The organism is Cohnella boryungensis, assembly GCF_042651945.1.
GTDB classification, from domain to species: Bacteria; Bacillota; Bacilli; order Paenibacillales; family Paenibacillaceae; genus Cohnella; species Cohnella boryungensis.
Genome location: NZ_JBHSED010000032.1, coordinates 1 through 87,840 on the forward strand (window position 1 = coordinate 1; position 87,840 = coordinate 87,840).

The window sequence follows — 87,840 nt, forward strand, 5'->3', positions numbered from 1 at the left end:
AGGAGGAATCACAGAATAACCTCGCTTCCCTAATTATCTATTTCATCATACAACAAATAAATGTATTTGAAAATTAATGCATTTAGGGGCTTTCAGATAATGTTATTGAATTCACGACGCCCAACTCCCTTAAACCCGAAGAGTAGGCGCGGAGCGATTAGGGAGTTGGATATGTCTGGCTGATTCTTCTTCCTGAAACTGCCTATTGCAACGTCGAATCCTCTTCTAAGTTCTGCCGGAAGAGCGCCGAGTGCCCCGAAGCGTGTATTAGGTTATGCGAAGACATTTGCTCTTCGAGTTTACTTCCAGAAATGATGTTACTTCTTTTTAAATAAGGTATTATCTAATACATGGTCTCTATATTGTTGCCATTCATGTAATCCTCTTTCTGGTTCATTGTCAAAATCTATTATGCCAGTCCCTCCATCCAATGCTTTCCATCCAGTTTCCTTATATATAAGTCTAAGTGCTTCAATGGCATCATCATTGCCTCTTATATGTAGCAAAATACAATTAATATCTTTTAATGATATATTAAATTCGATAGAATAGTCACTTCTCTCTAATGTCCCCCAGGAAGGATCACTGAAATCTGCGTCTGGAAACAATCCTTGAAGGATACTAACAACCTCATCGTTGCTTCCTAAAGATCCCATATTATCTTCAGTAATATCCTTTATCTCATTTATTTCTGTTGGTATATTCATAAGAACTACATCCCAACTCATGTATATTCCTCATTTCTCATTAATTTCATGTGTTTCAAGTGCTTTCCCATAACGTTTTGTATTCGCGATGTCGATCTTTCTTAGATAGCTCCTACCTTAGGAAGATTGACGTGTCCGGCTGATCTCGCTTTCCTGTATACAGAGATGCCTCATCGACTTACATCAAATTCCTGCCGGACCGAGGGGCATAGTCCCAATACGTGAATATATTGTTATAAGAAGTCAGGGGCGCCTTGAAGTGCTCACCTATGCGATTTGTTCTCTATTCAAATCATTTCATCAATATTTATTATTCTGGCACTTCAATATATTCTGATACTCTTGATTTCAATATTTCTATTAATTCTTCATCCATAAATCTATAATCATCAGGAATATCAAGGCATATTAATTTCTTACTCTCTAATGTATTTGAAAACTTATCTTTAAGTCTTCTTACATGTTTCTTCTCCATTACAAATATCATGTCTGACCAACCTATATGTCCTTCAGTAACCTTTATTCTTGCGCCTTCCTCTGTTCCGGCAGATCTTACTTCATAACCATTAAATCTATCAAAAATTTTCTCTGCCGTTAGACTACGCCATTTATTACGACTACATACAAAGAGTAATTTAATATTGTGTCACCTATTTCATATAATTAAATGGATTGATTTTTGCAACTGAACATTAGCCTTTCCCATACAGTCGAATACTCCCTCTAACTACTAAACCCGCCTCGCCTATTTCCCATTAAATCTAACATATCAAATTCATACAATGCTTGACTGTCAGCCCATTCTTCGTAATAAGTAGACTCATAATCTTCAAATGTAAAATCAAATCTTAAAGAAGTGAACCGCTTCTTAATACCCCCAAATTTCTCATCAAAGAATCTAATAGTATAGTCGTAGCAACTCTTTAATTTGTGAATTAATTTCCTTACCTCTTCTTCTTCAATTGAAATTTCATAATGCATAATCTTATTTCGATAGTTATTTAAATCCTTTAATAACTTTTTGAATGCAATGGGTATTTCCTCACCGCAAATATATTCCAATCTATCAATTGCTTCATGGAATGATATCGTTTCAAGCTTTACTTTCGTGTCCATAATATGCGCAATATGATTTTCCTTCATCTGTTTTCTTGCGTTAATGTAGTTTGTTATATCTTTATAGATCAAATGCTCTTGTTTCGTTTTTAGAAAGTATTTAAATAAAATCTCGTTTGCATGATTAATTGTAAGAATGGCATCTTTGATATGATGATACCCAGCCAGAGTAGGGTCGTATTGTATTTCAATATTTTGTATGGACAGGTAAGTAGCCTTTAATGAATCTACTCCATTATCTAACATTGAATATTTCATATCTCCACCCATTCTTTAGTCATATTTCGCCTAACGTTTTTTATTCACAATGTCCAACTCCCTTAAGCCCAAAGGGCGGCCGCGTTACGTTTAGGGAGTTGGATATGTCCTACTGAATATAATCCCCTGTATCTGAGATTGCTCCAGTCGAACCTCCGGTCCGGACCGAGGAACGAATGCCCCGGTGCATGAATATGGTTTTAACTGAAGTTGAAATCTCCATTGATGATCTTACAAATTATTAATTCATTATCTATGACTTCAATAAACTCATTTGTTGTATTATGGTAAGTCAATGGTTTAAATGTATTGTCCTCAAAAAGCACATTTCCATTTATGAGATCATAGATTTGAAACCCTTTATCTTGAGATGAACAAAATAAAAATGTATCAAAGAATAATTTCCCATAGCTAATTTCAAATTCTTTAATGATACTTCCATCAGTAATATCAAATAGTCTAAAGACTGATCCCTTAGTTGGGTCTGTGATATCATCCTCGCCAAGAAAACTAATATCGATTCTTCCAGTAACTCCAACTAGGGTGTCGCTGATCCAACAGATTGGATCATTCCAGTCCTCCTTTCCCCACCATAATTCTTTCTTGCTTTCCCCATCTTCGGATTCCCATTTATTGTTAATCCATTGATTTATGTTCCAAGTAGTAACCGAGCCAGTCGGATGCCATTCCCATCCATTATCCACGACCCATTCCTTGTCAGGTGATAATAAAAGTTGTCCATGAAAATAATTCAAATAATGGGGATCGGTTGTTTTCGGGTCTGCTCTTGATGTTAACAACTCTTCAGTCATTAGATTTGTTATATCCAGTCTATTCCACTGAGTTCCGTGTATGGCGAGTATTTGATTTTTGTAATTGGCAAATGAGAATGGAAAAATAGTCTGCTCATGATGGTAATCGTCTCTACTGAATTTCATTATGATTTTATTCTTTTGTATATCAATTACCTCTCCATTACGACCATATGTATTAAACACTGCGACAATGTTTCGATCTGATGAAATTAGAATAGAAACACTCAAATTAAAATCTATTTCTCCATTGTCGAACAAAAATACAGTGTTAAAAGATTCTTCCTCAGTATTGATTTCTACTATTTTCCCGTTTCTCGTAATTGCATAATATAAATTATCTTCATAAATTATTGGCTGGATGTCCAAAATCACTTCATTATCTAGTAATTTTAATCTTCTAAAATTGAGCTTTAGACTCTCCATACTTATCCCCCACTAACGATATGCAATTGCAGCTAACGTTCTTGTATTCACGACGTCCCACCGACTTTAGGACCCGCAAGGGTCCGACCGCGGATGTGTCCGGCTGCTTCTACTTCTCCAAGTACTGAAATACCTCCCCGAAATACCTCTGTCTCCGGTCGGACCGAGGGGCGAATGCCCTGATGCATGAATATGGTTATAACGGATTATTCCGACTTCCTTGAATTACTCGCAAGTATGCTCTAATGGCTCTTTATGCTGAACTTTCCCTTGAGCCTTCTCTGTTGCATTTTATCCTTTATTTTCTTCATGTAACACTTTGTTGTTTAATATAATCTCCTTTGAGACTTTCTACTTATAATTCCCCGAGTCACATAAAATGAAATTCCTACAGATATCAAGAGAGTACTAAGGCTCCTTAAAAAGACATCAGAAATTACTGAAGTGATTATTGCACTAACAATTACTTGAATGATGATTAATAGGACTATAAAAACTGCCAAAGCATAAAGAATTCGCTTGATATTTGGCACTTAACTGTCCTCCAAATACTTAATTTTGTAATTAGTTTATACTTACCAGTGCAGGGTTGTCTGCCTGACACTACTTCCCTAAATTGCATCGGGTAGACCAAGCGTCTTCAGACCCGCAGCGTGAATAAGTTGTTTTGCGAAGACACTTTCTTCTTCGAGTTTACTTCCAGAAATGATACTACTTCTTTTTAAATAAGGTATTATCTACTACATGGTCTCTATATTGTTGCCATTCATGCAATCCTCTTTCTGGTTCATTGTCAAAATCTATTATGCCAGTCCCTCCGTCCAGTGCTTTCCATCCTGTTTCCTTATATATAAGTCTAAATGCTTCAATGGCCTCATCCTTGCCTCTTATATGTAGCAAAATACAATCAATATCTTTTAATGATATATTAAATTCAATAGAATAATCACTTCTCTCTAATGTCCCCCAGGAAGGATTACTGAAATCTGCGTCTGGAAACAATCCTTGAAGAATACTAACAACCTCATTGTTGCTCCCTAAAGATCCCATATTATCTTCAGTTATATCCTCAATCTTATTTATTTCTGTTGGTAATTTCATAAGAACTACATCCCAACTCATGTATATTCCTCATCTCTCATTAATTTCATGTGTTTCAGATAGCTCCTACCTTAGGAAGATTGATGTGTCCGGCTGCAGCAACCTCCTCTCCCCCCTGCCGGACAGAGCGCCGAATGCCCAGAAGCGTGAATTGGTGTTATACGCTGCTCTGGCTACATGAAGGAGCTTAATCGATCCATCATTTCTTCACTAGCTCTTCAGGCATTATCCAATACTGTTTTGTCTCAATATTAAATTTCAGATGGATTATTCTTTGTTCGCCCTTCTTGGGCCGTTTATAACTTGTCCCCATACCATAAATGCTTCTTCCAGGAACGAATAGTGTGCTTAGCACTTTTCGATTTTTATATACAACAAAGTATTCGTTCACTTCAATTTCTCTTCCCTCAGCAAGGTTGTTTGAGGTATTATTCCATCTAAGGGCCTTGATCTTCACATTTGTTGAAACTGTATTGCCAGTAATGTTTTGTTTACCCGTTCCTTCTACTAGTACTTCTACATCTGCTGAAGTTAAACCATAATCATATTCCCCTAATGTCTGGCTCGTTCTATCTAGAACTATTAATTGGTTCAAGATTAAATATGTACCGATTATTACGAATGATAGTAACAGTATTGTACTTAAAACCTTTCTCCTCAGCGACATTGGAGCACCTCCAAACAAACGGTCATTTTGGGTTCCGAGGTTGCGTATAACGGTCTTGTATTCACGACGCCCGAGATTCCTCCGCAATCTGCGTTTGCCCCATTCAAATCCTCTTCAACTTCGGCCGGACCGAGGGGCAACTCCCAATACGTGAATATGGTGTTGGTGATGGACTCGACATCCTGATTTGCTTTCAATTAAACATTTTCGAACTTCATATGAGTCAGATTATTTAACAAATATCTGATGTTGCATATAATAATTGCAATTACAGTAATTGTGCCGATGACTCTTACTGAATTTAAAATATAATTAGTCAAACTTAATATCAAGATATATGCAGATAATCCACCCGCTACTATATAGTATATATTTGAGAATATGTACTTTAAATAATTTGCTTTCCTTATATATCTTATCAAAATATCATGTACAGCCCCAATAAACAGTCCTGTAATAAATATTGGAATTCCAATAATCATCAAAATAAAAAATGTGCCTCCAATTTCAAAAGAATAAACCCAAAAAAAGATCCCTAGCAATAAAATGAACAATGATATTGAGACAATATTATTTTGCATATTTTCTCCTTTGCAATTCGAGTCTTTCACTTAACATTTTTATTCACGAAGTCAATCTCCCAGAGATAGCTCCTATCTTAGGGAGATGAATGTGCCCGGCTGCACCCCTTCCCTGAAACTGATATACCTCATCGATACCGTTTCTAGCTCCTGCCGGTCCGAGGGGCAACGCCCCGATACGTGAATATGGTGTTAAGCAAAGTTCCCCCCTTCATCGAATATCCCACATCAATGCTCTTCATATTCAATTAGCCAACAGTCTCTATATTGTCCTTCATGAAATTCGTGCTTCTCCAAATACTTCTTCTTAGTAAACCCACACTTCTCATATACCTTAAGAGCTCTTGTATTCCATGCCTGCGGATCCATTACAATCTTTTTCGCTTCTTTCTTATCGATCAAATATCTAACTGTTTCATTAATTAATTGAGTTACGATTCCCTGGTTCCAAAATGATGACTCCCCGATAAATTGATCCATTCCAAAGATCTTTCCGTAGAAACCGACGTAACCATACTTCTCAATCTCTTCTTCATCTATCAAATAAAACTGTAAATAACCAATATCATGCGATTGATATCGGATAATGCATTGTGTAATTTCATCCCTATTCTCGTAAAAGTGCTTTTGAACTAATTTTTTGTCATGCGCTCGATCCCGTCCTTCATAATACTGTAGGACTATGGGATCTAAGAGCCACTTAACAAGTAAATCAGCATCTTGTTCTTCAAGACTTCTTAGACAAATTTCATTGTTCTGAAAAATGATCATTGTTGTTCTCCTGTTCTTATGAACTTGCGTTGCGGGAATTTCGCTTAACACTCTTGTATTCACGATGTCCAACTCCCTTAAGGCCCGAAGGACCAGCCGCGATTCGGTTAGGGTGTTGGATGTGTCATTTTTCACCCTTTTGGCCGACTTTAATTCCGATAGGCTATTTAACAATCAGATTTCCGTAATGTTTACTATTTTCCTGAACTACAATTTCGCTTCTGCCCCCAAAGGCAGACTGATCGTAAAAATCGAACCTTTATTAAGCTCACTTTCCACCTCAATCGATCCTTCGCACAATTCGACGATGCGCTTTACCAACGTTAATCCGAGTCCGTTCCCCACCATTGTACGAGAAGCATCGCCTTGATAAAATTTGTCAAACATCCGCCGCATCGTCTCTTGGCTCATCCCGCATCCTTGATCCTCAAGCCGAAATATCACCGCCTCACCGCGTTGCCATAAGCCAATCTTTAGCGCCCCGCCACCGCTCGAATGCTTGATCGCATTATCCAACACATTGATCCACACCTGCTGAATCAAATGTTTATTGCCACATATCTCGATCTCGTCGTCCAAGGCAAGCTCCAACTGGAGGTTGCGGGCACTCCACTTCGGCTCCAGCATCAGGATCGCCAGCCTGACTTGCTCGTCCAGGCGATAGACGGACTTTTCGCTCACGATCTCAATATTCTCGACCTTCGACAGGTTGAGAATACTGGTCGATAAACCGACCAATCGTTCGGATTCCTGGATAATGCTGTCCAGATATTCCTGTTTGTCTTCCTCGCTGAGGCCACCCTTCTTCAGCAATTTGGCGAAGCCGCTGATCGAGGCGATCGGGGTCTTGAATTCATGGGAGAAATTCCGCACGAAATCACTGCGTAACGTCTCAATCCCCTTCAACTCCTGCACCATCTTGTTAAAGCTCGCCGCCAGTGCATCCAGCTCAAAAACAATGCTTCCCTTCGCCGTCACCTCAGCGGAAAAATCCCCCTTCGCCACCTTACTCGTGGCTTCCATCATATCCCGGATCGGCCTCACCGAGCGCCGGCTCAACAGCGCGGCGATCACCACCCCCAGGAACAAGCTGATATATAACAACACATACACCCCGCGCATCGGCGCCGGCTGATTCATGTCGAGCAGACCTGCCCGATAAAGCAAAAAAGCAAGCAAGCCTGCGGAACCAATCGATAGCACCATGACCACAAATACCAACGCTACCAAGGAAAACGCCAGACTGATTTTATGTGGAACAATTCTATGCCTGCTTGGCATCCTTCTCATCCCTTTCACACGCGCTTCGCGATCTTGTATCCCAACCCGCGCACCGTCACGATCTCAAAATCCGGATTGCCCCTGAATTTGTCGCGCAATCGATTGATATGGACATTCAAGGTATGGCTATCTATCTCGGTATCCAGCCCCCAAATCACTTCCATTAAATTCAATCTAGTAAATATTTTGTCAGGATAGCTCATCAGCTTGAACAGCAAGTAAAACTCCTTTTGGGGCAAAAAGGTTTGCTCCGCTCCTCTCGTAACCGTTAGCGCGTTGTAATCCATTGTGGTCTCTCCCAACACGAGCATGTGCTCGCTGGCAGCCTGCGCTCTGCGCAGCAGTGCCTTGATACGAAACAGCAGCTCCTGCTCGTCGAACGGCTTCGTCAGGTAATCGTCCGTCCCCGCAAGGAAGCCTTGGTGCTTATCCGTGATGTCATGCATAGCCGTCACCATCAGGATCGGGATATGGTCCCCAACGCTGCGCAATTCCCTACATAATTGATAACCATCCATCTCCGGCATCATCAGGTCCAACACAATCAAGTCAAAGCGCTGCTCCTCCATCCTGCTCAGCGCCTCGAGCCCATTCTTAACCGGATAGGCATTAAACCCCCCATGCTTGAGCACAGCGCAGAGCAGCTTTTGCGTATTGGCATCATCTTCGACCACAAGTATATTAAACACGGTGCCCCCCTCCCTCCCCATAGCCTTATTATACTGTCTCAAAGTAAACCGAACATCAACCCCGATTCGCGGCCTCACTTGAGGTTCAGTTGATATAGAGCGACTAAAGTACTGGTTATCCCACATAGAGAGAGGTTATAGAATGAGAACAATCAGAAGAGACACCATGGGCAATACCAACGTCATCCAGCTTGAGAATGTCAGCAAGAGCTTTGGCGATTACCAAGCCGTGCACAATCTTTCATTGGAGGTGAATCGCGGGGAGGTAATCGGCTTCCTTGGGTTGAACGGAGCCGGCAAGACCACGACCATCAAAATGCTGCTTTCGTTACTGAGGCCATCATCCGGCAGCATCTACATGCTTGGGAGCAAGGTAGACGCCGGCAATTACAAGCTATGGGAGAAGGTTGGCTATTTGGAGGAAGCCATCTTTTATCCAGAACTTACGGTTACGGAAAATCTGGACATTGCCCGCAGGATGCACCTGATCTCCGACCGCAATTCCATTGCTCGCGTCATCGAGCAGCTTGATCTGGGAGCTCATCAGGACAAGAAAGCCAGAACGCTTTCCCTCGGTAACAAACAACGGTTAGGATTGGCAAAGGCTATGCTCCACAACCCGGAGGTATTGATACTGGACGAGCCGATCAACGGACTTGACCCTGCCAGTGTTGTCGAAATCCGGGAGCTGCTGCTCGACTTGTCGCGCAATCGAGGCGTCACCATCCTCATCTCCAGCCACCTGTTAGAGGAATTATCCAAGCTGGTGGACCGTATAAGCATCATGCACAAAGGGCAGCTCATCCAGGATATGAAGGTAAGCCAAATGGAGCAAGCCCTGCAAAAAAGCGTCATCCTGGACGGACGCAATCGCGTTGCCCTGATGCGTATTCTTAAAGAGCATGGGTACAGCTATGAAGAAGCCGCGGATGGGCGCTTGGCCTTGGCAGAAGGCCGAGCGATCTCTCAGCCGGAGAAAATCGCAGAAATTTTAGTGCGAATGGGTCAGCCTCCGACTCATCTGAGCGTCGTGACGGAAGATCTGGAAGGTTATTTCTTGCGCATGATCCGTACAGAGGGGAGGAAGCAGGCATGAAGCTCCTTTCTCTCCTTCACAACGAAGCTCGTAAAATAGGGCGTTCTATCGTCTTTTGGGTTATGCTCGGGGCCTTTACGGCATTACCCCTGATGATTGCTATGTTCAACAGTTCCACAGCGCACTGGGACGCCTACTTCGCAGAGCTGCTCGGCTCCATAGGTGCCTTGCTCGTCGTAGGATTTTCATTCACCTCCGCCTGGGTTTTTGGAGTGGAGTACACTAACAATACCATCAAGGACATCCTTGTGAAGCCGGTCCCCAAGACCTATACGGTATTGGCGAAATTTATCGCCATCGCGGTCTGGAATACAGGAATGGCTATTTTCACCTTTGCGGTCATCGCGGGCGCGGGTTCCCTGATTGGCGTCGGCGGAGGATCCATATCCGCAGTCTTGCATGTTTTCTGGCCATTCATGTCCGCCAGCCTCCTGATCATGCTCGTCAGCACGACGAGCGCTTTCATCGCCAATCTCACCCGAGGTTACCTCGCACCGATTGGAGTCACCTTTGTCATTGTCATCGTCTCCAACGTAGTCGTGCAGTTGGGCTTCGGACCTTATTTCCCATGGACGATTCCAGTCCTGCTGCTAACCGGAGCCGAGCTCCACTGGAGCAGCATGGCGATACTTGCTTCCATAGGACTAGCAGGATTTGCCGGAACGGTGGCTTGGTGGCGATTTGCCGAGCATAAATAACAGCCCTGCTTTGGAACAGTGTAGCCTTTCGGTATTCGCCGAGACAGGGGGTTTTGTCAACATCGGTCGAAATTTCCCCCAAAGTATCGGTTCAAAATTCCCCAGTTTCATCGGTCGGCTCCAGCGTCCTCTGCAGGTTCAGGGCGGAAGAAGCCGGCCCTTTTCTTCTCCTTGATGCGCTAGCTTTCGCCTTTGATATTAACCGTGCTGGAATGATGGAGAAGGCGGTCTAGAATGGCTGTCGCCAGCACGGTGTCGCCAAAAATATCGCCCCAGGCGCCAAACGTCTTATTCGATGTCAGCAGGATCAAGCCGCGCTCATAGTGCTCGGAAACGATCTGAAAGAAGAAGTGGGCAGCCGTCTCGTCCATCTTCCGGTACCCGATCTCATCGATGATGAGCAGGTCGGGCTTGATGAACATTTTGATCTTCTGTTTGATTGTGTTGGTCAGGTGAGCGGACTGTAAGGTCTGCACCAGGTCATGCGCCGTGATGAAATAGACGGTATGACGCCGCTTGATCGCCTCGAGCCCCAGGGCTACGGCGAGGTGCGTCTTGCCCACAACGGGCGGACCGAGGAAGATGAGATTCTCCTGATGCTCCACAAAGCGAAGCGTGGAGAGATCGCGGATTCGGCGCTCGTCGACCGACGGCTGGAAGGCGAAATCGAACTGATCCAGCGTCTTGCGGGACGGCAGATGCGCAAGGCGTGTCCGTGTCTGGATGAACCGGTCGTGCTTGGCGAGCAGCTCTTCCGCCAACAGCTTGTCCAAAAACTCCAAATACGATATATTCGCTTTAGACGCTTCTTCGGCGTGCTGATGGATGATTTCCGGTATGCGGACCCACCCAAAGTGGCGAATCGCCGTCTCCAATCTCTCTTGCAGAATCATTGGAACACCGCCTCTTCCATAAGCGAGTCGTAAACCGATAGCGAGCGTTCCGACACTTCTGGTGCGATTTGTGATACATAACGAGGCGTGGGCTCTCCAACCGGACGACTCGATGTACTGCGAATACCCTCGAAGTGTTTTTTATTGCTCACGATCTGGTGCTTTCCCATGGACTTGGGATGCTCGGCGATGAGCTGACCGCCGCAGTAGAAGCGCAGCGAGCCGTTCTTCTCGTCCTGGATCTCCACGAGGGATCCCACGTAGGCAAATGGGACGGTATACCGATTCGCCTCGTACGAGACGTAGCAGTCGCTCGTGACCTTCCGTTGATGCCGCTCGGCGTAAGCGAAGGAGACGTCGTTCACTGGGGTAAGACGTTCCTCTTTCCACAGCTCCAGCGGCACTCGAAATGTCGTGCCGTGCAAACGTTTATTCGCGACCGTGTCGAGCCAGTGCCTGGCCTGTTCATTAAGATCCTGCAGACTCGTAAACGTGCGTACACGCGGCCAAAAGTTCTTTCGGACATAGCCGACGCCATTTTCTACCTTGCCTTTCGTCCTCGGCCGATACGGCTTGCAGCGACGAAGCGTGAAGCTGTAGTACTTGGCAAACCGCGCAAACTGCTCGTTCCAAATCGTCTCGCCGTCATCGTCCTGCCCGATGACGACGGTTTTCATATTGTCGTAGAGGCAGTTCTGCGTGATGCCGCCGAAGTACGTGAAGGCTCTCGTATGACAGCCCATGAGCGTATCCAGCCGCTCGTCCTCTGTGAATTCCAGATACATCGCTCGCGAGTAGCCAAGCACCATGACAAACGCATAGAGGCGTTTCATCCGACCGTCGTGATCCACCCTGAAGTGCCCCCAGTCCACCTGCGCTTGCTCGCCGGGCGGCGTCTCAAACCGCTCTGTCGCCTTGTTGCATAAAGACGCGCAAAATGGTGCTGCCACCGGTATAGCCTTTTTCTCGAATCTCGTCCAGAATGACACTCGCATTCAGGCAGCCTTCTGCCATTCGATGTCGAATGTAATTTTTGTAGGCGTCAAGCTTCCCTGCCGCCGGCTTGCGTCTTACGTAGCCGACCGGCTCGTCTGCCTGCAACCACTTCCTGACCGTCTTGCGGTCACGCCCCAGTTTGCCTGCGATCTGGGTGATGCTCATCCCTTTTTCCGCATGTCTTTCATCCTGAAATACTCCCCGTTCTTAACCAATCTCGACTCTCTCCCTCCGGAGAGTATGTCGGCAGTAGATGGGGGATTTTCAACCGATGATAATGGGGATTTTACTACTGATTTTCACACGGGCGACCAACTCTGCCTTGGTCAAACTACCCGGCTCGACCATGCTGAGACCGCAGTAGCCCGCCTTACATGGCCTTCCCAAAAAGAACGTCCCTTCTGCCAACCGGCAACAAGGGACGTTCTTCGTCTCATTACACAAGTATGGAATTAATGCCCCATCATGGCAGTATCATTTAACCGTCCATTTTGTAGAGCTTAGCGAGCCCGCCTTCTGCCGTTTCACGGTAACGGCTATTCATATCCTGGCCTGTCTCATACATGGTCTGCACAACCAGATCAAAAGATATTTTACGGGTACCAGACAAGAATTTAGCTAGGCTCAGCGCATTGAGCGCCCGCATCGCACCGACAGCATTCCGCTCAATGCAAGGAATCTGAACCAGTCCGTTAATTGGATCACAGGTTAACCCCAAGTGGTGCTCCATCGCAACCTCCGCCGCATACTCTATCTGGTCGATCTCCATACCGGACAATTCAGCCAGTGCAGCCGCTGCCATAGAGCAAGCCGTGCCCACCTCCGCCTGGCAGCCGCACTGAGCGCCGCTGATCGAGGCGTTCTGCTTGACCAGATTACCAATGAGCCCGCCAACCGCCAGAGCCCGGAGGATCTGTGCGTCCGGGACCTGCATCTTCTCGTGCATATAACGGAGTGAGGCAGGCACAACACCGCTGGCTCCACAGGTCGGGGCCGTTACGACTGTGCCGGCGGCGGCATTCTGTTCGTTGACGGCGAAAGCGTACGCGCTGACGATCCGGTTCTCACGTGTCTCCGGGCTCTCATCCACATGCCCCTGATGATAGAGATATTTCGCCTTGCGTTCGACATGAAGACCGCCTTCCAGAATACCTGTGACGGATAGCCCCTCGTCGATTGAACGCTTCATCGCTTCCCAGATGCCTTGGAGGAAATCCCAGATTTGTTTGCCTTCACGCTGTTCGACGTAATCGCTTAGACGGATATGATTCGCTTTACAAAAGGCACTGATCTCTGCAAAGGTATTCTCCGGGTAAACATCAGGCCCATGCGCCTCCTCCCGCCCCTCAATTACGATATCTCCTCCGCCGATACTGACAGCACGCATGAATGCGGTTTGCCGCCCATCTTGGTAAGCAAACAAGTCCATGGTATTGGGATGAGGCAGAACAAAGTCAGGCTGCGGAACAAATTGGACCTCCGCTGGAGCGGGCGACAGTGCTCTAATAATAGCTTTGTCCGTCATATGGCCTTTGCCTGTTTTGGCAAGGGAACCATAGATCAACGCCTTGAACTGGTCTGCATCTTCATTTTCTGATTTGAAGATTCTGGCCGCTTTCTCCGGCCCCATGGTATGGGAGCTGGACGGTCCGCTGCCAATCTTAAATAGCTCAGTCAACGATCTCATAGCACCCATACATCCTTTCCGGCTATCGCCCATTCCTCTGAAAACGTTCCTTGAGCTTCATCAGCCGCTCATGAATTCCCTCTTCATCAATGGCCATGTCATACAATTGGTGAGTAAGCTGGAGACCCTGATCCTCTGCAAGAGCTTGTTTCCACGGGTGCGACACAATCGAATGAGTGAGATGTCTTACCGAGCGAGGGGCCTGAATAATGCTTTCTGCCAGCTCCCATGCCCGTGGAAGAAGCTGTTCACGAGGCAGCACCTCACTGACCAGACCGTGGTCTAATGCCTCTTGGGCAGTAATGTTCATCCCCGTGTATGCGTAGTATGCTGCTTTCTTACTTCCCAGTATCTTTTGAAGTGCCAGAACGATTCCATCTCCAGGCGGAACACCACCCAGATAATGGGCATCGAAGAACGCTGTGTCTTCCGCGCAAACGGTAATATCACAAAGCGTCCCCAACTGCCAATGTGAGCCCGTGCCATTGATCGCCCCAATTGTGGGGATGTCAAGGCAATGAATCATATTTTCAATCATTCTGAGCGATTCATGATACATTTCCAGCTTCCGGCGATTCGGCCAATCCATGAATTTGGCGGTCCAGACTTCAGGATTGCCTATTTGCCACAGCTCTCCTGTCCCTGTAAGGATCATGACCTCATTCTCAGGATCACGGCCAATATCTGACCATACATGACCATATGCTGCTTGGACCGGCCAGTCGAATTGTAAAGGTCCCTCGTTAGTGTGCATACGCACTTCGAGTATACCGCCGCGGCGAGTCATGAGGAATAAGTCCTTGTACTTCTCCGAGTACTCTTCGAACCGTGTAGGTCCCGTCGTCTTTCTATTGAACATCTTTGCCCATCAGGCGTCCCTGCATTTTCTTCAGCCGCTCCAGTGCTCCTTCTTCATCAATCGCCATGTCGTACATCTGGTGGGCAAGCTGGAACCCTTGATCACTGACCAGAGCCTGCTTCCATGGACGGGAGATAATGGAGTGAGACAGATGTCTCGTTGAACGCGGTGCCTGCATGATCATCTCCGCGAGCTCCCAAGCGCGGGGAAGAAGCTGCTCACGGGGCAGGACTTCACTAACGATACCCAAGTCCAAGGCGGTTTGACCATTGATTTTCTTGCCGGTGTATGCGTAGTAGGCTGCTTTTTTGAAACCGATCATGCTCTGCAGTGTGAGCAGCATTCCATCTCCCGGAGGCGTGCCTCCCAGATAATGCGGATCAAAAAAGTCTGCGTCTTCTGTACAAATGGTAATATCACAGAGCGTTGCGAGTTCACAGTGCGTTCCCGGACCGTTGACAGCCCCGATGGTCGGAATGTCGATGCAGAAGATCAGATTTTCAAGCAGTCTCAGTGATTCATGATACTGTTCGAGCTTCTTTTGCTTCGGCCAATCCATAAATTTCGTATTCCAGACCTCCGGGTCCCCGATTACCCATTTATCCCCTGTTCCAGAAATAATCATGACTTCGTTCTCTGGGTCACGGCCAATATCTGACCAGGCATGGGACCATGCCGTATGGGCTTCCCAGTTATGCTTGTACGGTCCTCCGTCCGTGTGAAGCCGCACTTCAATGATTCCGTCACGGCGGGTCATTAACAGGAATTCCTTGTATTTCTCCGAGTACTCTTCAAATTTGGTGGGTCCAATCATACGTCTCTCTGTCATTTTAATTCCTCCTAAGTTTGGTTTAGAAATTATCTATTACTTTCAAGCCAATCTCTGGCGAAAGCAGCGTAAGCCGCAGCCCCTCTATGAAGCACTTCATCCGAGAACATCGTCTTTGGATGGTGTACAGGGTAACTATAGCCTTCCTCGATATTGCCTGCGTTAAGGAACACTGTGGTACTTGGCACCGCCTGTGAGACAAATGCGAAGTCTTCTGATCCCATCAATTTACCACCGGGTACCAGTTGGGTTATACCGATGAAGGAACTCGCGCCAAAAGTGTTTGCAATCGTCGTTCTCATTTGCCGGTTCAGCCCGCTGTCTGTTTTCACCTCAGGACATCCCCTGGTATAGATCACCTCCACCTTTGCCTGAAAAGTTTCTCCAATGCCTGCAGAAATGTCGTGGATGCGGGTTTCCATTTTATCCCTCAATGCGGCGTTAAATGTGCGTACACTGCCTTTCATTCTGGCCGTATCGGGAATCACATTGTTTGTACTTCCGCCCTCCATCACTCCAATAGTAAGAACTGCATTATCAATTGGCGAAATTTCACGGCTAAGGATACCCTGCAGTGCCAAATGAAGATGAGCAGCCACATTTAAGGGGTCCACTGCGGAATCAGGCATCGCTCCATGTGAGCCCCTTCCGCGGATGATGATTTCGAACCAATCCGAAGAAGCTGAAATCGCTCCTCTGGCCTCAGGCACTACAAATTGCCCAGTAGGAATTGGCATTCCGGTCAACACGTGGAGCATCATGGCTGAATCCACCTTAGGATTGTCAAGAATCCCATTCTCAAGCATCATCTTTGCCCCGTTCAAAGTCTCTTCACCCGGCTGAAACACAAGCTTAACCATCCCACGAAGCTGCCCTTCGCTGGCTTTCAGGATCTCCGCAGCTCCGAGCAGCATGGAAGTATGCAAGTCATGACCGCATGCATGCATGTTTCCATTCAACGAGGCAAAAGAAAGCTCCGTTTCTTCTTGAATGGGTAGCCCATCCATATCCGCACGGATCAGAATCACCTTCCCGGCATGTTGTCCGCCGATCGTAACCGTTAGCCCTGATTCTCCTACGAGAGTGGGCTTAAGCCCCATCGACTCTAACGCCTCTTTTACGTATGCAGTTGTCCTGGGTAAACTTAAATCAAGTTCCGGAACCGCATGAAGATGATGCCTGTACATAGCCAATTTGTCCTGCAGCTGATGGGCCATGCTCAAAAAGTCTCCAGCTTCTTTAATCACAATGAACATCTCCCAAAGCACAAATTGAATGAACGTAAGAACAGGGTAAACATTCCCCCTTCATATTTTAAGACATTTTAAGAACAACTCGATCGTACTTTCAAATCCATTCGTTGTCAAGATGAATTAAGACATTTTAAGAACATTATTTCAGAGACTGCCGAAACATTGTAATATCACATTTATTGTGATATAACTCTTTTGATTGAACTGTTAATGAAAGGAATCTATCATGAAAATCAAGCTGGGTATTATCACGCCTGAGACTCATATGGACTATTTCCGCGCCATTGAAGAAGAAATGCGGCCACTATGTCAGTTCCGGTTTCTTACAATCAGCAATTTCCGGGAAACAACAGACATCTATCTCAAAAACCTGGATTCGGTGGATGGATTTGTGATTAGCGGCAGGATGCTTTACGAGTCCATCGATAAGGAAAGCCTGGATGACAAGGTGCCTGTTCACATTTTGCAGGATGATGAGAACCTGCTGTACAGGGAGCTTTTCCGGCTGCTGGTTACAGAACCTGGGCTGGATATTTCTCGGATCTATGTGGATTATGCGTATATCATCGAGTCTTTCAGCGAATTCCAGCAATACCTGACTCATGAGGGCAAGCCCATTGACAGTGGAAATCTGCTCGAACGGGTGGAGACAATGCTGGAGAACCATATCACTCTGTGGGAAGACGAGAAAATAGACCTGTCCATCACTGCGTTCGGCCATTTTGTCCCGGAACTGCAAAAGCACGGAGTCAGATATATCTTAATCCGCCCCACCTTGGAGAACGTCAAAGAGACCATAAGCGAGATCATCAACGAAATTACCATCCTCAAGCTTAAGAACCAGAGGGCAGTTGTTGCATGCTTATCGGCCATAACAGAGCAGCCACCCTCTGAAGAGCAGCTTCATGAGCTAAAAGTCCTTGTCGGCAGGTTTCTGCACAGCATGAATCTGGCAGACACGGCCCAAATTTCAGAAGGCTTTGTCAGACTGTACACTACCTACGGAAATTTCATGAGGATCACCTCTAACGCGCATAACTGCACCCTGCTGGAATATCTGGAAGAGCGCATAAGCGACAATGTGAAAATTGGGTGGGGCTCGGGGCATGAATATTTTCAAGCGAACGTCAACGCTACCAAAGCTCACAGACAGGCGGAGGCCTTTACGGGCAGTTGCAGCTTTTTTATAGACGAGAATCAGAAGGTTGTCGGCCCCATGCGGAGCATGAATGTCATCCAGTTCTCCGAACAGGGGGACCCAGAAATCATTGCGTTAGCCAAAAGGATCGGAATCAACAACATCAATTTGCAAAAAATTATGTCCTATGCAGAAATCATGAGAACCAATAAATTATCCTCTGAGGATGTTGCCGAGTGCCTGTCCATGACCGTCAGAGGTGCAAACCGTATCCTTAACAAAATTGAAGAAAGTAAGTACGTGCAAACGGTATTTGAAAAACGGGACAACAGTAAAGGGCGACCCCAAAAATACTACGAACTGTTGTTTCTCGACAAAGAAGGGCGGAAATTAAGTAGATGACACGCATTGTTTCGTTTACCGTCCGTTTTGACTTTAAATTAATAGAAAAAACTTTTTGCGCTTGATTTACCAACTGTACTTGCTCAAAAACAGTTCCATAACTCCCACTTTATTTCACCAAACCCGTGCTTCATCACATTCAGCACTTCGTAGATGGCATGCTTTCTCTTGGATTTTCGGGTACCTTAACCGATATCCATCGGGAAAGCTTGAAGGATCGAAATCGCAGAACCTTGAGTCATTTCTTAGCTCACGGAAGCTGGGATGAACAGGTCCTTCAACGCATTGTTCAACAAGTAGCCTTTCAGCAAATCAAGGCGGCTGCTCTGCGAGAACTTGACCCGATGTTTGTGATTCTGGACGATACCGTGTGCTAAAAAAACCAAGCCTTCGTCACAGGCATCGCACACGATTCAAGGAGCTTCCTTTCAGCATTCCCATCTCAAGGGCCAGAACGTGTATGGGCATGCCATTTTTCAAACGCTGCTCCATTCAGGTGATCAGGTGTATCCATTTGGTACGGAACGTTACGATCCAGAAGGAAAGAGCAAGATTACCTTAGCTTGCGAAATGTTTCAAGCCGTCCCTGAGTCTACTTGCCCCACTTATGTGTTGATGGATTCGTGGTATCCTTCGTCTTCGGTGCTTCAAACGAGTGCAAAACGAGGCTTTCATGTCATTAGCAGGTTGAAAACAAACCGTATTTTCTACCCAAAAAGCTTTCGGCAATCACTAAAAGGCTTTGCTTCCTACGTTTCGAAACGGGATACCGATTTGGTGACCATCGGCTCCTCCGCTTACCGCGTGTATCGCTATGAAGGAAGCTTAATCTCTTGTAGAATTCCGTTGTTCTGCTGTGCTGGGAAGAAGGTTGTGGCTTTGATCCGAAACACATGAAAGCTTTTCTAAGCACCGATGTTTCCCTAACCAGCGAAGAAATAAAGCACGCCTATGGGAGAGTATCTGCAATATCTCTTCGAGCAGTTGCCCCAGCTTGCCGATCCCAAAGATCCGGATCTGCTGGACAAACTGCTTCCGTGGTCGGCGTCATTGCCGCTGTTTAAAAACTAAGCTACGAGAACCAGCCCTCATCTTGTACATAAGATGGGGGCTGGTTGACGCTTCCCCTTGTTTCTGTATGGCCCCAATGGGATGCATCGCATTTTCTTAGCGGGAAATGGCAGCATTGTACATCATCATGTGATAAATCTTCGTCGAGGCATCTCGGGGAGAATCTCGATTCTCTTGCTTGCACATATGCCACAGCTCCAGAATATCCGATTCTAACTGATTGGTCTCACGAACAGAATATCTCCCCGGCTCATGTTACATACGGAGTTCCCTCTAAACGAAAAACGCCGGAACCGGCAAAGTAGATCATGCATTGCATGGTTGGATAACATGGACCAAACAATCGTGTGTTGAGAATGCGAACCGCAGATGTACAAGGATAACGACAAATGAACTTCCCCTTTATTATTGAAAAATCAGGATAGCAGTATAGAGTGGACAAAAGCCAAGGCAGACTGGTATGACCTAACGATCGCCCGGGAAGACGAATTCTTCGGGAAAGGTGGTCACCGAATGAACTCTGACCAATATAAGCTTGAGCGTAAATGGTGGTGACGAACGGGAAAAGCAAGCGGACCTTCGTGTTTTTCAGGCTCGCTTGCTTTTCCGAAGGTAAGGTACAATTTCACCTCCCTGTGCAACAACCCCCTTTTCAATCCAATAATTTCCCCTTATACAATCGCCTCACGGGCGACGACTTCGCATGCTTGGACCGCATCTCAGGCCGCCAAAGATTAACATATTTCTTGACCATGTCCTGCGAGGTATGGCCTAAAATATCCTGCAGGCTGTAGGGATCGCCTTCATTCATAATATACAACTTGGCAAAGGTATGCCGGAGTGTATGTGGGCTGGAGCGTACGTCCTTAATCCCCGCGGCTTCTCCATACTTGCGAATAGCGGCTTGAACAGATCGTATCCCGAGCGAATGTCCATCCAAAGTGATGAAAAGGTGCAGTGATGGCACATCTCCCCTTGCTTTGATATACCGAATTATCAACTTACGGACATCGTCACAAAATGGAATATCCCGCGGCTTCCGGCTCTTCCCGATGACCCCAAGCAATTGACTCTCCTTCACATCTACCTGGTTTATTTTAAGCTTGGTCAGTTCTCCCACCCGCAGTCCACAATCTAAGATCAGGGACAGCATGACGAAATCACGGAAGCCGGTGAAGGTCTGCTGATCAGGTTGTTGCAGCAGTCCAATAACCTGCTCCTCTGAAAATGAAGCGATTGTTGGCCGATGTCCTTTTCGCAACTTCAGATGCTCAGCCGGATTATACGCGATCCAACCTTCATCCGATAAGAACTGAAAAAATCGTTTAATGGCTTTGATTCGGTTATTGATCGTATTGAGCTTGTATCCCTTTTTTTCGACCATCACCATAATAAATTGATTTCGCAAGAAATCTGTTGAAACCTCATATACCTCGGCTTCTATCTCCTGCTCTTGCAAAATGCGTCGGTAACAAGTCAAGCTGCTCCGTTCAAATTTCACCGTGTGCTCGCTTGAAGTTTCCGCGCGGCGGGCTTGCAGAAAAAGATTCACCGCCTCTTCCCATGTTAGACGGTATCCGGAATGCGAAAAGGATACTCCATCATATAGTTCATTGCTTCTCCGTTTAAACGTATTGGGGAATCGCAGTTGATCAAAATGGGGAATTTGTCGTGATTAAATACACCCCCACTAACGATATGCAATTGCAGCCAACGTTCTTGTATACAACGTCCAACTCCCTAACCCCCCACGGGGCGGCCTCGACTAGGGAGTTGGATGTGTCTGGTTGATTCCGCTTCCCTGCATTGAGTTAACTTCAGTCGAATCTTCTTCAACTTCTGCCGGAGCGAGGGGCAACGCCCCGATGCGTGAATATGGTGCTTATGTGCTGTTGCCACTACCCTGAATCAGCATTAACTTTTAACCTGCTGTGTATTCCCTAATATTCTCTTACCTACATGTTCATTAATAATACTTTGCCCTTCAACTGAATTGAGAAACTCTCTTACTTCATTATTAATTGTCCTTGCTTTATTATATGAAGATGACTGCGCTCTTTCGGTTTTAAAACCGATTAGAGTTATCGCAATGCCTAAACTAATTAATGTGAATGCATCGCTCAATGCATTGACTTCTTTGACAGAAATATTGATCTTTAGATTAGGTAATACAATTATTGCCATCACCCCACATCCAAGAAATATAGAACGTAAGTATATTAAAACTTTATTTAACTTTATCCCCTTCTTTACTGCTATGCCTTCGATAATAAATTCTAATAAGTCATACAGTATAAGAAAGAATGCTGCAATTGAAACATAAAACAACCACTTTCCAGTAGCATTAATAAATGGTGTTAGTCTTAGAACTGATAAAACAATAAAACCAACCCCAACTGCTTTTGTGAACATTGTAGTCAAGATTTGTTCCCCTATTTCTAAGATCTTTGTCAATGCACATAACTTTTATCTACGCACATCGTCTGACGACAATACATTTGGCAGCTTCCGCTCCATTTTTGATCGTACAACGTTAACGCCTCATCCTCTGCACAAACTCATCATCAATACGCTCCATTTTCACCATTAACGAGATCCCATCCCTTTTACCTACAAAAACATGAATATTCTCCCATCGCCTCTCAGTATACCAAAATTATCAATAGCTAACATAGAAAAAGAGACCCTACGTATGCCTACAAACAAACGTAAGATCTCCGCCCGCGCCTCGAACTGCTCCACTGCTAGCTGTCCCATCATCCTTCTGTCACCCAATTAACAATGGACATGACTTCTATATATAACGACTTCGTGAACATTATAGGAAATGCTTGCACAGAGGTTGGCTTTATTTTACAATCAAACTGTAAACGCGCGTTCACAAAACTGAAGGAGGCATTATGCGTAGCGAAGATATTGCAAAGCTGGCAGGCGTTTCGCGCAGCACGGTCTCCCGGGTGATCAACAATTACCCCAACGTGCCGCCTACAACGCGGGACAAAGTGCTCAAGGTCATTGAGCAGCACCAGTACCAGCCTAATTCCTATGCGAGAGCTTTAGCCGGCAAAGGAACAAACACCATCGGTTTGTTCGTGGTCAGCACAGCGGAGAAAACAGCCGGTAATCGCATCTACCAGAACAATTATTTTGCGCCTTTTGTGGAATCCGTGGTGGATACCGCCAACTCGCTTGGCTATTATGTGCTGATTCACACGCTGTACGCCCTGGAGGATTACCAGAAGGTCAAGCAGGCTTGCCTGCAAAAAAGGATCGACGGGGCAATCATGGTAGGCACCCGCAAGCAAGTCGAAGTCATCCGGGAACTGGTCAGCCTGGAAGCCCCGATCGTCCTGATCGACTACGACATCGGCGAGATTATCGGTAATCGTTTGGATCGGAGCAACGTATCCGTCATTAATTCCAAAGATTACGACGGGGCGGTCGAAGCGGTCGAGCATCTGATTACGTTAGGTCACCGAAAAATCGGCATGATCAACGGCTCGGTGAATACGTTTTCCGGCTCCGAGCGTTATAAAGCCTATGAATCTGTCCTGCAGAGCCACGGCCTTCCCATTGAGCCTCATTACATTTTGAACGGGGAATTCCTCAAGCAAAACGCGTATCATGAGGTCAAGGGCCTATTGGCGTCGGGACAGGAGCTGCCCACCGCTTTTTTCACGGCGAACGACGACATGGCAGCCGCGGCCTACGAGGCGTTCAAAGAATTCGGCTTCTCGATTCCCAATGATATTTCCATCGTCGGATTCGACGACGGCCCCATCGCCACGCAGCTTGCTCCCAAGCTCACCACTGTCCAGGTGCCGATTTACGACATGTCCAAGGAAGCGGTACATAAGGTGGTCGCCCTGTGCGAACAAACCGTCACCGCCTTCAGCACGGTCAGCTTTCCCGCCCCGCTTATCGTGCGGGATTCCTGTAGACAGCTGTAACCGGCTAATTCGAGCCTTCATCTCCGTCCGGACCAGCGGACTTCACGATGAAGAGCTTCCTTCACGCTTTTGTGAACGCGCGTTTATAAATCATGTTAAAGGAGAAGTATACTTATGAAATTTGGTCACTTTGATGATGCTCGCAAGGAATACGTCATTAATACGCCTAAAACGCCTTACCCCTGGATTAACTACCTCGGCTCGGAGCAGTTTTTCGGCCTGGTGTCGAACACCGGCGGCGGCTATTGCTTCTATCGGGACGCGAGGCTGAGACGCTTAACCCGTTACCGCTACAACAATATCCCCCTCGACAACGGCGGACGCTATTATTATATTCATGATCAAGGCGATTACTGGACGCCGGGCTGGATGCCCGTCAAGCGCGATCTAGATTTCTACGAATGCCGGCATGGACTGGGTTACACATCGATTACGGGTGAGCGTAACGGTCTTCGCGTCAAGCAGCTTCAATTCGTCCCTCTCGGCTTTACCGGCGAGGTTCATCAACTGACCGTTTCCAACGTATCGAACGCTCCGAAAGAAGCGAAGCTTTTCTCCTTTATCGAGTTCTGCCTGTGGAACGCCAACGACGACATGACCAACTTCCAGCGCAACCTGAGCACGGGCGAGGTAGAGGTCAAAGGCTCCGTCATTTATCATAAAACCGAATATCGCGAGCGTCGCGACCACTATGCGTTTTTCTCCGTCAATACGGACATCGACGGCTTCGACACCGACCGCGACAGCTTCCTGGGCGCCTATAACGGCCTGGATACGCCTGCGGTCGTAGCGGAAGGCAACTCCGGGAATTCGGTAGCCAGCGGCTGGTCGCCGATCGCCTCCCACGGCATCAACATTTCCCTCCAGCCGGGAGAGGAAAAAACGTTTGTCTTCGTGCTGGGCTACGTGGAAAACCCGGAGGAAGAAAAGTGGGAATCGCCTGGTATCATCAACAAAACGAGAGCGCAAGCGATGATCGACCAATTCACTACCGACGAAGGCGTGAACCAAGCAATGGCGGAGCTCGCCTCCTATTGGGACGGCTTGCTGTCCAAATACACGCTGAAGGGGCCGGACGACAAGTTGAATCGGATGGTCAACATCTGGAATCCGTATCAATGCATGGTTACGTTCAACATGTCCCGTTCCGCCTCCTACTTCGAATCCGGCATTGGGCGCGGCATGGGCTTCCGCGACTCCAACCAGGATCTGCTGGGCTTTGTCCACCAAATCCCGGAGAGAGCGCGCGAGCGCATCATCGACATCGCCTCTACCCAATTCGAGGATGGAAGCGCCTATCACCAATACCAGCCACTGACCAAAAAAGGCAACAACGAGGTCGGCAGCGGCTTTAACGACGATCCGCTCTGGCTGATTCTCGGCACAGCCGCCTATATTAAAGAAAGCGGAGACTACAGCATTCTGGACGAACAAGTGCCGTTCGACAGCAACCCGGACAACACGGCTACGCTGTTTGAGCATTTGAAGCGTTCCTTCTTCCACGTCATCCACAATCTGGGGCCGCATGGTCTTCCGTTGATCGGACGCGCCGACTGGAACGACTGCCTCAACCTGAACTGCTTCTCCAAGGAGCCGGGCGAAAGCTTCCAGACGACTGCGAATATCGAAGGACGCGTAGCGGAATCCGTCTTCATCGCCGGACTGTTCGTGTTCGTAGGTCCGGATTACGTGGAGCTGTGCAAGCGCCGCGGGCTTCACCAGGAGGCCGAGGAAGCACAGGCGCACATCGAAACGATGAGAAAAACGACGCTGGAGCACGGCTTCGACGGCGACTGGTTCCTGCGCGCTTACGACCACTACGGCAACAAAATCGGAAGCAAGGAAAACGAGGAAGGCAAAATCTTCATCGAGCCGCAAGGCTTCTGCGTCATGGCCGGCATCGGCGTCGAGGAAGGTCTTGCTGCCAAAGCGCTGAAATCGGTCGAGGAGCATCTGGAGACGGATTACGGCATTATTTTGCAGACGCCTCCGTATTCCAAATATTATCTCAACCTGGGCGAAATTTCGTCCTACCCGCCGGGCTACAAGGAAAACGCGGGCATTTTCTGCCACAACAATCCGTGGGTTATGATCGCGGAAACCGTGCTGGGCAACGGGGATCGCGCGTTCGAGCTGTATCGCAAGATCGCTCCGGCTTACCTGGAGGAAATCAGCGAAATCCACCGCATGGAGCCGTACGTCTATGCCCAAATGATTGCCGGACGGGACGCGGTGCACCATGGCGAGGCCAAAAACTCCTGGCTGACGGGAACGGCGGCTTGGAACTACATCGCTATCACGCAGTCCATTCTCGGCATTCAGGCGGACTTCGACGGCTTGCGGATCGATCCGTGCATACCGAAGGATTGGAACGGCTTCTCCATTGTCCGCGAATTCCGCGGCAATACGTTCAGCATCACGATTTCCAACCCGAACGGCGTGTCCAAAGGCGTAGCTTCTCTCACAGTAGACGGAAAAGCTCTGGAAGGCCATACGATTCCGGTATCCGGCAGCGGCGGCAGCTATCAGGTCGAGGTCGTATTGGGTTAAAGCACTTTTAAGCACAGAAAGGCATTATCAGCGGGTTATACTCTTTTGCGGTATATCCCCTGGTAATGCCTTTTTTCTATAAATGGCTTGCTGATAAAAAACAGCACGACTCCCCTGACTACTGCGCCATGCCCTTTTCGAGAAAGCAGAAAGGGTATGGCAATGTCAGAAGAGTCGTGCCTTTATTTATGCCTTGCCTCTAATTAAGCTTTAGGCGCCAGCGTATGAATCGGGTGGCCCATCGCCAGCTCTGCCGTATCCATCGTGATCTCGCCCAAAGTCGGGTGAGCGTGGATCGTCAGCGCGATATCCTCGATCGTCGCGCCCATCTCGATAGCCAGACCGAGCTCGGCGATCATGTTGGACGCTTCAACGCCCGCGATTTGCGCGCCGAGTACGAGACCCGTATCCGCGTCATGGATAAGCTTCATGAAGCCGTCGGCTCCGTTCAGGGTAACGGCACGGCCATTGCCGCCGAACGGGAACTTGCTGGACTTCGCGTTGTGCCCCTTCTCCTTCGCTTCCTTCTCCGTGTAGCCGACGCTTGCGCATTCGGGATCGGAGAACGCCACGGCGGGAATGCACTTGTAATCGACTTTGGACGGCAGTCCCGCAATCGCTTCAGCCGCAACCTTCGCTTCATAGGAAGCCTTGTGAGCCAGCGCCGCTCCGGGAACGATGTCGCCGATCGCGAAGATATGTTTGATGTTCGTACGGCATTGCTCGTCAACCTCGATCAGACCGCGCTCGCCTACGTTCACGCCGATCAGATCCAGTCCGAGCTCGCCGTCCGTGTTCGGACGACGTCCAACCGTTACCAGCAAGTAATCGGCCGTAACCGACTTCTGCTCGCCGCCGACCTCATACGTCACCGTAACTTCTTTATCCGATTGCTCTGCGCCCTTGGCGAGAGCGCCGTTGACGATCTCGACGCCGGATTTCTTCAATTTCTTCACGACGAGCTGGCTCATATCCTTGTCGAAGCCGGGGAGAATCGTATCCGCGCCTTCCAACACCGTAACCTTCGTGCCGAACTTCGCGTACATTTGGCCCAGCTCGATTCCGATATAGCCGCCGCCGATAACGACCAAGCTCTTCGGCAGCTCAGGCAAGGACAGCGCTTCTGTCGAAGACAGAATGCGTCCGCCGAACGGGAAGGGCTTCAGCTCGATCGGGCGGGAGCCGGTGGCGATGATACAATTCTTGAAGCGGTAGCGCGGAGCTTCCTGATCGTTGAACAAGCGAGCCTCGTTCTCGTTAATGAACATGACTTCGCCGTTGAACATCTGCACCTTGTTCGCCTTCAGAAGCATCTCTACGCCGCCGGTCATTTTGTTAACGACGGAAGATTTATACTCCTGCACCTTGCCGAAGTCCACGCCGATGTTCTCGGCAGACAAGCCGAAGTCTGCGGCATGCTGCATCGACTCGTAGTGGTGCGCCGCGTTGATCAACGCCTTCGAAGGGATACAGCCGACGTTTAAGCAGACGCCGCCGAATTTTCCCTTGTCGGCAATAATAACCTTCTGGCCCAGCTGAGCGGCGCGAATAGCCGCTACGTAACCGCCAGGACCTGCACCGATAATGAGCAGATCGATATCTAAAGAAGCATCTCCTACGACCATGATTATACCTCCATGACAAGCAGTTCTGGATCGTTAAGCAGCTGCTTGATGTAGTTTAGGAAATTTTGCGCCGTAGCGCCGTCGACAATGCGATGATCGAAGCTCAGAGACAAGGCCATAACCGGAGCGGCGACGATTTCGCCGTTCTTGACGACCGCTTTTTCCGAGATGCGGCCTGTGCCCAGGATCGCAACTTCCGGGAAATTGATGACCGGCGTGAAGAACATGCCGCCGGCGGAGCCGATATTCGTGATCGAAATCGTGCTGCCTTTCAGCTCGTTCGCGCCCAGCTTGCCGTCGCGTCCGCGCGTGGCAAGATCGCGAATTTCGCCTGCGATGCTCCAGATGTTCTTGCGATCCGCATCGAAGACAACCGGAACGATCAGGCCGTTGTCCGTATCTGTCGCGATACCGATGTTGTAGTACTTCTTGTACACGATTTCGTTAGCCGCTTCGTCGATCGTGGCGTTCATGACCGGGAATTCGCGGCAAGCAGCGACGAGAGCCTTGACGATAAACGGAAGATACGTCAGCTTGACGCCTTTCTTCTCCGCTACCGGCTTCGCTTTCGAGCGGAGTGCGACGAGCCCGGATACGTCCACTTCGTCCATCAGCGTGACGTGCGGAGCCGTATAAACGGACTTCACCATCGCATTCGCAATCGCCTTGCGGATACCCTTGAACGGAACGCGCTCCTCGACGCCAGGGCCGCTTACGGAAGCTGCCGCTTTCGGTGCGGAAGCCGCAGGAGCGGCTGCAGGAGCGGACTCGGAAACCTCCGCCTTCGGAGCAGCGCCGCCCGAAGCGTGCGCCAGCACGTCATCGCGAGTGACCTTGCCGTTCTTGCCGCTGCCGGATACTTCGCCAATCGCAATGCCCTTCTCGCGGGCAAGCTTGCGAACGCTAGGCGTAGCCAGCACGGTAGCGTTGGAAGCCGGCTGGGCTGCTGCCGCCGTTGCTCCGGCAGCTTGCTCTGTCGCAGGCGCCTGAGCGGGCTCGCCCTTCGTATCGGCTCCGCCCGTTGCGCTGTTGTCGCCCGAGGCATGGCCTTCTGCCGCCGGACCTTGATCCGGCACGTCTCCCTCGGCTTCGATAATCGCCACGATTTCGCCGACGTGCATGACTTGTCCATCCTTGGCGCGCACTTCTACCACTTTGCCGTTTACCGGGCAAGGCACTTCTACGATCGCTTTGTCATTCTGAACTTCCATAATAATGTCATCGTCCGTTACCGTCTGTCCCGGCGCGATGAGCACTTTAACGATTTCGCCTTCATGCATCCCTTCGCCGAGCTCAGGGAACCGATATTCGAATCTCGTCATCTGGAACCCTCCCCAATTAAAACTCTAGCACTTGATTGGCGGTTTTAACGATGCGCGCCGCCGACGGCAGCCAAGCGTCCTCGATCTGCGCGAACGGATAGACCGTATCCGGACCTGCGCAGCGAAGCACGGGCGCTTCCAAGTGCAGAATTGCTTTTTCGTTGATTTGTGCAATGATTTCTGCGGCTGCGCCGGAAGTTTTCTGCGCTTCCTGAACGACAATCGCACGGTTCGTCTTCTGGATGGAGGCGACGATCGTATCGATATCCAGCGGCAGCAGCGTGCGAAGATCGATAACTTCGGCAGAGACGCCGTTCTTCTCCAGCTCTTCCGCGGCTTTAACCGCCGTATGCACCATCAGGCCATAAGCGATAATGGTAATGTCCTTGCCTTCGCGAACGATGTTCGCCTTGCCGATCGGCACGGTATAGTCGCCTTCCGGCACTTCCGCGCGGAACGCGCGATACAGGTTAAGATGCTCCATGAAGAACACCGGATCGTTGTCGCGGATCGCCGAGATCAGCAGACCTTTCGCATCGTAAGGATTAGAAGGTACGATAACCTTGATCCCCGGCGTTTGAATGGCCAGTCCTTCGAGCGAATCCGTATGCAGCTCCGCCGCTTTAACGCCGCCGCCGAACGGCGTGCGGAATACGATTGGAGAATGATAACGGCCGCCGGAACGGTAACGCATGCGGGCGGCTTGTACGAACATTTGGTCAAGCGCCTCATAGATAAAGCCTACGAATTGAATTTCCGCGATCGGCCGGAAACCCTGGGTTCCGAGCCCTACCGCAAGTCCGCCGATTGCCGATTCGGCCAGCGGAGTATCGAATACCCGCTGCTCGCCGAATTCGCCCTGAAGACCTTCCGTCGCGCGAAATACGCCGCCTACCTTACCGACGTCTTCCCCGAAAACAAGCACGTTCGGATCGCGCGCGAGCTCTACGCGCATCGCATCCCGGATCGCGTCGATCATTGTCATTTGCGCCATGCTGTTTACTCCCCCGTCCTTATGATTACAACCGTTAACGTATTATTGGAACTCCGACTTCTGCTCTTCCAGATGCGGCGGAGTTTGCTCGAACATCGAATCGATCAAGCCGGCAACCGTCATTTTTTCCGTTTGCTCCGCTTTCTTGATGTGCTCGTTAACCGCGGCTTTCGCTTCTTCCTTCACGCGCGCCGTGTCCTCTTCCGTCCACAGGCCCTTCTTCGCAAGGAACTTGCCGAAGCGAACGATCGGATCCTTCTCGCTCCACAGCTGCTCTTCGTCTTTGGTCCGATATTTGGTTGCGTCATCGGCCATCGAGTGAGGACGGAAGCGGTACGTTAGTCCCTCGATGAGCGTTGCGCCGCCGCCGTTGCGTCCAATCTCGGCGGCTTCCTGTACGGCGGAGATGACGGCCAATACGTCCATGCCGTCGACTTGAACGCCGCGAATCCCCGCTGCCAGAGCCTTGTGCGAGATCGACTGGGCAGCCGTTTGCTTGGCATAAGGCGTCGTAATCGCATAGCCGTTGTTTTGCACGAAATAAATGACCGGCAACTGGAAAGCGCCCGCGAAGTTCAAGCCCTCGTAGAAATCGCCCTCGGAAGAGCCGCCGTCGCCCGTATAAGTAATCGCAACCCGCTTCTCGCCCTTCAGCTTGAAGCCCATCGCGATGCCGGTAGCATGCAGGATTTGCGCGCCGATAATGATTTGCGGCATCAATACGTTAACGCCTTCCGGAATCTGGCCGCCGTGCTGATGGCCGCGAGAGTACAGAAACGCCTGATACAGCGGCAGTCCGTGCCATACCAATTGCGGCATGTCGCGGTAGCCCGGGCAGACGAAATCTTCCTTGATCAGAGCGTACTCGCTTCCGACCATCGTCGCCTCTTGACCCGATACGGGAGCGTAGAAGCCGAGGCGTCCTTGACGTCCAAGGTTCACCGCGCGATCATCCCAAGTGCGCGTGAACACCATGCGGTACATAATTTCTTTTAACTGATCGTCCGACAATTTTGGCATATGCTCCGGATTGATAACTTCGCCTTCCAGAGACAATACTTGCAACGGAGTCACATCTTCTGAATGGACTACGTGGGGCTGAGCGCCGGATTTAACCTCCGGAGCTTCCGTGGATACTTTACTCATTAGGTTCACCTCATCTTTGATTGTGGAAGAGGGCTTTCTGTTATAGAATTATTATATCCCTGTTTAAGTGATTTGGTCAAAGAAAAAGTCGCAAAATCCTTAATATATATGGCTTTTCTGAAAAACACACGTATATAACAGGATGATGATTTTTATGTAACAGTGTAATACAAGATGCGCCGGAGGCCTTCATTTGGTTTGCCCATGGCCGTCATTTCCCATACCTGTCAAGGAGGTTTGTCCCCATGAGCGACAATCCGCTGTTCAAGAGAACGATCCATAAGCATGAAGTTCCGAGTCGATATTTGCCGGAAGAGAACCGCTCCATCCGCATTTATTTGCCACCGGGCTACCAGCCGTGGATGAGCTATCCCGTCGTGTATTGTCAGGATGGAGAAGAATTTTTCAATTTCGGAAGAATTGCCACCCATGCCCAGAGGCTCATTCTCGAAGAAGACTGGGAGCCCTTCATTATTGTCGGCGTAGATGTCAATATCAAGCTCCGCAGTGCCGAGTACACGCCGGACGGCTCGCGCTATTCGGTGTATACCCGCTTTTTCGCGGAGGAACTCATCCCGTGGGTCGAGTCCCAATATTCCGTGCGCGACATGCCTGAGCACCGCTTGCTGGCGGGCGATTCGCTCGGCGGCGCCGTATCCGTCTCTCTGGCGCTTACCTACCCTCATCTGTTCAATCGAATCGTCTCTCTCTCGGGCGCGTTCTACGATGTCTACATCGAGCAAATCCAGCAGGCCTCTTCTCTTGAGCGCTTAAGCCTATGGATGATCGTGGGACTTCAGGAAGCGGAATACGCCACGGATCGGGGAACTTTCGATTTCGTAGCCTTGAATCGCGAGGCGGCGAAACGGCTTGAGGACAAAGGGGCAAAGGTTCGCTATCAGGAACGCGACGGGGAGCACAAATGGGGATTCTGGCAACAGGTGCTGCCGGAAGCGCTGGGGGCGTTCCTGGGACCGGCCCCGCTTAAGCTCGATTAATCCGAGCCTTCAGGGCCTTCTCCGTCCAGATGGCGGTCAATCCTATCAAGCAGGCGCCTTACGTTCTCCGCGTCGAGGGCGCCGCGCTTGCGGAACGCGAGCAGCTGGCTGCGAATGAACGCTTCCGTCTCCCTGCTGCGCTCCTCTTCCGTGGTTCCGCTCGGGTCATACCATACGAATCCGCCGCTTGGACCGTTTCTCAAGTACGTCCGCTTCCAGTCGCTCGGATATTCGTAGAGCGAAGCGCCCAGCGCCAGCGCGATTACATCGTCATGCTCCAGCGGCAGCAGATGATGGTACTCCTCCTCCGCTCCCCCTCCCGCGACATTCAGGTGATACACGGCAAAATGCAAGAAGTGGTCTCCCGTATCCCGATCCTTGACGATCCGGTACATTTCCTGATCCGATTGGCTTAAGACCTTAACGGCTTCAATTCGCCGCGTGAGCTCCTCCTGCGTCGCAAAACCCATGTGCCGGAAGGAGAGCGGCAAGGACGCGGAAGGAGAGCTATCTCGTCCTTCCGGGGGCTCGTTCATTCGCCCAGCCTCCCTTTGATTCGCGCCAGCAGCTTCTCGCATCCGGCCTGGACGAGCTCGTATACCTCGTCGAAATTTCCGGAGTAGTAAGGATCCGGCACATCCTCGATGCCCCTCTCGGGCAGCAGCGTCAGAAACCGGATGATCTCGGCCCGCTGCGGCGAACCCAGCTTTTCGCGAATGTCCCGTTCATTCTTCGTATCCATGGCGACGATCAGATCGAAGCCGGAGCCGTCCTGATTGGACAGCTGTCTTGCCTTCATTCCGCTATAGGAGATCCCGTATCGGTCGAGCAGCTCGCGAGTTCCCTCGTGAGGAGGGCGGCCGATGTGCCAGTCGCCCGTACCCGCCGAATCCACCGTGATCGCGTCCTCCAAACCTTCCCTTGCCAGCAGATTGCGGAATACCGCCTCGGCCATCGGCGAGCGGCAGATATTGCCCAGACAGACGAATAATACCGAATAACTCATGACTGACCTCCAGACGATGCGCGCAGCGAGCGGCGCGGCAATTTCCATTTATAATGAACCGACAGCATGCGGAACAGAACAACGAGCAGGAACAAGACGAACAGCCCCCAAGGCTGCTTCAGATCGGCTAGGCCGATGGCGAACCCCGCTCCCAGCGCCCATACGGCGTAGATTTCATCTCGCAGGACAAGCGGCTTGCGGCCGGCCATGATATCGCGAATCATCCCGCCCCCGATGCCGGTCAGCATCGCCGCAACCATAACCGCGCTTAACGGGAGGTTCGCCTTGACCGCGAACAGCGCGCCCTGAATGGCAAATGCCGAAAGACCGATCGCATCGAAGAAGGCCTCGCTTCTTTTCCAATGATGGATCCACGTCACCGGCAGCAGGAATACGATCAGAATAGCAATGCCCGCTGTTTTCAGAAATAATCCCTGACTCCAGAGAGTCGTTACGGGAACCCCGATCAACAGATTACGAATAACCCCGCCGCCGAACGCGGTCACAAGACCGAGGACAAACACGCCGAGAATATCGTACTCTTCTTCCATGGCTACGATGGCGCCGCTCACCGCGAAGGCAATCGTACCGATAAGACTGAAAATGTGAAAAACGTCGTCTAATTCCAACTCTGGCTCTCCTCCATAAGCTACTGTTCATTGACACCGACCAGACGCGGGTCGATTCGATTCGCTCACTTATTGTAGCGGCAAGCTCGTCTGTTCCGCAACGGTCATTTTCCCGCTATACTAAATAAGAACTAGCCACAACACGAATCTGGAGGAACATCATGCCGCACCGCAATCTTGCCCGCGCTTTCATTGTCACGGGGGGCCTGCTCGGGGAATGGGCACTGGCGCATTTAAGGGAAGACGACTACGTGATCGGCGCAGACCGCGGAGCCGAATTTCTCGTCTGCCACGGTCTTAAGCCCGATCTCGCCCTGGGAGATTTCGACTCCGTCGCAGCCGACCAAATGCAGGCCATAGCACGAATCGCTAAGCAGCTGCTGACTTGCGATGCCCTGGACAAGGATTGGACCGACACCGAGCTGGCGCTGCGAGAAGCAATCTCCCGAGGCTTTAAGGAGATTGTGATCGTCGGGGCGCTTGGCACTCGTTTCGATCATGGCTTGGCTAATGTCCATCTGCTGCGTCAAGCCCACGAGCAAGGCTGCGCTCTGACCTTGATCGACGAGCATAACGAAATCCGGCTATGCGCCGACCGCCTGCCTCTGATCGCCGATTCCCGCTACCCGTACGTTTCCCTCCTGCCGTTAACGCTTGAAGTAACGGGGGTCGACTTAGAAGGGTTCCGCTACCCGCTCCATGACGCGACCTTGAAGCTGGGATGGTCGCTCGGGGTCAGCAACGTGCTGGATTCCGACTCCGGGATCATTTCCATCCGAGAGGGAATGCTGCTTGTGATCCGCAGCCGGGATTAAAGCGACAGGCTCAGGCCGCTCGCCGCCAGCGCCACGTTCGACGGCAAGCCGTAATCCTTGCGCACATCGATGTCGTGCGACAGATGCGTGAAGATCGTTCGCTCCGGCTTCGTCTCGCGTGCGAGCTCCAGCCCCTCGCTTACATCGTACACCGAGCGCGTCTCCATCGCGAAGGGCTCGACGGCGAAGCTTGTTCCCAGGACCAGGAGGGACAAGCCAAAAAGGGGGGCTTTCTGCTCCCCCGTCAGTTGAATCGCATCCGAGCAGTAAGCCCAGTCCCCTCTTCCCTGCCTGTTCTCGAAACGATAGGCATAGGAATAACCGTTCTTCCCGTGATTGACCCGCCAAGGCACGATCCGCCAGCCGCCGTAGGTCATTCCCTCGTCATTGGCGATCATCGACAGCTGCTTCCCGATCCATGGAAATCGGGCCTCAATCTCCCCGATCACTTCACGCGGCGCATACAGCTTGCCGCTTCGCTCCTGCCAACGGCATGCGTCCGCCCACTCCGTCAACCCGCCGATATGATCGAAATGCGCATGCGTAATCAATGCCTGGGAGACGGAGCGCATTCCGCGCGCTTCCATCTGCTCTCGCCAATCCGGCCCGCAATCGAGCAGCAGCGGAGCCTGATCCTCCTCCTCCAGCAGCACCGACGGACGCAAGCGCCGATTCGCCCCTGTAGTCCTGGCCTCCTCGCAAACCACGCAATCGCAATACACTCTCGGCGTTCCCATCGAGTCTCCGTTTCCTAAAAACGTTATGCGCATGACGCAGCCCCTTGTCGCATTTTCCGTCCGGCGTTCAGTCCTTACAAAGGCAGAAGCTCGATTTCTTCCCGCTCCTCCAGCTGCGCGATCATGTCGAGCCATTCCTTCGGCTTGTTCGGCAGCGCCTCATAATATTGCTTGAGAAACTGAACAACTAGCGAAGCCGGCAACGACCGGCTCGAATCGTCAGCAGGGAAAAAGCCTAAATCCAGCTCCGTCACCGCTTTGCCTTCATGATCCCAGGAAGGATGCACATAGACGATATCCAGCTTCTGATAGCCGATATGCGACAGAACCTCGCGCCGCACAGCCGGATGCATCGGGAGAACGTTGCCGAACTTCAAGGCGGATACGGCATGGGGACGATAGATTTCCGCGAACATGCCGCGCGAGACCGTGCCGCTTTCCTTTTCCAGCCGCTGCAAGTCGCGCGATCTCTCCAAATACAGAAACCGTCCGATTCCCAGGCCCATCGCACCGATAATCGTAAAGTCGGTCATCGCCACCCTCAGCTCGGGATAATAGCGATATTCCGTAGCTCCGACGACCGCACCGTTATTCACGGCGACATAGACATGAATGTCCGGATCGGCAATCGGCTCTCTCCACAGCTCGAACTCCAGCACTTCCTCCGGAGGGAAGATCGACTTCATCAGCTGGTGCATTTCTGCAAATTTAGGGTCTTCTATTGATCTAACGCGAACGTATTCCATATTTATCTCTCCACCTTAAAAGGATTTCGCCATTCCATCAGAACCGCGTAATTCAAAGATTGCTCATCTTCCACATATTCGGAAGCAATTCCGGCCGGCTGCCTGCCGCAGCGCAGCATGAACGAAATAACCGGGTCGAAAAGCTCTCCCGTCAGCACCCGCTCGACATACTCCTGAGGCGTATTGCGTTCGGAATGCGCCTGATAGCCGGGCATTCTCCCCCCTCCGAGCAGGCGTCTGCAGCCCAGATGCACGACCGTCTCGTACATCGATTGCAGCAGCCATTTTCCAATCCCTAGCTTTCTGTATTCGGGAGCGACGCACAGATCCACCACATATACCGTATCGCCATTCGGCTCATGGTTCCTAATATAGCCGTTATCGGTTACAGACGCCCAGCTATGGGCCTCTCCTTCATTCAGCGTAACACGCAGCGAGGTCATGGAGCCGACGATCCGTCCCTGAAGCTCTGCGCATAAGGCGCCGTCGGGAAATCTCGTCACATGCTCGAGCAATTGCTCCCGGCTCCACCAAAGCTCGGAAGGAAAAGGCGGAGGAAAGCATGCCTCCTGCAAAGCGATTAAGTTCGCGAAGTCCCCCCTCTCATAGTTGCGGATCACTAACGGAAGCATTCGGTGTCCGTCCGATACCGTTAATTGCTTGTACACGCCCTCACCCCCAGCTTCATTAGCGGACAAGCCTAATAGCCCCGCACGCTCCACTCCCTATAGTAAAGGAAGTCTTCGACATGGGGCAAGCCAAATTCCATCCAATTGCGACTGCTGCGCTCACACTAACCATTCATGCGCCGAAATAGGAATACCATGAGAGAATTCTCATGTTTTTCTAAGAATGCAGGACAAAGCGCTCGCAGGCCCCATGTTCTCCTCTCCTTGGAAAACCTTAGGGAAGCAAGCGTCTGATATACTCAGTCTCGTAGCAGCAAGAATCACGGATCAAATGGAGGTAACAATATGAGCAGCAAGCGTACATTCGCCCGCGTAGCGGTAAGCGTCTGTCTGTCCGCCGCTATCGGCTTTGCAAGTTTTGCATGGCGACAAGCTCCTGAAGCGTCGGCAGCGACCAAGGCAGACAAAATCATATCCCTGGGAAGCAAATATCTCGGTGTCAAATATCGGTTTGGAGCGCCGTCCGGCTCGACTTCGGCATTCGACTGCTCCAGCTTTACGCAATACATCTATGGAAAGTACGGCATCAAGCTGCCGCGCGTATCCAGCACCCAAGCCACGAAAGGCTACAAGGTAGCCAAAAGCAATCTTAAGCGCGGCGATCTCGTCTTCTTCACGACCGCGAGAACCGGCAAGAAAATCGGCCACGTAGGCGTGTACGTAGGCAACAACCGGATGCTTCACACTTACGGCGCGCCTGGCGTCATGTATTCTTCGATTAACAGCGGCTACTGGAAATCTCACTACGTCACCGCCAGACGCGTCCTTTAGGTGATCGCTTTCAAAGTTATTGACGCTTTGCAGACGCGCAAGGTTACACCTGCAAACGCGATTTTAATTAGCAAATGTTAGAAAAGAGAAGCCTCCGGTACGGCAGCAACCGTATCAGAGGCTTCTTCTTTGTCTTCCGGTCAGATTTTGCGCGGCAACTGGATCGACACCGTCGTGCCGTTGCCGGGTTTGCTGTACACCTCGACGCTGCCCTCGTGGACGTCAATGATCTTCTTCGCGATCGACAAGCCCAGCCCGCTGCCTCCGGTTGTCCGATGGCGAGCCTCGTCTACCCGGTAGAAGCGCTGGAACATGTGGGGAATATCGGCCTCCGACACCCCGATTCCATAGTCGGTGACCTCCAGCTTGATCCCGTTCTTCTGGTTGCGAATGCGTACGTCAATCGGCTCTTTGCTATATTTAAGCGCATTATCGATGAGGATGAGCAGCAGCTGGCGGATTTTTTCCTTGTCGCCCCGCATGTACACCGAGGTATTGCCGGCATGCACGCGAATATCGCGCTCGAACGTCTTGCCGAGAACGTCGGACAGCTCACGAACGACACTCGTGACGTCGAATCTGGAGATGTCCAGCCAATTGTCCTGCTCGGCCTCCGCCAGAGTGAGCATCGAGCGAATCAGATTCTGCATGCGCTCGCTTTCCTTCGAGATCGCTTCGATCGCTTCGTCCCGAACCTCGGCGTTATCCCTGCCCCAACGCTTCAGCATGTCCGCATAGCTGGAAATGACCGTTAAGGGCGTCTTCAGCTCGTGGGAAGCATCGGCGACAAAGTGCTTCTGGCTTTCCATCGTGCGGTCCAGACGATCGATCATCTGATTGAACGCCCTCACCATCTGCTGAAGCTCTACCGATTCTTCGCGGCCGTTGAGCTTGACCCGATACAGCTTCCCGCTGCGATCGATCTCCCGCATCGTCTGTACCATCTGTCCGATCGGACCGGTTAGTCTCGATGTAAACCAATACGTGCCGAAGATCGCGAAGACGATCGCGCCGATGCTCGTTACCGTCAGCGCCCCGACGAGGATTTGGAGGTAGCTGTCGAGCACCGTCAAGCGACGGGCGGCCTCCACTGTGCCGATCATGCGTCCTTGATCGAAAAACGGCATAGACAAATAAAGCACGCGCTGGCCGTTGATCTGCTTCGTTTCGGATTGGCTGAAGACCTGCGTCTGGGACGGAATCGACAGCAGCTCCTCGTCGGTGCCGACGCGATTCACGATCTGATCGCCGGTGACGATTCTCATCATCTCGTTGTAATTGTACAGATCGCTCAGCAGCTTCGGATCGTCGAAGCCCTGCATCCCCCGCTTGCGAAGCGATTCAATGACCAGATCCGCCTTGTTCGTAAGCAGTTGAAGCTCGCCCCGCGTCGTAACCCGAATGACGAAGAAATAGACGAAAATATTATACAAAATCAAAATAAAGATGAGCCAAAATACCGTAAATAGCGTAAATCTCGATCTGAGGGTCATGCATCGGGCTCCTTCAGCATATAACCGACTCCGCGCACCGTGTGCAGCAGCTTATGGCGATAGCCCTTGTCCATCTTCTGCCTCAGATATCGGATATAGACGTCCACGACGTTCGTATCTCCGATATACTCATAGCCCCACACATCGGATAATATCTCGTCCCTGGTTTTCTCCTCGTTCTTGTGACGCGCCAGGTAAAGCAGCAATTCGAACTCCCTCGGCGTCAGGTCAATCGAATGATCCTTCCTGTATACCTTGCGAGTGAGCAGCTCGATGGATAGATCGCCGATCTTCAGCACGTCCTCGTTCTCGCCTTCGCGGGACGCCTTGAAAATTCTCAGCAGGTTCCTGACCCGAGCCAGCAATTCTTCCATCGCAAACGGCTTCGTGATGTAGTCGTTCGCGCCGTGCTCGAAGCCGCTTACCTTATCGGGCACGGTGTCTCTGGCCGTAATCAGAATAACCGGGACAGCCCCGTCGTTCTGACGAAGCCGACGAAGCACCTCGATTCCGTTCAACTCCGGCAGCATGACGTCCAGCAGCACCAGATCCCATTCGCCGGACACGGCCATCTCCAGTCCCTTGCGGCCGTCCGAGGCCCGGCCTACGCCGTAGCCCTCATGCTCAAGCTCAAGCTGCAGTATTCTTGCAATCGAATCCTCGTCCTCGATAATCAATATATTTTCATTGTTCATTTTTCTTCACCTCATACCGGGGACAGGTCTTCCTGCGGTCGCCGCTAACGGTTCAGCCGCTCTGCAGGCATGTCCAGTTCTCCCCTAAGTGTAACTCCGTTCGCCTCCTCTATTGTACCATGAGTGTCAAAGCGATGGAAAACCGGTTGAATGGAGCGCTATCGCTTGTTTGCTCGCTCTGTCATCAAGCTTAGCAACGCACCGAGGGCTTGATCGATCAGGCTCACGGCCGACTTGTCTCGGGGGAAGCCTTCTCCGCGCCACAGCGCCTCCAGAACTAGCGGTGACGGGAGCTGCGGCAAAAGCGCCTTCGGCGGCTCGGGAAACAGCGCAAGCCAGTGCTTGCGGTCGCGGAAGGGCTGGTCGCGATTCGCCAGCCAATAGCTGCGAATCGAACGCCTTCCGGCCTGGCGGTGCATCTCCATGCAGGCCTCTTGTCTGCGGGCCGACCATTTCGCCGGATAGCAATCCGATACGATCATGATTTGATCGGCCGTTCGCAGCACCCAATCGAGCGCATCGGGATGCTCCCAGCGGCTTGAGACGTCGAGCAGCACAAGCGGAACGCCAAGCTTTCTCAGCCATTTGGACGCTTCCTTATCCGGAATGCGGTTAGCGCTCGCTTCTCCGTCCGGATTAAGCGGATAATAAGCCGCGGCTCCGATTCGCCAGGCGGGCGCTGCGGCTTGGCGGCCGTCCGCTCTTGCGAATACGGCGTTCTTGGGCATCCTTCTGTCCCCGTTCAGCAGGGCGTACAGCTCTGCTTCATGGCCAGGGCATTCCACCAAAGCATGTGCGGCGCCTCTTCTGTCCAGAGCCGAGGAAAGGGCCAGGGAAGCGAAGGTCGCTCCCGCGCCTGGATAGGCGGAGAGGATCGCCACGACCTGCGTGCCTGAATCGTGCGCAGCCTCCACGGGGGAAGGCGGTCGAAGGCTGCGGCTGTCATCCGCCGCAAGCTCAAGCTTAACCTGCCGCAGCTCGTCCAGCAGCTCCAATGCGGATTGCGGGCGATCGGCGGGAGCGTCGGCCAGCAATCGGGCCAATAACGCTGTGAATTCGGCCGGCACATCCGCTTGCAGCGCTCGATCCAAGTCGCCGCGATGGCGAAGCGCAAAGCGGCCGCCCGACAACAGAAAATAAGCTAGAGCTCCCAGGCCGTACAGATCGGTCCGGCTATCCGATTGCTCGTTGCGAAGCTGCTCGGGCGCGGCAAAGCCCGGCGTGCCCAATTGCAGCGTATCGCTCTGTCGGCTTTCCCGATATCTGCGGGCGATTCCGAAATCTACGAGAATCGCTCGCTCATGACGGTCCAGCAGAACGTTCGCCGGCTTGAGGTCGCGGAAGACGATCGCGGGGGTCTGTGCGTGCAAGTACGTCAGCACCTCGGTCAAATCGATCAGGACATCAAGCACGAACAGAAAACTCAGGCTTAAGCGATAACGCTCGAATCTCTCGGCCAGGGTGTCCCCGGCGATATATTCCATGACGATGCACGCGACGCCGTCGTCATCCGGCGGATAATAATCTACGATGTCCGGCAGATGAGGATGCTCCAGCTCACTTAGCAGCTGCGCTTCCGGTAGAAACGCCCGTCGCTCCTCCGGCAATGGCCGGGTTAGCTTCAAAGCCCGCATCCTCCCTCCCAGTCGCATGTCCTCCGCCAAATATACCCGGCCCATGCCGCCCTTGCCTATCGGCATGGCGATCCTGTAGCGCCCGCCGAACACCTCCCCGGGCGACAGCTCCAGCCCCTGCAATAACGGATGCTCCATGATAAGCCCTCCCTGCTCTTTACTAGAATGAATAGCCAAGTAAACACGGCTCCGCCGTCCTTGGGTATGACGGCAGACGTTTTGTATCGTGCTATCAGATGGGGATACGAATGTCTAAATTTTATACTTGCTGATAGGCCAAAAAATCCCGCAACGCGGCACGGAGACTTGAACTTCAAGCCTCTGTCCGGATGCGGGATGCTTTCCCGATCGTAATCCGTATGCACTTATTTTCTCTTTACCCACATTGTAACTTCTTCGCGGTTGTGAAACAACTGCTTCACCTGGCGAACATCGAAATGCAGGCTATAGTCCTCCACCAGCTCCTGAATGGTCTGAACGGGCTTTCGATACATCAGCTTCAGCGTAATAAGACCGGAGCCGCCCGCAGAGATCGCTGGCGCCAGCTCCGACACGATCCGCTGCGTATGATGAGGGTCCCAGCTCATATCGCACACGAGAAGATCGAACGAGCCTGGTGCGAATGACACATCCGCCGCATTGCGCCGAATATGACGCAAATTCGGGTGCAGCTCCAGCGATTTGTCCATTTCCGCAGGATCGACCGCCGTCACCTTTAATCCGCGCTCCAGCAGCACGGACGACCATCCTCCCGGCGCCGCCCCCAGATCGAGGGCATGCGAGAAGCGATCCAGCGGGAGGTTAAACGTCCGTTCCGCCTCCAGCAGCTTGAAGGCCGCGCGGGAGATCAAGCCTTCGTCTTTGCGGAACCGAACCGCGCCGCCCGGCCAATCCGACAGGTTGTCGCTCGGCTTGGAGCAGCCCATGAACAGCTTTTTCTTGGACGCGTAGATCGAGACGATCCAATCCGCTTCGCGGGCTACGACTTCTCCCCCCAGCTTGGTCACGGTCGGAGCTATCGCGTCACGGCCTTCGGCCGATGAAAAGGGAAACGGGCTATTCTGCTCCTTACGAACCTGAATCGCCGTCTTGGCGCCTTGCAGCCGCTCCCCAACATCGGCTGCGAACGCGTTCATGCGTGCCGCCATTTCTTCCCGGTCTCCCGTTACCTCGCATTCGGATTCGATCGGAAACAGATGGCGGAGGAAGATCGGCTCGTTCCGGCGCAAATCCTTAAGCGCCGGCTCCGGCTCCAGATCGCCCGTCGTGAACGTGAACGTCTCGCCGGGAGCGATGCCGGACAGCTTGGTGCCGCGAATGCGCCTTCGCAGCTCCTCCATAGCGTACGGGGCAAAGCCGGGGTTGGCCGTACCCAAATAGGTGATCATCGGCCCATTCCTCCTCTGACTTCAATCCATGGCCTTTCGCCGCTCCAGCGAATGTCGATCGGCAGATCGTAGGCCGCGCGCAGCTTGTCCGGCGTGAGTACGTCGCGCTTCCGTCCCGAAGCGACGATCTCGCCCTGATTCATCAATGCGACATGCGTAAATAGAGGTATGATTTCTTCAATGTGATGCGTCACATAGAGGATGGACAGCTCGCGGGAGCTCAGCTCGGACAAGGACTGCAGAAATTTTTCTCTCTCGAATAGATCCAGCCCCGCACACGGCTCATCCAGAATGAGCAAGCGGGGGGAGGCCATCATCGTGCGCGCGAGCAGCACCTTCTTGCGTTCGCCCTGGGACAGCGTGCCGAACGGATGCTCCGCGAAGGCCCCCATTCCGACGCGCGTCAGTTCGGCGTATGCCCGCTCCCTTACCTCCTCCGGGATTTCCTCGTAGAAGCGCAGAAAGGCGAAGGCGCCGCTGGCCACGATCTCCCATACCGGATCGGCCAGCGTCATTTTCTCGATCAAAGCCGGACTTATGTAGCCAATCTGCTTGCGAACTTCACGAACGTCTACCGTGCCGAATCGGTTTCCCAGCACGTCGATTTTGCCGGAGGTCGGAAACAGATAACCCGTAATCATCTCCAGCAAGGTGGATTTCCCGCAACCATTGCGCCCCAGAAGCGTCCAGTGCTCACCCGCGTTTACGTGCAGATCGACGCCGCGAAGGATATCCCTATCCCCCCGGCGCAGAGTCAATTGCTGCAAATGAATCATTCGTTCTCCCTCTCATTCCTCAGATGTTCCACCAGCTCCACGACGGAGGGGAACCGATATTGTTTGCTCCAGGACCCGTTCTTGCGCTTGACGATCAGGCAGGGCACGCTCTCGATTCTGAATAGCGGCGCCAGCTCCGGCATCAGGTTCAAATTTGCGGCTGCGAGCCCGATGTCCGGCACAAGTTCCTCTGCGACTGCCAGCATCCGTTTCGCTGCCTGACACGTCCCGCAGAGCGGCGTATGGACGAACAGCGCGAACGGAGCCGGCGTAAACGTCCATTCCCGCTTCCAGCCGCCCGGCTCCCATTCACGCATCGGAACGTGCCTTGGCCGCTTGCTCAAGAACGCTCGCAGGCATCGGACCGTCATGAACAGCCACATCCGGCGCATTCGCGGCCCGCAGCTCGCGTACCATCTGTGCCCGCCCCAGCATGCTGGACGAATGCACATAGACCCGGCGCGGATATTTCCCGCCCGCAATGAGGCCGTGAACAACGGCCAATCCGTTCGGCTGTCCGTATCCAAGCTCGAAATCCAGCGACAAAATGTCGACATCGCATTCCTTGAGCAGGATCAAGCACTCCTCCGCAGAGCGCGCTGCGACGAAGCCTTGCGGACATGGCCGGACGTCGTCCAGAAATACGTTAATCATCCTTCTGCCTCCCCCGACAGTTGCTTCACAAGCTTCAATTGCTCTCTGTGCGGCTTTTGTTCGATCGACGGCGTTTCCAGAATCCAGGGAACCTCCTTAAGCTCGGGCGTTCCTAGCAGCTCCCGGAATCCTTCCTCTCCGATCCAACCTTCGCCGATCGCCGCATGACGATCCTTGCGCGAGCCCGAAGGATAACGGGAATCGTTCAGATGGACCGCTTTCACCTGCTCCCAGAAGCCCAGCCGGCGCGAGCGCTCGGCGAAGCTCCCCCATTCGCCCGGCTTCCATTCTCCGCTTGCGAACAAATGGCACGTATCCAGACAGAAGCCGACTTTGCCGGGCTCACGGATTAATGAGCGAATCTGCGTCAGCTCCTCCGGAGTGGTGCCCATAGGTCCCGAATCTCCGGCTTGGTTTTCCAGCAGCACGAGGGCTTTCCCCTGCCAATTTTCTGTGACGCTATCAATCCATCGAATCATATTGCGATATCCTTGAAGCGTATCCGTTCCCCTATACGATCCGAAATGAACGACTACGCCGATTGAACCGCAAGCTTCCGCAATCTGCAGATCGTTCAACGTGCACAGCGCCATCTGAATGGCCGATTCCCCTTCTGCCGCCGGATTAACCGGATAGGGACCGTGCGCGATCGACCAAATGTCCCGCTCCTCGCACCAGGCCTTGCATCTCGCCGCATCCCCGGCGTCGAAGGCTTTAGGCTCCAGCGTGCGAGGGTTTTTGGGAAAATACTGAAAGGCGTTGCCTCCGAGCGCTGCCGCCTGTTCGGCCGCCCCCCGGTAGCCGCTCCGCGTGCTGACGTGGCTTCCGTATCTTCCCATCTAATCTTCCGGCTGACAATTCGGACAGAAGAACATTTTGCGCCCGCTCATCGTCTCGAAGCGAATCGGCGTGCCGCATTCGTCGCAGGGCTCATCCTTCCGGTCGTACACGTAACATCGCTCGTTATAGCCGCCGGTCAATTGGTCATCCGAAGTTAATGGATGCTCCATATACCCTCCGGCCTCCTTGGCGTCCTGCAGCACTTTGTGCATGGCATGGTAGAGACGCTCTGAGGCCGCTTCATCCAGTCTGTTCGTCGCCGCGGCGGGATGAACCCTAGCCACGAAGCAGATTTCATCGCTGTAGCAATTGCCGATGCCGGCCAGAAAGCGCTGATCCGTCAGCGTGGTTTTGAGCTTGCCGCGCTTCGAGCCGAGGCGCTTGCGGAAGGCTTCAAGCGTCAGTCGAGGGTCGAACGGCTCGGGACCGAGCTCCTTCATAAGCTCCAGCGCAACCTTCGCCGTAATACGGTGCAAATATCCCAAGCGCAATCCTCCGAAATACAGCGAGGAGCCGTTGCCGAAGGTCAGGATCACCTGAAAACGACTGTCCGGCTCAGGCCCTTCTTCGCCATACGCGAGCCAGCCGCCAAGCATGAGATGAAGCAGCAGGCGATGGCCGTCATCCAGATGGAACAGCAGATGCTTGCCCCGCCGCTCCACGAAGAGAACCGTGCGATCTTTGAGAGCTTCCGCAAAAGCCTCGACAGGCTCGTTAATCGATGCCGCTCGGTTAACGACAACGCTAGATATTTTCTGTCCGCACAGCAGCGAAGAAAGCTGAGAACGGTAATGCTCCATTTCCGGGTATTCCGGCATGTTGTTGATCTTCCTTTCCGTATAGGTTGACGCAATAACCCTACAGCTTGCCGTACAGCAGCTTCTCCAGCTGCTCCGGACCTTCGCATACCGCGTCGGGAGTAACGCCGGCTTTCGCGCAATGCTCCTCCCAGTTATCGGCATTGCACAGACCTGTCAATACCAGTATGGACGGGCAGCCCGCTCCTTGGGCGGCGGCCAGATCCGTATAGGGATTGTCGCCGATGACCCACGACCGATCCGCTGCGGATTTGGCGATCTTAAGCGAGTAGTCCATGATAATGCGCGAAGGCTTGCCGATGACCGTCGGCTCGATTCCGGTCGCGGCCTGAAGGCAAGCTCCTATGCTCCCGGCTCCGGGCAGAAAGCCTCTGTCGACGGGCAGCAGGCGATCGGGATTCGTCTGCACGAAAGCCGCCCCTTCCAGCAAATGTCCTACCGCCTCCGTCATTTGCCGATAGGTCAGATTGCGATCGAGTCCCTGCACGACCAAATCCGCCCGTTGTCCTTCCTGCCCCTCTTCCAGAAGACGCAGTCCAGCTTCCGCAAGCGCGTGCTTCAAGCCCTTCTCGCCTATCGCATATGTAACGGCACCCGGATAATGATGTTCTACATAATAGGCAGCCGCCAAGGCGGAGGTGACGATGTTCTCTTCCGGAGCGGCGATGCCCAAATGCCGCAAATGCTCCGATACTTCCTTGGCTGTCCGCGTCGAATTGTTCGTCACGAACAAGCTTAGCATGCCCCGACTTTGCAATCCCGCAATGAGCTTGTCCGCGCCCGGAATCCGCTCATCCCCCCGGTAAAGCGTACCGTCCAGGTCGAACAGGAGCGCCTCGGGCGCAGGATAGTCCGCTATGGGCTTCAACATTTTAATCATATCTGTATGCCTGCCTTTCCCGCGATGCTTTGTCTCTTAGTCTCGCTATTCTATGCTGCAATGCCGCTCTTTCCGCTTCCCGCTTGGCTTTGTCGCTCGTCAGCCTGCCCCTGCGCAGAGCCAATTCGAGCGCTCGCTCGGCATAGGTCAATGCAATCGGCAATTGCTTGTCCCGATGCTCGTAATACATCGCCAGCTCCAGGTGGGCCTCGATTCTGGGCGCCACAGCGAGTTCGGTGCTCTCCGCGAACGTTCGCCACTGCGGCAAAGCCCGGTCGAAGCGCCCCGCCCGTTTATATCTGGCGGCCAACGCCAAGCGCCAGCTATTGTCGGCTTCGCTCTCGTCGGTCCGCTCCGCCAACTGATCGAACAGCTGCTCCGCCGCAAGCTGCTCTCCATGCAGCTCCAGCCATCCCGCCGTGCGAAACAGCTCTTCGTTCTCCGCGATCGTTCCCATAGCCGCAGCATCGCTCAGCAGCAAGCCGAAATGAACGGCCAGCGCAGCCAGCGTCAGAATATCCTTCTCGTTATGACTATATACGCCGTGAAGATGCGCAGGATTCCCGTCGCTCAAATATTGAAAGTACAGAGTCGGCGCCATGGAGCCGGGAACATCCTCGACTCTGTGGATGCCGAGTCTGGCTCCCTCGACCATCCCCAATCGGCAGGAAGGCAACGTGTTCTTCCACAGCGCCCGGGACGGATGGAGAAAATCGAGATGCCCGGGCTCCCGGCCGTTGCTTCGCCAGCCGTTGAGAATAAAACGGTTGGCAAGGACCGGCCAATCGAACGTGCGTCCATTATAGGATACCAGATGCGTCTTGTCCTTCATATGGTCAAGCAGATAGGTCAGCATCGCCCGTTCCTCGCCCGGATGGCGAATGAGCGTCTGCTCCACCACAAAAGCCTCGTTCGCGTAGTAGCCGAAGCCGATCATGAAGGGAACGTTTCCGGCGCCTACGCCCAGCCCCGTCGTTTCCGTATCCAGAAAAAGCATCCGGCGGGGATCTATCCGTTCGCTTTGCTTGTTTTGCCGGACAGCGATCGGATGCAGGCGATCCGCGCAATCCAGCAATCGGCCAAGCTCGTATTTCCCGTGACGGTAAGGCAAGGAATATACGTTTCGGCGCAGCAGGAACGGACCGGAGTCGTTCTCCAGCTCCTGTACTCCGATCCGGCAAAATGCCTCGTGCAGCTCGTTCCGTCTGCCGCTCTGCGCACTATCGGTCCGTTTCTGCTCGACCTCCGCTTCGCCGGTCTTCCGCTCCGAATTGTCGGAGACGGGAGGGGCGGAAGAAGCGCCCGAGCCTGCCAGCAGCCGATTCAATCTGTCGCGCAGGCCGCTCATAAGCTCGTCTCCGTCCCTTGGAGCAAAGACAGCGCCAACTGCTTGCCGAGCAGTCCGACCTCTTCGATCGGACCGACGCAAGCCGGACAGCCGCTCAGACAGCCGCAGCCTTCGATAAGCCGCTGCGCTTCCTCCAGCAGCTCGCCATGCTTCTCGTACAGGCGCTGACTAAGCCCGATGCCCCCGGGGTAGCGATCGTAGAAATAAATCGTCGGCCGCTTCGTATGCGTCGCCTTCACCTGCGGCACGACGCGGATATCCAACGGATCGCACATCAGATGAAGCGGCGCGAGATGAATCAGAACGTTCGCCAGACCGAGCAGTGCCATCTGCATGTCGTTGGCGCTGCGCTTGCCCGACTCCTCCTCCGAGAAGGAGAACCAGTAGCCGCTCGTGTGCAGGATTTCTTCCGGCAGATGAATAGGCCCCGAGCCGATATTCTCGTGCGTCCGCAGACGGATCTTCTTGAATATCGTCGGCTTCGCCATGACCGTCACCTCGCCGAATTGCCGCAGCAGCGGTCCGGAGGTCGATTCCAGATCAACGTGGAGCACCTTCAGCTCCACGGCCAGGCTGGCATCGGTGAAGTAATCTACGTTAACTTCCCGGACGTAGGCTTTTTTCTCCGGGTAGTCGAGCTTCTCGACCTGATACTGCACGCCCTCGTGAAGATAGATCGCTTCCTCGTGAATCAACGTCGGAGCGCTGAAGCGGTCGACCTCGCCGATTACGCGATGTCCCTCCGTCTGGTCGATGATCACGAAGTTCTCTTGCGCGGCTGACCGCAGCGAGATGTTATGGGCCGGGAACGCCTGCTCCATCCAATACCAGCGACTTCCCACCTTGTGCAGCACCTTCTCCTCAGCCAGAAACTCCAGCAAGTCCGTCAGCTTCTCTCCGCCGAACGAATCTCCCTCCTCAAAGGGCAGCTCATAAGCCGCGCATTTGAGATGATCCAGCAGGATCAGCAGATTATCCGGATGAATGCGCGCCTCCTCAGGCGGGCGTCCAAGGAAATAATCCGGGTTCTGGATTAAATATTGGTCGAGCGGATTGCTGCTGGCCACCAAAAAGGTAACCGAACTGCCTTGTCTCCGCCCGGCTCGTCCGGATTGCTGCCATGTGCTTGCGATGGTGCCCGGGTAGCCGTTCAGCACGCATGCCTGCAGTTGCCCGATATCGATCCCGAGCTCCAGCGCATTTGTGCTGACGACGCCGCGGATTTCTCCGCTGCGCAAGCCTCGCTCGATTTCCCGGCGGAGCTTGGGCAGATAACCTCCCCGATAGCCGCGGATCGATTTCGTTCCGAGCTCGTGCTTGATGTTCTCCTGCAAATACGTCAGCAGAATCTCTACCCGAACGCGGCTGCGGGCGAACACAATGGTCTGGATTCCGCTCTTGAGCAGCAATGCCGCCAGCTTCTGCGATTCCAGCACGCTGCTTCTGCGAATGCCGAGCTGTTGATTAACGACAGGAGGATTGTAGAACACCATGTGCTTCTCCCCTGCCGGCGCGCCATTGTCGTCAATGAGCGCTACAGCTTCGCCAAGCAGCCGCTCCGCATGCTCTTGCGGATTGCGTATAGTAGCCGAAGCACACAAGAACTGCGGCTCACTTCCATAGAAACGGCAAATTCGCTTCAGTCTTCGAATGACGTTGGCGACATGACTGCCGAACACGCCCCGATAAGCATGCAGCTCGTCGATAATGATATATTTGATATTTTCGAATAGCTTAACCCATTTCGTATGATGGGGCAAGATTGCAGAATGAAGCATATCCGGATTCGTGACGACGATATGGCCCGCGTTGCGAATGGCTTGACGCACCGTCGGCGGCGTATCCCCGTCGTAAGTGTGCGTCTTGAGATCGGCCTCCATGAGGTTCGCCAGCTCCTGAAGCTCCGCAACCTGATCCTGAGCCAGCGCCTTCGTCGGAAACAAATACAGCGCCCGGGCGCTATCGTCGGACAACAGCCTCTGAAGGACGGGCAGATTGTAGCACAACGTCTTACCGGATGCCGTCGGCGTAACGGTCACGACGTGCTTCCCCGCTGTAACAGCCTCGAACGAGGCGGCCTGGTGCGTATACAAGCGCGTAATTCCTTTTCTCCCAAGAGCTTCTACGAGCTTCGGATGAACGGATTCGGGCATTGCAACCGTGCGTGCGGGCTTCTCCGGTTGCGTGTGCCAGAACGTGACATTCTCCATCAGCTCCGGCCGGCTCCTCAGCAGTCCGAGCCATTCTTCCACCGACTCCGCCTTCTGCGTATACGGATTCATGACATTTCCCCTATTTCCCGTGTTCCTCTCATTGTACAGAATACATGTTCGCACAGCAACGGTCGTTTCCGTCGGTTTTTCGACAGAACGCTTGCCGAAGCATCAGCCGCTCCTCCCGATTTCCCTATGATCGAGCTCCTTGCGACATTTCGTGTCGCCTCCTGCGCTTTCCCGGGAAAGTAAAATTTCCCGCTCGGCGTTCAGGAGTTCCGGCATATCGGCCGCGCAAAAAAACCGCTCGTGCGAGCAGCCGATATCCGGCAGCCCGCAGAAGCGGTTGAAGGATTACACGTAGGGCGCTTCCCAAGCTCTCTTGTACCAGCCGATCTCCTCCGCGACGACGTTAAGCTTGCCGTCCAGCCGAACCTCTGCCCGGAAGGGCCAGTCCTTCTCCCTCCAGAAGCGGAGATCCGTCCAGGTCACGACATACCCGCCATTCGGAAGCTCCGCCCAGCTTACGTATTCGCGCTTCGCGAACCGTTTGAGCGTCTGCACCGAGGAAACGCGAAGGCTGGCCTCGATGCAATCGTGCGGCGGGCTATAGGGCAGGTGCCTGAACGGGAGCCAGCGTCTCCCTGCAAGAACACCCATCTCGAAGCCCTCTTCCGTCTGGACGACGTACTGCCATCTGAACCACCATAATCCCGGCAGCACATGGACCGCCAGATTGCGGCGATACCGCCTCCGCACCCTTCGAACAATCAGCTCATGGTGAGCAATTCTCCATCCTGCATAGAGGAGCGTGATCGCCCAGGCGAACAAGAAAATCCATGGCGTATGCGGCCCGATTCCGTACAGCGCCGACAGCGCGGCCGACAAATGCACCAGAATCAGAAAAGGATCGGTGAGACAAAGCGCATCCAGATGGAGCCAGTCGCTTCGCAACGGCAGCAGGAACTGAACGCCATAGGCGTTCGTCCAATCGAACAGCACATGCAAAGCGACGGCGGCAAGCGCGAATCCGAACAGCAGCAGGCTGTGATCGCCGACTCCCCATGCCCATGACGCTATCCCGCTGAGTATTCCCGCCCATATGGGCCATGCAGGAAGCGCATGGCTGATTCCGCGATGATGCTTCAAATAGGCGTCCCGGCTCTTCAGACGCACCGCCGCGTCAAAATCCGGCGCAAGCGAACCGACGACCGATACGGAGACGACAGCGGCGGCGAGATAAGGATCGGCGGCGACTTCGGGAAGGAACAAAGCGGTTCCTGCGAGCGTTACGCCGAACAAGATATGCGAACCCGTATCCAAGCAAATGCCCCCTCTTGGTTGCTTTCCCTGCACAATCAGGTTAATGCAACACAATTAGGGGAAGGTCAAGCGGGCGTAATCAACATATTATTTCACTCGGCCCGGACCACAGATCGAAGATCAGGCTTTGTCGACATTAAAATATTGTGCTTCCGGATGAGCGAAGACCATAGCGGATACGCTGGCCTCCGGCTCCATCATGAACCCTTCCGTCAATTGAACGCCGATATCTTCCGGCTTCATCAGCTCGAACAGCGGCCCCTGATCCTCCAGATCCGGGCAGGCCGGATAGCCGAACGACACCCGAATCCCTTGATACCGAGCGCCGAAGCGCCGTTTCATCGTCATATCGGCCGGATCGGGAAAGCCCCATATATCCCGCATCATATGGTGCACCCGCTCCGCCAGTCCTTCCGCCACCTCAAGCGCGGTCGCGAGCAGCGCGTGGGAGCGCAGATAGTCGCCGCTTTCCTTCCACTGCTCGGCTTGCTCGCGAGCGCCCTGACCCGCCGTGACGACCAGAAAGCCTACCGTGTCCATCACGCCGCTCTCAACGGATCGGAGGAAGTCCGCCAAGCAGAGGAATGGCTCCACTTGCTGACGCGGGAACGAGAACCGTTTCAATTCGCGCGAAAGATCCTGCGGATCGTAGATGATGATGTCGTTGCCTTGCGACTGCGCCGGGAAGAAACGATACATCGCCTGCGGATTCAGCCAGCCTTTAACCTGGGATTGCTTCAGAATGTCATCGACCGTTTCCTTGAGGTTGACGGTTCTTTCATCCCCCGCGGCCAGTAGCTCCTCCACATTGCCTTTCAGGCCAAGATGATGGCCGAGCAGCATCTGCATGTTGACATACGGCATCACATGCGAGATCGGATAGTCCCTCAGCACATGGCGCTCATAATCCGGCGGCGTAAAGAGCGGCGCATCCGGCGAGATATTGGAGCGTCTGGCGCGGGAAGCCTCCGGCAGCTCCTTCGCGGGCTTCTCGGTCTCCTCCGCAAGCTTCGCTTGGGCTGCCCAGTGCTCCTCGATAATTCTTGCGCGCTGGCCCGGATCGCTTAATTTGTTGGCCAGATCCAGCCCTTCCATCGCATCCTTGGCGTACAAGACGACTCCGTCGTATTCCGGAGCGATTCGGTTTTTCGTGAACTTGCGGGTCAACGCCGCGCCGCCGACAAGGATCGGAGCGTCGATCCCCGCATTGCGTAAATCCTGCGCCGTAACGACCATCTGCTGAGCCGACTTCACGAGCAGCCCGGATAAGCCGATTGCATCCGGGTTCTCCTTGCGAGCCGCATCGATAATCTGATCCGGCGGCACTTTGATGCCCAGATTCACGATCTTAAAGCCGTTATTGGACAGAATGATCTCCACCAGATTTTTGCCGATATCGTGCACGTCGCCTTTAACCGTCGCAAGCATGATCTTGCCCTTCACAGCCGAATCGGCCTTCTCCATATGGGGCTCCAGTTGGGCCACGGAGGCTTTCATTACCTCGGCGCTTTGAAGCACCTCGGCGACGATCAGCTCGTTATTGTTGAACAGCCGTCCCACCTCGGTCATTCCCGCCATCAACGGACCGTTTATGATATCGAGCGGGGCGTATTTGCCCAGCGCTTCTTCCAAATCCGGCGCCAGCCCATCCTTGCTTCCCTCGACGACGTAGTTGGCGAGCCTTTCCTCCAGGTTCAGGTTTTCCACCTTCGCCTTCTTCTCCACCTTCTTGTCGCGGAACGCCGCCACAAAAGCCGCAAGCGTATCGTCGTTCGTCTTGTACAGCAGCGCCTCGGACAATTTACGCTCATGCTCGGGAATCGAAGCGTAACGTTCCAGCTTCTCCGTATTCACGATGGCATAATCTAGCCCCGCCTTGGTGCACTCGTACAGAAACACGGAGTTCAGCACTTCCCGGCCCGCTTCCGGCAACCCGAAAGAAATGTTGCTGACCCCAAGAATCGTCTGACAAGCCGGCAAGGCGGTTTTGATCAGACGGATGCCTTCAATCGTCTCCTTCGCGGAGCCGATGTATTGCTCGTCACCGGTGCCAACAGGGAAAACAAGCGGGTCGAATACGATATCCTCGGCCTTTAAGCCATATTTGTTCACAAGCAGATCATGCGATCGAAGCGCAACCTCCAGCTTGTCTTCTCGCGTAATCGCTTGGCCCCTCTCGTCAATTGTGCCCACGACAACGGCCGCGCCATAGCGATGAAGGATCGGAACCACCTTCTCGAACTTTTCCTCGCCCTCCTCCAGGTTAATCGAGTTAATGATCGACTTCCCCTGGATATACTTCAAAGACATCTCGATTACCGCTGCATCGGTCGTATCGACCATGAACGGCACCTTGACCTTCTTCGTCGCGAACTCCAGAAACTGCCTCATATCCGCAGTCTCTTCGCGATCGGGATCCTGAAGACAAATATCGATGACATGGGCGCCCGTCTTGACTTGCGCCCGCGCAATTTCAGAGGCTTCCTCATACTTGCCTTCGGCGATCAGGCGTTTGAATTTGCGAGAGCCCAGAACATTCGTTCTCTCCCCCACCATATATGGCCGATTGTCGTTCTCAATATAGACCGTATCGATCCCGGATACCGCAGGCGGATGCTCTCCTTCGATTTTGCGCGGAGCGAGATCCTTCATCGCTTCCGCCATTGCCGCAATGTGCGCCGGCGTCGTTCCGCAGCACCCGCCGGCAACATTAAGCCACCCCTGCTCGGCGAAGGCTCTCATCTTCTTGGCCAGGGAATCGGGGGATTCATGATAGTTGCCGTTCTCGTCCGGCAGCCCGGCATTCGGATAACAGCTGACAGCTGTCTTGGCGATGGACGAAAGCGTCCGAATATGGTCGCGCATGAACTCCGGACCCGTCGCGCAGTTCAATCCCATCGAGATCGGATTCAGATGCTCCAGCGAGATATAGAAGGATTCGATGCTTTGCCCGGCCAGCGTCGTTCCCATCGGTTCGATCGTTCCGCTGATCATGATCGGCAGCTCCTGCCCCATCCGGGCAAACGCTTCGCGAACGCCGATGCTGGCCGCCTTAACGTTTAGCGTATCCTGACAAGTCTCGATGAGGATGCAATCCGAGCCGCCCTCAATTAAAGCAATGACTTGCTCCCTGTAGTCCTCCACCAATTGATCGAAGGTGACGCCACCGGTCACGGACAGCGTCTTCGTCGTCGGCCCCAGCGCCCCCGCGACGAATCGCGGCTTGTCCGGCGTCGAATACTTATCGCAAGCCGCGCGAGCGAGGCGAGCAGCCGCAAGATTGATTTCTCTTGCCTTCTCGGGAATGTCGTATTCGGCAAGCACGACGGCCGTCGCTCCGAAAGTGTTCGTCTCGATGATATCCGAGCCGGCCTCCAGGTATTGTTCATGTATGCGGGTAATGACATCGGGACGGGTCAGCACGAGCATCTCGTTGCAGCCGTCCAGCTCTTCGCCGCCGAAGTCCTTCTCCGTCAAATCGGCTTGCTGAATCATCGTTCCCATCGCGCCGTCCAGGAAGAGGATTCTGGATTGCAAAGCCTCTTGCAGAGACGGTTTATTTTGTATTAAAGTCATATTTAAGTCTCTTCTCCTGTCTGTGAAAATCATTAAATTCTATACTAACAGAATCCTATCGGGACGAAAAGATGCACATCGACAGTGCCGAGGAAAAGGACTATAATAAAGTCATTAATTCTTATTGGGAAAAGAGGGATTTAACATGGCAGAAATTCGTATCCGCAACACGAACGAAAGAATTTCCGGCGAAGATGAGGTTCGTTCCTTCTTGGATAAGCAAAATGTTCTCTATGAGCATTGGGATATGAGCAAGCTGCCTTCGGAGCTTGCAGAGAAATTCGTTCTGAGCGACGAAGACAAGCAATCGCTGCTTTCCGCATACGATGCCGAGATTCGCGATCTGGCCGGCAGACGCGGCTACAAGGTTTGGGATATCGTCGCCCTTTCCGAGGCTACGCCGAATCTTCCGGAGATTCTGAAGAAATTCGAGCAAGTTCATACGCATACGGAGGATGAAGTTCGCGCCATTACGGCAGGACGCGGCATCTTCATCATTAAGGGCGATGAAGCTACCGGCTACTTCGACGTTGAGCTGAGCGCGGGCGATGTCATCTCCGTCCCCGAGGGGCAGCCTCACTTCTTCACGTTGATGGACAACAAAGCTATCGTTGCCGTTCGCCTGTTCATCGAGCCGGCTGGCTGGGTAGCCGATCCTTACGAGGATCCTTCATTCGTTAAATAATCAGGCTTCCGCAAGAGAAGCTCCCCGCCACTTAAGCGCGAGGAGCTTCTTTTCATTATTATTAGAGATGATTGCCGAATACTTCTCAAACGCTTAAGACAGGGATTTTAACAGCTCCGGCAGCTCTGACAAGCTCTTGATTTCATAGGCCGGGATAATCTCGTCGCTGCGAACAATGTCATGACGGTTGATCCATACGGAGGTCATGCCGATCCGATTCGCGCCGAGAATGTCGGTCGTCAGCTTGTCGCCGACCATGACGCCATCTTCCGCCGTGATCCCGATTTGCTCCATGGCATGGGCGAACAGTTTGGAGGAGGGCTTGCCCTCCCCGTAGTTGCCGGAGATGACGATCGCGTCGAAATAAGGAATCAGTTCGGGCACCCCGTCCAGCTTCTCCTGCTGAAGATCGGGCGAGCCGTTCGTAAGCAGCAGCAGCTTGTAGGATTGCTTCAACTCGTCCAGAAGGGCAAACGTTTCATCGTAGACATATTTCAGCTTGCGCCGCTGTGCCGGGAACATTTCCGCCAACTGCAGCCCAAGTCCGGGATTGTCTATGCCCAGCGCGGCTAAGCCTTTGGTCCAGGCGCCTTCGCGATAAGCTGGCGCGAGCTCCTGCAGCTTGCGGAACATCGGATGCTCTCCGCGTTCGAACCTGCCCCACAGCGCCTCGAATGGATTGATTCCGATCATCTGCGTGAAGCCGAACGTCTCATACGTTTCGTATAGGGCTCGAGCTTCCTTGCGTACGGAGGCTTCCAGCTCATCCTCGTCAAGCCCCGTCGCCTCTGCGCCATAACGGCAGGTCGCCTTGAAGGCCTCGCTAACGCTGCGATCGTCCCATAGCAATGTATCGTCCAGATCGAATAGTACCGCTTTAATCGACATCTTCTTAACGCCTCACTTTGTTTTGACTTCCATCTCAATGCGGTGCAGCTCGGAGAATACCTTCAGTCTTTCCGCCATGCGGCTGATCGGATAACGGTTCAGCACTCGGGAGAAAACCCAGTTCGCGCCTTTGACCGATTCAATGATGACATAACCCGGCTGAATGACGATCTTGCGAATATCAGACGGACGCATCGTTTTGTATCCGGTGAATTTCCGAGTTTCCAGAGCATCCCGGCTCACAGCCAAATAAGGACGACGGAAATAATAGAAAACGCCGAGCAGGATGTAACAGCTGATCGTAACCCAGAACAGCGTAGGATCCTGAAGGAATTTGTCCGACCAAGGCTGGGACAATACGATGTAGAACAGAATGAGAAGAAGCAGCAAGCTCGGCACGACATAGTTGCGACCTTGAAAACGATCAATCTGAGGTTTGGCGGAGCCGATTCCTTGCTTGCCTTCCTTTTTCCTTCGTTTATTGATCTCTTTCTGGTTTTTTGACACTTTGCGCTCCCAAGACCGGGACATAGAGCTTCCTCCTTATTTAATCTGGCGAATGACAAGCTTAGATGTCTCGTCATGTTCGCCCCTCTAAGATCAAGCGGTGTCGCGTCTCCGAGCTCCTGGCGAAGCATAGCGAAGGAGGCTCGGATACTCCTTAGTGTTTCATCGGCGGTTCCTCGTCGACGATCTCGATTCGTTCAAGCTCGTCGCGGAAATTCCGTTTGAAGATCGAAAGATATTGTTTGCGAAGGCTATCGCGTTCTGCAAGCTCTTGTTCGTTCAAGCCCCCGGATTTGTTTTTGCGGGACAATTCATTAATACGATTAATCAATTGATCCATCTCCATCGGTGTCTCACTCCCTTTTTCGCATCCTCTCTACTTTGCCATTACCTCTGATAGCTTGTCAAGAAAAGCTCCACAGCAAAAAGAAGACCGGAAACCCCGGCCTTCTCCAATATGTATAAACCCGATCAGGGCAATAATTTCGCAGGGATAATCAGCTCTTGTCCGCTCTGAATCAATGGGGAAGCAAGTCTGTTGCGTTCCGATATGGCTTCAACCGCCTGACGGGTGTCAAGAGCCGGATTCTTGTGTGTCCGCGCGATCGACCACAGCGTATCTCCGCTTTCCACCGATATGACGAGCTCTTCGCTAGATGCCGGAGAAGGCTCGCCCGAGGCGGACGCAAACGTATGTACAAGCGTAAACCCGCTGAACAGGATCAAAAAAGAACAGATCAGAAACAGCGTCTTGGCCATCTTCCAATTCTTCATAACAGCAGTTCCTCGCGTATTCCGTACGGAAACCGAAGGATTACGAAGCGCGGCAGCAGGAGCAATTCCTGCGGATATCCACATATGCACCATAACGCTCACCCACCCAAACATTTGTTCTGATTTGCTCTGGATTCATCTTAACACGAACATATGTCCGTGTCAACGATTTTGAGAACGTTTGTTCTCTAGAACGAATGTTTGTGCGAACCGGAGTTCTGTGCTATAATTTTTTCATTATGAGCGAATACATAGGGAGGGTTTGGCGTGTCCAAGATGTCCAATCGCCAGAATTCCATTCTTGAATTTATCAAGAACGAAGTCAGAGACAAAGGTTATCCCCCATCCGTACGCGAGATAGGCGAAGCGGTAGGCCTGGCCTCCAGTTCAACCGTTCACGGTCATTTGGACCGTCTGGAGAAGAAGGGTCTCATTCGCCGCGATCCGACCAAACCTCGCGCAATTGAAATTCTCGGGTTCGAAGACGATTCTCCTTATCGGGTTGCCGCTTCCGTCCGTCCCGTTCCTCTTGTCGGCAAGGTGACGGCGGGCATGCCGATCACAGCGACGGAGAATATCGAAGAATATTACCCTCTGCCTCACAGCATGGTCGGAGATCAACCTGTGTTCATGCTTTCTGTCACCGGCAACAGTATGATTGAAGCCGGCATCCACGATGGCGACTACGTCATTGTGCGCCAGCAGCCGACCGCTGTGAACGGCGATATCGTGGTCGCGATGACCGAGGACAACGAAGCTACGGTCAAGACGTTCTACAAGGAACGCGATCATATTCGCCTTCAGCCGGAGAACGAGAGCATGGAAGCGATTCGTTTGCCTAACGTCAGCATCCTCGGCAAGGTCATCGGCTTGATTCGCTCATTCATGTGACGCGACTTTTCTTACAACTACGGGAGCTGCCCACAAGTAACGTTATGGGCAGCTCTTTCTTATTCACTCTAGTAAACTTTAGCGGGAGGATGAAGCTCCTCATCATCCATTGATCTCAATCCGAGCTATCGCCTCCTGCTTGCTGTCCAATTGCAACAAAAAAACGACCGATTCCGGCTAAATGCCTGATCGGTCGTTCTGTTTATTAGTACATCGTCAAATATTGATCGCGTTCCCACTGGTGGACTTGCGTGCGGTACATATCCCACTCGATTTCTTTCAGCTCGTAGAAGTGACTGAGCGCATGATCGCCGAGCGCTTCGCAGATGACGTCATCGCGGAGAAGCTCCGACAAGGCTTCCTTAAGATTGATCGGCAAGCTTGGAATGCCTTCGTCCAAACGCTCTTCCTCGCTCATCACGTAGATGTTGCGATCCACCGGAGCCGGAGTAGGAAGCTTGTTGTTGATGCCGTCCAGACCCGCTTTGAGCATAACGGCCAGCGCCAAGTACGGATTGGCCGCAGGATCAGGGTTACGCACCTCTACGCGTGTGCTGAGTCCGCGGGAGGCCGGAATCCGAATCATCGGACTGCGATTGCTTGCGGACCAGGCGACATAACAAGGAGCCTCATAGCCCGGTACAAGACGCTTGTACGAGTTCACGGTCGGATTCGTAATGGCCGCGATGCCGCGCGCGTGCTTGAGAATGCCGGCCATATAATGACGGGCGATGTTGCTCAAGCCAAGCTTGTCGTTCGGATCGTAGAACGCGTTCTCGTTCCCCCGGAACAGAGACTGGTGGCAGTGCATGCCCGATCCGTTCATCCCGAACAGTGGCTTAGGCATGAACGTGGCATGCAATCCGTGCTGACGGGCGATCGTTTTGACGACAAGCTTGAACGTTTGGATCTGATCCGCCGCTTTAATGGCGGAAGCGTATTTGAAGTCGATCTCGTGCTGCCCCGGCGCTACCTCGTGATGGGAGGCTTCAATCTCGAAGCCCATCTCTTCGAGCATCAGAACGATGTCGCGACGGCAGTTCTCGCCAAGATCCGTAGGCGCCAAGTCAAAGTATCCGCCCTGATCGTTCAGTTCCATCGTCGGGTTACCCTTGTCATCCGTTTGGAATAGGAAGAATTCCGGCTCCGGACCGACGTTCATCGTCGTGAAGCCCATCTGCTCGGCCTCTTCCAGCGCGCGCTTCAATATGCCGCGAGGATCGCCGGCGAAAGGCGTGCCGTCCGGCATGTAAATATCGCAAATCAGACGAGCAACCCGGTTCTCGGTCACCCAAGGGAAAACGACCCACGTGCTCAGATCCGGATACAGATACATATCCGATTCCTCGATACGCACGTAGCCCTCAATGGAGGAGCCGTCGAACATCATCTTGTTGTCGAGCGCCTTCTCCAGTTGACTTACCGGAATTTCCACGTTCTTGATCGAACCGAGCAGATCTGTAAATTGCAGTCGAATAAAACGAACGTTCTGTTCCTTGGCGATTCGGGTAATATCTTCGCGAGTGTAGGTCATGTCAGCCTCCTAAGCATGTCATCAACTTATTTGTTCTTGAAAAAACGGGAAAGCTCCCCTTGAATCAAAGATACCTGACCGGGACGCTTGCCTTGCATCAATTGCTGCTTCAGCATCCGGTGCAGCTGGGAATCGCTCATCTCCCGTCTCTTGACCTCAGAGACTTCGTTGATAATCGTTCCATCGTTCTCATCCTGTCCGACCGGATTCATCACCTGCTTGATTCCCGCAATGTTGACGCCCTTCTCGATCAACGATTTGATCTCCATCAACCGTTCGACGTCATTAAAGGAAAATAAGCGCTGGTTGCCGTCCGTGCGGGCCGGCTGAATGAGTTCGTGCTGCTCGTAATAACGAATTTGGCGGGCGGTCAGGTCGGTCAGCTTCATTACGATGCCAATCGGAAATAACGCCATATTCCTGCGAATCTCGTCGCCCATCTCATACCAACCTTCCAACTTGACTTGTTGTTATTGAAATCACTTTCATTGTACCTTCGACCCCAAAACATGTCAAGGCGTGTAAGGTTTTCGGCGAGCTCATTCACAAATATCCGCTCGTCCACAACTCTCTTAAAGCCGATTTGACTGCAAACTTTACATGCGCGTAGGTTAATCCGCCCTGCATATAGGCGATATACGGCTCGCGTACCGGAGCATCCGCGGACAACTCCAGACTGCCGCCCTGTATGAAGGTCCCCGCCGCCATAATTACGGGATGCTCGTAACCGGGCATGTCCCAAGGCTCGGGCACGACATGCGCATCCACTGCGGCAGCCTTCTGGATCGCCTGCACGAAGCGAATCAGCGGCTCAGCGTCGTTGAAGCGGATCGCCTGGATCAAATCCGTCCGCGGATCGTCCCATCGGGGATGGGTATCGAAGCCGAGGCGGGCGAACACCGACGAAGCAAAGACGCTCCCTTTGACAGCTTGTCCAACAAGCAGCGGAGCCAGGAACAAGCCCTGAAAAATCGAGCGCGTCGTGCCGAGCATCGCGCCCACTTCCCCGCCGATTCCCGGTGCGGTCAACCGATAAGCCGCAAGATCTACCAAACGTTTCTTGCCCGCTATGTAACCGCCGCTTGTGGCCAGGCCTCCGCCGGGGTTTTTGATCAGAGAACCGGCAATCAGATCGACGCCCACCTCTGTCGGCTCCCTCTCCTCCGTAAACTCGCCATAGCAGTTGTCCGCAAAAATAATTGCGTCAGGTTGAATCGCCCTTAAACGTTGAACCATGCCGGAAATCTGGCTTATTGTGAAGGAAGGCCGCCAGTCATAACCTCTGGAGCGCTGAATCGCGAATACCTTCGTGCGCTCCGTCGTTGCTGCGGCAACGCTCTCCCAATCGACGTCCCCGTCTGACCGCAGCGGAACCATCTTCGTAGTTACTCCCCAATCGGCCAGCGATCCCAGGCCGTCCCCCGGTTTGCCGATAACCTTATGCAGCGTGTCATAGGGTTTCCCGGTGACGAATAACAGCTCGTCCCCCGGGCGCAAGCATCCGAACAACGCAGCCGAAATCGTATGCGTGCCGGACACGAGATGCGGCCTGACGATCGCCGATTCCGCTCCGAATACGTCGGCATAAACCAGATCCAGCGCTTCCCGACCGCTGTCGTTATAGCCATAACCCGTGGAGGAAGCGAAGTGAAAGTCGCTTACCCGGTGCTTCTGAAAGGCCTGTATAATCTTCCATTGATTGTGTTCCGATATGCGATCAAGCTGACGAAACCGGGGATAAACCTGCTCCTCGGCTTCCTCAGCCCAATGCTCCCAGCTCTGCTCAAAATTCTCGATATCCAATGCCTTCATGCTGATCCCCTTCATTGTGCTCTGCGATGCTGGGCGATATGGTCACGCGATAGGCTCCGAGCGGCCTTCCCGATTTCTCCATGTCGGCGGCGTTAAGTCTTACGGTTAGAAGCAGCTCGTCATCCTCTGCCTGCTGGCTGACGACCTCTCCGACGCGATAGGCCAGCGCAGCCAGATCGCCTCTCGAAGCCGGAATGCGAAAGATAGCCGCCTCGCCCAGTATGCGGTCTTCAATCGCTTCTTTCAAGCTCTCCATATGCACGGGATCGAATGCGCTGACCTTGATCGTATCCGGTCCGCCGACCAGCATATTTCTCGTATATTCGTTATCCAGATCGATTTTGTTGTAGACAATCAGCATCGGCTTGCTTCCCGCGCCCAATTCCCCCAACACCTCGTCGACGACCGCCATTTGCCTTTCGCGCATCGGCGAAGACGCATCTACGACATGCAGGAGCAGATCCGCCTCCGCGGCCTCCTCTAACGTCGCGCGAAAAGCCGCCACCAGATCATGAGGGAGATTCTGGATAAAGCCGACCGTATCCGTAATCACGATCTCCTTGCCGCTCGGCAGCGTCAAGCTTCGAGAAGTCGGGTCCAGCGTAGCGAACAGCTTGTCCTCGGCTAGCACGTCTGCATCCGTCAGCTGCCGCAGCAGACTCGATTTCCCCGCATTCGTATAGCCGACCAACGCAACCTGCACGGCGCCGACCTTCCGGCGGCGCTCCCTATGCAAATTGCGATGGGCCGTCACGTCCTCCAGTTGGCGTTTCAATTCCGTAATCCTTCTGCGGATGTGCCGCCGATCGGTTTCCAGCTTTGTCTCGCCCGGCCCCCGCGTGCCGATCCCGCCGCCAAGGCGGGACAGGTTTTTGCCGTGCCCGGAAAGACGCGGAAGCAAATAAGTAAGCTGGGCGAGCTCTACCTGCAAAATCCCCTCGCGGGTTTTCGCGCGCCCGGCAAAAATATCAAGGATGAGCTGCGTGCGGTCGATAATTTTCAAATCCAACAGCTCTTCCAGATTGCGCACCTGAGCGCCGGACAGCTCCTGATCGAATATCGCCGTCGTTGCCCCAGACTCCTCGGCTCTCTCGCGAATTTCCTGTGCCTTTCCTTTACCGACGAAATACTTGTTATCCGGTACGGCCAGATTTTGCAGAATGGCATCGATAACCGCGACTCCCGCCGTGTCTGCCAGCGAGGCAAGCTCCTCCAAGGAATGAGCGGGATCGGCTCCGGATCTTTTTACCTGATCGGTCACAAGGCTGACGAGCAGCGCCTTCTCTCGGCCGCCCGACTCCGTATCGTAAGTGCTTTGTTTCATCTCTGTTCCTCTTCCTTCTTAAGCTTGCAGTCCGCGAATATCCTCCGGGCGAAGCGCCATCAGCTCTTGTTTGCCGGGCGAGGCGGACGAGTACTGCGACAGCAAACGCACCGCCTGATACCGAATGGCCCGCTCCAGCACGTTGCGCACGAATCGGGCATTGCTGAAATCATACAGCGCCTCCGCCTTCTCCTGCGCGAGAATTTGCCTTAGCTTATAGACCGTCTGAGGGAGCAACGCATAGTCCCTTTCCCTCGCCATCCCCTCTGCAATCTGAATAAGCTGGTCGACTGTATAGTCTGGAAACGTCATCTGGATGGGAAAGCGCGAGGGAAGACCCGGGTTCGTCAGCAAAAACGTCTCAATCTCCAGCGTATAGCCGGCGAGGATGAGCACAAACTGGTTTTTATAATCCTCCATCGCCTTGACGAGCGTATCGATGGCTTCCTTGCCGAAGTCCTTCTCCCCGCCGCGGGCCAAGCTATAAGCCTCATCTACGAAGAGCACGCCGCCCAGCGCCTTCTTCACCAGCTCCCTGGTCTTCTGGGCCGTATGTCCAATATATTCCCCGACAAGATCGGCGCGTTCCACTTCGACGAGATGGCCCTTAGCGAGCAGGCCCATGCTCTGAAACAGCTTCGCCAGCAGGCGCGCTACTGTCGTTTTGCCGGTTCCGGGGTTGCCCTTGAAGATCATGTGATAGACATGGGCTTGCGCTTGCAAGCTCGCTTCGCTGCGATATTGCATAATCTGCAGCAGCGCATAGATCTCGTACACAAGCTCCTTAATGTTATCCAGGCCGACCAGACGATCCAATTCCTTCTGCCACTCTGCCCATGGACCGGATTGAGGCAATGCTTTCGAATGGCCGGAGACATCGGCTGCACTCGGAGAACCAAGAGACGAAGCCGACGGCTCCGAATCGGGGAATTTACGGAGGATCACGTTAATCTGCCGGGAGGGCCGGGACTTGGCCGCAGAGGCCTCCTTGGCTTCCGTTGCGCCCGCTTTCGCGTTCATCAAAGCTTCACCCCATTGAACGGTGTCGACGATATTGCCGCAATATCAATGTATTCCGTTCGTCCGATCCCTAGTCATAGGAAGAGCTTCGAGACAAGCCATTTCGTATAAGCAAGCACTTCGCGCGTCTGATGGTACGGGATGTTGAGCACCTTGGAATCCGTCACGCTCACTTGAACCGGAGAAAATCCGACCTTGCGCGCAATATCGGCTGCTCTTGACCCATGGTAGCTATGCGTTACAATGACGGCGGAGCTCCATTCGTTCGCTTCCATAAGATCCTGAGCGTAGATCAGATTCTCATAGGTGCTGCGCGACAAAGAATCCATCAGAATGTCGGCCTCGGGGACTCCCTGCGCGACGAGGTAATTGCGCATGCCTTCCGCCTCTGTGAGCTTAGCTCCTCCCGCATCCAGACCTCCCGTCACGATAAAGCTGCGGAAAGCCCCTTCCCGGTACAGGGATAGCGCCAAATCCAGTCTTTCCTTCAATCCGGGACTTGGCTCGTCATTCCATAGCCTGGCTCCGAGCACGATGCCGACGTCGGACTTGACCGGCCGGCCATCCGCGGGTATGCCTTCGAACCTGACAATGACGATGTAAAGCGACAGGCACCACAGCAATAGCGCGATTGCGCCAAGCGCAGCCGTCCAGATGCTTCTTTTGAGCCAAACGCTTCTGCGCGGAAGAGATGACGGCTCGTTCGCCTTCAGCTCGGCCTCTTTTCTCGCCATACCTTGCATTATAACGGTCCTTTCTCCCAGCCAAGCTTATCCAACAGCTGCTTTCTATGTTGAATGCTCATGTCGAAGTAAGGGAACTTCTTCTGTTTGATCAGCTCCATCAGCCGGCCTGCCGTCTTCTGGGCCATTGCGGAATCCCTCGGCGTAATTTGCCCTTCGTCCAGCGCTTCTTCCAATTCATCCTCATCCAGCAGCAGTCTTTCTCCCGTCGGAAGCACGACGATGTCGAGGAACAGGTCGTCGAACCAAGGCACCTGCTGGTCGGTCAAGCCCTGAACCTTACAAATGTCGATGTACCACTGCACGACGCGCCCCTTGTCATCGAACATCGTCGTTACGACGAAATGCTCCCCACGCGGAAAATGCTGCATCCACAGGTAGCCTTTGTCTGCCAGGCACATTTTGCGCCCGTTGTATTCCTTCCAAAGCGGATCGCGAAGGTCATGGATCCGGTACAGCGTGACAAATCCTCTGAATTGCGGTTCATCCATAGGAATGCAAGCATAGCTCTTCTTGAGGATGCGCCGCCAATTGGCCCGATCTGAAAATTTACGCTTCATCGCGACTATCCTTTCCGTCCGTGCAACATGAAACAGGCGCATTTCCCGCCTTCGTTGCCGATCTTGTCTTAACAGCGTTGCCCTAAGGCTGCTCAATATAAACAAAGCTTACCACAAGTTGCCTCTTCGAACCAGTTGCGCCCGCCGCAAGGCTTTCATGCTAGCTGGACCTCCCCGCCTTCTCAGCCTGCTTCGACAAGGAAAAAGAGGACAAAGCGGCGGATGGTCCGCCTGGCTTTGTCCTCACTAAATCTGGTTATTGCTGTACCTGATCAACGGTGCTGTCAATTCCGTCGCCTTGCCCTTCATTCCCGTCCACTGGAAGACTTGGTATCGGACTTTCCGAAGGCGAAGCGGACGGAGAAGCCGAAGGCGTTTCCGTCGGTTCGCCGGAAGGGCTAGCCGAAGGCGTCTCTCCCGGAACGACAATCTCGATCGGCGGCTCGGATGACCCGCCAGGCTCGCTCGGCGAAGGCGATTCTCCCCCTTCTTCGCCTTCGCTTGGCGGAGGCGTGACCTCCAAATCCGTCGTGATCGTGATGGCGATCTGCTCCGAAGGCTCGCTTTCCAGCTTCTTGGAGGCCTGATAAGCCGTTACGTAATAGGTATACGTCTGCTCCGGCAGCAGGGCCAGATCGTCGTATGCCGTTTCTCCGATTTCCGCAAGCATCTTGAACTCGGACTCTCCGTCGCCTTTGCGATACACCTTGTAGGTGATCCCGTCTCCCGCGACGGGGGACCAGTTCAGTTCGACGCTGACCGACTCCGGCGAATAGGCGGCCATCAACCCGGTCACGCCGTCAAGCTTCTCTTCTTCCTTCAAGCCCGACGGGGTCGGGAAGCTTTTCTTCTCGTAGCCCTCCAGCACTTTGGACATAACGGCGGAGAACATCGCCGCTGCCTGACCGCTGCTGCCGTCAAGCAAATGCTGCTTGTCGGTCTTGTCGTAACCGAACCAGACTGCCGCCGTAAGCTCCGGGGTATACCCGACAAACCAGACGTCCCGGTTTTTGCTTGTCTTGTAATTCGGAATGCCCGCCTGCGTCGTTCCGGTCTTGCCGACGACGGTGCGGCCGCCGACCGCGGCCCGCGTGCCTGTGCCGCCCTTCTGCACAACGCCCTTCAGCAGCTCTGTCACATAGTAGGAGGTATTCTCGTCCATCACCTGTTTGGCGGAGGATTTGAACTCATAGATGACATCGCCCTTGCTATTCTCGATCTTCAGAATGCTGTGCGGGTCCTGAAGCTTGCCACCGTTGGCGAACGCCCCGTAGGCTCGCACCATTTGCAGCGGCGTGACGCCGTGCGTCAAGCCGCCAAGAGCGACGGACAGATTGCGATCTTCCTTGTCCAGCTCGATGCCCAGCTTCGCGGCAAAATCCAATCCCTTGCCGATGCCGATCTCGTTAAGCAGCCATACGGCGGACACGTTGCGCGACTCCTTGATCGCCTGACTCATCGGAATGGAACCGAGATACTGGTTGCGATTGGAGTTCGACGGACAGTAGTCCCCGAAGCATCTCTTCACGTCCTCTACCGTCGTCCAAGGGAAATAATTGCCCGTCTCGATGGCCGGACCATAATCGATGATCGGCTTGAACGAGGAGCCCGGCTGCCGCTGCTTCGTGACGCGGTTCCAGCCTTGCATTTCGTAGTCCCGACCGCCGACCATCGCCACCAGCGAGCCGTCATGCTGGTTCATGACGACCATCGCGCCTTGAACCTTCGTCTCGTCGACGCTTTTCTCGAAGCGCTCGTTGTTCGCGAATTCCTTCTCCATCGCCGTCTGAGCCTTCGTATCGATCGTAGTCGTGATTTTGTAGCCCGCGCTTCGCAGCTCTTCCTCGCTTAGTCCGGTGCGCTCCTGAGCCTCGTCCACCACATAATCGACGAAGGTCAGGTATTTCGCGTCCCTGGAGCTGCTCGAAGAAGGCTTGTAGACGACCTTGGCGGCCGCTTCCTTCTCTTCCTCCGTTATCAATCCCTGATCGAACATCAGCTTCAGTACGACCGCGCGACGTTCCATCGATTTCTCGGGATTGGATACCGGGTTGTAGACGCCAGGCGCTTTAGGTATGCCTGCCAGCGTTGCGATTTGCCAGAGCTTCAGCTTCTCCAGATCCGTTACGCCGAAATAGTATTTCGCCGCCGTCTTGACGCCGTATTGCCCTTTGCCGAAGTAAATCCGGTTCAGGTACAGCTCCAAAATTTCCTGCTTGCTCTTCTGCTGCTCAAGCGCCAACGCAATCGAGGCTTCCGTGCCTTTGCGGAAGATTGTCTTGTCCGCGTTCAGGAACAGGTTTTTGGCGAGCTGCTGCGTAATGGTGCTCGCGCCCTCGACGGCGCTCCGGGCAATAACGTCCTTGACGAGCGCGCGTCCGATCCCCAATAGATCGACGCCGCTGTGCGAATAGAAGCGCTTGTCCTCGGTAGCGACAAATGCATCCTGCAGGAGCTTCGGAATTTCCGAGAAAGGTACGAATTCCCGGTTGCCTTCGGCCACATACAGCTTCGCGATCTCCGTTCCCTTCGCATCGTAGACGATGGAGGCCTTATCCAGATTTAATTTATTGATATTGGCGCTCAGAATGCGTTGCCCGTTCAGAATGACGAGCAGATAACCGACCACTGCGCACACAATGGCGAACAATACGACGAAGAACAGCCAGACGAGCGCGGCTTTTTTTCTCCCTTTGCGGGGTCCCTTGCCTTTCCCCTTGCCGCCTCCGCTACCCTTGCCTTTGACGGCTCTCTTGCTTCTTTCCATGCTGCCGGTTTGTCCCGGGACTCCCGGTTGGTTCATCTCGCTCTCCCCTTCTATCCGTTCTCTCTCGTTTCTAATTTACCCAACACGACGGACTTCACCCGACTTGCGCGAGCAATCCATAAAGAAAGAACAACCCGGTAAGCGGGTTGCTCAGGTGCCGGCCTATTCTCTTAGACGCTTATGGCTGGGGAAAAGTTTCAAACCCTGCGCCCTGCGGCGCCGGATCAGTTGTCCGTTCCGCTGTCCTGTTGCATGAGAGATACGTTGCGCTGAGGCATAAACGTGCTGATCGCATGCTTATACACCATCTGCTGGCGTCCCTCGCTGTCGATTACGATGGTGAAGTTATCGAACGCGCGGACAATTCCGCGAATTTGAAACCCGTTGGTCAAATAAACCGTGACCGGAATGCTGTCTTTGCGAAGTTGATTAAGAAAGGTATCCTGGATGTTAATGGACTTGTTCATTGGCCGTAAACCCCCATCGCCACACATATTTATGAACAATTATATTCGATATCAATCTGAAACTTTCCTGCTATTATAGCACAAATCTCTGTGAAAAGGTCGCTGTTTTTTCCGGGGTCCCCGACTTCCGCCCACACAAGCCCTTTCATGTGGCGAAACCAGCTGAGCTGCCGCTTGGCAAAATGCCTCGTATCCCGCTTCAAAATGTCCACCGCTTCCTCGCGGGAAGTCTCTCCCTCCAAGTACGCGGCCATTTCCTTATAGCCTAGTCCCCTCATGGAGACGGCGCCTCTCGGCACGCCTCGTTCCAGCAAACCGCGCACCTCCTCCGCCAGCCCGGAGGCCATCATCTCGTCAATGCGCCGCTCAATGCGTTCGTAGAGCTTCTCCCTGTCCATGTTCAGCCCGATGATGCATAAGCGATACGGCGAGCTTTTCTCGTCGCCTCGGGATTGGTCCTGCAATTCGGACAACGGCTTGCCCGTCAGGCGATGGACTTCCAGCGCGCGGATGACTCTGCCCTCGTCGTTCGGGTGCAGCTTGGCCGCGCTGGCGGGATCGACGGCGTACAGCTTGGCGTGCAGGGCAGCCGCTCCTTCCGACTGAGCGAAGGCCCGCATCTCCGCTCTGAACGCTTCATCCGCGCCAAACTCCTGAAAGCGGAAGCCGTAGCAGACCGACTCTACGTACAGTCCTGTTCCCCCTACGATAAAGGGAAGCCTCCCGCGCGCATGTATTTCTTCGATCTTGGCGGCGCACAGACTCTGGAACTCGGATACCGAGAACGGATGCTCCGGCTCGCAAATATCGATGAGATGGTGCGGAATGCCTTCCCGCTCCTCCGGCATCAGCTTCGCCGTGCCGATGTCCATCCCGCGGTAGACCTGCATCGAATCGCCGCTAATGATTTCCGCGCCGAGCGCTTTGGCCAGCTTCAGGCTGAGCGCCGTTTTGCCGACGGCCGTCGGCCCGACCAGCACGAGCAGCGGCGGACGATTGTCCTCCATTTCGTCAATCAACATCAATCACTCCGTAAGCGACAGCGGAAGAAGAACGGAGCAGACGAAAGCCAAGCCGCTCGAATTGCCCGCTGTCGCGATGGTCTTTAAGTATGACTTTCTTGCGGGCGATACGTATCGCCTCCTGAACAGCCTGCGCTGACAAAGGCTCATGCTCGGCCAGCGTCCGCAAGGGTTGCAGCGAGCTGGAAGACACGACAGGCTTCTCGAACATCGGATCGAAGTATACGATGTCTACACTCTTGTCTTTCATCCGGGGCAGCAGCTTCTCGTAGCTGTCGTGAACGGTTTCGATCGCTCGCATGGCTCTGTCGATATCGGGAATGCCGGATTCGTACGTCTGCAGCCCTTCTCTGACAAGAGCGTACAGCACTTGAACCGCTTCGCAGGCGATGACCCTGCCGCTTGATCCGACCGCATAGCTGAAAACGATCGAATCGGAGCACAGCCCCGCCGTACAGTCCAGCACCGTATTTCCGGCCATAACCTCGGATACGGCAATCAGCGCGTCCCTGCCCCCTGCCCGCAGCCCTTTGAGACGAACCAGCGCCATGCTCGGATGGAAATAGAAGGGCTGGCCGTCTTGGCGCACGAGCCGCACCTCTTGGGCGCCGACCACAATGACGGCATTGTCGTCAGCGCTCCGCTGCAGGGCGCGGATCGTCCTGCCCTTTCGCTGGACGTAAGCAGCTCCCAGTTCCTCGGCCAGCCGGATCGCCCGGGCGACGATCTCTGCGGCGGGTCGATCCGATGTCGTCACGATCAAGACGTCACCCGCTTAAACATCTTCTCAAGCTCGTAGGTGCTGAAGCTGACGACGATCGGTCGGCCGTGCGGACAAGTGTACGGCTGTCTGCATGCGCCCAACCGCTCCAGCAATTTTTCTCCCGATTCCCGGGTCAGCGCCTGATTCGCCTTGATCGACGCTTTGCACGAACACATAATCGCCGCCTTCTCTCTCAGCACGCGCAGATCAACGCTTTTTTCCTCGATAATCCATTCCGCCATCTCCCGTACGATCGCCGCTTCGTCCCCGGACGGAAACCAATGCGGTACCGCCCGTATGATAAAGGTATTGCCACCGAAATCCTCCATATATACGCCGGCGCTTTCGAACGCCGTCAACCGGCCGCGAAGCACGAGGGATTCATCCGGAGCGAACTCCAGCGTCATCGGCAGCAGCAGCTCCTGACTCGCCTCGGCCGGCCGGCCGAACTTGTCGTAGAAGTACTCGTAATGAATACGCTCATGAGCCGCATGCTGATCGATCAGATACAAGCCGCCGGCATTCTGCGCAACAATGTAAGTTCCGTGAAGCTGTCCGACCCACCCAAGCTCGGGAAAAGCGGGAGCCTGCGGCTTGGTGGAGGGCGCGGCGAACGCCGTCTCCCATACCTGCGAGGGAATCGCTTCCGCCGCGGGCTTCGGCGCCGTCCAGGAGCCAGATGCGCTCCCCGCGGCGGCATAACCGCTCTTGGCGAGTCCGGCGGAGACGCCTTGCTTCCCGCGATTTTCCTCGCCGGAAGGTCTCTCCGAGCGCGGCTCCCACTCGTAGTCAGATTTCCTCTCTCGCACAAGCGACGCAACCCCGCCGAATCCACCGTTTGGCTCCTGCTTCCGATCCGACGGCAGTTCAGGCGGTTCCGGCAAAGGCGCGTCCCCGGTTGGCGTGTGTGCCGCCGTCGGGCCGGGCTCGGATGCGGGAGGAACCTGAAACCGGATCTGCTCCTGCACCCACGCCTCGGTCTTCGGAGCGCGGGGCGCGGCGCCCGACGGAATGTACGCTTGCGCGCTCAGCGTCTTCTTGATTGCGCTCTCTACGAACGCGCGCAGCTCGTTCTCCTTGCTGAAGCGCACCTCCAGCTTGGCCGGATGCACGTTAACGTCCACCAGGCTCGGATGCATGCTCAGGTTGAGCACGGCCAGCGGATAGCGATGCAGCGGCAGCAAGGTATGATAGGCTTGCAAGAAGGGCTGAATGATGGCCTGGCTGCGCACGTAACGTCCGTTCACCAGCACCGTCAGCGCGTTGCGATTCGCCCTCGTCTCCGTCGGCATCGCCGTAAGCCCCGTAATCGCATAGTCCAGATTGTCGTCGCGCACCTCGATCATCGCCTTCGCCGACGAGGTGCCGTAGATGGCCGCCACGACCTGACGAAGCTCTCCGTTGCCGGGCGTGCGCAGGAGCGTATTTCCATTGTGCGTAAAGGTAAAGGCGATATCCGGTCTGGCAAGCGCCTGACGGTAGACGATATCGGACAGATGGCCCAGCTCCGTCTGAATCGTCTTCATATACTTTAGCCGGGCCGGCGTATTGTAGAAAATGTCGCGAACGACCATCTCCGTGCCTTTCGGCGCGTTCGTCTCCCGGTTTGCAACAATCGCGCCCCCTTCAATCTCGACAACCCGACCGAGTCCGGTATCGTCCGTCGCGCTGACGCACCTAACCTTGGAGACGGCCGCGATACTTGGCAACGCCTCCCCGCGAAAGCCGAGCGTGGCAATCTGGAACAGGTCCTTATCCGTCGAGATTTTACTGGTGGCATGCCGCTGGAAAGCAAGCAGCACGTCGTCCGATTGAATGCCGCTCCCGTTATCCGCTACGCGTAGGAGCTGCAATCCGCCTTCCTCTGCGGCAACGTCTATGCGGCTGGCTCCTGCATCGACGGCGTTCTCGATCAGCTCCTTCAGGACGGAAGCCGGACGCTCTACCACTTCGCCTGCCGCGATCTGGTTCGCCAGATGGTCGTCAAGCGGACGAATGATCCCCATATCGGCATGCTCCTCTCCATTTAATGCAGGGTTTGCTTACTTGGGCTAATCTTATTGCCGCTTACGGCGATTTCGCGCTCAGTTTCAACGTATCGCCCGATACGGAATACGTCACTCCGGAAAACAGCTTCTTCAACGTCTTGACATCCAGGCTGGCGCTGCCGTCCTTCAGGGTCAGGCGCGGATCGTTCGTCTTGATCGTCACGGTCTGCTTCGCCCTGTCCAGCTTATATGCCCGGCTCTTCGCGTCGTAGGTCAGCTTTGCCCCGACGATTGAGGCTGCAAGCTTGATATTAATCTGCCAGGCTTGCTTATCCTTGACGATCGCGCCGGACTGAGCCATACGAACGCCGTTGACGGTAAGAATCCCTTCCCGGGCAGTGACGGACACCTGACCCCCTCCGGCCAGACGATAGGCGCCGATGAGCTGCTCTGCCGCACCGTTCAGCACAAGCTCGGGAATCAAGCCGGTCTTGTCCACCTTTTTCCCTAGCGGCGTATAGTATTCCTGCACCGTGAGCTTGAGCATTCCTCCGCTCTGCAGTGGATGCAGCGACTGCACGACGCCCTTGCCGAACGTTCTGGTTCCGACCAGCGTCGCAATCCCATAGTCGCGCAAAGCTCCGGACAGAAGCTCGGAGGCGCTCGCGGAGTTGCCGTTAACCAGCAACACGACCGAATAAGGCTTGCTCGTGCCTTTAACATCCAACGGAGAGTCCGCGCCCGTATTATCCCGGAGATGAGCCAGAACGCCCTTTTCGATGAACAGCCCCGCAATCTCCTGCGCGGCATTCACGTAGCCGCCTCCATTATTGCGCAAATCCAGAACCAGAGCGTCCAGTCCGCTCTTTTCCAGCTTCTCCAGCTCGCTCTTCACTTCCTTGCCCGATTCCGAAGTAAAAGCGGACAATGCCAAGTACCCGATGCCCTTCTCCAGCAATCGCGACGTCACGACCGGAATATGCACCGATTTGCGCGTAATGCGAAACTTCATCGCTTTGCCCTGGCGAGACACCGTAAGGCTGACCACGGTTCCCTCTTCCCCGCGCAGCGTCTGCTGAACCTCTGCCATCGTTTTCCCTGTCAGGTCCACGCCGTCCGCGGCGACGAACTCGTCTCCCGCCAGCAAGCCCGCCGACATGGCCGGGCTGTCGGCGATAACGTCCTCGACATAGACCTTGCCCTTGTTCTCCGCCAAATAAATCCCGATTCCGACGAAGGTTTGCTCCAGCTCGGCGTTAAGCGTCTTCCATTGCTGGTCGTCGTAATATTGCGTATACGGATCGTGCAGCGACTCGACCATTTCCTCAATCGGCTTATCGGCCAGGTCCGTATTCGACGGCTTGCTCAGATGGTACTGCTCCAGTAACCCCCGGACTTCCTCCTCCTGCTCCAACGATGCTCCGAGAGCCGTCGGGATGGAGGTAAGCAACAAAGCAACGGCGAGTAACAGCGCGATGGCGTGTTTCATTTTGCCGTATAGATTCATGAGGTCTCCCCGCTTTCGGTTAATTGGTTTCTTGCGTCGTTCAGCCATTCCAGCGCCTGCAGCGGCGTCATCCTCATCACGTCGAGCTTCTTCAGCTTCTCCAGCACCTTATCGTTGACGCTTGGCTTGGCCGGCTTGGGCTGCTGAGGCGTGTCGACAGGGAACATGCTCAATTGCACGACATCTCTGCCCTCCAATACAGGCTGGGCTTCGACGACGCCAACGGCCGCTGCGATTTCCTTGACCGCCAATGGGACCGGCCTCGAAGGCGCGGAAGTCTCCCCATTCAGAAGCGAGTAGGCTCTGGACACGATCGTCTCCGGCAGCCCGGCAAGCTGAGCGCAGTAGATGCCATAGCTGGAGTCTGCCGCTCCGGACACAAGCTTGCGAAGGAAGGTGACTCCGTCGCTGCTTTCCCTGACCGCCATGCATCCGTTGCGCAGCTTCGGCAAGGAAGCCTCCAGATGCGCCAGCTCGTGAAAATGGGTGGAGACGAGCGCTTTGCATCCGATATGATGGTGCACATATTCGATCACCGCCTGGGCGATCGCCATCCCCTCGTCGGTAGAAGTGCCGCGTCCCAGCTCGTCGATGATGATCAGACTTCTGGCCGTCGCCTGTTCGGTCATGACCTGAATGTCCTTCATCTCGACCATGAACGTGCTCTGCCCGCCCACAAGATCGTCCGCTGCGCCGATCCGGGTGAATATCCGGTCGACGAACGGCAGCGCCGCGCGACGCGCGGGAACAAAACAGCCGATCTGCGCCATCAGGCAGATCATGGCCACCTGACGCATGTACGTGCTCTTTCCCGCCATATTCGGTCCGGTTATGAGCAGAATCGAGCCCTCCGACGAAGTGAGGCTCGTATCGTTGGCAATGAAGACTCCGTTCTCGTTGACCGATTCCACGACAGGATGGCGGCCGTCCTCGATAGTCAGGTCGTATCCTTCACCGTCGGTCCAACTCGGCCGCGTATACCTGCGCTCGGCGCTCGCTTCCGCGAAGGCTTGAAGCACGTCCAGCGCGGCGACGTTCTCCGCGAGCCGCTGCAATCTGCCCATCTGTCCCGCAATGCGGTCTCTCAGGGCAATGAACGTTTCGTACTCCAGATCGAACATTCGATCTTCCGCTTCCAGGATGAGCGCTTCCTTCTCCTTAAGCTCGGGAGTGACGTACCTCTCCGCGTTAGCCAGCGTTTGCTTGCGCTCGTAACGCCCCTCCGGCAGGTTCGCCAGATTCGAGCGGGTCACCTCCAAATAATATCCGAACACTTTATTAAAGCCGATCTTCAACGACTTGATCCCCGTAGCCTCGCGTTCCTTGCGCTCCAGCTCGGCAATCCATTGCTTGCCGTTCTGGCTCGCTTCGCGCAGCTCATCCAGCTTTCGGTCGTATCCCGAGCGGATAAGGCCTCCGTCCTTGAGCGTTGTCGGCGGTTCGTCGGATATCGCCTCCTCAATCGCATCGGCAATATCCGCGCAGGCATCCAGTCCTTTCGCCAGCGCATGAAGCGGCGCCGCTTCCAGGCTTTCGCATAAAGCCTGTACGGCGGGAATACGTCGGAGGGAGTTTTTGAGCGCGTTCAAATCTCGTCCGTTGGCTGTGCCGTAGGCAATTCTTCCGGCCAGCCGTTCAAGATCGTACACCTCGCCGAGCTCGTCTCGCAGCTCCTTCCGCTTGATCCAGTCCCGGTTCAGCGCTTCGACCGCATCCAGCCTCCGCTCCGCTTCTTCCCGGTTCAACAGCGGCTGATCGATCCAGCGCTTCAGAAGACGAGCGCCCATCGCCGTCCGGGTCCGATCCAGCAAGGCCAGCAAGGAGCCTTTTCTGGAACGGTCGCGAACCGTCTCCGTCAGCTCCAGGTTGCGCCGCGTGAACGCGTCAAGCGACATATAGGCCTCCGATTCGTAAGCCTTGACGGAGCGCAGATGAGCAAGAGACCGTTTTTGCGTCTCCTCCAGATAGGCGATGAGCCGGGCAACAGCCTTCTGCCGAACCAACTCATGCGCGGTCCAGGGCTCGTCCGGGAACTGCGCGGCCAACTTGGACAGCTCCGCTTCCGCTCGCACCGTTGTCGTCAGGCTGCGGCCGGAGGGCGTCAGCGCCTCTTGAATCGCCGCCATGGCGGCTTCGTCTCCAACCGCTTCGGCAGGCTTGTACACGTTAAGGACGTTGTTCACGGCTTCCGGCGAAGCTCCGAACGAGGTCAGATACAGCTCCCCCGTCGTGAGATCGCAGGCGGCGAAGCCGATTCTTCCGTCCTCCCGGGCTGCCCCGACAATGAAGTTGTTCGAAGCGTCTCCGACCATCTTCGGATCCATGACCGTTCCCGGCGTCACGATGCGAACGACCTCGCGCCGGACGACGCCTTTCGCGCTGGCCGGATCCTCGACCTGCTCGCAAACGGCGACCTTATAGCCTTTCTCGATTAATCTCGCTATGTATCCTTCTGCCGAGTGATGCGGAACGCCGCACATAGGAACCCGTTCTTCCTGTCCGGCAACGCGGCCCGTTAACGTAATCTCCAACTCTCTCGAAGCCGTGATCGCATCCTCAAAGAACATTTCATAGAAATCGCCCAAACGGAATAACAGCAAAGCATCCTTGACCGTTGCTTTCACGGATAAGTACTGCTCCATCATCGGGGTATATCCGGCCATCTGCATCCTCCCGCTATCCTATCCAAACCTAGTAATAAATGAATATTATCTTATTATAACAAAAATAAATTAGCCCGGGACAGTGCCCGGGCCGGGAAACGCAAGATTTCAACCTACCGGGGTCGCGCTTCCGCTCAGTGCGGATGAAGCTCTTCGACCGCTCAAACGCGATGAAGCCGCTTCGTTCGCATCAATTGTTCGACATTGGCCGCCCCGATCCCGAACATCGCGGCGCGAAGCTCAAAGGCGATGCGCGCGAACAGCTCCTCCAGCCTCTCCTCCGAATGCAGCGCAGGAGCGAGCAGCGCTCGTCCGAAGGCGGCGAGATTGGCGCCGAGCGCCAGCGCCTTGGCCGCGTCTACGCCGTTAGCCAAGCCTCCGCTGGCGACAATGGTCATGTCCGGCAGTTCTTTGCGCGTCTCGCGCACGCATTCCGAAGTCGGTATTCCCCAATCCAGAAAGGCTTCCGCAGCCTCTCTGCGAACCGGATCGTCCGAGCGATGCTTTTCAACCTCAATCCATGACGTTCCTCCCGCGCCGGCGACGTCGATGAACGCGACTCCCGCCTCGGACAGCCTTCTTGCGGTTTCTCCGTCGATGCCGAAGCCGACCTCCTTGATTCCGATCGGGAACGAAGCGGCGCGGCAGAGCCTTTCAATCTTGACCAGCAATCCGCTGAAATCCATGTCCCCGCCGTGCTGAAATACCTCCTGCATGCCGTTCAGATGAAGCACCAGCCCGTCCGCCTCGGCCAATTCGACCGCTCGCCGGCATTGATCAAGGCCGTAACCGTAATTCAATTGAACCGCTCCCAGATTGGCGATCAAGGGAATGCTCGGCGCGTATCGCCGCACGACGAACGAGTCCGAGCCGACCGGGTCCTCGATGGCTGCGCGCAGCGAGCCCAGCCCCATGGCCCAGCCATGCCGCTCTGCCGTTTCCGCCAGACGGATGTTGATGCGATGGGCCTCCTCCGTGCCCCCGGTCATCGAGCTGATCATCAACGGCGCCTTCAATCGCCTGCCTATGAAGGATACCGAAGCATCTACCGTGCGAAAATCGATCTCCGGCAGGGCAAGGTGCCGGAAACGGTAGCGGTCGAATCCCGTTCCTTCCCCGCGCCCCTCCACGTCTTCCCTGACGCAAATTTCGATATGCTCCCTCTTCCTGCGCGCAATGCCGGACTCTCTTTGCGAACGGGATGAATCTTCGTGCATATGCGTCCCCTCCATTCATGACCGTCTTGATGTGACTTGTCCGGCGGCTGATCGGCTTTACGTACGATTTATTATTAGCTGTCAGGCTTGTCCGGGCCAGCGCTTCGCGGAATGAACGGGGCGAAGCCGTCCGGCATCGAGCCTTCCTGTCGCGATTTATGGGAAGGAAGGCTCAGAGTGAAGTTAGCCGAGCGGAATTTTCCATTTCAACCGGATATCCGCCGCTTCGTCCCAGCGCCGTTGCCTCGCAATGGCCAGATACAAAAATTGGATCGCTTCGCGGTAATTCCGGTAGCCTTCGGTTTGCCGAATCGCCTCGTAGACCGAGCGAGCCGCTTCCAGAAGACGCGGTCTGTTCCCTTGGTAAAATGCCTCCCGAACGCTGTCTTCATCCAGCGGACGGCAGGAAGCAAGCTCTCTTGCATGCTCGGCTGCAACCTTGGCCATGGCCAAGACTCCAAGCGCAAGCCGCGGCGATATGAGCCAGCTTGGAGGCGTTCGATACTCAAAGCCGCCATGCGGCTGCCTTCTAAAGTCGCCCAGCGCCCCGTAACGCGGCCGTCTCCTCGCGGCTTCGTCGGGCTCCAGCAGCCTCAGCGTCAATCCGACCGCCTGATCTAGGGCGCGCAACCTTTCTCCGTTCAGCGGGAGACCGCTGAGATGCACATGTCCTCCGAGCGGCAGCCCGGCGACCGGCAGGGCTCCCGCCTTCCAGGTGAAGGAATGGCCGCGTGTTCGGTCGGCCGCGACAAGCAGCAGCTTGCGCAGATGAGCGAGGATATCGAGCGGCTCCGGGGACGGCCGGGGTCTCAGCTCGACGATAGGCCATCGCTTCTCCCCCCGTACTCTCACCGAATCGCAGCCCGTTTCCCCATTCCGAGGGAAGTATTTGGAGGCTGACGCGACTCGTCCCTGCGGAGTGAGGAGAAGGAACTCCGGATCGGCGCCCAGCCTCGCCGACGCGCGGTTCGAGGTTTCCGCTTTCCAATCAAGCGCGAATTGGGCAAGTGTTGCCGCGAGCCTCTGTCGCCCCTCCTTGCCGGTGATGAGAAGCTGCGGGGATAGCCCTATAACCGCTAGCTTGCCCTGCTCGCTTACCGACAGCTCGACCTGACCGAAGTCGAGGCCCGACGAATACAAGGCTCGAACAGCCAGTCTCTCCGCCGGTTTCCAGAGGGCGTGATCTCCCCCATAAGCCGGAATATCCGCCAAACTCCGATTGTTAACCTCATTAAATTTTGTCTGAAATGCCGGCCGCCTGCGGATTTCCACCGCGTCGAGGCCCCATATTGCGACGGAGATCGCGCCTCCCTCCGCCGCTTCCCCGCCCCGACGCACTGGCAGCCCTTCCCGGCGTAGCCGCCGTTCGAGCTCGTCCGACGTCCACTGTCCAACCTGACAAGCTAAGCGGTTCATCAACCAGGGGCGAGCTTGCCCCGTATTCAGCCGCAGTCGCTCGTAAGCCTCGAAATGAGCAACGTAGCTTGCCGCAGAGCCTAACGGGATCACGCAATCGTTCGACTGCACTTCTGACAGTTCCTTTGTCAGGCGCAGGCCGGAGTAAGGCCAATCCACGGTCGATTGCGGATTCGGATTGAACAACCAAACGGTTCCGGAATGGTTCTGGTTCATTCGGGCCCCCTTCGCGCAACACGGGAAGGGCCTTCCCGCACGCGGCGCATAAACGCCGAAGCCGAATGACCCTTCCCGATGTGTGCCTTTGCTGCAAACAGGCTTATCCAGTTGCCCCGGCAGGGCATTCGCCCTCGACTTTCGCTCCGCTTCTGCATAGACTTAAGTACCGGCCAATGACCGAGCCGATTACAAATCGTCTTCCAATAAATCGGAATCCAGATCTTCGTAATCTCCCTCTTCGCCCAAACTGAAGTCGATGTTCTTACCATCGTCCTCACTGCCGTTCGGATCGACGATGACGCACACCTTCGTTTCCGCAACCATTTCCACGGCGAATTCCCGTTCGACGCGGATAAGGACGGAAGTCCCGTTAGAGCTGATCGTCGCTTCCACGCAATTGGGCTCCTGCGTCGCATCCGCGGAGACCTCTTCCGTGGAAGAGCGATGCTTCGGGTCAACATACGATAAGGGCACGAGCTCCACATAGGAAATCGTCTCTTTCGCGACATCGGTCTGCGAGTTTTTGCTGTACGAATACCAGATGTTGATATCGTAAGACCCGATGACCTCGATTCCGTTCCCCGATTTCACCGCCTCATACTGATGGTTGATAATCCACGCGCCCAGTATGCTGGTCGGGTGGTGCGGCGGCGTTACGTTGTGGGTAATCGTCGAGAACTTACGGCCTTTGCCGCATACTGCTTTCGTGATGATTTCCCTGCGCTGCAGCCGACTATCCGCAATAGCCATTTCGGTGGACCTCCTCCATACGATCAAGTCACTTAAAGTCTATGCAGGACATTCGTCTAGAGTGACAAAAATGTATTCAAGCATAGAGCTTTTACATTTCATTGTATGATCGCCTGGGCGGAAGTTGACTTCCGTTTTTTTTGACGTCCCGCTACGCCGAGAAACCGGCGCAGCTCCCGGGATAGGTGGAACAGCGCGGAGCGGATCTCGAACTCCTCTCTCGTGACCGGCAGAGCCATATTCCGGAAGCCCTTCTCCAGCTCCGTAAGCATCCGCTCCGTCTCGCCTTCGTAATACTCCGACTTGACGTCCTGCTGAAGACGATCGAACAGCACCGCGATCAGCTCGGCTTGCGGGACATGCCTGGATACGAGCGCCACGCATTCCATCATTAATTGAATCGAATCCAACTGCTGGCGCCGCATCTGGAAATACAACTGCCAGGGCTCGTCCTGCGGAATTAGCCTGTTTTCTCTGGCGCGCTGCGCAAGCGCGATGCCCTCCTCGATTGCCGCTTCGGTCTGAAGCATCTCTTCTCCGCCCCAGATGGAATCGGGATGCCGCAGATGCTCGGCCAGATGACGGAAGATCGCGGAAAAGCCTCTTTCCGTCGATACCCTCAAGGAGGTCAGCGCCTTGTTCGCCTTCGGCATATAGGCCAGATTGAACAGCGTCGCCCATCCCAGACCGATCGTCAGCAGCTCCAGCTCGGTAACGAGCGCGTGAACCGTGACTTCGTCCCTTGCGAACAGGTGGAATACGATTACCGCTCCCGTGACGATTCCGTCCTTAAGCCCCGTGCGGCCGAGGATTGGAAAAGCGATCAGAATGTATACGGCAAGCACCCAGATATGGAAGCCGATCAGGCCGAACAGCAGCGAGGCGAGCAACAGCCCGAGGATAGAGGCCACAAATCGGGCGACGACAACCTTGATCCCCCGCCAACGTGTCGTCTCCACGCCCAGAATGGCGAGCAGTCCGGCTGCCAGCGGATTATCCACGCCCAACAGATAGGCGGTATAGATGGCAGCCAGCGTGGCCGCGGCCGTCTTGATGACACGAAACCCCATTCCGACTCCTCCCGAGGACTGTACCTTGATGCTGGTAATAGCAAAGCTTGAATACTTATGAGCCCGAAAGACCGGGGAGGGCTTCGGAACAGCCCCCCTCGTCCGGGCTATTCCAAACGATAGATTTCGCGATATTTGTTCTCCAGATAATCGCATAGATAGGAGGATTGCAGCGGCTGTTCGCTGACCCGCTCTATGATCTCCGACGGCCGCTGCAACTTGCCGTATTGATAGACCTGCTCGGTGAGCCATTCCTTCAGCGGAAGCAGCCGTCCGGCGCCGATCTGCTCATCCAGATCGGGGATCGCCCTGCGGGCAACGTCCATCATCTGCGCCGCATACATATTGCCGAGCGAGTACGAAGGGAAATAGCCGAAGGCTCCGCCTGCCCAATGCACGTCCTGAAGCACGCCTTCGGCATCATTCGCAGGCGTAACGCCGAGCGCCTCCTCGTATTTCCGGTTCCATACCTCCGGCAAGTCCCGAGGGTCCAACTGTTCATTAAACAGCATCTTCTCGATCTCGTATCGAATCATGATGTGCAGATTGTAGGTCAGCTCGTCCGCCTTGATCCGAATCAGGGAAGGCTCGACGACGTTGATGCCCCGGTAGAACTCCTCGGCAGACACCTCGTCCAGCTGCCCGGGGAAATACGTCTTCAGATCCGGCAAGTAGCGATCCCAGAAAGCCTTGCTGCGTCCGACCGTGTTTTCCCACAGACGGGATTGCGATTCATGGATGCCCATGGACGTGCCCGTGCACAGCGTCGTTTCGGCCAGCTCTTCGCGAATGTTTTGCTCGTAGAGAGCGTGGCCGCCTTCATGAATCGTTCCGAACAACGCGAACGTGAGATCGTCGGGCAAATAATTGGTGGTAATGCGGACATCGTTCTTGTTCAGGCCAGTGGCGAAAGGATGCGCGCTTTCGTCCAATCGGCCGGCTTCGAAATCGTAGCCCATCTCATTTAAGATGTGCTTGCTGAATTTGTTCTGCGCGTCCTTGTCGAACGTTCCGGCCAGGAAAGAGGTGTCCGGCTTGTTCGGAGAATTGGCGATTCGTTCGGCAAGCGGCACGAGACGGGCTCTCAGCTCCCCGAACAGCCGATCCAGCTCCTCCGTCGTCAAGCCGGGCTCGTACATATCCAGCAGCGTATCGTAAGGCGTCGCCTTGGCGCCCCATAGTTCGATAAATTTGCGGTTGAACGCAATGATTTTCTCCAAATAAGGGACGAAGCCGGGAAAATCGTTCTTCTCCTTCGCTTCCTCCCACGCCGATTCCGCCTGCGAGGTGAGAACGACGTATTCCCGGTGCATATCCGGCGGTATTTTACGGTTGCGTTCGTATTCCTTGGCCGTCTCCTCGACCAAGCGTCGGTCGATCTCTCCCAGCTTGGCCAATTCGCCCGGCTCGTTCAATGCGCGAAGCAGCTCGCCCATCTCCTCCGACGTCGACAGCTTGAACGTCTCGGAGGACAGCGCGCCGACCGCTTCCGAGCGCAGCCCGATTCCTTTGCGCGGAGCGCCCGTTCTCATATCCCAATAGACAAGCCCCAAAATTTCTTCATACTGCTTAATCTGGGTCATTAAGCTCCGAAAGCGCTGGAGCGGCGTTGCGGCGGAATTGTCCGAAGCATTCATAGCGCACGACCTTTCTCGGTAAATAATGTCTTCTTGATCATACTCCCCGTAAAATTTATAATCAACTTACTTGTCTGACATCCGTTCGCACGAGAGCCGATTAAACAGGAGGGGGAGCCATATGTTCATCCAATGGAGTGACGAAGCGGTTGCGGAAATCGCCGCCAGGTTCGGTCCCGGAGCCTCGACGTGGAAGCTTGTATCGGATTCCGAGGGCTGCGGCTGCGCCATGAACGGGGTTGCCGCCCTTTGGATGCTGGACGAGCCGGAGTCCGGAGATCTGCGAGCCGGAAGCAATCGCCTGGAGGTCTGGTACGAGAAACGCCACGAGGTTTTCTTCGACGAGCTGCTGCGCGTCTCCTATGATGCGGGCAGACGGGCGTTCAAGCTGGCCAGCGACGGTCAAATCTACAGCAATCAATTGCGTTTGGAAGACAGGCGTACTGCCGCGACATCTTGACGGCATCCGCCGATTTAGGAGGAGGAAAACGTATTGCGCAAACTGGATGACATGCTCGATTTTAACCAACAATTCGTCCGCAACAAAGACTTCGAACAGTATTTGACGACAAGCAAAAAGCCCGAGAAACGCATCGTCATCGTGACTTGCATGGACGCCCGCTTGACCGAGTTGCTGCCGAAGGCGGTCAATCTCAAGAATGGGGATGCCAAGATCATCAAAAACGCCGGAGCCATCATTACCTCGCCCTTCGGCAACATTATGCGGAGCATTCTCGTTGCGCTGTATGAATTAAACGCCAATGAGGTGTTTATTATCGGCCACCACGACTGCGGGATGACCGGCATCGATCCGAACGAGGTCGTCGGCCACATGGAAGCCAGAGGCGTGCCGGAGCACGTCATACACACGTTGCGTCATTCCGGCATCAATCTGTACCGCTGGCTGACCGGCTTCGACAGCGTGCGGGAAAGCGTCGAGAACAGCGTGGACATCGTCCGCAACCACCCCCTGCTGCCTCCGGATACGCCTGTGCACGGATTAATCATTCACCCGGATACCGGCGAGCTCGAAGTCGTTACGTCCGGCTACGACGCTCAGGGAGCGAGCTCTCCCGACTAAGCGATTTGCGTTTGGCCGATTCCGCCCTTGCCGAGACGACTTCCTGACGATCTCTCGTCAAGTGGCGGTGAATGATGTCATCTCCCGCCTTCAGACCGGGAATCGACCATTCATAGCCGAGCTTGCGGCAATGCTCCTTCGCCCGGACCGTCAAGGCTTCGTCGACAATCGGCAGTTCAAGATCGCGATAAGCAGGCGCCGGTCCGCTCCATTCTTGAACTGCGCTTCTCAAGCGCCGACCGAGCGCCGCGCCATCGACGCCCAAGCGCTTGAAAAGTCCCGGGGCCGCTTCCGTTTCCCTGGCGGCTTTGTCCATCAGCTTGATGGCTCCCTTCCAATTTCCCCGGCGGGCATGATACTGCGCGACAGCTACGCGAATCAATACGAGCCAGCAGCTCTCGTATTCAGAGCTCTCTCCCTCTTTCCAATATTCCTCCATGATCTCATGGCATTCGAAATAATCCCTTGAACCGTAATATTCGGCCAAATATGCGATATAGGCTTCAGGATAATCGCTTGAAGTCATCGTCTCTTTCATTCCTTTACCGGTTCCATGAATTCGTTCTTCCTCCAGCATACCTTATTCCGGGCAATCAGGCACCTCCCGTTCCGTTTGAAACCAAAGCTCTTTCATTACGTAAATAATAAGCGTAAATCATCGCCTTATTGCAGGAGGAATTCGAAATGTGGAAAAAAGCTTTGCTCATGATGACTCTGTTCGCTTTCACCGTTGCCGTAACCGTCCCGGCCGACAACGCCGACGCCCGACCGCGTTCATTCAGCTCGGGTAAAAAATCGTTCAACAAAACGCCGGCCCAATCCCAAGACACTGTGGGCAAGAGCTCGACGACAAATACTTCAACCGGAGCTTCCGCCAACCGCGGATTTTTCAGCGGCGGCAGCTTCTTGAAGGGCATGATGATCGGCGGATTGGCGGGCATGCTGTTCGGGGGGATGTTCGGAACGGGCTTCTTCGCCAACATGCTGGGCCTGATCGTGAACGTGCTCGCTCTGTTCGTACTGTTCATGGTATTCAGAGCCATCTACGATGCAATCAAGCGCCGCAGGCAAAATCCGCCTCACGATGCAAACCAGCGCAAATGGTAATGCCCTATGCGGCTGACCATGGATCAAATCGTTAACGCCGTTTGCCTGCACACAGCCGCCCGGCACGAGGTGCCCCTGCAAGCCGTCGAAGTCGAATTGCTTTACGATGAGCAGTATAGCTTCAGTGCGGAGGTATGGGTGCACGGGCGCAGCCGCTTCCTGATTGAAGCCAATCTCAAGGAAGCGATCGCGCGGTATGTCTTGGATGAATATGGCCGGCAGGTCTCCTCCTCGCAGATCGCATTGGACGTAGAGGACGAAATGTGGGCCGATATCCATCCCGAGTAAGCGTTGCTTGCTGGGGATGGGCTGCATACAAAACGGAGGTGCGGGAATAAACCGCACCTCCGTTTTTAATTGGCGCCGCAAGACTTAGAATTGAAAGCCTCCGCCGAACGGCTCGTCGTCCGAATCCACGGCTTCGCTTGCCGCATCGATGCCCGTAAGCTCGGCAAGGCTCGTCGACGGAGACGCCGCGGCGCGCTCCAGCAGCTTCAATAGCTCTTCGGCCATCTCGGCGACGGTCTCTTCCCGGAACAAGCAGGAACGGTAGTCGAAGGCCAGCACCCATTCTCCATCTTGAGCCTCCGCCTGAAGCACGAGATCCAGCTTGGCTGCGGCAAAATTCCACGGAAGCGTGCGCCAAGTAAGTCCGTCCGCCCGAGTCGGCCCGAGATCCATATTCTGCATCACGAACATCGTCTCGAACAACGGATTGCGATTCGCCTCCCAGCGGATAAGCCCCTGCTCGCCCAGCAGCTCGGTCAGTTCCTCGGCGGCCAGCCATGGATGCTCGAAAGCCTCAAGTAAACTAACTTTGACTGCTCCCAGCCATTCCTCGAACGTGAGCCCCGGTAACGGACGGTTGCGGATAGCCCAGGTTTGCAGCAGCAGTCCGGCGGTTTGCGCCAGATCCGGGTGCGTTCGCCCAGCCGAAGGGACGCCCGTTACGATGTCCGTCTTTCCCGACCAACAGCCGAGCAAGGCCTGATAAGCCGCGAGCATGACCATGAACAAGGTTGTGCCCGTGCGGCCGGCCAGATGCTCCAGCTCCGCCCGGACCGAGCTGTCCAAGCGGAAGCTGTAGCGCCCGGCTTGATCCAGCTCGGACAGCTCCGTCACCAAGCTTCTGTCCCGGTCGTAAGGCAATTCATATTCCGGAATGCCGTCGGAGAATTTCTCCGACCAGAAGGACCGCTGCCGCTCCCACTCCGCATCGGCTCGCAGCCCGACGAGCCATTCGCTGTAGTCTTTAAGCTGAGCCTTGACCTCCGGCAACGGGCGACTCTCGTATAGCGCGATCAGGTCGCGAACGAGAATGCCCGATGTAACGCCATCGGATACCGTATGATGGATGTCGAGCAGGAGCAAATGACGCTCTTGCCCATGCTCGACGAGCCCGACACGGAATAGCGGCGTCCTTGACAGGTCGAACGGGCGCAGCCACGCACGTGCGGCGGACTCCCAATCGCTCGCTCCGTCCTTCAAGAACGATTGTTCATCCATCGTCTCCAGCGATACGTCCATCGTTGTCAGAACATATTGAACCGAGCGTCCTTCCGCCTGACCGAAATACGTCCGAAGCGATTCGTGGCGGGCAACGAGCTTCGCCAAAGCCGTGTTAAGCCTCTCCTCGTCCAGCGAACCGGTCAGCTCCAGTACCGATGGCATATGGTACGACAAGCTGCCTGGGCTGCGGTATTCGTGAAGCAGCATTTGCTGCTGAGCGGGTGTAGTCGCGTAATACGGCTTCTTCTCGGCGAGGGGAATAGGCGAATATTCGCCTTCCGTCCTGCCTGCAACCTCCAGCCTATGCGCCAGCTGACGAATCGTCGGATTCAGAAAAATATCCTTTACCGACACTAGAGCCGAAAATTGCTCTTCCGCGCGCGCCGCCAACGTCGCCGCCTTCAGCGAATGCCCGCCGATGGCGAAGAAATCGTCGTCGACGCCGACTCTCTCCCGCTGCAGCAGCTCGCTCCACAGCTCCGCCAGCCGTTTCTCCGTCTCCGTCGTCGGCGCCGCGTACGCCACGCCCGTCTCCATCTCCCCTTCCGGCGCAGGCAGCGCCTTCCGGTCCGCCTTCCCGCTCGCCGTCAGCGGCATTCGCTCCAGCTGCACGAACAACGCCGGTATCATATACTCCGGCAGCCGCTCTCCGCAGTGCTTTCTCAGCTCGCCCGACGTACACCCGCTTTCCGCCACGAGGTACGCCACCAGCCGCTTTCCGCCCATTCCGTCGTCCGCCGCAATGACCGCCGCCTCCGACACCGATTCGTGCGTCAGCAGCGTTCGCTCGATCTCACCCAGCTCGATCCGGTATCCCCGGATTTTCACTTGGTCGTCGATTCGGCCCAAATATTGAATCTGCCCGTCCGCCGTCCAGCGCGCCAGGTCTCCCGTACGGTACATCCGCTCGCCCGCTGCGAACGGATTCGCCACGAACCTCTCCGCCGTCAGCTCCGGCTGGTTCGCGTAACC

80 protein-coding genes and 1 pseudogene are annotated in these 87,840 nt (G+C 54.1%); 14 read left to right on the plus strand and 67 right to left on the minus strand.

Features of this window, described 5'->3' with window-relative positions; translation table 11 throughout:
- Positions 1–317: 317 nt before the first annotated feature.
- The 9 genes from ACFO1S_RS14770 to ACFO1S_RS14810 all read right to left on the minus strand — a co-directional run bounded on the left by ACFO1S_RS14770 (position 318) and on the right by ACFO1S_RS14810 (position 8,409).
- Positions 318–728, minus strand: coding sequence for a hypothetical protein (locus ACFO1S_RS14770; RefSeq protein WP_204605435.1), 411 nt, complete (start codon positions 726–728; stop codon positions 318–320).
- Between the two features lie 289 nt (positions 729–1,017).
- The gene (locus tag ACFO1S_RS14775; protein ID WP_204605505.1) at positions 1,018–1,347 is read right to left on the minus strand and encodes a low molecular weight protein tyrosine phosphatase family protein; all 330 of its coding nucleotides are present in this window, start codon (positions 1,345–1,347) and stop codon (positions 1,018–1,020) included.
- Positions 1,348–1,430: 83 nt separating this feature from the next.
- Positions 1,431–2,081 carry a hypothetical protein gene (locus ACFO1S_RS14780; RefSeq protein ID WP_378127030.1) on the minus strand — a complete coding sequence of 217 codons (651 nt, stop codon included), beginning with the start codon at positions 2,079–2,081 and terminating at the stop codon, positions 1,431–1,433.
- A 200-nt stretch (positions 2,082–2,281) separates the two neighbouring features.
- On the minus strand, positions 2,282–3,319 hold the full coding sequence (locus ACFO1S_RS14785; protein ID WP_204605437.1) for a hypothetical protein: 1,038 nt from the start codon (positions 3,317–3,319) through the stop codon (positions 2,282–2,284).
- Between the two features lie 711 nt (positions 3,320–4,030).
- A complete protein-coding gene (locus tag ACFO1S_RS14790) occupies positions 4,031–4,441 on the minus strand; it encodes a hypothetical protein (RefSeq protein WP_204605438.1) in 411 nt (136 codons plus the stop codon).
- 178 nt (positions 4,442–4,619) lie between these two features.
- Entirely contained in the window at positions 4,620–5,087 is a 468-nt protein-coding gene (locus ACFO1S_RS14795; RefSeq protein ID WP_204605439.1) for a hypothetical protein, read from the minus strand.
- Positions 5,088–5,896: 809 nt separating this feature from the next.
- Positions 5,897–6,502 carry a GNAT family N-acetyltransferase gene (locus tag ACFO1S_RS14800; RefSeq protein WP_378127032.1) on the minus strand — a complete coding sequence of 202 codons (606 nt, stop codon included), beginning with the start codon at positions 6,500–6,502 and terminating at the stop codon, positions 5,897–5,899.
- Positions 6,503–6,646: 144 nt separating this feature from the next.
- Positions 6,647–7,720 (minus strand): HAMP domain-containing sensor histidine kinase, encoded by a 1,074-nt coding sequence (locus ACFO1S_RS14805; protein ID WP_204605440.1) that lies wholly within the window; start codon positions 7,718–7,720, stop codon positions 6,647–6,649.
- A gap of 14 nt (positions 7,721–7,734) precedes the next feature.
- The gene (locus ACFO1S_RS14810) at positions 7,735–8,409 is read right to left on the minus strand and encodes a response regulator transcription factor (RefSeq protein WP_204605441.1); all 675 of its coding nucleotides are present in this window, start codon (positions 8,407–8,409) and stop codon (positions 7,735–7,737) included.
- Between the two features lie 142 nt (positions 8,410–8,551).
- Between ACFO1S_RS14810 and ACFO1S_RS14815 the strand changes: the two genes are divergently transcribed.
- Both ACFO1S_RS14815 and ACFO1S_RS14820 read left to right on the plus strand, forming a co-directional pair.
- A complete protein-coding gene (locus tag ACFO1S_RS14815; protein ID WP_204605442.1) occupies positions 8,552–9,505 on the plus strand; it encodes an ABC transporter ATP-binding protein in 954 nt (317 codons plus the stop codon).
- Positions 9,502–10,203 (plus strand): ABC transporter permease, encoded by a 702-nt coding sequence (locus ACFO1S_RS14820; RefSeq protein ID WP_204605443.1) that lies wholly within the window; start codon positions 9,502–9,504, stop codon positions 10,201–10,203. Before ACFO1S_RS14815 ends, ACFO1S_RS14820 begins: the two co-directional genes overlap by 4 nt.
- 182 nt (positions 10,204–10,385) lie before the next feature.
- Here ACFO1S_RS14820 and istB read toward each other — a convergent pair.
- The 7 genes and pseudogenes from istB to ACFO1S_RS14855 form a co-directional block, all read right to left on the minus strand.
- A pseudogene (gene istB / locus ACFO1S_RS14825) lies at positions 10,386–11,096 on the minus strand (IS21-like element helper ATPase IstB); the annotation flags it as partial.
- Positions 11,093–12,046: an IS21 family transposase gene (gene istA, locus ACFO1S_RS14830; RefSeq protein ID WP_378127036.1), complete on the minus strand. Its 954-nt coding sequence runs from the start codon at positions 12,044–12,046 to the stop codon at positions 11,093–11,095. The gene istA and the pseudogene istB, both read right to left, overlap by 4 nt.
- Positions 11,994–12,257 (minus strand): hypothetical protein, encoded by a 264-nt coding sequence (locus ACFO1S_RS14835; protein ID WP_378127038.1) that lies wholly within the window; start codon positions 12,255–12,257, stop codon positions 11,994–11,996. The genes istA and ACFO1S_RS14835 overlap by 53 nt, the downstream gene beginning before the upstream one ends.
- Before the next feature lie 313 nt (positions 12,258–12,570).
- On the minus strand, positions 12,571–13,779 hold the full coding sequence (locus ACFO1S_RS14840) for an L-serine ammonia-lyase, iron-sulfur-dependent, subunit alpha (protein WP_204605444.1): 1,209 nt from the start codon (positions 13,777–13,779) through the stop codon (positions 12,571–12,573).
- A gap of 22 nt (positions 13,780–13,801) precedes the next feature.
- Positions 13,802–14,566, minus strand: a complete 765-nt coding sequence (locus ACFO1S_RS14845; protein WP_378127040.1) for an enoyl-CoA hydratase/isomerase family protein — start codon at positions 14,564–14,566, stop codon at positions 13,802–13,804.
- A 61-nt stretch (positions 14,567–14,627) separates the two neighbouring features.
- The gene (locus tag ACFO1S_RS14850; RefSeq protein WP_204605446.1) at positions 14,628–15,467 is read right to left on the minus strand and encodes an enoyl-CoA hydratase/isomerase family protein; all 840 of its coding nucleotides are present in this window, start codon (positions 15,465–15,467) and stop codon (positions 14,628–14,630) included.
- Positions 15,468–15,496: 29 nt separating this feature from the next.
- Positions 15,497–16,723 (minus strand): M20 metallopeptidase family protein, encoded by a 1,227-nt coding sequence (locus ACFO1S_RS14855; protein WP_378127041.1) that lies wholly within the window; start codon positions 16,721–16,723, stop codon positions 15,497–15,499.
- 223 nt (positions 16,724–16,946) lie between these two features.
- Between ACFO1S_RS14855 and ACFO1S_RS14860 the strand changes: the two genes are divergently transcribed.
- Positions 16,947–18,260, plus strand: coding sequence for a transcriptional regulator (locus ACFO1S_RS14860; RefSeq protein ID WP_204605448.1), 1,314 nt, complete (start codon positions 16,947–16,949; stop codon positions 18,258–18,260).
- A 1,723-nt stretch (positions 18,261–19,983) separates the two neighbouring features.
- On the opposite strand, the gene ACFO1S_RS14865 is transcribed toward ACFO1S_RS14860, so the two are convergent.
- Both ACFO1S_RS14865 and ACFO1S_RS14870 read right to left on the minus strand, forming a co-directional pair.
- A complete protein-coding gene (locus tag ACFO1S_RS14865) occupies positions 19,984–20,883 on the minus strand; it encodes a tyrosine-type recombinase/integrase (RefSeq protein WP_378127042.1) in 900 nt (299 codons plus the stop codon).
- 362 nt (positions 20,884–21,245) lie between these two features.
- On the minus strand, positions 21,246–21,743 hold the full coding sequence (locus tag ACFO1S_RS14870; RefSeq protein ID WP_378127063.1) for a hypothetical protein: 498 nt from the start codon (positions 21,741–21,743) through the stop codon (positions 21,246–21,248).
- Positions 21,744–22,231: 488 nt separating this feature from the next.
- On the opposite strand from ACFO1S_RS14870, the gene ACFO1S_RS14875 reads away from it, so the two are divergent.
- Together ACFO1S_RS14875 and ACFO1S_RS14880 are read left to right on the plus strand one after the other, a co-directional pair.
- Positions 22,232–23,281 carry a LacI family DNA-binding transcriptional regulator gene (locus ACFO1S_RS14875; RefSeq protein WP_204605452.1) on the plus strand — a complete coding sequence of 350 codons (1,050 nt, stop codon included), beginning with the start codon at positions 22,232–22,234 and terminating at the stop codon, positions 23,279–23,281.
- A gap of 114 nt (positions 23,282–23,395) precedes the next feature.
- Positions 23,396–25,831 (plus strand): glycoside hydrolase family 94 protein, encoded by a 2,436-nt coding sequence (locus ACFO1S_RS14880; protein ID WP_204605453.1) that lies wholly within the window; start codon positions 23,396–23,398, stop codon positions 25,829–25,831.
- 203 nt (positions 25,832–26,034) lie between these two features.
- Here ACFO1S_RS14880 and lpdA read toward each other — a convergent pair whose 3' ends face one another.
- The 4 genes from lpdA to pdhA are packed head-to-tail and all read right to left on the minus strand — an operon-like array spanning position 26,035 to position 30,918.
- Positions 26,035–27,456 (minus strand): dihydrolipoyl dehydrogenase, encoded by a 1,422-nt coding sequence (gene lpdA, locus ACFO1S_RS14885; protein ID WP_204605454.1) that lies wholly within the window; start codon positions 27,454–27,456, stop codon positions 26,035–26,037.
- A 2-nt stretch (positions 27,457–27,458) separates the two neighbouring features.
- Positions 27,459–28,778 carry a dihydrolipoamide acetyltransferase family protein gene (locus ACFO1S_RS14890; RefSeq protein ID WP_204605455.1) on the minus strand — a complete coding sequence of 440 codons (1,320 nt, stop codon included), beginning with the start codon at positions 28,776–28,778 and terminating at the stop codon, positions 27,459–27,461.
- Between the two features lie 16 nt (positions 28,779–28,794).
- Positions 28,795–29,772: an alpha-ketoacid dehydrogenase subunit beta gene (locus tag ACFO1S_RS14895; RefSeq protein WP_204605456.1), complete on the minus strand. Its 978-nt coding sequence runs from the start codon at positions 29,770–29,772 to the stop codon at positions 28,795–28,797.
- 42 nt (positions 29,773–29,814) lie between these two features.
- Positions 29,815–30,918, minus strand: coding sequence for a pyruvate dehydrogenase (acetyl-transferring) E1 component subunit alpha (pdhA, locus tag ACFO1S_RS14900; protein WP_204605457.1), 1,104 nt, complete (start codon positions 30,916–30,918; stop codon positions 29,815–29,817).
- A 245-nt stretch (positions 30,919–31,163) separates the two neighbouring features.
- On the opposite strand from pdhA, the gene ACFO1S_RS14905 reads away from it, so the two are divergent.
- Entirely contained in the window at positions 31,164–31,916 is a 753-nt protein-coding gene (locus ACFO1S_RS14905) for an alpha/beta hydrolase (RefSeq protein WP_204605458.1), read from the plus strand.
- On the opposite strand, the gene ACFO1S_RS14910 is transcribed toward ACFO1S_RS14905, so the two are convergent.
- The 3 genes from ACFO1S_RS14910 to ACFO1S_RS14920 are packed head-to-tail and all read right to left on the minus strand — an operon-like array spanning position 31,913 to position 33,551.
- The gene (locus ACFO1S_RS14910; RefSeq protein ID WP_204605459.1) at positions 31,913–32,452 is read right to left on the minus strand and encodes a hypothetical protein; all 540 of its coding nucleotides are present in this window, start codon (positions 32,450–32,452) and stop codon (positions 31,913–31,915) included. The two genes, ACFO1S_RS14905 and ACFO1S_RS14910, sit on opposite strands and share 4 nt — an antisense overlap.
- On the minus strand, positions 32,449–32,922 hold the full coding sequence (locus tag ACFO1S_RS14915; protein ID WP_204605460.1) for a low molecular weight protein-tyrosine-phosphatase: 474 nt from the start codon (positions 32,920–32,922) through the stop codon (positions 32,449–32,451). The genes ACFO1S_RS14910 and ACFO1S_RS14915 overlap by 4 nt, the downstream gene beginning before the upstream one ends.
- Positions 32,919–33,551: a trimeric intracellular cation channel family protein gene (locus tag ACFO1S_RS14920; RefSeq protein ID WP_204605461.1), complete on the minus strand. Its 633-nt coding sequence runs from the start codon at positions 33,549–33,551 to the stop codon at positions 32,919–32,921. The genes ACFO1S_RS14915 and ACFO1S_RS14920 overlap by 4 nt, the downstream gene beginning before the upstream one ends.
- A gap of 161 nt (positions 33,552–33,712) precedes the next feature.
- Here ACFO1S_RS14920 and ACFO1S_RS14925 point away from each other — a divergent pair, with 161 nt between their 5' ends.
- A complete protein-coding gene (locus tag ACFO1S_RS14925) occupies positions 33,713–34,366 on the plus strand; it encodes a thiamine diphosphokinase (protein ID WP_204605462.1) in 654 nt (217 codons plus the stop codon).
- Here the strand turns inward: ACFO1S_RS14925 and ACFO1S_RS14930 are convergent.
- From ACFO1S_RS14930 to ACFO1S_RS14940, 3 genes are read right to left on the minus strand one after another with little or no spacing between them, the layout of a single operon-like run.
- Positions 34,363–35,136 (minus strand): MBL fold metallo-hydrolase, encoded by a 774-nt coding sequence (locus tag ACFO1S_RS14930; RefSeq protein WP_204605463.1) that lies wholly within the window; start codon positions 35,134–35,136, stop codon positions 34,363–34,365. The genes ACFO1S_RS14925 and ACFO1S_RS14930 overlap by 4 nt on opposite strands.
- Before the next feature lie 41 nt (positions 35,137–35,177).
- A complete protein-coding gene (locus tag ACFO1S_RS14935; RefSeq protein ID WP_204605464.1) occupies positions 35,178–35,849 on the minus strand; it encodes a GNAT family N-acetyltransferase in 672 nt (223 codons plus the stop codon).
- A gap of 2 nt (positions 35,850–35,851) precedes the next feature.
- Positions 35,852–36,481, minus strand: a complete 630-nt coding sequence (locus ACFO1S_RS14940; protein ID WP_204605508.1) for a GNAT family N-acetyltransferase — start codon at positions 36,479–36,481, stop codon at positions 35,852–35,854.
- A gap of 342 nt (positions 36,482–36,823) precedes the next feature.
- On the opposite strand from ACFO1S_RS14940, the gene ACFO1S_RS14945 reads away from it, so the two are divergent.
- Positions 36,824–37,309 carry a C40 family peptidase gene (locus ACFO1S_RS14945; protein ID WP_204605465.1) on the plus strand — a complete coding sequence of 162 codons (486 nt, stop codon included), beginning with the start codon at positions 36,824–36,826 and terminating at the stop codon, positions 37,307–37,309.
- Positions 37,310–37,449: 140 nt separating this feature from the next.
- Here ACFO1S_RS14945 and ACFO1S_RS14950 read toward each other — a convergent pair whose 3' ends face one another.
- The 14 genes from ACFO1S_RS14950 to metH form a co-directional block, all read right to left on the minus strand.
- Positions 37,450–38,802, minus strand: a complete 1,353-nt coding sequence (locus ACFO1S_RS14950; RefSeq protein ID WP_204605466.1) for a sensor histidine kinase — start codon at positions 38,800–38,802, stop codon at positions 37,450–37,452.
- Complete coding sequence (locus ACFO1S_RS14955) at positions 38,799–39,497, minus strand: response regulator transcription factor (protein WP_204605467.1); 699 nt, start codon at positions 39,495–39,497, stop codon at positions 38,799–38,801. Before ACFO1S_RS14955 ends, ACFO1S_RS14950 begins: the two co-directional genes overlap by 4 nt.
- 158 nt (positions 39,498–39,655) lie before the next feature.
- Positions 39,656–41,269, minus strand: a complete 1,614-nt coding sequence (locus ACFO1S_RS14960) for a serine/threonine protein kinase (RefSeq protein ID WP_204605468.1) — start codon at positions 41,267–41,269, stop codon at positions 39,656–39,658.
- A 227-nt stretch (positions 41,270–41,496) separates the two neighbouring features.
- On the minus strand, positions 41,497–42,519 hold the full coding sequence (locus ACFO1S_RS14965; protein WP_204605469.1) for an SAM-dependent methyltransferase: 1,023 nt from the start codon (positions 42,517–42,519) through the stop codon (positions 41,497–41,499).
- Positions 42,516–43,295: an ABC transporter ATP-binding protein gene (locus tag ACFO1S_RS14970; protein ID WP_204605470.1), complete on the minus strand. Its 780-nt coding sequence runs from the start codon at positions 43,293–43,295 to the stop codon at positions 42,516–42,518. Before ACFO1S_RS14970 ends, ACFO1S_RS14965 begins: the two co-directional genes overlap by 4 nt.
- A complete protein-coding gene (locus ACFO1S_RS14975; protein ID WP_204605471.1) occupies positions 43,292–43,612 on the minus strand; it encodes a thioredoxin family protein in 321 nt (106 codons plus the stop codon). Before ACFO1S_RS14975 ends, ACFO1S_RS14970 begins: the two co-directional genes overlap by 4 nt.
- Complete coding sequence (locus tag ACFO1S_RS14980; RefSeq protein WP_204605472.1) at positions 43,605–43,949, minus strand: cyclic-phosphate processing receiver domain-containing protein; 345 nt, start codon at positions 43,947–43,949, stop codon at positions 43,605–43,607. Before ACFO1S_RS14980 ends, ACFO1S_RS14975 begins: the two co-directional genes overlap by 8 nt.
- Positions 43,946–44,788 (minus strand): deoxyribonuclease IV, encoded by an 843-nt coding sequence (locus ACFO1S_RS14985; protein ID WP_204605473.1) that lies wholly within the window; start codon positions 44,786–44,788, stop codon positions 43,946–43,948. The genes ACFO1S_RS14980 and ACFO1S_RS14985 overlap by 4 nt, the downstream gene beginning before the upstream one ends.
- Positions 44,789–45,607 (minus strand): DNA-formamidopyrimidine glycosylase, encoded by an 819-nt coding sequence (gene mutM / locus ACFO1S_RS14990; RefSeq protein WP_204605474.1) that lies wholly within the window; start codon positions 45,605–45,607, stop codon positions 44,789–44,791.
- 40 nt (positions 45,608–45,647) lie between these two features.
- The gene (locus ACFO1S_RS14995; RefSeq protein ID WP_378127048.1) at positions 45,648–46,487 is read right to left on the minus strand and encodes an HAD-IIA family hydrolase; all 840 of its coding nucleotides are present in this window, start codon (positions 46,485–46,487) and stop codon (positions 45,648–45,650) included.
- Positions 46,480–47,835 (minus strand): ribonuclease H-like domain-containing protein, encoded by a 1,356-nt coding sequence (locus tag ACFO1S_RS15000; protein ID WP_204605475.1) that lies wholly within the window; start codon positions 47,833–47,835, stop codon positions 46,480–46,482. The genes ACFO1S_RS14995 and ACFO1S_RS15000 overlap by 8 nt, the downstream gene beginning before the upstream one ends.
- Positions 47,832–50,117 (minus strand): DEAD/DEAH box helicase, encoded by a 2,286-nt coding sequence (locus ACFO1S_RS15005; RefSeq protein WP_204605476.1) that lies wholly within the window; start codon positions 50,115–50,117, stop codon positions 47,832–47,834. The genes ACFO1S_RS15000 and ACFO1S_RS15005 overlap by 4 nt, the downstream gene beginning before the upstream one ends.
- 285 nt (positions 50,118–50,402) lie before the next feature.
- Positions 50,403–51,371, minus strand: a complete 969-nt coding sequence (locus tag ACFO1S_RS15010) for a metal-dependent hydrolase (RefSeq protein WP_204605477.1) — start codon at positions 51,369–51,371, stop codon at positions 50,403–50,405.
- Between the two features lie 120 nt (positions 51,372–51,491).
- Positions 51,492–54,947, minus strand: a complete 3,456-nt coding sequence (metH, locus tag ACFO1S_RS15015; protein ID WP_204605478.1) for a methionine synthase — start codon at positions 54,945–54,947, stop codon at positions 51,492–51,494.
- 145 nt (positions 54,948–55,092) lie between these two features.
- Here metH and ACFO1S_RS15020 point away from each other — a divergent pair, with 145 nt between their 5' ends.
- Positions 55,093–55,632 carry a 1,2-dihydroxy-3-keto-5-methylthiopentene dioxygenase gene (locus tag ACFO1S_RS15020; RefSeq protein ID WP_204605479.1) on the plus strand — a complete coding sequence of 180 codons (540 nt, stop codon included), beginning with the start codon at positions 55,093–55,095 and terminating at the stop codon, positions 55,630–55,632.
- 93 nt (positions 55,633–55,725) lie between these two features.
- On the opposite strand, the gene ACFO1S_RS15025 is transcribed toward ACFO1S_RS15020, so the two are convergent.
- The 4 genes from ACFO1S_RS15025 to ACFO1S_RS15040 all read right to left on the minus strand — a co-directional run bounded on the left by ACFO1S_RS15025 (position 55,726) and on the right by ACFO1S_RS15040 (position 57,801).
- On the minus strand, positions 55,726–56,520 hold the full coding sequence (locus ACFO1S_RS15025) for an HAD family hydrolase (protein ID WP_204605480.1): 795 nt from the start codon (positions 56,518–56,520) through the stop codon (positions 55,726–55,728).
- Between the two features lie 12 nt (positions 56,521–56,532).
- Positions 56,533–57,051 (minus strand): hypothetical protein, encoded by a 519-nt coding sequence (locus ACFO1S_RS15030; RefSeq protein WP_204605481.1) that lies wholly within the window; start codon positions 57,049–57,051, stop codon positions 56,533–56,535.
- A 130-nt stretch (positions 57,052–57,181) separates the two neighbouring features.
- Positions 57,182–57,373, minus strand: coding sequence for a DUF896 domain-containing protein (locus ACFO1S_RS15035; protein WP_204605482.1), 192 nt, complete (start codon positions 57,371–57,373; stop codon positions 57,182–57,184).
- A 125-nt stretch (positions 57,374–57,498) separates the two neighbouring features.
- Positions 57,499–57,801 carry a LysM peptidoglycan-binding domain-containing protein gene (locus tag ACFO1S_RS15040; RefSeq protein WP_204605483.1) on the minus strand — a complete coding sequence of 101 codons (303 nt, stop codon included), beginning with the start codon at positions 57,799–57,801 and terminating at the stop codon, positions 57,499–57,501.
- A 267-nt stretch (positions 57,802–58,068) separates the two neighbouring features.
- On the opposite strand from ACFO1S_RS15040, the gene lexA reads away from it, so the two are divergent.
- Complete coding sequence (gene lexA / locus ACFO1S_RS15045) at positions 58,069–58,692, plus strand: transcriptional repressor LexA (RefSeq protein ID WP_204605484.1); 624 nt, start codon at positions 58,069–58,071, stop codon at positions 58,690–58,692.
- Positions 58,693–58,897: 205 nt separating this feature from the next.
- On the opposite strand, the gene glnA is transcribed toward lexA, so the two are convergent.
- The 19 genes from glnA to ACFO1S_RS15140 form a co-directional block, all read right to left on the minus strand.
- Positions 58,898–60,226 (minus strand): type I glutamate--ammonia ligase, encoded by a 1,329-nt coding sequence (gene glnA, locus ACFO1S_RS15050; RefSeq protein WP_204605485.1) that lies wholly within the window; start codon positions 60,224–60,226, stop codon positions 58,898–58,900.
- Between the two features lie 26 nt (positions 60,227–60,252).
- Entirely contained in the window at positions 60,253–60,666 is a 414-nt protein-coding gene (locus ACFO1S_RS15055) for a MerR family transcriptional regulator (RefSeq protein WP_204605510.1), read from the minus strand.
- Positions 60,667–60,769: 103 nt separating this feature from the next.
- On the minus strand, positions 60,770–62,038 hold the full coding sequence (locus ACFO1S_RS15060; protein WP_204605486.1) for a methionine gamma-lyase family protein: 1,269 nt from the start codon (positions 62,036–62,038) through the stop codon (positions 60,770–60,772).
- Complete coding sequence (gene hflX / locus ACFO1S_RS15065) at positions 62,010–63,362, minus strand: GTPase HflX (protein ID WP_204605487.1); 1,353 nt, start codon at positions 63,360–63,362, stop codon at positions 62,010–62,012. The genes ACFO1S_RS15060 and hflX overlap by 29 nt, the downstream gene beginning before the upstream one ends.
- 18 nt (positions 63,363–63,380) lie before the next feature.
- Positions 63,381–64,382 (minus strand): AAA family ATPase, encoded by a 1,002-nt coding sequence (locus ACFO1S_RS15070; protein ID WP_204605488.1) that lies wholly within the window; start codon positions 64,380–64,382, stop codon positions 63,381–63,383.
- 74 nt (positions 64,383–64,456) lie between these two features.
- On the minus strand, positions 64,457–65,125 hold the full coding sequence (locus tag ACFO1S_RS15075) for a YdcF family protein (protein ID WP_204605489.1): 669 nt from the start codon (positions 65,123–65,125) through the stop codon (positions 64,457–64,459).
- The gene (locus tag ACFO1S_RS15080) at positions 65,125–65,685 is read right to left on the minus strand and encodes a ribonuclease FAU-1 family protein (protein ID WP_204605490.1); all 561 of its coding nucleotides are present in this window, start codon (positions 65,683–65,685) and stop codon (positions 65,125–65,127) included. Before ACFO1S_RS15080 ends, ACFO1S_RS15075 begins: the two co-directional genes overlap by 1 nt.
- A 256-nt stretch (positions 65,686–65,941) precedes the next feature.
- A complete protein-coding gene (locus tag ACFO1S_RS15085) occupies positions 65,942–68,488 on the minus strand; it encodes a transglycosylase domain-containing protein (RefSeq protein WP_378127053.1) in 2,547 nt (848 codons plus the stop codon).
- Positions 68,489–68,676: 188 nt separating this feature from the next.
- Positions 68,677–68,919: an RNA chaperone Hfq gene (gene hfq / locus ACFO1S_RS15090; RefSeq protein ID WP_094042585.1), complete on the minus strand. Its 243-nt coding sequence runs from the start codon at positions 68,917–68,919 to the stop codon at positions 68,677–68,679.
- A 29-nt stretch (positions 68,920–68,948) separates the two neighbouring features.
- Positions 68,949–69,941, minus strand: a complete 993-nt coding sequence (gene miaA, locus ACFO1S_RS15095) for a tRNA (adenosine(37)-N6)-dimethylallyltransferase MiaA (protein WP_378127055.1) — start codon at positions 69,939–69,941, stop codon at positions 68,949–68,951.
- The gene (locus tag ACFO1S_RS15100; protein WP_378127056.1) at positions 69,931–70,698 is read right to left on the minus strand and encodes a class I SAM-dependent methyltransferase; all 768 of its coding nucleotides are present in this window, start codon (positions 70,696–70,698) and stop codon (positions 69,931–69,933) included. Before ACFO1S_RS15100 ends, miaA begins: the two co-directional genes overlap by 11 nt.
- A gap of 2 nt (positions 70,699–70,700) precedes the next feature.
- A complete protein-coding gene (mutL, locus tag ACFO1S_RS15105; RefSeq protein ID WP_204605492.1) occupies positions 70,701–72,710 on the minus strand; it encodes a DNA mismatch repair endonuclease MutL in 2,010 nt (669 codons plus the stop codon).
- 61 nt (positions 72,711–72,771) lie between these two features.
- Positions 72,772–74,199, minus strand: coding sequence for a S41 family peptidase (locus tag ACFO1S_RS15110; RefSeq protein ID WP_204605493.1), 1,428 nt, complete (start codon positions 74,197–74,199; stop codon positions 72,772–72,774).
- Positions 74,196–76,862 carry a DNA mismatch repair protein MutS gene (gene mutS / locus ACFO1S_RS15115; RefSeq protein WP_204605494.1) on the minus strand — a complete coding sequence of 889 codons (2,667 nt, stop codon included), beginning with the start codon at positions 76,860–76,862 and terminating at the stop codon, positions 74,196–74,198. Before mutS ends, ACFO1S_RS15110 begins: the two co-directional genes overlap by 4 nt.
- Positions 76,863–77,023: 161 nt before the next feature.
- Positions 77,024–78,079: a type 2 isopentenyl-diphosphate Delta-isomerase gene (gene fni / locus ACFO1S_RS15120; RefSeq protein ID WP_204605495.1), complete on the minus strand. Its 1,056-nt coding sequence runs from the start codon at positions 78,077–78,079 to the stop codon at positions 77,024–77,026.
- 183 nt (positions 78,080–78,262) lie between these two features.
- Positions 78,263–79,711 carry a putative amidoligase domain-containing protein gene (locus ACFO1S_RS15125; RefSeq protein ID WP_204605496.1) on the minus strand — a complete coding sequence of 483 codons (1,449 nt, stop codon included), beginning with the start codon at positions 79,709–79,711 and terminating at the stop codon, positions 78,263–78,265.
- Between the two features lie 189 nt (positions 79,712–79,900).
- Positions 79,901–80,464, minus strand: a complete 564-nt coding sequence (locus ACFO1S_RS15130) for an outer spore coat protein CotE (protein ID WP_204605497.1) — start codon at positions 80,462–80,464, stop codon at positions 79,901–79,903.
- 98 nt (positions 80,465–80,562) lie between these two features.
- Positions 80,563–81,534 carry an aromatic acid exporter family protein gene (locus ACFO1S_RS15135; protein ID WP_204605498.1) on the minus strand — a complete coding sequence of 324 codons (972 nt, stop codon included), beginning with the start codon at positions 81,532–81,534 and terminating at the stop codon, positions 80,563–80,565.
- Between the two features lie 107 nt (positions 81,535–81,641).
- Positions 81,642–83,171 (minus strand): carboxypeptidase M32, encoded by a 1,530-nt coding sequence (locus ACFO1S_RS15140; protein WP_204605499.1) that lies wholly within the window; start codon positions 83,169–83,171, stop codon positions 81,642–81,644.
- A gap of 121 nt (positions 83,172–83,292) precedes the next feature.
- On the opposite strand from ACFO1S_RS15140, the gene ACFO1S_RS15145 reads away from it, so the two are divergent.
- Positions 83,293–83,631, plus strand: a complete 339-nt coding sequence (locus ACFO1S_RS15145; protein ID WP_204605500.1) for an iron-sulfur cluster biosynthesis family protein — start codon at positions 83,293–83,295, stop codon at positions 83,629–83,631.
- 33 nt (positions 83,632–83,664) lie between these two features.
- Complete coding sequence (locus tag ACFO1S_RS15150) at positions 83,665–84,252, plus strand: beta-class carbonic anhydrase (protein WP_204605501.1); 588 nt, start codon at positions 83,665–83,667, stop codon at positions 84,250–84,252.
- Here ACFO1S_RS15150 and ACFO1S_RS15155 read toward each other — a convergent pair.
- Complete coding sequence (locus ACFO1S_RS15155; protein WP_204605502.1) at positions 84,209–84,790, minus strand: DUF309 domain-containing protein; 582 nt, start codon at positions 84,788–84,790, stop codon at positions 84,209–84,211. The two genes, ACFO1S_RS15150 and ACFO1S_RS15155, sit on opposite strands and share 44 nt — an antisense overlap.
- A 146-nt stretch (positions 84,791–84,936) precedes the next feature.
- On the opposite strand from ACFO1S_RS15155, the gene ACFO1S_RS15160 reads away from it, so the two are divergent.
- Positions 84,937–85,359, plus strand: a complete 423-nt coding sequence (locus ACFO1S_RS15160) for a hypothetical protein (RefSeq protein ID WP_204605503.1) — start codon at positions 84,937–84,939, stop codon at positions 85,357–85,359.
- A gap of 18 nt (positions 85,360–85,377) precedes the next feature.
- The gene (locus tag ACFO1S_RS15165) at positions 85,378–85,647 is read left to right on the plus strand and encodes a DUF2653 family protein (protein WP_378127058.1); all 270 of its coding nucleotides are present in this window, start codon (positions 85,378–85,380) and stop codon (positions 85,645–85,647) included.
- 84 nt (positions 85,648–85,731) lie between these two features.
- Here the strand turns inward: ACFO1S_RS15165 and ACFO1S_RS15170 are convergent.
- Positions 85,732–87,840 (minus strand): condensation domain-containing protein (locus tag ACFO1S_RS15170; RefSeq protein ID WP_378127059.1); only part of this gene is annotated, 2,109 nt, incomplete at its 5' end.

What these genes read in the sequence shown, in the direction of transcription:
- ACFO1S_RS14770 (WP_204605435.1), bottom strand. Translation starts at nt 728, where the DNA reads ATGAGTTGGGATGTAGTTCTTATGAATATACCAACAGAAATAAATGAG.
- ACFO1S_RS14780 (WP_378127030.1), bottom strand. Translation starts at nt 2,081, where the DNA reads ATGAAATATTCAATGTTAGATAATGGAGTAGATTCATTAAAGGCTACT.
- ACFO1S_RS14785 (WP_204605437.1), bottom strand. Translation starts at nt 3,319, where the DNA reads ATGGAGAGTCTAAAGCTCAATTTTAGAAGATTAAAATTACTAGATAAT.
- ACFO1S_RS14790 (WP_204605438.1), bottom strand. Translation starts at nt 4,441, where the DNA reads ATGAGTTGGGATGTAGTTCTTATGAAATTACCAACAGAAATAAATAAG.
- ACFO1S_RS14795 (WP_204605439.1), bottom strand. Translation starts at nt 5,087, where the DNA reads ATGTCGCTGAGGAGAAAGGTTTTAAGTACAATACTGTTACTATCATTC.
- ACFO1S_RS14805 (WP_204605440.1), bottom strand. Translation starts at nt 7,720, where the DNA reads ATGCCAAGCAGGCATAGAATTGTTCCACATAAAATCAGTCTGGCGTTT.
- ACFO1S_RS14815 (WP_204605442.1), top strand. Translation starts at nt 8,552, where the DNA reads ATGAGAACAATCAGAAGAGACACCATGGGCAATACCAACGTCATCCAG.
- ACFO1S_RS14820 (WP_204605443.1), top strand. Translation starts at nt 9,502, where the DNA reads ATGAAGCTCCTTTCTCTCCTTCACAACGAAGCTCGTAAAATAGGGCGT.
- ACFO1S_RS14835 (WP_378127038.1), bottom strand. Translation starts at nt 12,257, where the DNA reads ATGAGCATCACCCAGATCGCAGGCAAACTGGGGCGTGACCGCAAGACG.
- ACFO1S_RS14840 (WP_204605444.1), bottom strand. Translation starts at nt 13,779, where the DNA reads ATGAGATCGTTGACTGAGCTATTTAAGATTGGCAGCGGACCGTCCAGC.
- ACFO1S_RS14845 (WP_378127040.1), bottom strand. Translation starts at nt 14,566, where the DNA reads ATGACTCGCCGCGGCGGTATACTCGAAGTGCGTATGCACACTAACGAG.
- ACFO1S_RS14850 (WP_204605446.1), bottom strand. Translation starts at nt 15,467, where the DNA reads ATGACAGAGAGACGTATGATTGGACCCACCAAATTTGAAGAGTACTCG.
- ACFO1S_RS14855 (WP_378127041.1), bottom strand. Translation starts at nt 16,723, where the DNA reads ATGTTCATTGTGATTAAAGAAGCTGGAGACTTTTTGAGCATGGCCCAT.
- ACFO1S_RS14860 (WP_204605448.1), top strand. Translation starts at nt 16,947, where the DNA reads ATGAAAATCAAGCTGGGTATTATCACGCCTGAGACTCATATGGACTAT.
- ACFO1S_RS14870 (WP_378127063.1), bottom strand. Translation starts at nt 21,743, where the DNA reads ATGTTCACAAAAGCAGTTGGGGTTGGTTTTATTGTTTTATCAGTTCTA.
- ACFO1S_RS14875 (WP_204605452.1), top strand. Translation starts at nt 22,232, where the DNA reads ATGCGTAGCGAAGATATTGCAAAGCTGGCAGGCGTTTCGCGCAGCACG.
- ACFO1S_RS14880 (WP_204605453.1), top strand. Translation starts at nt 23,396, where the DNA reads ATGAAATTTGGTCACTTTGATGATGCTCGCAAGGAATACGTCATTAAT.
- lpdA (WP_204605454.1), bottom strand. Translation starts at nt 27,456, where the DNA reads ATGGTCGTAGGAGATGCTTCTTTAGATATCGATCTGCTCATTATCGGT.
- ACFO1S_RS14890 (WP_204605455.1), bottom strand. Translation starts at nt 28,778, where the DNA reads ATGACGAGATTCGAATATCGGTTCCCTGAGCTCGGCGAAGGGATGCAT.
- ACFO1S_RS14895 (WP_204605456.1), bottom strand. Translation starts at nt 29,772, where the DNA reads ATGGCGCAAATGACAATGATCGACGCGATCCGGGATGCGATGCGCGTA.
- pdhA (WP_204605457.1), bottom strand. Translation starts at nt 30,918, where the DNA reads ATGAGTAAAGTATCCACGGAAGCTCCGGAGGTTAAATCCGGCGCTCAG.
- ACFO1S_RS14905 (WP_204605458.1), top strand. Translation starts at nt 31,164, where the DNA reads ATGAGCGACAATCCGCTGTTCAAGAGAACGATCCATAAGCATGAAGTT.
- ACFO1S_RS14910 (WP_204605459.1), bottom strand. Translation starts at nt 32,452, where the DNA reads ATGAACGAGCCCCCGGAAGGACGAGATAGCTCTCCTTCCGCGTCCTTG.
- ACFO1S_RS14915 (WP_204605460.1), bottom strand. Translation starts at nt 32,922, where the DNA reads ATGAGTTATTCGGTATTATTCGTCTGTCTGGGCAATATCTGCCGCTCG.
- ACFO1S_RS14925 (WP_204605462.1), top strand. Translation starts at nt 33,713, where the DNA reads ATGCCGCACCGCAATCTTGCCCGCGCTTTCATTGTCACGGGGGGCCTG.
- ACFO1S_RS14930 (WP_204605463.1), bottom strand. Translation starts at nt 35,136, where the DNA reads ATGCGCATAACGTTTTTAGGAAACGGAGACTCGATGGGAACGCCGAGA.
- ACFO1S_RS14935 (WP_204605464.1), bottom strand. Translation starts at nt 35,849, where the DNA reads ATGGAATACGTTCGCGTTAGATCAATAGAAGACCCTAAATTTGCAGAA.
- ACFO1S_RS14940 (WP_204605508.1), bottom strand. Translation starts at nt 36,481, where the DNA reads ATGCTTCCGTTAGTGATCCGCAACTATGAGAGGGGGGACTTCGCGAAC.
- ACFO1S_RS14945 (WP_204605465.1), top strand. Translation starts at nt 36,824, where the DNA reads ATGAGCAGCAAGCGTACATTCGCCCGCGTAGCGGTAAGCGTCTGTCTG.
- ACFO1S_RS14950 (WP_204605466.1), bottom strand. Translation starts at nt 38,802, where the DNA reads ATGACCCTCAGATCGAGATTTACGCTATTTACGGTATTTTGGCTCATC.
- ACFO1S_RS14955 (WP_204605467.1), bottom strand. Translation starts at nt 39,497, where the DNA reads ATGAACAATGAAAATATATTGATTATCGAGGACGAGGATTCGATTGCA.
- ACFO1S_RS14960 (WP_204605468.1), bottom strand. Translation starts at nt 41,269, where the DNA reads ATGGAGCATCCGTTATTGCAGGGGCTGGAGCTGTCGCCCGGGGAGGTG.
- ACFO1S_RS14965 (WP_204605469.1), bottom strand. Translation starts at nt 42,519, where the DNA reads ATGATCACCTATTTGGGTACGGCCAACCCCGGCTTTGCCCCGTACGCT.
- ACFO1S_RS14970 (WP_204605470.1), bottom strand. Translation starts at nt 43,295, where the DNA reads ATGATTCATTTGCAGCAATTGACTCTGCGCCGGGGGGATAGGGATATC.
- ACFO1S_RS14975 (WP_204605471.1), bottom strand. Translation starts at nt 43,612, where the DNA reads ATGCGTGAATGGGAGCCGGGCGGCTGGAAGCGGGAATGGACGTTTACG.
- ACFO1S_RS14980 (WP_204605472.1), bottom strand. Translation starts at nt 43,949, where the DNA reads ATGATTAACGTATTTCTGGACGACGTCCGGCCATGTCCGCAAGGCTTC.
- ACFO1S_RS14985 (WP_204605473.1), bottom strand. Translation starts at nt 44,788, where the DNA reads ATGGGAAGATACGGAAGCCACGTCAGCACGCGGAGCGGCTACCGGGGG.
- mutM (WP_204605474.1), bottom strand. Translation starts at nt 45,607, where the DNA reads ATGCCGGAATACCCGGAAATGGAGCATTACCGTTCTCAGCTTTCTTCG.
- ACFO1S_RS14995 (WP_378127048.1), bottom strand. Translation starts at nt 46,487, where the DNA reads ATGATTAAAATGTTGAAGCCCATAGCGGACTATCCTGCGCCCGAGGCG.
- ACFO1S_RS15000 (WP_204605475.1), bottom strand. Translation starts at nt 47,835, where the DNA reads ATGAGCGGCCTGCGCGACAGATTGAATCGGCTGCTGGCAGGCTCGGGC.
- ACFO1S_RS15005 (WP_204605476.1), bottom strand. Translation starts at nt 50,117, where the DNA reads ATGAATCCGTATACGCAGAAGGCGGAGTCGGTGGAAGAATGGCTCGGA.
- metH (WP_204605478.1), bottom strand. Translation starts at nt 54,947, where the DNA reads ATGACTTTAATACAAAATAAACCGTCTCTGCAAGAGGCTTTGCAATCC.
- ACFO1S_RS15020 (WP_204605479.1), top strand. Translation starts at nt 55,093, where the DNA reads ATGGCAGAAATTCGTATCCGCAACACGAACGAAAGAATTTCCGGCGAA.
- ACFO1S_RS15025 (WP_204605480.1), bottom strand. Translation starts at nt 56,520, where the DNA reads ATGTCGATTAAAGCGGTACTATTCGATCTGGACGATACATTGCTATGG.
- ACFO1S_RS15030 (WP_204605481.1), bottom strand. Translation starts at nt 57,051, where the DNA reads ATGTCCCGGTCTTGGGAGCGCAAAGTGTCAAAAAACCAGAAAGAGATC.
- ACFO1S_RS15035 (WP_204605482.1), bottom strand. Translation starts at nt 57,373, where the DNA reads ATGGAGATGGATCAATTGATTAATCGTATTAATGAATTGTCCCGCAAA.
- ACFO1S_RS15040 (WP_204605483.1), bottom strand. Translation starts at nt 57,801, where the DNA reads ATGAAGAATTGGAAGATGGCCAAGACGCTGTTTCTGATCTGTTCTTTT.
- glnA (WP_204605485.1), bottom strand. Translation starts at nt 60,226, where the DNA reads ATGACCTACACTCGCGAAGATATTACCCGAATCGCCAAGGAACAGAAC.
- ACFO1S_RS15055 (WP_204605510.1), bottom strand. Translation starts at nt 60,666, where the DNA reads ATGGGCGACGAGATTCGCAGGAATATGGCGTTATTTCCGATTGGCATC.
- ACFO1S_RS15060 (WP_204605486.1), bottom strand. Translation starts at nt 62,038, where the DNA reads ATGAAGGCATTGGATATCGAGAATTTTGAGCAGAGCTGGGAGCATTGG.
- hflX (WP_204605487.1), bottom strand. Translation starts at nt 63,362, where the DNA reads ATGAAACAAAGCACTTACGATACGGAGTCGGGCGGCCGAGAGAAGGCG.
- ACFO1S_RS15070 (WP_204605488.1), bottom strand. Translation starts at nt 64,382, where the DNA reads ATGAACGCGAAAGCGGGCGCAACGGAAGCCAAGGAGGCCTCTGCGGCC.
- ACFO1S_RS15075 (WP_204605489.1), bottom strand. Translation starts at nt 65,125, where the DNA reads ATGCAAGGTATGGCGAGAAAAGAGGCCGAGCTGAAGGCGAACGAGCCG.
- ACFO1S_RS15080 (WP_204605490.1), bottom strand. Translation starts at nt 65,685, where the DNA reads ATGAAGCGTAAATTTTCAGATCGGGCCAATTGGCGGCGCATCCTCAAG.
- ACFO1S_RS15085 (WP_378127053.1), bottom strand. Translation starts at nt 68,488, where the DNA reads ATGAACCAACCGGGAGTCCCGGGACAAACCGGCAGCATGGAAAGAAGC.
- hfq (WP_094042585.1), bottom strand. Translation starts at nt 68,919, where the DNA reads ATGAACAAGTCCATTAACATCCAGGATACCTTTCTTAATCAACTTCGC.
- miaA (WP_378127055.1), bottom strand. Translation starts at nt 69,941, where the DNA reads ATGTTGATTGACGAAATGGAGGACAATCGTCCGCCGCTGCTCGTGCTG.
- mutL (WP_204605492.1), bottom strand. Translation starts at nt 72,710, where the DNA reads ATGGGGATCATTCGTCCGCTTGACGACCATCTGGCGAACCAGATCGCG.
- ACFO1S_RS15110 (WP_204605493.1), bottom strand. Translation starts at nt 74,199, where the DNA reads ATGAATCTATACGGCAAAATGAAACACGCCATCGCGCTGTTACTCGCC.
- mutS (WP_204605494.1), bottom strand. Translation starts at nt 76,862, where the DNA reads ATGGCCGGATATACCCCGATGATGGAGCAGTACTTATCCGTGAAAGCA.
- fni (WP_204605495.1), bottom strand. Translation starts at nt 78,079, where the DNA reads ATGCACGAAGATTCATCCCGTTCGCAAAGAGAGTCCGGCATTGCGCGC.
- ACFO1S_RS15125 (WP_204605496.1), bottom strand. Translation starts at nt 79,711, where the DNA reads ATGAACCAGAACCATTCCGGAACCGTTTGGTTGTTCAATCCGAATCCG.
- ACFO1S_RS15130 (WP_204605497.1), bottom strand. Translation starts at nt 80,464, where the DNA reads ATGGCTATTGCGGATAGTCGGCTGCAGCGCAGGGAAATCATCACGAAA.
- ACFO1S_RS15135 (WP_204605498.1), bottom strand. Translation starts at nt 81,534, where the DNA reads ATGGGGTTTCGTGTCATCAAGACGGCCGCGGCCACGCTGGCTGCCATC.
- ACFO1S_RS15140 (WP_204605499.1), bottom strand. Translation starts at nt 83,171, where the DNA reads ATGAATGCTTCGGACAATTCCGCCGCAACGCCGCTCCAGCGCTTTCGG.
- ACFO1S_RS15145 (WP_204605500.1), top strand. Translation starts at nt 83,293, where the DNA reads ATGTTCATCCAATGGAGTGACGAAGCGGTTGCGGAAATCGCCGCCAGG.
- ACFO1S_RS15155 (WP_204605502.1), bottom strand. Translation starts at nt 84,790, where the DNA reads ATGAAAGAGACGATGACTTCAAGCGATTATCCTGAAGCCTATATCGCA.
- ACFO1S_RS15160 (WP_204605503.1), top strand. Translation starts at nt 84,937, where the DNA reads ATGTGGAAAAAAGCTTTGCTCATGATGACTCTGTTCGCTTTCACCGTT.
- ACFO1S_RS15165 (WP_378127058.1), top strand. Translation starts at nt 85,378, where the DNA reads ATGGATCAAATCGTTAACGCCGTTTGCCTGCACACAGCCGCCCGGCAC.